Origin of the sequence: Bacillus cereus group sp. TH152-1LC (assembly GCF_027710505.1) — a bacterium.
In the GTDB taxonomy this organism is placed as follows: Bacteria; Bacillota; Bacilli; order Bacillales; family Bacillaceae_G; genus Bacillus_A; species Bacillus_A mobilis.
On the sequence record NZ_JAQFNK010000002.1, the window covers coordinates 517,369 to 625,561 of the forward strand.

Consider the following 108,193-nt stretch of genomic DNA (forward strand, 5'->3'; position numbering starts at 1 on the left):
TTATAATTGTAAATAATTATTAAAATGTATAAATGATGTTTCTTTTATATAAATAAAAAAGAAACAAGGGAAAATAATGCAAATTTTTATGCTGCTGTTTGCTATATTTGGATTTATGTTAGGTTGGATGATAAGTTTTGGGCTGTAAATATATAGGAAAGAGCGAATGTAGATTCGCTCTTTTTTGTATTGAAAGTAAAATAAATAAGAGAAGAATCTATCAAATTCGAATGGAGTGCACTATACATTTAGATTGTGATTTTATTGATATGTTTTCACTTACTTGTATATAAATAGGCGACAAGTATAGTTCTAAAGCAATAGCTCGTCCAAACATTACGAATCCCTCATACATAACATGTAAGGAATAAGCTTGAAAGGGGAACTAGTATGTCTTGCTATAACTACTGTAAGTATTGCAAAGAGTATAAAAAGAAACAGCATGATTGTTGTAAAAATACGAGTAAGTGTAATGACAACGAGGAGAAGCTTGTTAGGGCATCAGCATTTAGAGCTAGAAATACGGTGAATCAAACGGTTCCTGCCAATACTTTTGTAAAGGTATTGTTCCAAAATGAACAATTTGATTTAGCAAATGAGTATAATCCAGTAACGTCCATTTTTATTCCGAAGACTAGGGGAGTTTACTCTGTTATTGGAACGATTGGTTTCTTTCCAAACGATCCTAGCTTAAATTATAGAGCTCGTGTAGAAATTCGTGTGAATGGAAACGCAGCAATAGCGATAGATAATGATTTTTTTGGTCCAATAAGTTTTGGAAATGTAGTAAGTGTTTCGACGATTATTCAATTAAATGAAGGAGATCAAGTTGAGGTTTATGCACAAAGTAGCATAGATGGAGTTTTAAGTCCTTCAGAAGATGGTTCACATTTTGAAGCTGCAAGATTTCCTTCTCCGATTAAATAAAGTCGAGTATATAGAAGATAAAGAATAATCCTCACCAAAATGGTGGGGATATTTTATTCTATTGAAAATAGTAATAGTTTGTCCAAACAATTCTTATCTTTGTTACATAGTATGTAATAATAACTTTAAAGGGGGACTTACTACGTCTTATTATTACTGTAAGTATTGTAAAGATTACAAAGAGAAAAGTCATGATTGCTTTAGAAAAAATAGTCAATGTGATAGAAAGTATGTAAAAGTGAATTGTTGTGATGATAAGAAAGAAAAACTTGTAAGGGCATCAGCATTTAGAGCTGTTAATACAATGAATCAACCTGTTCCTGAAAATACTTCAGTTAAAGTATTATTTCAAAATGAACAGTTTGATTTAGCAAATGAATATAACTCAACAACATCTACTTTTATTCCGAAGACGAAAGGAGTATATAGTGTATTAGGAAATATAACGTTCTCTCCAAATGATTTTAATGTAAATTACAGAGCTAGAGTAGAAATTCGTGTGAATGGAAATCCAGCAATAGCAATAGATAATGATTTCTTTGGGACTGGGGTGTTTTTTAATAATGATATTTCAGTAACGTCTATTCTTCAATTAGAAGCAGGAGATTCAGTTGAAGTTTTTGCTGAGAGTAGTGTTGCTGGGGTAATTGTTCAAAATGTTAATGGTTTGAATACGGTTCATTTTGAAGCTGCAAGATTTCCTTCTCCAATTAAATAACGAATAGAATAAAATACTCTTCAGTAGATTTTGTTAATCCCCTTTACCAAATGGTGGGGGATTATTATTGTTTTTCTAAAATATATAAGTAAATAGGTTAAATATAGTTTGTTTCAGGAGAATTTCACATGCTAGGATGTAAGGTTGAAAGTGCCAGCATATTATGAGTTTTAGATCTTCTACAGATAATAAAAGAGTTTAATGAAACATGTAACATGGTTGTGAAATTTCTTTTGCATTACATTTGCTAGTCGTCTTATGTAATAGAAAAGACAACTTAATTTATTAATACATTAAAAGCCGTATAATTACGGGCTTTTTCTTTACTATATAGAAATTACATATTTAACATAGGTATATATAGATATTACTATTCTATGGAAAGGAATAACATTAAGGCGATTACACTATATAAAAATAAAATAAACCCTAAGATGAGTAGTATTGGATGCAACTTGAACATATTTGACCTCCTTAATTATATAAAGATTTTAATACATCTATGGTCAATTTAGAAGGGAAATGTTCTAGATGAATCAAGTTTGAATAAATATACTAATGTAACAGAGGGGTGAAAGTATAATCAATAAAGGAGTATTGTTGGGGATACCTTGAGTAGATTGTTTATAGAGAACAGGTGGGTTTACCATTCATGAAATATAAAAGTGAACAGATTTAAATATACAGGATGAGGGAGAAATAAAAAAAGAGCATACACAAACGGTACGCTCTAAAGAAAGATAGGTTTTATGAGTGGATAATCTCCATACGATAATATATGCTCGATTAATAAAAACGTGTAAAAAATCAATAGATTATCAATGGAATAACATGAAATGAGTAATTTTTGTCTATTACTAAATTTGTCTAACTAACAAAGTTATAAGGGGTGTGAATAGAACAGATTAACAACTGGATAATGATCGTATTTCAGTTTCGTATTTTTTGTAGTTTGGATATTGCGTAATAGTTTGACATTTAGGTGTGGAAAGTTGATTAATTATAGAAACATTTGTAATTACTTCGTTACAAGGACCGAAAAATGTAATTTTCAGTTTTGAATTTGGAGGTACTTTGACCACGATAGGTTTTTTTTTCATGAAATCATCTCCTCATATGCAGTATTGTATACTGCGCTTTTTCGTTCAGATTATAAAGGCGTATTAATATAATATGAAATTTTAGTCGTGTTGATAATGATATGGGGTTTTAAGGCGTGGTAAGAATGCGGAGAATGCATTGAAAACAGAGAATGTTCTATAAAATGTTTAATCGATATAATAGGTAAAAGTAAAAAATAAGTAATTTATCTAATACACTTTTTTCCTTGATACATATAATAATAGTAAGAATTGTATTAGGAGGTAATGAAAGAGTGCAAGAAAATGTACAAGCTCAGCTTTCACCACCGTGGATCACATATTTCAATGAGTTAAAAAATTCAATTGGTGCTGATCCAACTGTTTCAGTTGGTCCGCTAATTCCAGTTGGCGGGAATTATATTATTTTAGTGCATGCGTTAAGTAATGAAAAAGCGATAGCGTTAGCAACGCTTCTAAAATCTTTTGTAGAATTTGGGAATGTAAGTGTAACAGTTATTGTAACGAATAATGAAAATAGCATTGTAAATCCACTTCCATGTCCACTAGATGCATTTGAAATTGCTCATTTGTTTCAAGTGGCGCTAGAAAATAATCCTTATTTTGAACAAGTTGTTGTACAGCCGCAGCTTCCTGGTGGATCAAATGTTGTCTTTCCAGTTTTTGCAGCGCAAGTGATTCAATTTTTTAACGATGATATTTCAAATTTATGTCAAACATTTACTGGTGTTGCTGCAAATGTATTTCATGATGTAATGAACGATGACGTTTGTGATATCCAAATTTTATTCTCCACAAGCTGTGTTACGAGCAGTGAGAGTGCACAATTACAAAATACAGATCTAACACCAAAATTGTTTTACTAGATTGTAAGTAGACATTTTCTTTATTAGAAAATGTCTTTTTTGTATGCATTAACGTTACTTTGTGTAGCTAATTGCGGATGATGGCTGAAATTTCTACTGATAAATATATAGCGTGTAAAGATAGTATATTTGATGTGAAAATATATAAGAAATGAAAGATAAATCATTTTCGATAATATAGAGTAAACATAAGAAATACAGAAAGTTAGCTGTTATACATATGTTTATTAGTCTAAAGAAGATTAATACTGATGAGTAGTAATAGAAAGAACGTTTCTAATACTAGATTGAATAACCAATATTATTTACTAATGGATGTTAGTATATATTTCAAATTTGTGAATGAACTGTATGAAATATAAATAAAATTAATGGAAGTCTAATTAATAGATTATAATTTTTGAAAAATAATATAGATTCTCCTTATTTATATTATAGATAGCTAGTATTAGGCATAAGGAGATTTCAATAAAGCTAGCTTTGAATATGATAATAAAAAGGGGATGAATTGTATTGGGGTATATTATCGATATTTCAAAATGGAATGGAACGATTAATTGGGATATTGCAGCATCTCAGCTAGATTTAGTTATTGCTAGAGTTCAAGATGGATCGAATACGGTAGATTTTATGTATCAAAATTATGTGACTGAAATGAAAAAACGCAGTATTCCATTTGGGAATTATGCATTTTGTCGCTTCATTTCTATTGCTGATGCAAGGAAAGAGGCACAAGATTTTTGGAATCGCGGAGATAAATCTGCTAAGTTTTGGGTGGTGGATGTAGAAATTCAAACGATGATGGATATGCAAGGGGGGACACAAGCCTTTATAGATGAATTACGCCGTTTAGGTGCGAAAAAAATAGGACTATATGTGGGGCATCACACGTATGTATCATTTGGAGCACGTAATATTGAAGTTGATTTTGTGTGGATTCCTCGTTATGGTGGGAATAAGCCAGCATATCCTTGTGATATTTGGCAATATACTGATTCAGGAAATGTTCCTGGTATTGGGAAATGTGATTTGAATCAATTAATAGGAAATAAGTCGCTTTCTTGGTTTATAGGCTCAGATCAAGTAAATCAATATATTCTATCTGACAAAGAGGATACACAGCAACCAAATGGTATTGGTATTGCAATTTCAAAATATAATGATGGATATGGTATAAACGTATATGAAAATCCTGCGAATCCTCAGTTTACAGGTACAATCACTCAAAAAACGCCATATTTAGTCTTACATGGTTATTGGGGAGGCGCGGATAAAGATATGATTTGCTTAGGCAATGATAAACAGTGGGTATTTGTAAAACATTTTGATGTGCAATGGTTTTATGCAGTTTCAAAATATCCTGTTGGGTATGGAGTAAACTATTATGCAGAGCCTGAATGTATAAATTATAAAGGTAATATTGATGGGTCAAAATCTTTTCGTGTGTGGGGCAGAGCCAAAAATGCGGTAGATATCGGGCAAAATAATTGGATACTGAAAGAACATTTAAATATTAAGTACCTATAAGTAAATAAATGTTTTAGGTATACATAAAGGGTCATCTTACTAATACATAGTAAGATGACCCTTTATGCATTGAAAAAAGAACAAGATACATAGTTTATTCAAATGAAATGAATTACATGTGGAAAACACATTGTTAACACAAGTACATTGTATAGTTATTCTTATATAATAATAAAAGTGAGGTATTTTGAATTGAAAAAGAAAAAGCTATTTTTAGGAACAATTATTTCATGCGTAGTACTGGCATTATCGGCATGTGGTTCCTCAGGCAATGTAGTAACATCAAAAGTAGGAAATGTTACAGAGAAAGAGTTAAGTAAAGAATTAAGACAAAAATATGGGGAAAGTACTTTATACCAAATGGTGTTAAGTAAGGCGTTACTAGATAAATATAAAGTTTCAGATGAGGAAGCAAAAAAACAAGTAGAAGAAGCAAAAGATAAAATGGGTGACAACTTCAAAGCGACTTTAGAGCAAATTGGATTGAAAAATGAAGATGAATTAAAAGAAAAAATGAAGCCGGAAATCGCATTTGAAAAAGCGATTAAAGCGACTGTCACAGAAAAAGATGTAAAAGATAATTATAAACCAGAGATTAAGGTAAGTCACATTTTAGTGAAAGATGAAAAAACTGCTAAAGAAGTGAAAGAGAAAGTAAATAGTGGTGAAGATTTTGCAGCTTTAGCGAAGCAATACTCAGAGGATCCTGGTTCAAAAGAACAAGGCGGAGAAATAACTGGTTTTGCTCCAGGACAAACGGTGAAAGAATTTGAGGAAGCTGCATATAAATTAGATGCAGGACACGTAAGTGAGCCAGTAAAAACAACTTATGGTTACCATATTATTAAAGTGACAGATAAAAAAGAATTGAAGCCATTTGATGAAGTAAAAGACCAAATTCGTAAAGATTTAGAACAGCAAAGACTACAAGATACGACTGGTAAATGGAAACAACAAGTAGTCAATGATTTACTGAAAGATGCTGATATTAAGGTGAACGATAAAGACTTTAAAAATACATTTGAATTTCTAGAAAAGAAATAATGACTGTAATTAGAAAAAGGGAACCTTTATAGGTTCCCTTTTTCTAATTAGTGTGTGAGTTATAAATAGATAGTAAGACAATACAATATTACATTTAAATATTAAGAATTACAATGGGAATTTATGTAATTTTTAAAGTTGGAACGATCAATGCTTCATAGAATATTGATATTATAATGTTTCATTTGCTTAATTTCATTAAATATAAAGCTAATTTATTAATCTTCTCCCACTATTTGCAGGCAATCTGATTGGTGTAGGCTAATTATTAGTCGAGAATGAACAAAATCCTAATTGATATAAATTTTACTTTATTGAAGCGGATAAACATAATTTGCAGAATGAAACATATAATATTATTGAAAAAATATTGATTCTAAATGAAGTGAAAAGCAGAGCATTCTACTAAAAAAGGATGTTCTTTTTAGTATGAAATTTTTAGGATAAAGAAAGAATGCTTTTAAACAAATTATTTAATAGATAAATATATTATGTAGGAGGAGAAAATATGAAAGTAATTTTTCAAAGAGAAGATGGAGGGAAGATTTTTGAATCATATGATGAAGAGATAAGTAACTTATTAGCTATTTTAAAGGAAACGAAAGGGATTAAGATTGGGATGGTTGAGTATGAAGTATTAAAGTACGAATTAGAGTATTTTCGCAACCCAAAAAAAGCAGAAACAGAGAGGGAGCTACATATAATATTACAACCAAAATATATTTAATAATTAGGGGCAATTATTTATAAATAGTTTTATACAGTATGTACAAAAAGAGAGCGTTTACATTCCTCTCTTTTCATAGAAATTCATAAGGAACGAATTGTGGTCCGTTATAAATTCCCTAAATTTTGTGAGTTCGTTCTTTATAATATATGCTTTCATTTATAGTTGGTTAATAAACTTGAAAAATTAAAACTTTTTAGTTTAGGCAGGGATTTTATATTCGAGTAGATAAATATTCATATAAAGTACATTGTATACGAATATTAGGAGAGTAAAAATGAGTTTAGCAAGTTATATAGGCTGCAATGTAGAAATTCCGTTAACGGATCCAGATTCGAATGATGTAATTATTTTTGGACCGTGTTTTTCAGACGAAAGAATGCTTGAAATTGTACAAGAGTTTCAATTCCAAACAAGTTACACGCATGAGGTTTCAATGAGTTGGGGCATTGAACTTTATGAGTGTAAAACTGAAAAGGAGAAGAAAGAAGCTAAAAAAAGCTATTAGCTTTATGATCGATTATGGAAGGATATTTAAATGAGGGTGACTATTTTGAATTATTCAGTTGTTGGGTTGGTTATGAAGATAAGGAACGAGTGGGGGAATAAAAATTAAAAATAAACCATTTTAAAATTGATGAAATTTCGATTCCCAAAAGAACACTTGTCAGGATAGAAAAATAAATATAGAAATATACATTATAAGAAAAAAGCGACTTCATTTTATATGAAGTCGCTTTTTAGTAAATATGTGAACTTCCTATTAAATAGGAAGTGAAAAAATCATTTGATGAAGAAAATCAATGATGGATATATGTATAAGAAAATGATTTAAATTATTTTTTGTTAAAAATAAAATTATTTCTCTTCTCAAAAGAATATATGTTCGTGTATAATTAGAACGAGTGTTCCGTTTAATGCAGCTACTATATGAATTAGAAGTAAAGTGAAACGTTAATCAGTGAGGTGCTTATTGTCCATTGACTATTAGCTTTCACCAATTCGGTGTTTACGGGCAGTTAGTTTTCGACTTATATACCTCACATGTGCCGAATTTTGAGGTGGGAGCTTTACTACTTGTTAATGCGTGAGAAATATGAGCCAAGCAATTATGAAAGAATAATCAAGGAATAATATATGTGAAATAGAATGGATAAATGATCAAGGAGATAAAAAAATGAATGATGTAAAGGTGCAGAAAATAGACAGAGAATGGGTTCCATTTACAGTAAGGTCGGAACAGTTGTTAAGTATGAGAAAGATTGTTGGAGAGAAGTTTAAAGTACAAAAACCGCTCTTAACAAAAGAAGCAAAAGAGAGAATTTCTGATAAATTATTAACGTCATTATTGTCGGATAAAGAAATATTGGTGACATATTTTGAAGGTGGCTACATACTTACAAGCTATATGACAGTTGTGCATATAAACCCGCTAAAGTGCATTGTAATATGTACGGACGCATTTTATAAAACTTATGTATTTAATACTTCGGATATTATTGAAATAACGTAAAGGAAGCTGAAATAAAATTTTAGCTTTTTATTTTTGTTAGATGTGGAGCAGAAAAAATGAAACGAAAAAGCAGCTAGCTTCATACTAGCTGCTAAGCCCCAGGGAAAGGGAGAAAAAGATAGGGTACTCCAAAAATCAATAATAGCTGTGTAACAGCCTGATTATAGTATAGACAAATTTATTATTCCTAAACAGTACGATGTAAAAAATAGGACTACGCTGTACCTACCTGGTTTTGATCTGCAAGGTCAGAATCAAACGTATTAGTCGCGCTCACACCATTAAAAGTATTAACAACAAAACCAACGTTTGAAGCACCAGATCCATTATAAGCCTTCGTATTTTCTTTCGGAGAAACGTTGTAGAAATCGCCTAAATTAAATGAACCGTTACTATTTTGTACAACTAAATTCCCTACAACTGAGGGCATAGTTTTCACCCGCTTTACAATCATTTGTTAATACTAATATATGGCCTTATAGTCCAAATGGTTCATGTAACAAAAATCGTGGAATAGTAAAACGTTTGAAGTGTAGCTTAATCCTGCAATAAAAGTATGTTAAAATTAATGTAAGGTCGATTAATTTTTTTAAAAAATTGTATAATTAATATATGTGAAATAAAAGGAGGTAAAATATAATGAATAATGTTATAAAAAAAGTAGATTTAACAGATGCAAAATCAAGTAATCTTGTTGCACTTATTTATAGCAATGAAGTTATATTGGTTGAAGAAGCATTTTGTCCAAATGAAATAAAATTAAAGTTTAATGAAATTGCAATTTTATCGGCTATTAAAACAGCACATATAATGAAAGTATCGATCGGAAAAGAACTGGAAGCAATTTTTCATGATACTGGTGTTTTATTTGTGAAGCATAGTGTTGATTATGGAAATAGTCAATCTATCACTATGCATTTTGAACAATTCAAAAAGTTGCAAAATGAGATTGAGAATTTAAACAAAAGTAGGTAATCTAGGTGTAGATTATATGTATCGGTGTAAGAAATACGGGAAAAAGAAGCTGAAATATAAAAGCAATAACGAAATAAATAATGATTTTTTTGATATATAAGCAAGAGTAACTGTTATGGTTACTCTTTTTGTTTACATAAAAACTCCTTCTAAAGTATGAAATAAGTTGATACTTTAGTAAATGGCTGAATGAAAAGGAAGAGTATAAAATGTTGTAAAGGAGGAGAGATATTTGAAGCGAAACGAAATTGGAAAAATTGTAATGATTACAGGAGTGACGCAAGGGTTAGGTCGTGCAATGGTTGATCGATTTCATGAATTGGGATGGACTATATATGGCTGTGGGCGTTCAAAAGATAAAATTGAAGAATTGAAAAATTATTACGGTAATATACATGATTTTCAAATAATTGATGTTTCAGACTCCCAGCAAGTAAGTAGTTGGGCAAATTATATACTGCATAGACATAGAGCACCTGATTTGTTAATAAATAATGCATCAATTGTTAATAAAAATGCGCCACTGTGGAAAGTAACAGCTCAAGAATTCGAAAATGTAATGAATATAAACGTAAATGGTGTAGTAAATGTAATTAGGGCATTTGTCCCAGCGATGGTAGCTAGGAAAGAAGGAATGATTATTAATATGAGTTCTAGTTGGGGCCGAGAAGGAGAAGCTGAGCTGGCGCCATATTGTGCCTCAAAGTTTGCAATTGAAGGTATCACGAAATCTATGGCACTTGAGTTACCTAATGGTATGGCTGTTATTGCTTTAGATCCAGGCGGGAGCATAAGCACTCCAATGCTGTATTCATGTGCACCACAGTATGTAAATGAATCACCCACACCTGAAATGTGGTCATGTAATGCGATTAAATATATATTAAATATAACAATAGATAAAAATGGATCTTCATTGACATGCCCAGAATGTATGTAAATATAGATTGAATTAGCATATTTTCAGTGATACACACTTTGTATAAAAAAGTACCTTTAAGGTGCTTTTTTGTATTTTTAACACATTATAGAATGCACAAAATTACATGTAGAAAATAAACATGAGAAAGAGGATGCAATTTATGTATTTCGAAAGCAATAGAAAATTTCTAAATAGGTGATAAGAATGAATCCAAGCAGTTTAAAAGTGACGGGAGCATGGTATCAAGTAGGTGGAAATCTTACGACGGCTATTGGGGCGACAAGAGGATTTATTGGAGAAGAGAAAGTTGAATCAGATCTTGTAATTGTAGGAAGCTCATTACAAGCCCTCGGGTATATATTACAAATTATAGCGAGTAATGATACCGAAGATGAAGGCGAAAGAGAAAAGCAAAATATATGTTTGGAGAATAAAAGTGAAATGCTCGATAAAATGGGCATTGAGTTATTAGCGTTAGGGAATATATCAAATGTAATAGGAACATATTTTAATATAAATGAACAATCGAAAGAGAATGATTATCTTATTATTGTCGGGAACAGTTTACAATCGATAGGTGCTTTTTTAGGAGTAGAAGCAGCTTTGCTTCAGATGAAAGCGATACAAAGAATTATAATACTAGGAAATTCTTTGCAAAGTTTAGGTGCTGGACTTCAAGCGTATCAAGGTATTATGAATATATCAAAGAACGAAATAGAACATGAATACATTATGGTTGATAAGAAGAATGAGAAGATAATAGCACTCATTGGTGTTTGGATACAAGCGATAGGTACTGTTATTTCTGCGATTGGATTAACTATCATAGAGAAAGAAGAAAGGGTAGAAAAAAATAAAAATATGAAATTATTCATGTAAAGGAGGTATGTGAAATTTCAATTTTACATAAGTAGAAAAGTTGAAGTAGTAGGTTTTTTTGCATTAGAATAGAATATATAACAGTAGAACAGTTATTAGATGAAATACAAAGATAATTGGTTTTATTAGTGTATGAAGAAAGATAAAAAATACAAAACGAGGAGTTTTCAAGAGATGATGTATTTATTGGCAATTCTTCTTCCGCCTGTAGCCGTATTATTTTGCGGCAAACCATTTCAAGCGATAATTAACTTCATATTAACATTAATATTTTGGGTTCCAGGAGTTATACATGCGATATTAGTTGTACATGATAAAAAAGCAGATCAGCGTTTAAGAAAACAAATTCGAGCATATGATGAAATGAATAAGAGGGATAGAAGATAGCTAAATTAGGAAATGAAAAAAGAAAGGGGGACTACCGCCTTTCTTTTTTCATTCTATTTAAGTTTAAATTTTAGTATAGCGGTAAGAATTTTTAATATAAGTATTGTGATAATTAGTTTTAGATTGTGCGCTTAATAAACCGGTGTAAATGTTTTCAGGCACGTTAAAGAAATCATACATTCCATTCTTTAATTGAATACGTAAAATCATAGAAAAAGGATTATAGCCAACAGCAACTATATTTTTTGAAATCACGGGAGATAGCTTCATCATTACGGAACTCCTCACTTTTCATTTTTAATAATTTCTTGTAGATATTGGGGTTCTGGTGTTGAAATCCTTATAATTAACGAGGTATTATATTTATATGCAATATATTAAATGTTCGTTATACGTAATTATAAGGAAGTTCACACGAAGTACATATCGTTGTGCTATTTTTATTTCACCTTTGATTTATAAATAAGAAAATATTGACCATTTGAAAAAAAGGTATATTATTTATACGAGGTATTAAAAATTCACTTTTTACATTCTATGCTTAAAGGGGCAGCATTATTAGGAAAAATAGAAGTGAAAATAGTTTGTATAAGAAGTATTCTAAAATTTATAATCTGTGAATTAGGAAAATATTGAATGCTCCAGGTCAATATACTTTCTTAATTAAATTCAGTTTAGAAAGTGACCTCAATATTTTTAAGTAAATCAACGGGAGAATTGAAAGGCAGGAGAAAGTAACATGTCAGAAAATTATCGTTCTCGAGAGGAGCGACGACAAGTTAAAAAGAAAAAACAGCCAGCTTCTAAAACACAAAAACCAAAAGGGAAAACATCATTTTTTCGTAAGTTTTTAATTACTTGTTTATTACTTGGTATTGTTGGTTTAGTGGCGGGGGTTGCTACCTTCTTCGTAATGATTAAGGACGCACCAAAACTTGAGAAAGCAAAACTTGTTAATCCGTTATCCTCAAAAATTTATGATAAAAATGGCGATTTGGTATATGAATACGGGAAAGAGAAACGGACGAATGTTACGTATGATCAAATACCTAAATTAGTAGAAAATGCATTTTTAGCAACTGAAGATGCACGTTTTTATGAGCATAGCGGAGTAGACTTCAAAGGTACTGCCCGTGCTGTTTTGGTGAGTCTTAAAGGAGATTACGGTTCACAAGGTGGAAGTACAATAACGCAGCAGGTTATTAAAAACTACTTCTTATCGATGGAAAAAACATCAAAACGTAAGGTTCAGGAAATATATTTAGCGTATAAGCTAGAACAACAATATTCAAAACATGAAATTTTGGAAATGTATTTAAATAAAATTAACTTAGGAAACCGTTCATATGGAATCGCAACAGCAGCACAAAACTACTATGGTAAAGAATTAAAAGAGCTAACATTACCAGAAGTTGCGATGCTTGCCGGTTTACCGAAAGCACCGAATAACTATGATCCATCGAAACCAGAAAACGTTCAAAGGGCCACAGAAAGAAGAAATGTTGTACTAGGGTTAATGAATCGACATGGTTATATTACAAAGGCAGAGATGGAAGAAGCATCGAAAGTACCAGTGGATAAAGATATTAAGAGTGCAGGTGAGCTACAGGCAATGCCATATCCTGCATTTATGGATGCGGTTGTGAAAGAAGTTGAAAAAGAATTGCCAGATGCTAATATTGGATCTGACGGTTTAGAAATTCATACAACATTGGATCCAGATGCACAGAAATTAGCTGAAAATATTTTAAATACAAATATTGTTAATTATCCAAATGATAAATTCCAAGGTGCTTTCACATTTATGGATACGAAAACAGGTGAGGTTCGTGCTATAGGTAGTGGGCGTGGTGAAAATAAAGCAGTATTTAAAGGGCATAATATGGCAATTGAATTAGATCGTGCAGCTGGTTCAACGATGAAGCCAATCTTTGATTACGGTCCTGCAATTGAATACTTAAAATGGGCAACGTATCATCAAATTGATGATTCTCCATTTAAATATTCAACGGGACAAGAACTTCGAAATGCAGACAGAAGTCATTTAGGCCCAATTACTATGCGTGAAGCGTTAAAAATGTCACGTAACGTTCCAGCAGTTAAAACTGCAAAAGAAGTAGGACTGAATAAATCAAAGGAGTTCTCTGAGAAATTAGGTATTACATTTAATAAACCGCCGGCAGAATCTACAGCTATAGGTACAAATGAAGTATCACCAACTGAAATAGCTGGTGCTTATGCGACATTTGGTAATGGTGGAAAGTATGCAAAACCGCATTTTGTTAAGAAAGTAGTTTATCCAGACGGCAAGTCACAAAGTTTTGAGCAAAAACCAAAACAAGTTATAGCTGACTCTACAGCATATATGATTACTGATATGCTTCGTTCAGTGGTAACATCAGGTACTGGTACAGCAGCAAATATAAGTTCTTTAGATGTAGCTGGTAAAACAGGTACAACAAACTATGATTCAAGACAACTCGCGAAATATAACATTCCAGAAAGTGCGACTCGTGATAGTTGGTTTGCAGGTTATACACCGCAATATACGATGGCGGTATGGACTGGATATATGAAAGATGGTAAAGACGAGTATATTAGTAGTAAAAATACGAAAATTGCACAGTTGATCTTTAAAGAAATGATGAGTGAGTTTGCTACTGACAAATCACGCTTTAAAATGCCAAGTACTGTTATTCAGGAAGGTAATGAGTTACGAATAAAAGGGAAAAAACGAGATTCTTCTCCAAATACGAGTGTACAGGATACAACAGAACAACCTAAACAAGATCAACAACAAAAGACTGAAGAAGAGAAAAAGCAAGAAGAATTAAAGAAACAAGAAGAGCTTAAAAAACAAGAAGAACAAAAGCAACAAGAGGAACTGAAGAAGCAAGAAGAACAACAGAAACTAGAAGAGCAAAAGAAACAAGAAGAACAAAAGAAACAAAATGAACAAAATAATGGGAATGGCCAGGGAACGCCACCTCCAGCAAATAATGGAGGAGGCCAAGGAACACCACCTCCAGCAAATAATGGAGGAGGCCAAGGAACACCACCTCCAGCGAATAATGGAGGAGGCCAAGGAACACCACCTCCAGCGAATAATGAAGGAGGCCAAGGAACACCGCCTCCAGCAAATAATGGAGGAGGTCAAGGGAATACAACGCCACCAGCGACGACACAACCAGATACTGGCGGAAATGCGGGAGAAGTTCCTGCTAATAATGGGCAATAAGAGAAGTTAATAAAAAGTATAAAAAAAGCACTTAAGATTTGTGGAAATTACAAGCTTAAGTGCTTTTTTATCGTTAAAATTAAAATGTCAATTATTGATTTCCTACAGAAAATTACTATAGTAAGCAGTTTATTGGAGATTAGGATTAAATAGTTGTTATTTGAAATCATTAAATATTTTTTTGTTTGAAGTATTATTTTCGTTAAAATGCAGCAGCTATGCAATGATGAATTTAAATGTTAAACGTACCGTAGAAATTTTGGAAGTAAATAGAAGGGAAATGATAAAAAACTTGAGTCTGAGGTAGTGGAGAAAAACTTTGGCTATGAAAAGTGGTGCTACTTGGATGTGTGCCATGATGCCAAAATGATGGGGTAACTTGACCGGGAATTTGATATTGTTGCCAAGTTGCGGGAAGTTCAATTCCTACATCGGAACTAGCCGTATGTACGGCTGGAACGTGTATTTCGGGGGTCGAAGGAACGACGACTGTTACTCTTGAAGATACCCACATAAAATAATCACTCCTAAGTTGTGATAATAAAGTAGTATATTCTTTTCACATATATAAAGGTACATATAGGTAGGACTTTAGGCTAAGGTATACGTATAAAGTTGTAAGACCAATTGAAATGGGTAGTGGACCATTTATTATAAAAAGATACGTCTATTTACGGAGGGCAAAGGGATTAAGAAAATGTAAAATGGAGGTGTTAATTGCAAGAACATACATGTTTATGGAGGAATTTTAATGGAACGATTATGGACGAAATCATTTATTCAAATGACTTTCGCGATGTTATTTCTATTTACAGGATTTTATTTACTTGTACCAACGCTCCCGCTCTTTATTAAAGAGATAGGTGGTAATGAATCGCAAGTAGGACTTATGATGGGAATGTTTACAATAGCTGCAGTTGTAATACGACCGATTATCGGAGGAATGTTAGATCAATATGGTAGAAGATCTTTTATAATTTTCGGACTCATCTTTTTTGGGATAACGATGTATTCTTATAATTTAGCGTCGACCATTATCCTTTTAGCTGTTTTACGTGTTATTCACGGAGTAACATGGGCTGTTTCGACAACAGCTGTTGGAACAGCAATCACTGATATTATTCCAGATTCACGCCGTGGTGAGGGGATGGGTTGGTATGGGATGGCTATGACAATTGCAATGGCAATCGGTCCAATGATTGGATTATCGGTTGTACAACATTATTCATTTCACGGCCTATTCTTGTTAGCAACTGTTTTATCCTTTATGGCAGTCCTTTTATCGTTCATGACGAAAATGCCATTCACACCACAACAAGAAAAAGGGAAAATACAACTGTTTGAAAAGTCCGTTCTATCCATTACGATTGTTGTTTTCTTTTTATCATTTGCATATGGAGGGATTACGACATTTTTACCGTTATTTGCATCGTCAATTGATGTGAATCCTGGGACATTCTTTCTTGTATATGCAGTTGCTTTAACAATCGTAAGACCAATTTCAGGGAAACTATTAGATAAGTATGGAGAAGTATTTATTATATTCCCGGCACTATGCGTTACTATTATCGCAATAGTTGTATTATCACTTTCAAATAGTTTAATGGGGATAATTATCGCCGCTACATTATACGGTGTTGGATTCGGTTCAGCGCAGCCGGCATTGCAAGCGGCAATGCTTACAATTGTTGACCCGAGTAAAAGAGGAGTAGCTAACGCTTCGTTCTTTACCGCATTTGATCTAGGGATTGGACTTGGTGCGATTTTACTTGGAGTTGTTTCACAAATGTTTGGTTACCGTATTTTATTTGCAGGTAGTGCAATTTCAGGATTACTTGCTTTCATTATTTTTGTCGTTTTTGTAAAACAGCGATTAGGTAAAAAAGAAGTTGCGTAAACGGAAGTAACAAAAATGAAAATTTCAATTGAACATAACGATTTACAATGGTTAAAGGATAATATATTAATAGTTCAATTCAGCCTGACTATTCTTTAGGGATAGTTTCTAAGAAATCAGATGGGAAAATCGTGTCAGTTGAGAAAGAAGACATTCTATTTTAGGGGATGTTTATAATCTTTAGTACTTTAAAAACTATCATATAGTTGAATCTTACTATGAGGAAACGAAAGAAATTTAATTTAATTATGTAAAATAATAACTTTTTTTAAAAAAAATAAGTTTTATATAAGAATTATATTGATGAGATAGTGAAATAAATATCATGTAGAAACGAGTTGTATATGTATACAACTCGTTTTTTTTTATTTTCTTAAGAAAATTGAGAGAATGATATATTTTATGGGATTTTCTAAGTCATCCTTATATTTTGTTTTAATAAGAAACGCAAAGAAGTCTGTCCTTTCTTTATAAAATATGAAAATTATTTTTGAAAAATTGTATTGTTACATCGGTAAAAGTATAGGAAACTTATCATTATAAAATAAATTGAAATCTTCTAAAAACTCTGATACATTGAAATAGAAATGTAGTTTCACAATATTGTAAAGGCTTACAGTTATGTGCACGAAGATCTATTAGGATTGGAGGAAATAATGATGAAAGCTGAAGAAAAATTTTCCCCGGGATTAGATGGTATAGTGGCAGCGGAGACGAAGATCTCGTTTCTTGACACAGTGAAAGGTGAAATTGTAATTCAAGGGTATGATTTAATCGAACTCTCAAAAACAAAAGAGTATTTAGACATTGTGCACCTTTTATTGGAAGAACATCTACCAAATGAGGATGAAAAAGAAACACTTGAAAAGAAATTAAAAGAAGAATACGCGGTACCAGAAGGTGTATTCAACGTATTAAAGGCATTACCGAAAGAAACGCACCCGATGGATGGATTGCGTACAGGTGTGTCCGCATTAGCTGGTTACGATAATGATATCGAAAACCGCTCGTTAGAGGTAAACAAAAGCCGCGGGTACAAATTATTGAGTAAAGTACCAAACATTGTAGCGAATAGCTATCATATTTTAAATAATGAAGACCCAATTCAGCCTATTAAAGAATTATCATATAGCGCGAATTTCTTCTATATGTTAACAGGTAAAAAACCAACTGAACTTGAGGAGAAGATCTTTGATCGTTCCCTTGTTTTATATAGTGAACATGAAATGCCAAACTCTACATTTACAGCGCGCGTTATTGCATCAACGCAATCCGACTTATATGGTGCTTTAACAGGTGCAGTTGCATCTTTAAAAGGTAGCTTACACGGCGGTGCAAACGAAGCAGTTATGTACATGCTTTTAGAAGCTGGTAATGTTGAGAAGTTTGAAGAGTTGCTACAGAAGAAACTATATAACAAAGAAAAAATTATGGGCTTTGGACATCGTGTGTACATGAAGAAGATGGATCCAAGAGCACTGATGATGAAGGAAGCTTTAAAGCAGTTATGTGATGTAAAAGGTGATTATACACTATATGAAATGTGTGAAGCTGGAGAAAAGATTATGGAGAAGGAAAAAGGAATTTATCCAAATCTTGATTATTATGCAGCTCCAGTATATTGGATGCTTGGTATCCCAATTCAACTTTACACACCAATCTTCTTTAGCTCTAGAACAGTGGGACTATGTGCGCACGTAATTGAGCAACATACGAACAATCGATTGTTCCGTCCACGTGTAAATTACATTGGCGAGCGACATGTAATTAGTAAATAAGAACAACTGGGGAGTTGTTAGCGCCGCCCGCCAGATGGGTGTTTGACCGACACCCATCATTAATAATAACGAATTTTCGACAGAAAGGGAAGAATAGCATGATTAAAACAAATGAAATTAAACAAAAAGATGCATTATTAGAAGAAATTGCAGATTATGTATTAAATAAAGAGGTAACTAGTGCAGAAGCATTCAGTACTGCTCGTTACGTCTTACTTGATACGCTTGGATGTGGAATATTAGCATTACAATATCCAGAATGTACGAAATTACTAGGACCAGTTGTTCCAGGAACAATCGTGCCAAATGGTACACGTGTACCAGGTACGTCATATGTACTTGACCCAGTGAAAGGTGCATTTAATATCGGATGTATGATCCGTTGGTTAGACTATAACGATACTTGGCTTGCAGCAGAGTGGGGACATCCATCTGATAACTTAGGCGGAATTTTAGCAGTTGCAGATTATATTAGCCGTGTTCGTATTTCAGAAGGAAAAGAACCATTAAAAGTACGTGAAGTACTAGAAATGATGATTAAAGCACATGAAATTCAAGGTGTACTTGCTTTAGAAAACAGCTTAAACCGTGTTGGTCTTGACCACGTATTATATGTAAAAGTAGCAACAACTGCTGTAGTTGCAAAAATGCTTGGCGGAACACGTGAAGAAATCTTTAATGCATTATCACATGCATGGATTGATAATTCTAGTCTTCGTACATATCGTCATGCACCAAATACTGGCTCACGTAAATCATGGGCAGCAGGTGATGCAACAAGCCGCGGTGTTCATCTTGCAATGACTGCTCTAAAAGGTGAAATGGGTTATCCAACAGCTTTATCTGCACCAGGCTGGGGATTCCAAGATGTGTTATTTAATAAACAAGAATTAAAGTTAGCAAGACCATTAGAGTCATATGTAATGGAAAATGTATTATTTAAAGTTTCATATCCAGCAGAGTTCCATGCACAAACAGCTGCAGAGTGTGCTGTGAAATTACACCCAGAAATTAAAGAAAGATTAGAAGAAATTGATCGTATTACAATTACAACTCATGAATCAGCAATTCGTATTATTGATAAAGAAGGTCCATTAAATAATCCAGCTGATCGTGATCATTGCTTACAATACATTACGGCAATTGGTTTATTAAAAGGAGATATCGTTGCGGATGATTATGAGGATGCAGTAGCAAATGATCCACGTGTAGATGAATTACGTAATAAGATGGTTGTTGTTGAAAACAAACAGTACAGTTTAGATTACCTTGACCCGAACAAGCGCTCAATCGCCAACGCTGTTCAAGTCCATTTCAAAGATGGAACTGTAACAGAAAACGTGGAATGTGAATATCCACTTGGTCACCGTTTCCGTAGAGACGAAGCAATTCCAAAAGTTGTTCAAAAATTCACTGCAAATATGGCAGGTCATTATTCTAGTAAGCAACAAGAACAAATTCATGAAGCTTGTTTAAATGAAGAGAAACTAGAAAATATGAATGTAAACGAATTTGTAGATCTATTCTTAATTTAATAATAGGGGGAATTTAGAATGGCTTGGGTTGTGAATAAACAGTCAACACAAGAGGAGCTTGCGAATTGCTTCCGAGCTTTAGTAGAAGCAAATGAAATTTTGCAAATTCCAGGTGCTCATGATGCAATGGCAGCTTTAGTTGCGAGAAATACAGGATTTTCAGCTCTTTATTTATCAGGAGCTGCTTATACTGCAAGTAAAGGACTACCTGATTTAGGAATCGTGACGTCTACTGAAGTAGCAGAGCGAGCAAGAGATCTAGTAAGAGCTACAGACTTACCAGTTCTTGTTGATATTGATACAGGATTTGGCGGTGTTCTCAACGTAGCGAGAACAGCGGTAGAAATGGTAGAAGCGAAAGTTGCAGCTGTTCAAATTGAAGATCAACAATTACCAAAGAAATGTGGACATTTAAATGGTAAGAAACTCGTTACGACAGAAGAATTAGTTCAAAAGATTAAAGCGATTAAAGAAGTTGCACCAAGCTTGTATATTGTAGCACGTACAGATGCTCGTGGTGTAGAAGGCTTAGATGAAGCGATCGAAAGAGCGAATGCCTATGTAAAAGCAGGTGCAGATGCGATATTCCCTGAAGCGCTTCAATCAGAAGAAGAGTTCCGTCTATTTAATAGTAAAGTAAATGCACCTTTACTTGCGAATATGACTGAGTTCGGAAAAACGCCTTATTATAGTGCAGAGGAATTTGCAAATATGGGCTTCCAAATGGTTATTTATCCTGTAACTTCACTTCGCGTTGCAGCGAAAGCATATGAGAATGTGTTTACTTTAATTAAGGAAACAGGTTCTCAAAAAGATGCACTTTCAAATATGCAAACGAGAAGTGAGTTATATGAAACAATTTCATATCATGACTTTGAAGAACTAGATACTGGAATTGCAAAAACAGTATTATCAGAGGATCAATAGATAAAGTGAAACTTTAATCGGTGGGGGTTTTCTTCATCCCCCACTGATTATTAGTTGAACCAATCGGACTTTAATGGGCAGTTGATCCCCCGCCTAAATTCTTTGCTTTCGCTGAATTTTAAGGCGGGGGTCTTACTGCCCATTAAAGCGGGATAAAACAACTAAGGCGATGAGAATACATCTTTGGCAAAAAGAACTGCTTGATGTGAATATTCATCGCCTTCTGTTTTCAAAAATAAGATATTCCACTCATCGTAGACGAGCATATGTAGTAGAAAATAAGGCCGAAATGATAGGGGGATTCAGATGGAGAAAACGAAGTTACCGTGGGATGAATTTTTTTCACTTAATAAAGATGTGAATCATACTTTCTTTACGCCAGAAGATTTTTCAGGAGATGAAGATTTAATCGCAAAAACGACAGAACAATTCGTTAAACAAGAAATTGTTCCACAAATAGAGAATATTGAACAACATAACTATAAAGTTTCTCGTCAATTATTTGAGAAAGCTGGAGAACTTGGATTGTTAAGTATCGAGGTCCCAGAACAGTACGGTGGATTTGAGTTAGGAAAGGCAGTTTCAGGGCTTGTAGCAGAAAAAATGGGATACGCTGGTGCATTTAGCGTTTCATTTAATATACACGCAGGTGTAGGTACATTGCCTTACATATATTACGGAACGAAAGAACAAAAAGAAAAATATTTGCCGAAAATTGCATCAGGAGAATGGATTGGGGCTTATGCTCTAACTGAACCGAATGCTGGTTCTGATGCTTTAAGTGCAAAAACGAGTGCAGTATTAAATGAAGATGGTACTGCTTGGAAGTTGAATGGTGAGAAGCAGTGGATTACAAATGCTCATATGGCAGATGTATACGTTGTTTTTGCGAAGACAAATAAAGGAATGACAGCGTTTATTGTCGAAAGAACATGTGAAGGTGTATCCATTGGACTAGAAGAAAAGAAAATGGGGATTAAAGGTTCTTCAACTGCTACTCTTATTTTAGAAGATGTTGTTATTCCTGCAGAAAATGTTTTAGGGGAAGTTGGGAAAGGGCATCACGTAGCTCTTAATATTCTAAACTTCGCTAGACTTAAGCTTGCTTTTGGAAATATTGGAACAGCAAAACAAGCAATTGCTTTGTCGGTTCAATATGGAAAAGAGCGAAAACAGTTCCAAACGGAGTTAGTAGATTTTACGATGATTCAAGAGAAAATTGCAAATATGATAATTGCTACATATGGTGCAGAAAGTGCAGCTTATCGTACAGCGGGTGTAATTGATGAAGCAATTCATGAGAGTGATGAAGATCTTATGAAGAAAATGTCTCAATTTGCAATTGAATGTGCACTTAATAAAGTAAATGCTTCTGAAACACTAGGTCATATCGTAGATGAAGCTGTACAAATTCATGGTGGTTACGGTTATATGCAAGAGTACGAGGTAGAACGATTATATCGTGATGCTAGAATTAGTCGTATTTTTGAAGGAACGAACGAAATTAATAGATTAACAGTTGCCAAAATGTTAATGAAGCAAATGGAACAAATTGAAGATACAGAAGTAGAGATTGATGTAGCAAATGTCGAAAGAAACCATCGTTACATTTTATTAGCGAAACAATTGTTGAAACAATCTTTGAAAACGCTCTCTAAAACTCCGGGATTAAAAATTGATCAAGAGCAAGAATATTCACGTGTATTATCAAATATGTTAACGGACGTGTACGTCATGGAATCAGCATTTTTACGTACGAGTAAAGCCATTAGTAAAAATGGTGAAGAGAAAGAGCGTACGAAACAAATGATAACTGACGTTATTTGTGAAGAAGGCTATCGCAAAGTAGAAGAAGCGGCGATTTCTATACTTTCAGCGGCTGTCACAGAAGAACAAGATAGACACGTGATTTTAACTGAAATTCGTCAATTATTAGTGCCTTTATACACGAACGTATTTACAAAAAAGAGAGAAATTGCGAAAGCTATTATAAATCGCGGAAAGTATATTGTGTAAATAGGAGGAAAGCGATATGAAAAAGGTTGGTTTTATCGGTTTAGGTAACATGGGTCTTCCAATGTCTAAAAATTTAGTGAAATCGAGTTACACAGTGTATGGCGTGGATTTAAATAAAGATGCTGAGGCTTCCTTTGAAACAGAAGGAGGAATTATTGGGTTATCAATTTCAAAACTAGCAGAAACATGCGATGTGATTTTTACAAGTTTGCCTTCACCTCGCGCTGTTGAAGCGGTATATTTTGGCGAAGAAGGATTATTTGAAAATAGTCACGCGAATGTAGTTTTAATTGATACAAGTACTGTATCTCCACAGTTAAACAAACAGTTAGAGGAAGCTGCGAAGGAAAAGAAAGTAGACTTTTTAGCAGCACCTGTTAGTGGTGGGGTAATTGGAGCTGAAAACCGTACATTAACGTTTATGGTTGGTGGATCAAAAGAGGTATATGACAAAACGGAATCTATCATGGGCGTATTAGGCGCGAACATTTTCCATGTTAGTGAGCAGATTGATAGTGGTACAACTGTAAAATTAATTAATAACCTATTAATTGGTTTTTATACAGCTGGAGTAAGTGAAGCTTTAACATTAGCGAAAAAGAATAATATGGATTTAGATAAAATGTTTGATATTTTAAATGTAAGTTACGGTCAAAGTAGAATTTATGAGCGCAATTATAAAAGTTTCATTGCATCAGAAAACTACGAGCCAGGCTTTACTGTGAATTTATTAAAGAAAGATTTAGGATTTGCAGTAGATTTAGCGAAAGAAAGCGAACTTCACTTACCAGTTAGCGAAATGCTGTTAAATGTATATGAAGAAGCAAGTGAAGCAGGGTATGGTGAAAACGATATGGCTGCTTTATATAAGAAAGTTAGTGAGCAATTAATTTCTAATCAAAAATAATAGACTTATAAACAGCATAAAAAAGGAGAGAATATAATGATTACAACTGAAATTAAAAGAGTAAAAAATCATATTAATGGTGAGTGGGTAGAATCTACTGGTACAGAAGTAGAAGCAGTTCCAAATCCGGCAACTGGAAAAATTATCGCTTACGTTCCGCTATCTCCGAGAGAAGATGTTGAAAAAGCTGTTGAAGCGGCAAAAGCAGCATACGAAACATGGTCTAAAGTACCAGTTCCGAACCGTTCAAGACAATTGTATAAATATTTACAGCTTCTACAAGAAAACAAAGAAGAGCTTGCAAAAATCATTACGCTTGAAAATGGTAAAACATTAACGGATGCAACTGGTGAAGTACAGCGTGGTATTGAAGCAGTAGAACTTGCAACATCTGCACCAAATTTAATGATGGGACAAGCTCTACCGAATATTGCTAGCGGCATTGATGGATCAATTTGGCGCTATCCAATTGGAGTTGTTGCTGGTATTACGCCATTTAACTTCCCAATGATGATTCCATTATGGATGTTCCCACTTGCAATTGCTTGCGGTAATACATTTGTATTAAAAACATCTGAAAGAACGCCACTTTTAGCAGAGCGACTTGTAGAGTTATTCTATGAAGCTGGTTTTCCAAAAGGAGTATTAAATTTAGTACAAGGCGGAAAAGATGTTGTAAATAGCATTTTAGAAAATAAAGATATTCAAGCTGTTTCGTTCGTTGGATCTGAACCTGTAGCTCGTTACGTTTATGAAACAGGTACGAAACACGGGAAACGTGTACAAGCGTTAGCTGGTGCGAAAAACCATGCGATTGTAATGCCAGATTGCAATCTTGAGAAAACAGTACAAGGTGTAATTGGATCTGCATTCGCAAGTAGTGGAGAGCGCTGCATGGCATGTTCAGTAGTAGCGGTAGTAGATGAAATTGCTGATGAATTTATCGACGTATTAGTAGCAGAGACGAAGAAGTTAAAAGTAGGTGATGGTTTCCATGAAGATAATTATGTTGGACCATTAATTCGTGAATCTCATAAAGAGCGTGTACTAGGCTATATTAATAGCGGTGTAGCAGATGGAGCTACTTTATTAGTAGATGGCCGCAAAATTAAGGAAGAAGTTGGAGAAGGTTACTTTGTAGGTGCGACAATCTTTGACGGTGTAAATCAAGAAATGAAAATTTGGCAAGATGAAATTTTCGCTCCAGTATTAAGCATTGTAAGAGTTAAAGATTTAGAAGAAGGTATTAAACTGACAAATCAATCTAAATTTGCAAATGGAGCGGTTATTTATACGTCAAATGGTAAGCATGCACAAACGTTCCGTGATAACATCGATGCTGGTATGATCGGTGTAAACGTAAACGTTCCAGCACCAATGGCATTCTTCGCATTTGCAGGAAATAAAGCTTCATTCTTTGGTGATTTAGGTACAAATGGTACAGATGGTGTACAATTCTATACACGTAAAAAAGTTGTAACTGAGCGCTGGTTTTAATAAAGAGTAGACAGCCAAATCGCTTATTAAATGAAAACCACCACTAAGAATAGTGGTGGTTTTCATTTTGTTAATTATTTTTTTCAAAAGCTAGTTTAATACCAAAACCAATTAAGACGATTCCTGTTAACCCTTGAATATAACGTTGCGTCTTCGGTTTTTTCATAAAAGCACTAATTTTATCGATTAAAAATATATAAAAAGCGAACCAAATAACTGTTAAAACGAGGTAAGTAAGGCCCATTACGAGAAGCTGGATAAACGTATTATGATTTGGATTTAAAAATTGCGGTAAAAAGGTTAAAAAGAAGACTGCAACTTTCGGGTTTAATAAATTTGTAAGAAATCCTTGACGAAAGCAAGAAGAGTGTTCGTCTTCATGATTTAAAGGTATATCGGCTGTATCAACACTTTCTTTATTTCTTATTGCTAAAAGGGCTTTAATACCAATATAAATTAAATATAGAGCTCCAACGTACTTGAAAATAGAGAATAAAAGAGCTGACTTTACAATAAGTGCGGATAGTCCGATTACTGCTGCTAACGTATGAATTAAAAGTGCAATACATGTGCCGAACACTGTTTTTACTCCACCCATCTTACCGGCAACTAATGTGTTTTTCGTGGCCATTGCTGTATCTGGACCAGGTAAAATAATAAGACAAATAGACATAATGATGAAAAGAAAGAAATTTTCAATCATAGTCGCTCCTCCTTTTTATTTTTAGAATATTTGATTAAAAATAGTGTAGCACATATTTCGATTTAATAAAATTAAATTTTATTAAAAATTATTAAATGAGAAAGAGGCTATATAGTCGCGTAATTACACGACTATATAGCCTCAGATTTATCCTGTATGAACGGGATGCGCCACACTTATTAAAGTTTCACTTTATGCATTAAGTAAGTTAAAGAATCGATTTACATCTTCTTCTGAAACATCACTTAACTGCTTATATTTATAATTCGGATTTTGATCTTTATCAACGACAACAGAGCGTACTCCTTCGAAGAAATCTGCATGTCTCATGAAATTTTTAGCAAGTACAAGGTCGGTAGCAAAACATTCTTCAACGGACTTATCTTGTCCATCAATAAACTGTTTTAATGTTACTTTTAACGAAATAGGGGATTTTGATAATAGCGTTTCTTTCGTTTTTAAAGCAAAGGAACCTTGATCTTTCTCCAATGATTGGATGATTTCTTCAATTGTATCGAATGAAAAGTGTGAATTCATTTCTTCTAATGTAGGAGCAAGTTCGCTTTCTAAGCTTGGAGCAGTTGCAAATGTATGAATGACTTCTTTTAAATTAGTATGTACATCATCTTCTTTATGCCAATTTACACTTTCAAGTTCAGTAAGGAAATTTGGTAATGAATCAGATGTCATAAAGTAATCAGCAGCGTTTATAAATAATACGTCAGCAGCTTTTAAAATAGATGCCGTTAAAGCAACATAGCGGCCAGCAAACCCTGGAGCTTTATTTAAGAAATAAGCAGCACCGACATCTGGGAAGAAGCCAATATTCATCTCTGGCATTGCCCATTTCGTACGCTCAGTTACAATTCGATATTTCGCACCATTTGTAAGACCGACACCACCGCCCATTACAATTCCATCTAAACAAGCGATGATTGGTTTTTTATATTGATAAATATATGTATCAATTTCATACTCTTCTTCAAAAAAACGTTCCGCATGCTGTAATGCAGCTTCATTTGAACGTGCTTCGTAAAGAGTTTTAATGTCGCCGCCTGCACAAAAACCTTTTGTACCAGTTCCTTTTAATACGATAAGCACAATCCGCTCGTCATTTTCCCATTCTTTCAGTTTTTGCCCAATTGGTTGTAACATGTCATAAGATAAAGAATTAAGTGCTTTTGGGCGGTTTAAAGTAATTGATGCAACTCCGTTTTCACTAACAGAAAATAAAACGTGTTCAGTCATAATTCATCCTCCCTTACATATCTTCTTATTCTTAATTCTTGATACGTACTGAAATGTCCTTTATAAACTTTGTCTAAAGTTGGCGATACATGTTAATTTACCCAACGCATATTTTGACGAGTTATATTTGCAGGATTTCGGAGGTTGAAAATGAATATTACAACATTACTGTAATTGTAATTATTTGAATTTAACATGATAAACACGCTATTATATAGGTGTAAATTGTATATAATCACTTCAAAAAGGATATTTGAAATGATTATGATGTAAGAAAAATTGCTTTTCATTAGTAGAAATAGAGAAAGGAGAAATCGGAATGCCAGGACCTTTACTGTTGTCGGTGATTATTTTGTCTTCTTTAATGATAGGGATAACTCAGTTTTTTCATCATACAGATACGACAGAGGAAGTGAAGGATAAAGTACGTCTCGTATTTCCGATTTTTATCATATCTATTTCTTTTTGTATTCTATTAAATAAGGATGGATACATTGTCGCTGTATTTTCATTTTTTGTAGCGATCGTTTTAATTACAGTTTTATATTATGTAATGAAAGACTTTATACAAAAATAAAGATGTCATATGAGACATTTTTATTTTTGAAACGAATAAAATTTCACATACCGTATTATATGTAAAACATAAAAAAACATATAGCAATAGAAAAGTATGTACTTTACCGTGTATGTACTTGTCAATCTTGCATAGCCAATATACTATTAATAGTGTAGAGATTAGAAAAAGGGGTTGTATCTATCATGAAATTTGAGATGCACACAAAAATTATTTCAAATGAAAAAGAAGTAAGATTACATATAGTAGAAAACATATTTCAATTAAAATTGGATGGTTATCACTTATTTACAGTTCAAGAAATATTACCTTTATATAAATCGAATGAAGAAAGAATTGGTAGTGCAATGATACAAAAGTTAGAGTGGGAGAACGGAAAAACTACTATAAACTATCAACTCGTATCACTAAAATCAGTAAATTAAAAGGAGCAGGACAATATGAAGTTATTTCATACAGCGGATTGGCATTTGGGAAAGCTTGTTCATGGCGTGTATATGACTGAAGATCAAAAAATTGTATTAGATCAGTTTGTACAAGCTGTTGAAGAAGAAAAACCAGATGCCGTAATTATTGCTGGCGATTTATACGACCGAGCAATTCCACCAACAGAAGCAGTAGACTTATTAAATGATGTGTTACAAAAAATAGTGATTGATTTACAAACACCAGTTATTGCGGTTGCAGGTAACCATGATAGTCCAGATCGTATTCATTTTGGTAGTAGTTTAATGAAGAAACAAGGATTATTTATTGTGGGACAATTTCAATTTCCATATGAGCCAATTATATTACATGATGAACATGGTGAGGTTCACTTCCATCTCGTTCCATATGCTGATCCAAGCATAGTTAGACATGTATTGAAAAATGAAGACGTACGTTCTCATGATGATGCGATGCGTATTTTTATGAATGAGCTTTCTGAAACGATGGATAAAGAAGCTAGACATATATTTGTAGGTCATGCATTTGTAACTTCTGCGGGAGAAGCAGAGGAGAATACAAGTGATGCAGAACGACCGCTTTCAATTGGTGGTGCTGAATACGTAAATAGTCATTATTTTGATAAGTTTCATTACACAGCGCTTGGACATTTACATCAAGCGCATTTCGTACGTAATGAGACAATTCGATATTCAGGTTCGCCACTTGCATATTCTATTTCTGAAGAAAAACATAAAAAAGGATATTATATTGTGGAACTGGACGAGCAAGGTGAAGTAACAATTGAAAAAAGGTTACTTACACCACGCCGTAAAATGCGAACAGTAGAAGCAAAAATAGATGAATTATTACAACATCCAATAAGTGAAGATTACGTGTTTGTAAAATTATTAGATGAAAATCCTGTCTTGCAGCCAATGGAAAAAATACGCTCTGTATATCCAAATGCAATGCATGTTGAAAGGTCAATTCAAAGACGAGAGTTCACAGAGTCTAATGAAGTAACTGTTTCAAGGCATAAAACGGATGATTTATCGTTATTAAAGGCTTTTTATAAAGAAATGAAAGGCTTAGATTTATCAGAAGAGAAAGAACGTCTATTTGTAGAAGTACTACAAACAGTGCAAGAACGGGAAGGTGAACGAGGATGAGACCGATTCAGCTAATTATGACAGCATTTGGACCATATAAACAGAAAGAAGTAATCGATTTTAACGATCTTGGAGATCATCGTATTTTCGCTATTTCTGGGAATACAGGAGCTGGAAAGACAACGATTTTTGATGCGATTTGTTATGTGTTATATGGTGAGGCAAGCGGCGAAGAACGTAGTGATACGAGCATGCTACGCAGTCAATTTGCTGATGATGATATGTATACTAGTGTAGAACTAACCTTTCAGCTAAAAGGGAAACGTTATGAAATAAAACGACAACTTGGACATAAAAAACAAGGGAACAAGACGATTACAGGACATGCAGTAGAATTATATGAAGTGATTGGTGAAGAGAAGGTTCCAGCCGTTGATCGTTTTCATGTAACGGATGTAAATAAAAAAGTGGAAGATTTAATTGGTTTAAGTAAACATCAATTTAGCCAAATTGTTATGTTACCGCAAGGGGAATTCCGAAAACTATTAACATCTGAGACAGAAAACAAAGAAGAAATTTTGCGTCGTATTTTTAAAACGGATCGTTATAAGTTAATGCGTGAATTACTCGATCAAAAACGAAAACAATGGAAAGACGTTTTACAAGAAAAACAGAAAGAGCGAGAGTTATACTTCCGTAATGTTTTTAAATTACCAATCCGAGATGGATCATTATTAGAGACATTAGTGGAACAAGAACATGTAAATACGCATCAAGTAGTAGAAGCATTAGAACAAGAAACAGATGTGTATAAGGCAGAAGTTGAGCAATTACAAGTAGAACAAGAAGTTCAAACGAAGCAATTAAAAGATGCTGAAACACGTTTTCATGCAGCGAAATCTGTAAATGAGAAATTTATAGATTTAGAACAAAAGAATGAGAAATATAATACTTTACAAGAAAACCGTACAGTTATTGAAATGAAAGAAACATCTTTTAAACGTGCGGAACAAGCGAAGCGCTTATTACCATTTGAACAATGGTACGAAGAAGCAATACAAAATGAGCAGAAAGCTGAAACTTTGTTAAAACAGATAATCGCTAAAAAAGAAAATATAACGAATAGCTTTGAATTAGCTCAGGAGAAATATGAAGCAATAAAGAATAAAGAACCTGAGAGAGAAGATGCAAAAAAACTTGTTCAAAGATTAGAAGAGTTACAACCGATTATTGCATCATTAGCTGAGAAACAGTTGCATTTACAAAATGCAGAAATTCAAATTGGGAAATTAAAAGAAGGTATGCACAACTTAGAGCGACAATTAGACGAGCATACAAATCAAAAACAGCTAATGTCTGGTGAATTGCAGCAATTAGAACGAGCACTTGAGCAATATGTAGATAAAGTAGAAGAACTAACGAATATGCGAGAAGATGCAAAAGTTTTAAAGCAAGCATATGATGTTTGGCAAGAAAAACAAAAATTCGAGCAAGAAAAAGAAGCGGCATATAATAAGAGGCAAGTGGCAGTGAACGCATATGAAAATATGGAACGCCGCTGGTTAAGTGAACAAGCTGGAATATTAGCACTTCATTTACATAATGGTGAATCTTGTCCAGTATGTGGTAGTACGAACCATCCGAAAAAGGCTACAGAACAAAGTGATGCGATCGATGAAAAAGAGTTAAATGATTTAAGAGACAAGAAGAATACCGCTGAAAAATTACATGTACAATTAGAGGAGAAATGGAATTTCTATCATCTTCAATATGAGCAAGTAATAGAAGAAATTAAAAAGCGAGGCTATCGCTCGGAAGAATTAGCTGAAACATATAGTGCGCTTGTTCAAAAGGGAAAACAATTAGTAACTGAAGTAAATACGTTAAAAGCAAGCGAAGAAACACGTAAGCAAACTGCTGTGAATATAAAAAGCGTAGAAGAAAAAGTAGATGTACTTCAGAAGCAAAAGCGTGAGGTAGAAACAGAGCAGCACCGTATAGAAATGGAGTGTATGCAGCTTCGTACGTCATATGAACATGATAAGAAAAATATTCCTGAAAACTTACAAACAGTCCAAGCTTGGAAAGTGCAGTTTGACCAAGCTATGCATGAACTCAGATTAATGGAGGACGAATGGAAGAAAGTGCAGGAAGCGTATCAACATTGGCAAAATGAAAATATACGAATTCAAGCAGAACAGGAAAGTGCTTCTAATCAATTTGAAAGTGCAAAATTGAAGAAAGAAGAGACTTTCACGCGCTTTATGAAAGAGCTTGAGCAGAGCGGATTTACAGATCAATCTACGTATAAAGAAGCCAAATTAAGTGATATCGAAATGGAGATGTTACAAAAAGAAATTCAAAGCTATTATTCATCTCTTGAAGTGCTTGCAAAACAAATTGAAGAGTTACGTGCTGAATTAAAAGATAAAGAGTATATGGATATTACAGCGTTAGGTGAACATATAAAAGATTTAGAAATTAATCTCGATATCATTAAAGAAAAGCGTCAACGTGCACAAACTGCGGTAACATATATTTCTGATTTACATGAAAATATTAGACGTATTGATGAGCAAATTCATGAGGAAGAAAAAGCTTTCCAAGAACTTGTTGATTTATATGAAGTAATGAAAGGTGATAACGAAAGCCGTATATCATTTGAACGTTACATCTTAATTGAGTATTTAGAACAAATTGTTCAAATTGCAAACGAACGATTACGTAAATTATCAAATGGACAATTTTATTTAAAACGAAGTGAACGAGTTGAAAAGAGAAATCGTCAAAGTGGATTAGGATTAGATGTTTACGACGCATACACTGGCCAAACACGCGATGTAAAAACATTATCTGGCGGTGAGAAATTTAATGCATCACTTTGTTTAGCACTAGGAATGGCAGATGTCATTCAAGCGTATGAAGGCGGTATTTCCATCGAAACGATGTTTATCGACGAAGGATTCGGTTCATTAGATGAGGAATCATTAACAAAAGCAGTTGACGCTTTAATTGACTTACAAAAATCAGGTCGATTTATCGGTGTCATCTCACACGTTCAAGAGCTGAAAAACGCAATGCCAGCTGTATTAGAAGTAACGAAGCAGAAGGATGGGTGTAGTCAGACGAGGTTTGTGGTGAAGTAAGTTCAATTATAATTCATACTTTAAGCATTCTTTGCGAGTTTCTACTATAGAACTTATGATAAAACAAATGCCATCTCTTTATTGAGGTGGCATTTGTTTGTTATTCTTAGGAGTTATCTGTAGAAGGCGGTGTATTTTCCAATCGATTATACGTTTTAAAGGCCGAAATTGCCGAGATAACACCACCTACTAAAAATAAAGCCGATCCACCGACCAAAATGATACGGCTGACATACGTTTCGCGCGCTTCTTCAACTTCTTCTTGTAACATTGTTGGCATTTGAATTCCTCCTAAACAACATTTATTTTGTAGATAGTATATACAAATGCCTAAAATATGTTAAAATCACTGGATAGTATTATGAGGAAGTATATAGTTAGATGTGAATTGTTTGAAAAATCTTCATTACAAATTTATGCTAACTTCACATAGAGCACATATTAAAATTGTATTATGTATATGTACCAAATAAATAAAGTGAATTGTATTTCGTTCTGTTTTTAAAAATTTAAAATTCTATTATTTTTATATAAAGGTTTCTCGTCGGAGTTTTAAATATTTTGGAAATAGATCTAAGTAAGAGAAATTCACATAAAAGGGGAATGTCTTATGACAACATATACGAGTGAAATGAGAAAAAGTTTAGTTTCAGAAGAAGATGTAGATATTTTAAAAATTATGGCTCATCCAATCCGATTACAAATTGTAAATGAATTAAGTACGAGAAAAACATGTAATGTAACGCAATTAACAGAATTACTAAATATTCCACAATCGACTGTTTCGCAACATTTATCAAAAATGAAAGGTAAAGTGTTACGAGCGGAGAGAAGAGGCTTAGAAATTTATTATCACATTAATAATTTAAAAGCGAGTAAGATTGTAAGTGTTTTAGGATATATAAACTAATGAAATATTTTCATATAAAATAGCCGCTGCTGGTAAGCAGGGGCTATTTTGTGTTGTTCGTTTCACTTTATGTATTCGTATTTAAAATTTTATAGTTTTTATGATTTACAATTGTTCGATCAAATTCAAAAGTACCACCGCTTACATTTGTAATTTCAACTAAAACCGATTCAGTATAAAGTTTTAGTACAGATCCTGTAATCTTTAAATTATTTCGGTGAAAAAGTATAGTATCCCCTACGTTTGCTTTCATAGTACCTCCTCATTAAAGACAGAAATATTTTTTTATTATATATATTAAACCACGTATAGATATATTAGTGAATATTTAGTTTTGTTTATCAATAAAATATTTTTTATTTTATAAAAAATAAAGTGCATCGTAGTGTAAAAATAGTTTTTTTGATTGTATAGGAAAATCAAAATTTTGTAATCTAGCCATGATATAAATTGAGACATAATTTTTATAAAAAAAGATGATAAAACAGCTGTAAGTCGTATGGATGAAAAACAGGATAATAGCTATTTACGTATTTAATAATTCGTTTTTTGTATTTCGTCCTTCGTTTTCTGTAACTGATTCCATATTTTTGACGCTCTATCTTGTAAGTGCTTACATAAGCGGAAACATCTTATACAATGAAGATGTTAAATCAAAAGAGGTGGTCAATATGAACATAAAAAAAGTAAATTTAGCGAACAGCATTGAAATAGAAAGAGGAGGCGGAAAGGTATGAAAAAAACAAATGTTAATCCATGGCTAGTTGTCCTTGGCACAGTCATCGTACAAATGGGGCTTGGAACAATATATACATGGAGTTTATTCAATCAGCCTTTAGTTAGTAAATATGGTTGGAGTCTTAACGCAGTTGCTATAACTTTCTCAATTACTAGTCTTTCCTTAGCATTTTCAACTTTATTTGCGAGTAAATTGCAAGAAAAATGGGGACTTCGTAAACTTATTATGATAGCTGGACTAGCATTAGGGCTAGGATTAGTACTTAGTTCACAAGCTTCTTCGTTAATATTGCTGTATGTACTAGCGGGGGTTGTTGTAGGTTATGCAGATGGTACAGCATATATCACTTCATTATCCAATTTAATAAAGTGGTTTCCAAAGCGTAAAGGTCTAATTGCCGGTATTTCTGTCTCTGCATATGGTTCAGGTAGCTTAATCTTTAAATACGTTAACGCACAGTTAATTGAATCAGTTGGTGTATCACAAGCGTTTATATACTGGGGTTTAATTGTTACAGCTATGATTGTCCTTGGAGCTTGTTTAATCCATCAAGCTGCTGATCAAGGTGCAGTTCATGAAACAAAAACTCACGAATATACAACGAAAGAAATGTTAGGCACAAAACAAGTATACTTATTATTTATTATGTTATTTACATCATGTATGAGTGGCTTATACTTAATTGGTATGGTAAAAGATATTGGTGTTCAACTTGTGGGACTTAGCGCAGCAACAGCAGCTAATGCGGTGGCTATGGTTGCAATCTTCAATACATTAGGTCGTATTATTCTAGGACCGTTATCAGATAAAATCGGTCGTTTAAAAATCGTTACTGGTACTTTTGTTGTTATGGCAAGTTCAGTCTTAGTTCTAAGTTTTGTAGATTTAAATTACGGTATTTACTTCGTATGTGTTGCAAGTGTAGCGTTTTGCTTTGGTGGGAATATTACGATTTTCCCAGCTATCGTTGGTGATTTCTACGGTATGAAAAACCATAGTAAGAACTACGGAATTGTGTATCAAGGATTTGGATTTGGAGCGCTTGCAGGTTCTTTTATCGGTGCACTTCTAGGTGGATTCAAACCAACATTCATGGTGATCGGCGTATTATGTGTCGTATCATTTATTATCGCAATATTAATTCAAGCACCTAAACAGAATAAAGAAAAAGAAGAAGAGTATCGCAGTGTAGCATAAGTATATAAATCTTCTTTAGCTCTTTGATTAGAAAAAGCACCCTATTAAATAGGGTGCTTTTTTATGAATAACAACTTGTGGAATTTTCTTGAGGCAAAAAGCGAGTAAAGTATTCATTTGGATTATATTGGAATATTAAAAAGTGATACATTATATTCGAACTACTTATTAAATCTTAAATTATAAACACGATATACATTGGTAATTGCAAGATATACTTTCTCGATATTTTCAGAAAAATGTTGAGAAAATATATACTCGATTTTTTTGTAAGGCTTTGTAAATGAGGGTATCTACAGTTTATCTTCTTTAATTTTACAAAGAGGAGTAAGAATTAAATGTTTAATGTACGTGCTTATTAATACTTTTAGATGTAATTACAATGAGAAGCACTAAAATATTTTATCTGAAAAATAAAAATAGGTTGACAAGTTTATTGAGAAAGATTATCATTCGTTGTGAGAATGATAAATGAAAAACATTATCAATGAATAATATTTTGATGAAAAGTACACTTGACCAATTAGTTTAGTAAGTGTATTATTTTTTACATCGATAATGATAATCATTATCATTATTTGTTTAATTAGATTAATTTTTAAATGAAAGGATAGAGGAAATGAACTTAGGGGAATTTGATGGAAAAACGGTTTTAGTAACAGGTGCAGCCCAAGGTATAGGTAGTGTTGTTGCCAAAATGTTTTTAGAAAGAGGAGCTACAGTTATTGCGGTTGATCTAAATGAAGAGGGATTAAACGAACTCTTAAATGAAACACATATGAAAACGTTTCATTTAGATGTGAGTGATAGTACCGCAGTTGAACAGATGGTAAATGATATTGAAAATGAAATAGCACCAATAGATATATTAGTAAATGTTGCAGGGGTTTTACGTATGGGAGCGATTCACTCTTTAAGTGATGAAGATTGGAATAAAACATTCTCTGTAAATTCTACAGGCGTTTTCTATATGTCCCGAGCAGTAAGTAAACGTATGATGCAAAGAAAGTCAGGGGCAATAGTTACAGTTGGTTCAAATGCAGCAAATACCCCGAGAATGGAGATGGCTGCGTACGCTGCATCAAAAGCTGCAACGACGATGTTTATGAAATGTTTAGGATTAGAACTTGCAGCATATAACATTCGCTGTAACTTAGTTTCTCCAGGTTCAACTGAAACTGAAATGCAAAGGTTACTATGGGCTGATGAGAATGGCGCAAAAAATATAATAGCAGGTACTCAAAGTACATATAGACTCGGTATACCGTTACAAAAAATTGCACAGCCTTCAGAAGTTGCTGAAGCAGTATTGTTTTTAGCTTCAGATAAAGCGAGTCATATTACAATGCACAATTTATGTGTCGATGGCGGAGCTACATTAGGCGTTTAATAAAAAATTCAGGGGGTTACTATACTATGAATGAATTTACGGCTGTAAAGGAACTGTCAGAAAAATTATTAGAAGATTATAAGACTGAATCTTCATTCTTTTTTGCTTCTCCAACGCGAACGATATTGACAGAAGGAGAATTTACTACAGTAAAACATCGTGAAATTGAAAGTTTTCCAGAACTTGTACAGGCAGTATTACGTAATGCAAAACAAGCTGAAAATCCGAATCCTATCGTTGTGGGTGCTTTGCCATTTGATCGTAGAAAAGAAGTTCAACTTATCGTACCAGAATATTGCAGAATATCTGAACGATTACAATTAGATACAACAAATCAGCTTGAAACAAATGAGAACTTAACATTTGAAATGACGCCTGTACCAGGTCCTGAAGTGTATATGAATGGTGTGAAGCAAGGAATTGAAAAAATACAAGACGGTGATTTAAAGAAAATCGTTCTATCAAGATCGTTAGATGTTAAATCTTCCGAAAAGATTGATAAGCAAAAGCTCCTTCGAGAATTAGCAGAGCATAATAAGCACGGTTATACATTTGCTGTTAATTTACCGAAAGATGAAAACGAGAATAGTAAGACATTAATTGGAGCAAGTCCTGAGTTACTCGTTTCACGTAATGGCATGCAAGTTATTTCTAATCCGTTAGCTGGTTCAAGACCGCGTAGTGATGATCCAGTTGAAGATAAAAGAAGAGCAGAGGAATTACTTTCTTCTCCAAAAGATTTACATGAACATGCGGTAGTAGTAGAAGCGGTAGCTGCTGCGCTTCGTCCATACTGTAAAACATTACATGTTCCAGAAAAACCATCCGTGATTCATAGTGAAGCGATGTGGCATTTGTCTACTGAAGTGAAAGGTGAACTAAAGGATCCGAATACTACTTCTTTGGAATTAGCAATTGCACTTCATCCTACGCCAGCAGTTTGCGGAACGCCAATGGAAGAAGCGAGAGAGGCGATTCAAAAAATTGAGCCATTTGACCGTGAATTTTTTACAGGAATGCTAGGGTGGAGCGATTTAAATGGAGATGGTGAATGGATTGTTACAATTCGTTGTGCTGAAGTGCAAGAAAATACACTTCGACTATTTGCAGGAGCGGGAGTTGTTGCTGAGTCAAAACCAGAAGATGAGTTAGCAGAAACGTCAGCTAAATTCCAAACGATGCTGAAAGCTTTAGGTTTGAATGATAGCTCATTGAATGAAGATTAGGGGGGAGAAAGAATGCTAATAGGTTATACAAAATGGCCAAAAGAATTTGCCGATCACTATCGAGAGGAAGGGTGTTGGCTTGGTGAAACATTTGGCGGGGTCTTAAGAGAGCGTGCTGAAAAATATGGAGATCAAATTGCGGTTGTAAGTGGTAATACGCATATAACGTATAGTGAGCTTGATAAAAAAGTAGATCGCTTAGCGTCAGGTTTACTGAATTTAGGAATAAAACAAGAGGATCGAGTTGTAATCCAATTACCTAACGTTATCGAGTTTTTCGAAATATGTTTTGCGCTATTTCGAATTGGAGCACTTCCTGTCTTTGCCCTACCTTCACATCGAAGCAGTGAAATTAGTTATTTTTGTGAGTTTGGTGAGGCGAGTGCTTACGTTATTTCAGATAAGGCTCTCGGCTTTGATTATCGAAAACTAGCAAGAGAAGTGAAAGAGAAAGTGTCAACTTTACAACATGTAATTGTAGTGGGAGAAGAAGAAGAGTTTGTGAACATAAGTGATCTGTATATAGATTCTATTCCATTACCAGACGTTCAGCCAAGTGATGTTGCGTTTCTCCAATTGTCAGGAGGGACAACAGGACTTTCTAAATTAATTCCTAGAACACATGATGACTATATTTATAGCTTACGTGTTAGCGCTGAAATTTGTAATTTGAATACGGAGAGCGTCTATATGGCAGTTCTTCCAGTAGCGCACAATTACCCGATGAGTTCTCCAGGGACATTTGGAACTTTCTATGCAGGCGGAAAAGTAGTGCTAGCAACTGGAGGTAGTCCAGATGAGGCATTTGCTCTAATAGAAAAAGAAAAAGTTACGATTACTGCTCTCGTTCCGCCATTAGCAATGATCTGGCTTGATGCTGCATCTTCTCGTAATAACGATTTATCGAGCCTAGAAGTAATTCAGGTTGGTGGTGCGAAATTTGGCGCCGAAGTTGCAAAGCGTATACGCCCTACATTTGGATGTACGTTACAGCAAGTGTTCGGTATGGCAGAAGGTTTAGTAAATTACACAAGATTAAATGATCCAGAAGAAATCATCATTCATACACAAGGTAGACCGATGTCTACATACGACGAAGTAAGGGTTGTTGATGAAAATGATAACGATGTAAAAGTTGGTGAAGTAGGAAGTTTATTAACAAGAGGACCATATACAATTCGAGGCTATTATAAAGCAGAAGAGCATAATGCACGGTCATTTACAAAGGATGGATTTTATCGCACAGGAGATCTTGTGAAAGTAAATGAACAAGGTTACATCATTGTAGAAGGTAGGGATAAAGATCAAATTAACCGTGGTGGTGAGAAAGTTGCTGCGGAAGAGGTTGAAAATCATCTATTAGCACATGATGCAGTACATGATGTTGCAATTGTATCAATGCCTGACGATTATTTAGGGGAACGTACTTGTGCATTTGTTATAGCTCGCGGACAAGCTCCGACAATAAGTGAATTAAAAATGTTTTTAAGAGAACGCGGTATAGCAGCTTATAAGATTCCGGATCGAATTGAATTTATTGAATCATTCCCGCAAACAGGTGTTGGAAAGGTAAGCAAAAAAGAGTTACGTAAAGTCATTGCTGAAAAACTTATTACAGTAAAACGATAAAAAATATAAAAATTGGAAGGAAGTGATTAGATGGCTATCCCATCTATTTCAGTATACAAAATGCCAGTTGAACCAGAACTACCAAAAAATAAAGTGAACTGGACGCCAGATCCGAAACGAGCGGTTCTTCTAATCCATGACATGCAAGAATATTTTCTTGATGCCTATAGCGATAAAGAGTCACCGAAAGTAGAACTCATTTCAAATATTAAGGTGATAAGAGAAAAATGTAAGGAACTTGGTATACCAGTTGTTTATACTGCACAACCAGGTGGACAAACATTGGAACAACGAGGGTTATTACAAGACTTCTGGGGTGAGGGTATTCCTGCTGGACCAGATAAAAAGAAAATTGTTGATGAACTTACTCCTGATGAGAATGATATATTCTTAACAAAATGGAGATATAGTGCATTTAAAAAGACAAATCTATTAGAAATTTTAAATGAACAGGGAAGAGATCAACTTATTATTTGCGGTATTTATGCGCATATTGGCTGCCTTTTAACAGCTTGTGAAGCGTTTATGGATGGTATAGAGCCGTTCTTTGTAGCAGATGCAGTGGCGGATTTTTCATTAGAGCATCATAAACAAGCATTAGAGTATGCATCTAATAGATGTGCAGTGACGACATCAACCAACTTACTATTAAAAGAGTTACAAAATGTAAAAGGCGATAAGAGTGAAGTGATCACTTTACAGGAAGTACATGAACTAGTTGCACAATTACTTCGTGAACCAGTAGAAAGTATTGAGACTGATGAAGATTTATTAAATAGAGGACTTGATTCGGTCAGAATTATGAGTTTAGTAGAGAAGTGGCGTCGCGAAGGAAAAGAAATCACTTTTGCGGATTTAGCAGAGAACCCAAGCGTTGTTGATTGGTACCGCTTATTATCTCCGCAAACAGAAAATGTACTTTAATATAGACTACATAATAAAGGGGTAGTAAAGAATGCCTAATAGTCAAAAGGTTCGTCATTCGTTATCATCTGCGCAGACTGGTATGTGGTTTGCACAGCAATTAGATCCACTTAATCCGATTTATAATACTGGGGAGTATGTTGAAATAAGCGGAAATATTAATCAAGAAATTTTTGAATTAGCAGTACGTAAAGCTGTAACAGAAGCAGAAGCACTACATGTTCGTTTCGAAGAGGATGAAATGGGCCCATGGCAAGTTATTGAAGAATTACAGTTTCATATGCATTTTATAGACGTTCGTAAAGAAGAAAATCCTGAAGAAGCTGCTAAAGTATGGATGAAAAATGATTTATCTATGCCGGTCGATTTGAAGACAGATACATTATTTACTGAAGCACTTATTCAAGTTGAAAATCATCGTTTCTTTTGGTATCAGCGCATCCATCACATTGTGATGGATGGCTATGGATTTTCACTTCTTAGCCAAAAGGTAGCGAAAGAGTATACATCACTTATAGAAGAAACAAACAAGAATGAAAAGTCTTTTGGTTCTATTTCAAAAATTGTACAAGAAGACATTGAGTATCGTGAGTCGAAACAAATTCAGGAAGATCGTACTTTTTGGTTAGAGAAGTTTGCAGATGAACCAGAAGTTGTAAGTTTAGCAGAACGAGCGCCGAGAACATCAAATGGGTTTTTACGAGAAACAGCTTATTTATCCAGTTCTAGTACGAAAACTTTACTAGAAGATATTAATGTTTCGTTAACAAGTTGGCCAGAATTTATTGTCGCTGTAACAAGTATATATATGCATAAATTAACAGGTGCAAATGATATTGTTTTAGGTTTACCGATGATGGGGCGCCTCGGTTCTGCATCTATATTTACACCAAGCATGGTAATGAATTTAGTACCACTTCGTCTCACTGTAACTCCCAATATAACTTTTGCAGAATTATTGCAGCAAGTTTCTAAAGAAATCCGAGACGTACGTCGTCATCATAAATATCGCCATGAGGAATTAAGAAGAGACTTAAAGTTACTAGGTGAAAATCAAAGGTTATTCGGGCCGTTAGTGAATGTTATGCCTTTTGATTACGGGCTTAACTTTGCTGGGAATCGTGGTATTACACATAATTTATCAGCAGGACCTGTCGATGATTTATCAATAAATGTTTATAAACGTTTCGATGAAAATGAGTTAATGATTCATTTTGATGCGAATCCGGAAGTATATAATGGTGCGGAACTAGCGTTGCATAAAGAGAGATTTATGAAGTTATTAGAATTTGTGATACATGCTAATCTAAAAGACGAGTCGATTGGAAGCATAAACATTACTCTTCCTGAAGAAAATCACAAAGTCCTAATAGAATGGAATGAAACTAAAGAAGCTGAAGAGTTAATCCCTTTACCTATATTGTTTGAAAAACAAGTACAAAAAAATCCAAATAAAATAGCGGTTACGTGTAACGGAGTAGACTTTACGTATAATGAGTTAAATGAACGAGCAAATGAACTGGCACACTATTTAGTAGAAGAAGGAATAGGGTCAAATCAGTTCGTAGCTTTAGTGTTTCCAAGATCAATAGAAATGGTAGTTAGTATGCTAGCAGTTTTAAAGGCTGGTGCAGCGTATTTACCGATAGATCCAGAATATCCAGCTGAGCGAATCAATTATATTGTAAATGATGCAAAACCAGTGTGTATCATCACACATTCATCTGCTTTAGTTATAGAAAATGATATAAAAAAAATCGAATTAGATAGCGAAGAAACAGAACTAGCATTAAAAGCATATTCTCATATGAATTTACCATTTAGAAATGATGAATCACTTTTAAACCCAGCTTATACAATTTACACTTCAGGATCAACGGGAAATCCAAAAGGTGTAACTGTTCCTATGAGAGCTTTAAGTAACTTTTTATTGGCTATGGACAATATGTTTTCATTACATGAAAACGATCATTTAGTAGCAGTTACAACGTTCGCGTTTGATATTTCTGCACTAGAAATTTATTTACCTCTTATTAGTGGTGCAAGTTTAACAATCGCACAAAAAGAAGTAATTCAAGAACCTTCTGTGTTAACGGCATTGTTGCAAGAAGAAAGAGCGACAATTATGCAAGCTACACCGACCCTTTGGCAGGCGTTAGTAATGGAATATCCAGAGAGACTACAAGGGCTAAAAGTGCTTGTTGGTGGTGAAGCACTTCCAGCTCATTTAGCAAATACATTAAAAGAATTAGGTTGCTCTATTACAAACTTATATGGACCTACTGAAACGACTATTTGGTCTACTTTCAAGAACATCTATGAAAATGAAATGGGTATACCTCCTATTGGAAAGCCGATTTGGAGTACAGATGTATATGTATTAGATGCAGGATTACAACCAGTACCACCTGGAGTAATTGGTGAACTATATATTGCTGGAGAAGGACTTGCGAACGGCTATTTAGGAAAACCAGAGTTAACGGCGGAACGATTTGTTGCAAATCCTTTTGGAGAACGAGGGAAGCGCATGTACCGCACAGGTGATCTTGTGAAATGGCGTAACGATGGTGTGCTGGAATACGTGAGCCGAGCAGATCATCAAATAAAAATCCGTGGTTTCCGAATTGAATTAGCTGAAATTGAACTGGTATTACAACGACATGAAAATATTAAACAAGCAGTAGTAATGGTACGAGAAGATCGCCCGAATGATAAACGAATTATTGCGTATATCGTTGCTGAAGAGAAGGATACAATTAACTTTGCAAAAATTCGTTCTTATATTTCAGAAAGTTTAGCGAATTATATGGTACCTTCAGCGTTTGTGTTGTTAGAAGAATTACCATTAACACCAAATGGTAAGGTTGATAGAAAGAAATTACCAGCTCCTGATTTTAATGAAATGAATAAGGAGAGAGTTGCTAGAAATCCGAAAGAAGAAATATTATGTGATTTATTTGCAGAAGTACTTGGTGTTTCTCGTATTAGTATAGATGATAATTTCTTTGAAATGGGAGGCCATTCGCTTCTTGCATCTCGTTTAATGGCAAGAATTCGTGAAACGTTAAGTGTCGAATTAGGAATTGGAAAATTATTCGAATCGCCAACTGTTGCGGAACTAGCGAAACAATTAGACCGAGCAAAAAGTGCAAGACCAGCTATTAAGAAAGTAAGTAGACCAAATGAAGTTCCACTTTCATTTGCACAGCGTAGATTATGGTTCTTAAATTGTTTAGAAGGTCCAAGCCCTACTTATAATATCCCGTTAGTCATTCGTTTGACTGGAAAGTTGAATGAGGAAGCATTGCAAGGTGCTTTTTATGATGTAGTCGAGAAACATGAAACACTGAGAACAATTTTCCCTAACGTATTAGGTAGTTCTTATCAGAAAATTTTAGATATAGAAAATTTAAATCTAGAAATGATTAAAACAAAAACATGTAAAGATGAATTAGAAAGTATGATTGCAGAGGCGGTAAGATATAGCTTTAACCTAGATGTTGAACCAGCAGTTCGTTTGCAGCTATTTACAGTGAATGAAAACGAACATGTATTACTAATTCTATTGCACCATATTGTTGGGGATGGCTGGTCATTACAACCGTTAACGAGAGATTTTACAGCGGCCTATAAAGCACGATGGCAAGGGGAGAGAGTACAGCTGGAGACACTTCCAGTTCAATACGCAGATTATGCACTATGGCAACAGCAATTGCTAGGTGATGAAACTACACGAGAGAGTCTCATTTCAACACAATTAGATTTTTGGAAACAAGAGTTAAAGGGTTTACCAGATCAATTGGAATTGCCTACAGATTATCAGCGTCCAATTGAAACGAGTTACCGAGGAGAAACAATTCATTTTCAAATAGATGCAGGCATGCATAGTAGGTTAGTAGAGCTTGCACGGAAAAACGGAGTTAGTTTGTTTATGGTGTTGCAAGCAGGGCTTAGTGCACTATTTACAAGATTAGGTGCAGGTACTGATATACCAATCGGAAGTCCAATTGCTGGAAGAAACGATGATGCTCTCTCTGATATTGTCGGTTTATTTGTAAATACATTAGTGTTACGTACAAATACATCAGGAGATCCAAGCTTTAAAGAATTATTGAATAGAGTGAAACAATCAAATCTTGCAGCTTATGAAAATCAAGATGTTCCATTCGAACGACTCGTTGAAGTGTTAAATCCAGTACGTACTCGAAATAGTCATCCGCTATTTCAAGTTATGTTAGCTTTCCAAAATACGCCAGAAGCGACCTTTGATGCTCCGGATATAGAAGCGAACCTTGAAATTCAAAGCGTTGGCTCTGCGAAATTTGATTTAACATTTGAAATTAGCGAGAGTAACGGAGTTGATGGTACGCCAAATGGCTTACACGGATTGTTAGAGTTTAGTACTGATTTATATAAACGTGAAACGGTTCAAAAATTAATAGAAAGATACATTCTATTATTAGACGATGCGGCGAAAAATCAGGATCAATCAATTGGTAGACTAGAAATATTAACTTTGGCAGAGAAAAATACAGTGTTAGAAAAGTGGAATGGCGGTTTTCAAATTGTACCAGAAATGACATTACCACAATTATTTGAAAAACAGGCTTATATAAATCCGAATTCTATTGCTGTCGTCTTTGAAGATGAAAAATTAACTTATGAAGAATTGAATAAAAAAGCAAATAAAATAGCTCGATTGTTAATAGCAAAAGGAATCGGTCCGGATCAACTCGTTGCTTTAGCAATGCCGAGATCTTTAAATATGGTTGTAAGTTTACTCGCGGTTCTTAAAGCAGGAGCAGGTTATCTTCCATTAGATCCAGATTACCCGTCTGAACGTATTTCATTTATGCTCCACGATGCGAAACCATCATGTGTTTTAACAAATTCAGATGTGGAAATTGAATGTAATGAGGAACTGAAAGTTTTAGTCGATGATGAAAAAGTAATAAAAGAAATAGTGAAATATAGTGAAGATAATATTGATGAAATGGAGCGTGTGAAGCCATTAACGCCTTCACATATTGCTTACGTTATTTATACGTCAGGCTCAACAGGTAGACCGAAAGGCGTTATAATACCTCATCAAAACGTAGTAAGACTTTTAGGAGCAACTGATCATTGGTTCCAGTTTGACGCAGACGATGTGTGGACGATGTTCCATTCCTATGCTTTTGATTTCTCGGTTTGGGAAATCTGGGGACCTTTATTATATGGAGGGCGTCTAGTCGTAGTACCACATACTGTAAGTCGTTCGCCGAAAGAATTTTTACAACTTATTGTTAAGGAAAAGGTTACTGTTTTAAACCAAACACCATCAGCGTTCTATCAATTGATGCAAGCAGATCGTGAAAATGAAGAGATTGGTCAAACATTATCTTTACGATATGTTGTTTTTGGAGGAGAAGCACTTGAGCTAAGTCGATTAGAAGATTGGTATAGTCGACATCCTCATAACGCACCAAAGCTTATTAATATGTACGGTATTACAGAGACGACAGTACATGTTAGTTATATTGAGTTAGATGAGAATATTGTTTCTTTACGTGCGAATAGTTTAATTGGTTGCAGTATACCAGACCTTAAAGTATACGTATTAGACAACTATTTACAACCAGTGCCACCTGGAGTAGTGGGAGAAATGTATGTTGCAGGTGCTGGGCTTGCTCGTGGTTATTTAGGAAGAGCGGGCTTAACTGCAGAACGCTTTATTGCAGATCCATTTGGTAAGCCAGGTACAAGAATGTATCGTACAGGAGACTTAGCTCGTTGGCGTAAAGATGGGACGCTAGATTATATAGGGCGTGCAGATCACCAAATAAAAATTCGTGGATTCCGAATTGAATTAGGAGAAATAGAAGCGGTTATAATGAAACACCCTAAAGTTGAGCAAGTAGCTGTTATTGTACGGGAAGATCAACCAGGGGATAAACGATTAGTATCTTATATCGTCGCATCTAATAATGAAATGGTTGATACGAATGAAATGCGTCAGCATGCTGGAGGTAGTTTACCAGATTACATGGTTCCATACGCTTTTGTAGTAGTAAATGAGTTACCTTTAACTCCAAACGGTAAATTAGATAAAAAGGCATTGCCAGCTCCAGAATTTATCGCTTCATCTTCTAGTCGTGGACCAAGAACACCGCAAGAAGAAATGTTATGTGACTTATTTACAGAGATTTTAAGTGTACCTCAAATTGGAATTGATGACGGATTCTTTGATCTTGGAGGCCATTCACTTCTTGCGGTGCAGCTTATGAGCCGAATTAAAGAAGCGCTTGGAGTGGAATTAAATATTGGAACTTTATTTGCAGCACCTACTGTTGCAGGGCTTGCGGAAAGACTTGAAATGGGAAATGGTCAAAGTGCACTTGATGTGTTGCTTCCATTACGAGCAAGCGGAGACCAATTGCCACTATTTTGTGTACACCCAGCAGGTGGATTAAGTTGGTGCTATGCAGGACTTATGAAATCTTTAGGAACAGATTATCCAATCTACGGTGTCCAAGCACGTGGTATCGCTAAAAATGAAGAACTTCCAACAAGTTTAGAGGAGATGGCGGCGGATTATTTAAAACACGTTCGTGAAGTACAGCCTCACGGACCATATCGTTTACTCGGTTGGTCGCTCGGAGGAAATGTTGTGCATGCAATGGCGGCGCAACTGCAAAATGAAGGGGAAGAAGTAGAAGTACTCGTTATGCTAGATTCTTATCCTGGTCACTTCTTACCGAATACGGAAGCACCTACTGAAGAAGAAGCGTTAATCGCATTACTTGCTTTAGGTGGATATGATCCAGATAACATGGATGGTAAACCACTTACGATGGAAAGTGCAGTAGAAATACTTCGTAAGGATGGAAGTGCATTAGCAAGTCTTGAAGAAGAGACGATTTTAAATTTGAAAGAAACGTATGTAAATTCGGTAGGGTTGTTAGGGAAATATGTACCGAAAGTTTATAACGGAGATATTTTATTCTTTAGATCTACTGTTATACCAGACTGGTTTGATCCTATTTCTCCAAATACGTGGTTAAATTATTTAGACGGGGAAATTGTGCAACACGATATTGATTGTAGACATAAAGATTTATGTCAACCAGGACCACTTACAGAAATTGGACAAGTATTAGCGGAATATTTGCAGGATAAGAAAGGGGTAAGTACAGTATGACGAATCCATTTGAAAATGATAATTACACATATAGAGTATTAAAAAATGAGGAGGGCCAGTATTCTCTCTGGCCTGTCTTTCTTGATGTACCGATTGGTTGGAATGTTGTACATGAAGAGGCTAGTAGGAATGATTGTTTACAATATGTTGAAAATAAGTGGGAAGATTTGAATCCAAAAAGTAATCAAGTTGGCGAAAAAATATTAGTAGGAAAACGATAATGAAGGAAAAAATAAATCCGAAAGTAGTTGTAAGTATCGTATATATAACAGCGATGTTTATGGCTGCGATGGATGCAACAATTGTGAATGTAGCATTGCAAACGATAAGTAAAGAATTACAAGTTCCTCCATCTGCTATGGGGACAGTTAATGTTGGATATTTAGTTAGCTTAGCTGTTTTCCTTCCGATTTCTGGTTGGTTAGGAGATCGCTTCGGTACGAAAAGAGTATTTCTAACCGCTCTTTTCGTATTTACTACTGCGTCTGCATTATGCGGAGTAGCGAACGATATTACTTCATTGAATATTTTTCGTATCATGCAAGGTGCTGGCGGGGGGCTTTTAACACCGGTTGGGATGGCGATGTTATTCCGAACATTTTCACCAGAGGAAAGGCCGAAAATTTCAAGGTTTATTGTGTTGCCAATTGCTGTCGCACCGGCAGTAGGACCAATTATTGGTGGTTTCTTTGTAGATCAAATGTCTTGGCGCTGGGCATTTTATATTAATGTACCGTTTGGAATTGTAGCGTTACTATTCGGTCTACTATTTTTAAAAGAGCATATTGAAAAATCAGCTGGTCGCTTTGATTCTCTCGGTTTTGTTCTTTCAGCACCAGGATTTGCGATGCTTATCTATGCACTTAGCCAAGGTCCATCAAAGGGCTGGGGTTCTCCAGAGATTATAAGTACTGGAATAGCTGGGAGTATATTCATTACATTGTTTATCATTGTTGAACTTAAAGTACAGCAACCGATGTTAGATTTACGCTTATTAAAAGAACCAGTCTTTAGAAAAATGAGCCTTATTTCATTGTTTTCATCTGCTGGTTTACTGGGCATGTTATTTGTTTTTCCACTTATGTATCAAAATGTAATAGGAGTTTCCGCACTGGAATCAGGTCTTACGACATTCCCAGAGGCGATTGGATTAATGATATCGTCACAGATTGTACCATGGTCTTATAAGAAATTAGGAGCTCGCAAAGTAATTTCTATTGGATTAGCTTGTACAGCGGTTATCTTTGTATTATTAAGTTTTGTAAATCACGATACGAATCCATGGCAAATACGGGCATTATTGTTTGGCATAGGTATTTTCTTAGGCCAGTCTGTTGGAGCAGTTCAATTTTCTGCATTTAACAATATCATGCCACCTTCTATGGGGAGAGCAACGACTATATTCAATGTGCAAAATCGATTAGGATCTGCAATAGGAGTTGCTGTTTTAGCTAGCATATTATCTGGATTTGGAAGTCATGAAATACAGAATCATACACAGTCAGATTTCTTACCATATCAAGCTGCATTAATTGGATCGGCAATGTTTTTACTCGTAGCATTACTATTTTCTTTACGTATTTCTGATAAAGAGGTAATGTCAAAGAAGAAAAAGCAGTTACCTGTATTAAACAAAGAGAAAGCAGTTGTAAACGAATAAGCTATAGAGTAGTAATAATACTCTTTTGAAATAAAATGATATTGTTTGTTAGAAGGAGAGAGTTTACATGATAGAAAGTAAAGTTGTAGATTCTGTACCAACTCTTAGTGAGAATGATTGTCAAATATGGTGGGGAAGAATTTCAGATTTACAATCATGGCATTACAATTTACTAAATGACGTTGAACGAGAGAAAGTAAATTCATATCATCATTCGGTAGATCGCGCACGATTTATAATAGGTTGTGTAATTAGTAGATTAGTTCTTGGAAAGATACTTTCTATGTCGCCAGTCCAAGTACCGATTGATCGAATGTGCCCAGTATGTAAATTACAACATGGCAGACCGCAATTACCAGAAGGAATGCCGCAGTTATCTGTTTCGCATTCAGGTGAGTGGGTTGTTGTTGCATTCACAAAGTCTGCACCTGTAGGCGTTGATGTTGAACAAATGAATCCAAATGTAGATGTTATGAAAATGGCAGAGGGCGTATTAACAGACACTGAAATAGCACAAGTTATGAAATTACCTAATGAACTGAAAATAGAAGGTTTTTTAACATATTGGACTCGAAAAGAAGCAATACTAAAAGCGACAGGTGAAGGACTAATGATTCCGCCAGTACATATTACTGTGTCGGCTCCAAATGATCCTCCAAATTTGTTAGTTTTTAAGGATAGGCAAGAATTAGTAGAAAATACAATGATGGCACATATAAGGCCTAGTGTAGATTATATGGCTTCCATTGCAATATTTAGTAAAGAAGTAACTGAAATCACACAGTTAGATGCAGTAGCGCTTTTAAATTATAAATAAGTTAAATAAAAAATCTTATAGAAGAGGTGTTCCTCATGTTAGTAGCGGAAAATAGAACAAATGAATTCACTTATAATGTACAAGCAATTAAAAATATTTTATTTTCTGGAGATACATCATCTATTCATGCTTTAGAAAAGCTTTTGAATGATACAGTTCAGTTTGATGTTCTTGAACAAGAGGTAATTGATAGACAGTACATCCCGAAAGAAGCAAAGAATTTCTTTGATAAAAACGGAACATTTCTTTACCGTGTATCCCATGTTAGTTATAAAGGAAAAGTATTATCTGAAAATCTCATTTTTGCGGATACTTCGTTTTTACCAAATACAATAAAGAGTGATTTCGAGAGTGGAAATATTCCAGTTGAAAAACTTATAGAAAAGATGGAAGTAAGAAGGAACGTATTATATGAAGGATATCAGCCGTCTGGAAATATTATTGAATTGTTTGATGGATGCTCTGTTACGGCGAACGTGTATCCAACTAGAAAATATCAAATTGTTAGTAATTGCAAATGTATATTTTATATTTGTGAAGTATATCATGCTGAGAATATAAAAAATCTGCTTAAATAAGAAATAAACAAAAAACCAGCCATTTTATAGGCTGGTTTCTTGTTTATTTAACAGCTTCTTTTAACTCTTTACCTGCTTTAAATGCTGGAACTTTACCAGCAGCGATTTGAATCTCTTCGCCAGTTTGTGGGTTACGTCCTGTACGAGCAGATCTTTCGCGCACTTCAAAAGTTCCAAAGCCAATCAATTGTACTTTATCGCCAGATTGTAATGCAGTAGCAATTGTGTCAAATACGGATTGTACCGCTGCAGAAGCTTCCTTTTGAGAAATATCAGCGGATTGTGCCACGTTTTTAACTAATTCTGTTTTGTTCATGTTTTCACCTCATAAAAAATTTTTTAGAATGAATGTTTTAGTATAATGGATAGTATAGAGAAAGCAAATTATCTGGTTAGAAAGAATGCTATATAGTTATGTTAACTTCGTTGTAAGAAACTGAATCCTTGCTAATAATTAGGGATTAATTAAGAATTGATGTATAGAAAACGCTGTAGTATGAGGATGAGGGGGAGTATACGGATGATTTTTCGTGAAAAAGATGAGAAAGAAAGTATATTAATTCGTCAACATGATCACGGTTTTTTAGCTGGGGAAATTGCGAAGCATATAAAAGAAGATTTTTTTGATGATGACACGTACTTAAAAGCGGCTATTGATGCAATATATGAGCATGATAGAGGATGGATAGAACTTGATAAAGTGCCAATTTTGAATGATGCTAAAAATATCCCATATACATTTATGGACTGTCCAAGTTCATTACGCTTTGTTTTTTATACGATTGGTTTGAATGAAATTGAAGATTCAAATCCATACGGAGCATTACTTTGTAGTAAACATTTTTTATCATTTCCATTAAATGAGGAAGATGAAGAGATGATGTCATTTTATACAGGGGAATTGGAACGACAAAAAAGAATTTTGGGAACGTTAACAAAAGAACAATTTGCGATGTTCGATAAACATTATAGATTATTAAAGTTTTGCGATGAACTTTCTTTATATGTATGTATGAATAAACCTGGTGTAGAAAAGGAAAATGAAATCGATTTGTTTAAAGATGGTTTTGAAGGAACAGAAATGTTTAATAGTAAAGAAGGGAAAACTATTCAAGCTGAATGGGTAGATGAGGAAACAATTCGGATTACACCGTTTCCATTTCAAACTGAATTTCATACGTATGTAAAATATAAAACTATAAATAAACGTGAAATTGAAGAAAAAGGAATTGTAAAGGCTGATAGGGAATCAGAAATGAAGAAACAAACCATTCATTTCATACAATAGGGGGGCGATTTTGATTGAAAGAGTACATGTTAAAACAGGTGGATTACCATGCTTGGGCTAATATACGATTATTCAATCGACTAAAAGAATTACCAAGCTATGAGACTATTATTAATGAACAGATACAGAGTGTATTTCCATCAATTAAGGATACTTTTGCACATATGTATATTACAGATCAAGTGTGGTTACACATATTGCATGGTAAAAGTATGAATGAAGCAATACAAGACCGAGAAAGTTTACGAACACAAATCGAAAATAAATCGTTATACGAATTAGAAAAAATGTTTGAAAACATGGTGAATCAATATAAAGACTTTTTAAATACAATACAAGACGTGAATGCTGTGTTTGTTATCGAGAATCCATATGCAGGGAAATTAGAAAATTCGATTTTAGAGTTAGTACAACATGTCGTAAATCATGGGACATATCATAGAGGAAATATAACAGCAATGATTCATCAACTTGGTCATTCATCGATAATGACGGACTTTGTGCTGTATTTACATATGGTACAGAAGAAAGTGAAATAGGTAAAAAAAAGAATGGCTTATTATAGATAAGCCATTCTTTTTTAGTGATTAACTTGCCTGCTTTTTATGACGTTCTTTCAATTTCTCTGCTTGTAAAAAGCGATTTGTTTCAGCTACAACAATACCACTTAACCCAATCAGACCAATTAAGTTTGGAATCGCCATAAGTCCATTTGCAATATCAGCAAATGTCCATACAATGCCTAGTTTTAAATTAGCCCCAATAGCAATCATGACGATAAAGATAGCTTTATAATATTTAACAGCTCCTTCACCGAATAAATAAGCTACACACTTCTCACCGTAATACGACCAGCCTAAAATAGTAGAGTAGGCGAATAATATAATCGCGATACCGAGAATCATACTACCTGCAGTACCAAATACAGATTGGAAGGCTAATGTGGTAGCTTCAACACCAGTTTTTCCTGACTTCCATGCACCTGTAGTAATTAATACAAGTCCTGTAATAGTACATACAATAAACGTATCTAGAAAAGTACCAGTCATTGAAACTAAAGCTTGTTTTGCAGGTGAATCAGTTTTAGCAGCCGCTGCGGCAATAGGCGCACTACCTAAACCAGCTTCGTTCGCAAATACACCGCGCGCCATTCCAATTTGGATAGCAGATGCAACTGTTGCACCGATAAAACCTCCAGCAGCTGCAGTACCAGTAAACGCACCAGAAAAAATAAGTGAAAATGCTTCTGGAATTTGATCGTAGTGATAGAAAATAATAATAAGACCAGCAATGATATAAAAGAAAGCTTTAATAGGAACGATATATCCTGTCACTTTCCCAATTTTTTTAACGCCGCCTAAAATAACAATAGCAATTAAAAAGGACATGAATATACCAGTTAAAGCAGGGGGGAAAGAGAAATTAATTCGCATTGCCTCTGCTACAGAGTTAGATTGCACCATATTACCGATACCGAAAGAAGCAGTTGTACCGAATATAGCAAATAAAACCGCAAGCCATTTCTTACCTAAACCACGTTCTAAATAATACATTGGTCCACCTGAATATTCACCATTTTCATTGCTAACACGGTATTTCACCGCAAGAATTGCTTCGGCATATTTTGTTGCCATACCGAACAAAGCAGTAATCCACATCCAAAAGATTGCACCGGGTCCACCGATTGTCACAGCAGTTGCAACACCGGCTATATTTCCCATACCAATCGTTGCCGCCATAGCTGTCATAAGTGCTTGGAAGTGGCTAATATCTCCAGAGGAAGATGTATCTTCTGATTTTTTAAATGCTAGTTTGTGAGCGTATAATAGTTTACTAAATTGTAAACCTTTTAAACGCACTGTGAGAATGATACCAGTACCAATGAGTAACAACAATGTTGGTAATCCCCACACATAGTGATTGATTTGTTCTAATACTGTACTTACTGTCTCCATCTGTATTCTCCTTTTTTAGAAAAAATAAAAACCACTTCAAGTAAATGAAATGGTCTCTGGAGAAACAAGGGATAGAAAAATAAACCGATACAAATCGGCTTTTTCTTTCGCTTGTCTCTGTCCTTTTACCTGAGAGATTATCCGCTATAGTAGCGGATTTGCTCCTTCGGTGCTCGTTTTCCTCCGCGCTATATAAAGCGAGAGGGAGTCTCTCCAGAGATTCGTCCCCATGCAGTTCTACTTGTAACCAAGACCTGAGAGTTTCAAAGTTGGTTTTACAACTTTTTGCCCCGTCGGTAGATCAATTGATCTTCTCCTGAATGGTTCATCCGAATTATAAAAATTATAAGATCATTGATTGTAAATCAATAAAAATATTATAGACAGACAAAATGTGAAATGCAATCTTTTTTTATTTTAAAATAGTAACCAGTTTTATTTTTTTGCAAGTCTTAACTTAACTTCAACTTCATTTAACGTAGATAAAGCGAGAACAATATGTTGATCCGCAAGTCCTAAAGCATGTTTAGTATTTTCAATTGTTTCATTGGATGGAGTAGAGTTATTTGCTCCGTCTATGATTAAATCTGCTGCATTTTTCATAAATTTAGAAGCAGTCTTAAATTCAGTTGTGAAATAAACTAGTTGTTCTTGTATTTGTACTTCCGATATATTTTCATTAATTTTCAAAGTATCTATTTCGTTTATAATTTTTTCGTATTGCTTGGAAATAGCAGTCATTGTGACTAATAGTTTATCTCTGTCTACTGAGCCTCCGTTCGTGTTAATTTCTTCCCAGGCAGGCAACCAATCTTTTTCGATTATGTCATTATAATTTGTAGTTAATTCATCAATTTTTGGTTGTAATTTAGTTTTAAAACTTTTTGTATCAACTGTTTCTACGGTAGTTTTTGCGTTATTATTTTTATCTTTAGTTGCGTAGAAAATCGTACAGGTAATAATAAAAATAGAAATAGCTATTGTCCATTTATTAAAAAATAATTTCTTCAACGGGTAATACCTCCAAAAAAATCTTTTAATTGTAATATATAACAATAATATTGTTAATGGTAGAGAAAATAGTCTGGAATTGATTTTAATTATGTTTTTTCTATACATAAATAATTAATATTAGTAAAATGATGAAAGTTATATGTGAGAAGAGAGAGTTTTTAGTGAAAATGAATAGAAGAAAACTAGTTTCAAATATTTCAACGGTTGTGTTATTAGTTGGTTTATTTACACTTATATATTTAGACAAAGAATCTAAAATTGAAGATTTTCCAGTACCAATGTCAGCAATCCATATTAACGATGATAAGGAAGAGGATTATAAATATATAAGTGTAATGCCTATTACAAAGGCAAGTGGATGGGAGAACTTAGGGGAAAACGGGCATACTGTTAGTTTTAAAAAAGGGGAGAGGAATGTAGCTGTAATACATTATCCGGGAGAACTAACGTATTATTTATTTGAGCAAAGGGTGAATAAGGGAGATAAGAAAAAGATGTAATTCGTTATGGAGTACATCTTTTCTTTTGATTCGGAATTATTTGAAATAAAAACGGATAGATGGTTTGATAGATGTAGTGATAAATATGATTCGTTCTATATGTGGATAAGGAACACTAAAGAGATCATAAAATTATTATGTAAACTAAAAGTTGTGAGAGGAAGATAAATTATAGCCTAAGGGGGAATTAAAAATGTTACTAAAAACAATCTATTGTAAAGTGAAAGAAGAGAAAAAAGAGTTATTTTCAATCGCACAAGAAAAATGGCGTGATATACAGCACCTAGATGGATTTCATGGACAATTTGGTGGATGGAATAAAGATGAGGCATGTGTATTTACTTTATGGGAAGATCGAAGTGCATATCAATCATTTATGAATGATGTTCACGATACAATTTATGTAAATAGTAATCAAGGGGATACGTTTCTTTTATGTGAAATTGAACTATTTCAAACGTTGTATGATATAACTGATATGTCTTTGAAAGACGTTGTTACAGAAGGAACATTCGTAAGAGTTGCTATATGTGATGTAAAGGTAGGAAAGGAAAAGTATTTTTTACATAAACAAGAAACAATTTGGAATAAAGGGGTGGAAAATGCAAAAGAGATGTTAGGTGGAGTTATTGGGAAGTCTTTAAAAACTGAAAATCGTTACATCGTGTTAACTTATTGGAAAGATGAAATGGCACATCGAAATTATGTAGAAGAGATTTTCCCTGAGTTGTATAAACTAGCTAATATTCATGATGACTTAGAAGATATAAGAGGTAAACAAGCTATATGTAAGGAAGAGTGGCTTGTATATTAAGTGTACAAAACGTGCATAAATGAATGTATAATAAAGATATTTTCTTATAAACGAGTAATTAATAGAAGACGTTATATACCCTTTCATGTTAATATATTTAAGTTATAATAGAAGGCTTACCCTTTTGTATTGTACGGTAGAAGCAGTGTGAGCTTGAAATTTTGTTTAGAAAAGGATGTGCCTAATTTGCGTATCAATAAATTTATTAGTGAAGCTGGAAAAGCGTCTCGACGTGGAGCAGATAAATTAATTAATGAGAGAAGAGTAATTATTAACGGTAAGGTTGCAAAAATCGGTGACCAAGTCAATCCAGGTGATGATGTGCGCGTAAATGGAGAGCAACTTCGTATTGCTCGAGATCACGTATATATTGCTTTAAATAAACCAGTAGGTATTACATGTACAAGTGAAAAAGCTGTAAAAGGTAACATTATCGATTTAGTGAACCATCCTTTACGGATTAGTCATATTGGACGTCTTGATAAAGACTCAGACGGTTTAATATTGTTAACGAATGATGGTGATATCGTTAATGAAATTTTACGTGCTGAAAACAAACATGAGAAAGAATATATCGTTTCAGTAGATAAGCCAATTACACCTGATTTCTTAGAAAAAATGGCAGCTGGTGTGAAAATTTTAGGAACAAAAACGCTCCCTTGTGAGATCACACAGTTATCAAAATATGAGTTCAACATTATTTTAACACAAGGGCTAAATCGCCAAATTCGTCGTATGTGTGAAGCTTTAGGTTATCAAGTATACACGTTAAAACGTACGAGAATTATGAATATCGAATTGAATAATTTACCTGTTGGACAGTGGAGAGATTTATCGAAGAAAGAGAAACGACGTCTATTTTCAGACTTAAATTACGAACCACAAGATTGGTAAAATTGAGAAGGGGAAACCAAGAATCTATTTTTGGTTTCTTTTTTTATTAAATAAAAAAACTTTTTTAAACACTTGCAATAATAAAATGAATAGGATATAGTAAATAACAATTAATGGATGTATTATAAAAGCAAAGAAAAGGACACGAGTTATTTTGCCCGGTTATACAGAGAGGGAAGGAAAGCTGAGAACTTCCTAACGCAGAAAAATAACTTACCACCTTAGAGCTGCACTAGGGAAATTAAGTATCTAGTGCCGTGTAAGCGACGTTATCGCAAAAGAAGCCATTATGTTTTTTGTGATGGGAATCTGGGTGGAACCACGAATATAAGCATATTCGTCCCTAATTTTTAGGGATGAATATGCTTTTTTGCATTCAATTTCATAATAAGCGAAGAAAAGGACACGAGTTATTTTACCCGGTTATACAGAGAGGGAAGGAAAGCTGAGAACTTCCTAACGCAGAAAAATAACTTACCACCTTAGAGCTGCACTGGGGAAATTAAGTATCTAGTGCCGTGTAAACGACGTTACCGTAAAAGAAGCCATTGTATGTTTACGATGGGAATCTGGGTGGAACCACGGGTAAAAGCACACTCGTCCCTATTTTAGGGATGAGTGTGCTTTTTATTATGAAATGGAGAGATGAAAAATGAAAGAACAAATGATTGAAATTAAATTTCCAGATGGTAGTGTTAAAGAATTTGCAAAAGGAACTACTTTAGAAGAAATTGCTGGATCCATTAGTGGTAGTTTGAAAAAGAAAGCAGTAGCGGGGAAAGTAAATAATCAGTTATATGATTTACGCCGAAATATTGAAGAAAATGCGGAAGTAGAAATCGTTACTATAGATTCAAATGAAGGGGTAGAAATTGCAAGACATTCTGCGGCACATATTTTAGCGCAAGCTGTAAAGAGAATGTATGGCAATGTAAACCTTGGTGTAGGACCGGTTATTGAAAATGGATTTTATTATGATATGGACCTTCCAAATAGTGTAAACGTAGAGGATTTACCGAAAATTGAAAAAGAAATGAAAAAGATTATAAATGAAAATGTAAAAATAGAGCGAGTCGAGGTTTCTCGAGAAGAAGCAGCAAAACTGTTTCAAGAAATGAATGATCACCTGAAATTAGAACTGTTAGAAGCAATTCCTAGTGGGGAAAGTGTAACACTATATAAACAAGGTGAATTTGTAGATTTATGTAGAGGACCACACTTACCGTCAACAGGCTATTTGAAAGCATTCCAATTAACTCACGTTTCCGGTGCATATTGGCGAGGTGATAGTAACAATCAAGTGCTTCAGCGTATATATGGCGTTGCGTTCTCTTCTCAAAAAGAATTAGAAGAGTATTTACATTTCGTTGAAGAAGCCGCAAAGAGAAATCATCGTAAGTTAGGTAGTGAGCTAGAGTTATTTATGTTTTCAGAAGAGGCTCCGGGAATGCCATTTTATTTACCGAAAGGCCAGATTATCCGAAATGAATTAGAAGCATTTTTAAGAGAAATTCAAAAAGAGTATAAGTATCAAGAAGTACGTACTCCGTTTATGATGAACCAAGAATTATGGGAGAAATCAGGACACTGGGGACATTACAAGGATAACATGTATTTCTCAGAAGTAGACAATAAAAGCTTTGCATTAAAACCGATGAACTGCCCAGGACATATGCTAATGTTCAAAAATAAATTACATTCTTATCGTGAATTACCAATTCGTATGTGTGAGTTTGGTCAAGTACACCGACACGAATTTAGCGGGGCATTAAACGGATTATTAAGAGTACGTACTTTCTGCCAAGATGATGCTCATTTATTTGTAACTCCAGAACAAATTGAAGATGAAATTAAATCTGTAATGGCGCAAATTGATTACGTTTATAAAACTTTCGGATTCGAATATGAAGTAGAGCTTTCTACTCGTCCAGAAGATTCAATGGGGGATGATAAGTTATGGGAGCAAGCAGAGGCGTCATTAAAAAATGTATTACATTCATTGAATTGTAAATATAGACTAAATAAAGGTGACGGTGCATTTTATGGACCGAAAATAGATTTTCATATTAAAGACGCTTTAAATAGAAGTCATCAGTGCGGAACAATCCAGCTAGATTTCCAAATGCCAGAGAAGTTTGATTTAAGTTATATAGATGAGAAGAATGAAAAGAAAAGACCAGTTGTCATTCACCGAGCAGTTTTAGGATCTTTAGATCGTTTCTTAGCCATATTAATTGAGCACTTTGGAGGTGCGTTCCCGGCATGGGTGGCACCAGTTCAAGTGAAAATCATTCCAGTTTCGAATGCAGTCCATGTACAATATGCAGATGAAGTTGCAGATAAATTAGAACAAGCTGGTGTTCGTGTAGAACGAGATGTACGGGATGAAAAGTTAGGATATAAAATAAGAGAAGCACAAATGCAAAAAGTTCCTTATATTCTTGTTATTGGGGATAAGGAAATGGAGAACGGAGCTGTAAATGTACGTAAATACGGGGAAGAAAAATCAGAAGTTGTTGAACTAATTGGGTTTGTGGAAAGTATGAAAGAGGAAATAAATAATCGGAAATAAAGTTTAAAAAGAAAACACACCAATTCAAAAGGGTGTGTTTTCTTTTTTACCTTACAAAAATGTAAGGTAAATGTAAGCGAAATCGAAGGAACGAGTTTTAGAAAAGTGAGAATATGAAATAGGAAAAAGGTTTACATAACTCGTGTAACCCTTTCTGATTGAAAAATTAAAAAAATCTTAAGGGTTTACATGAGAAAAAGATAAGAAATATGTGAGAAATTCATTTTATACAAAAGGGATGGAGTGAAAGAGATGTCAACAAATGTAGTTACTGTAGAAAGTGTAGAAAAAACGTATGGGAAAAGAAATGAGAATCAGTCAAAAGCATTAAGGGGTGTGACATTAAGTATTAAAGAAGGGGAATTCGTCGGGATTATGGGTCCTTCTGGCTCTGGAAAAACGACACTACTTAATGTGATAAGTACACTGGATCAAGCGACAGGTGGCAGTGTGACAATAGCTGGCACAAATATTACTTCAATGAAGGGGAATGCTTTATCAGATTTTCGATCTCAAAAATTAGGATTCATTTTTCAAGATTTTAACTTACTAGAAAACTTATAAATTTATGAAAATATTGCTTTACCACTTTCTTTGCAAGGCGTACCTTCAAGCGAGATTACTGGAAAGGTGAATGAGGTTGCGAAAAAATTAGGGATTACTGAAATTTTAACAAAATATCCAACTGCTGTTTCTGGTGGACAAAAGCAAAGAACAGCGGCAGCACGAGCTTTAGTACATAATCCAGCAATCGTATTAGCAGATGAACCGACAGGAGCGCTTGATAGTAAAAATGCAAAAAGCTTATTAGAAGCGATGCAAGATTTACATGAAAATCACAATGTAAGTATTTTAATGGTAACACACGATGCATTTAGTGCGAGTTATTGTGAACGTATTTTATTTATTCAAGACGGCCTTCTATACAAAGAGTTAAAGCGTCAAGGAACACGAGAAAATTTCTATCAAGACATTTTAGGTGTGCTCGCTCATATGGGCTCAGCTGCTGAGTCTAAATAGGGGGGCGAGACTATGTTATTTAAATTATCACGTCATAGTATGAAAAAAATGTTAAAAGATTATATGGTTTTACTTATTGGTCTCGTTATTAGTATTAGTATTTTCTACATGTTCCAAACGATGGCGATGAATAGTGAATTCACGAAGGATAATAGTCTTATTAGTAGTATTAGACTCGTATTTTGGGTAGGGGCAATACTATTATCTTTCATTACTGTATTTTATATTATATATGCTAATTCTTTCTTGCTCACATTAAGAAGAAAAGAACTCGGTATGTATATGATGCTCGGTGCGAAAAAGAAAAAAGTAGCGCAATTATTATTTATTGAAACATTCGGTATGGGTATTGTCAGTATTATTATCGGGATTTTAGTAGGGATGTTACTTGCAAGTGTAGCAGGAAACTTTTTAATGAATGGTATGGAAATTTCAGCGAAAGGTAGTTACTCATCTGTATATACACCAGCAATCTTAGTTACAGCTATTTTCTTCTTAATACTATTTTTTATTACTGGTTTAATGAATAGCATCCGGTTATTACGCAAAACAGAACTAGAGTTAATTCGTGAAGATGAAACACTAGATGAAGTGAAGAAAAGTAAAACTCGTATTATTATCATGACAGTACTCGGTATATTGCTAGTAAGTACAGGATACTACTTTATGGTAAATATAAAAACATTTGCCGAACTTGGTTTTATAATAGCGACAATCGTTACAACACTTGGAACATATTTTATCTTTAGTTCATTGCTCCCGTTTTTTGTGATGAAAATTAAAGGGAATAAAAAACGAAATGAAACGGGCTTAAATAGTTTTACATATGCCCAGCTACGTTTTCGCGTAAATAGTTTATCGAGAGTATTAGGTACGGTAGCGATGTTAATTGCATTAGGTGCAGGAGCAATGACGGCAGGTATGGCGTTTCAAAAAAATGTCGGCATTATGACAGACTTTTCTCGTGTATATGATGTTGTAATTCATGATCCAAATGAACAGGATAATGCGGCCTTGAAAGAAATGAAAATTGTTGAAGAAAGTAAGTACAAGTATAAAGTAGATGGAGAAGCGGTTTATTATTTACGTAACGACTTAACTGCGAAACCACCACTTGTTTCCGATCACTTTGATACAAAAACTTTAAAAGAGCCTGCTCGTAAACGTGTGGCTGAATCTTTAACTGAACCTGTATATTCTGCTTTGGAAGCTCCCGAAGCAGCGAATAAGCTGCCTCGTATGCCAAAAGATTGGGAAGATGCAGTTGTAAGAGAAATACAAATTACACATAATCAATTTAACGGAAAACCTGTAAGAATTGCTGATGAAGAACACTACAAAGCAGTTCAAGGAACGGAACATAGTGTAACATTAGCAATAGTAGATGATATGAAAAAATATAAACCATTGTTGCTCGATATAGATAAGAGGCAAAAAGAATTAATTGAAACAAAAACAGGTACAAAAGTAGAACTATATACAAAAATGACAATTTATCAGTTTATGAACAGTTTCATGAGTGGAACAATGTTTATGGGATTTTTCCTTGGAATTGCCTTTTTAGCAATGATGGCAAGTTCGCTAATGTTCAAAATATTAACAGGTGCTTCTCGTGATGTACGCCGTTATGAAATGTTACGAAAAATCGGTGTGAGACGTAGTATGTTAACGAAAAGTATTTATAAAGAAATTTCATATTTATTTATCTTCCCAGCGATTATTGGAATTTCCCACGTGTTAGTAGGGCTTAACTTATTCAGCTTTATACTAGTTGACCCGTTTGTAAAGGTGTGGGTGCCGATAGGGATTTTCTTAGTCATTTATTTCATCTATTACTGGATTACTGTCCAACTTTATAAAGGTATGGTAATGCCGAAAGAAGAAGTAGCGAAATAGTTTAAGAAAAGAGTCCTTGTTTAGAAAACAAGGGCTCTTTTCTATATTTGTAATACATTGTGATTGAGTCTTTCTATGAATTGTATATTGAAAATTAAGGAAATATTAAGAGTTTATATAGCGGAAAGTTAAGAAGTGTATGGGATATTAAGAATATGCAAAAGATCAAGGTGAAATTGCAGAGCGAAATTGTCATATATTCATATTATTTTGAGGGAGTTTTACAGAATTAAATTGATGTTTTTATAAATTGTAAAGAAAGGAGACTACTTATGAAGAAGATAAAAAAATTAATAAAACTTATTGGTGCCATCACTACGCTATTATTAATCGTAGCACTAATATTTCCTACATGGACCTCGCAAATAAAAGGGAAGAATAGTATAAGTACATTAGAGCAAGTAGAGATAAATGGAAGTGGTCATGAAATTATGATACGCGGAAAAGATAAGAACAATCCGGTTATTATTTTTGTACATGGTGGACCAGGTACTTCAGAAATACCATATGCTCAAAAATACCAAAACTTATTGGAAGAGAAATTCACAGTTGTTAATTATGATCAAAGAGCGAGCGGGAAGTCGTATCATTTCTTTGAAGACTATTCGAATCTTACATCAGATCTTCTTGTAGAAGATGTATTAGCTATGACAGATTATGTTTCAAAACGTCTTGGTAAAGAAAAAGTAATATTGGTTGGTCATTCTTACGGTACATATATTGGGATGCAAGCTGCCAATAAAGCTCCTGAAAAATATGAAGCATATGTTGGCATAGGGCAGATGAGTGATACAGTAGAAAGTGAAATGGATAGTCTAAACTATGTGATTGAACAGGCACAAAATGCTGGGAATACAGATGAGGTTTCCTATTTAAATGGGTTGACTGAAAAAATTAAAAATGGTGATACATACACTCCGAGAAATTATGTTGCGAAATATGGTGGAACATCAAGACTTATTGAAAATCCAGATGGTGATAACATCGGAATGTTACTCAGTAATGAATATAACTTGTTAGACGTAATTCGTTATAATGTTGGATTATCACATTCTCAAACTGCCTTATTAGAAAAGGATTTAAAGAGTCCATTGCCTACTAAGGTGACTAAAATGAAGCTACCGCTTTATTTCCTTATGGGGACATATGACTATAACACTTCATTTCAGGCAGCAAAAACATATTTTGATACGATTGAAGCAGAACAAAAAGAATTTATTACTTTTGAGAAATCAGCTCATTATCCACAATTTGAAGAGAAAGAAAAATTTTACAAGTGGATGTGCGATACATTTGTAAAATAAATAAAGTGTATCTGAACTTTAGAGAATTAATATAGTTAGCGAGACGTATCAAGATTTTTGATGCATGGTATTAACTGAAGCGAAGTTATATAAAAAGACTCTTGTATAAATGACAAGAGTCTTTTTATAATGTTCTCGATACAGAAGGAAAAGATTGGATAATAGTCAAAAAATATAATATAACTTCCAAGAAATGACTAGATTAATAAAATTTTGTCGAGAGAAAGGATACGAAGTATGAAAGAAATGCTACAGTTATTTCGCAACAAAGTGTATGCACGTTTTTTTCTAGCAAATATTTTAGAGCGACTCGGTTCTATGATTGCTGGAGTTTCTTTAATGTTTTATTTGCTAGATCAATACGGAAAACAACCAGTTTACGCAACGATGACACAAATTATGATGGCATTACCTGCATTAATCTTTTTTCTATTAGTAGGGACAGTAGTGGATCGTTTTGATAGACAGCGTATATGCACGGTAAGTAACATATGTTGTTCGCTCTGTAATATCGGAATTCTAATTTCGCTTTATTACGGGATGATTATACTCGTCTTTATATTTTTATTTTTGGAAAATGCATGTATACAATTTTTCTCTCCATCAGAACAGTCGATGATACAGGGAGTAGTTGAATCCGACCAATACGGTGCAGCAGCAGGTGTGAATCAAATGGTGAATAGTTTGTATGCTTTGTTTGGTGTAGGAATTGCAACGATGGTGTACTGGACTTTTGGAATATACGGGAGTATTTTAGTAAATACGCTCACTTTTATTATGAGTGGTATTTTGATTCAAACGATCTCCATTCCAGAAAAAGTGCGTTTGCCAAACGGTAGAACAAAATGGAAAGAAGTTAATTTGAAAATGTTAATAACAGAGTTTCAAGAAGGGATCAAGTATATATATCAAAATGACACTTTAAAAAAATTACTTTTAGGATTTATCGTATTTGGACTATTAAATGGTATTTTAAGCGTATCCACAACTTACATATTAAAATATAAATTAGCACCTGCAACGTATGAAAGTTTAGCGATGGTGGGTGGTGTAGTTGGAGGGATTTCATTACTAATTGGAAGTATAGTAGCAACAAGTGTAGGGAAGAAATATGCACCCAAGCCTATTATTGTCTTTGGTATGGCAGGCTCAGGGGTCTTTTTCGGTATGTGTTACTTTGTAAACCACGTATGGTCTTTTTATGTGTGTATCGCTTTTGCGACTTTCTTTTTACCGTTTATTAATGTTGCAATTATGGGCTGGATGTATGAAATTGTAGAAGAATCATTCATGGGACGTGTTCAAAGTTTACTTAGTCCATTAACGACAGGATTCCAGCTGTTATCTCTCGGTGCGATAGCGATGTTGTTCCCGAAATGGATTCGTGCAGATACGTTGTTTATTATTTTATTTGGTTTATTATTTTTTGTTACGTGTTTATATCAAACCATTTTACCTAGTGGGAAGAAACGGGTGCAAAGTATAGCTGAAGAGATGTAATATATGCGGTTTTTAATTTCTGAATATTCTATCTAATGGTAAGGGGAAATCGTTATGTTGATGCGAATTGCTAAATGGTGTGGGGTTACTTGTTTACAACTAGTAGCTGCCATTTTATGTATAATCTGTCTAGGCGCGCTACCGCGTTTATTTAAGGGATTGCAAATTGATTTAATCGGTTTTTGGAACACGATTGTCTTTCTTGGAGGGAAGATACTTCAACCGGGTGAAATTACATATGGATTTCGAGACTCAAGAAAATTATTTCCGCAAATATGGATTCATTATTTTGAAACGATGATTGTATTTCTATCAGCGTTTTTACTATCTTTGCTTATAGCGTATATACTTGTCGTTTGGGTATTGCAGCGTTCTCATATGAAACAAAAAATGTGGAACGGGGTTTTTCTTACGCTTGAGAGTATACCGGATATTTTACTTATTTTATTATCGCAACTTCTTGTCGTAATTATGTTTCAAAAAACAGGATTTATGCCGGTCAAACTGGCTGGATTAGGGGAAGAAAGGATACGTTTGTTACCAATTATATGTCTTACAATACCAACAACATTATTGTTTATTAAACTGTTGTTATTACGGTTTAAAGAACAATTAGAGAAAGATTATAGTTTGTTTGCCAAGAGTAAAGGGCTAAGCTTACGGCATATTTTGACACATCATATTTCAAGAAATGTTTTATTAACGACAATTTATTACGCGAAAACAAATATTTTATTTATGCTTTCTAATTTATATATTATTGAATGGATATTTAATACATATGGTATGTTTGTTTTTGTAAAAGAAAATTCTAAATTAGAAATATTTACAGTGAGTCTAGTAATATTATACGTACCGCTTTTTATACTATTTCGTATATTGCATACGCTTTTACAAAATGTTATAAAGGAGCGTGTGTAACATGTGGCAAGTTGTAAAAAGAGATGTGAGATTTTGGATAGGCATTACTTTTTTGAGTGTACTAATGATTATTAGTATTGGATATACGGTGCTTTTTGATGGGAATATTCGTGAACTTACGATGATGTATAACGAAAAAGGGGAACTAGAGGCAGCCCCATTTTCGCCATCAAGTAAATTTTGGTTTGGAAGTGATGTGAAAGGCCGTGACCTTGTTCAATTAATCATAGAAGGCGCGAAGTGGACAGTTGGAGCGAGTATAATTATAGCGATTTTACGAGTTATAGTTGGCGGGGGAATTGGTTTACTTCTTGGTATGTATGGTAAACGTTCTTTTCCAGTTATTTCATCCTTTTTTGATCCTTTTAGTGTTGTACCGATGGTTATGATTTCTTATTTTATGTTAAATGAAGTTTTAACGTTTGATAGTGGAGCGGAAGTTGTGCCGTTGTATTTGCGTGTGGCATTTCAAATTATAGTTCTTGTATGTCTTGCTGTACCAACGGTTATGTTGTATGTAGCGCAAGAAGTAAAGCGTATTAAGAAAGAAGAATTTATGTTGGCAGCTACTGTGCTCGGCGGAAGTGAGTGGCATAGGTTGAAGCGCCATATATGGCCGCATATGTTACCATCATTTCTTTTATTAGTAGCGCAACAATTTGTGAGTGTACTATTGCTTCTTTTGCATCTTGGATTACTTAAGTTATTTTTTGGAGGAACGATATTATTTGGATTAGATGCAGATAGTGTAACAAAAGAATGGACTGGCCTGATTGGTCAAAACTTCCGCCATTTAACCACACATACATGGATTGTACTTATACCAATTGCTTTCTATAGTATGACGGTCTTGTCAGGCAATCTAATTAGTAATAGTATGCAAGATGCGATTAAATTAGGAAATGTAAAAATACCTAAGAGCAAGGATAAAGAAGTAAAGGAAGAAAAACGAGTACAAACTAATGTAAATGATTTTTCTTTTTATAGAGAGATACAAAAATAAAAAAGATAGCTGAAGACATATCGTTTTCAGCTATCTTTTTTTGTTTATAGTGGTGGTAAATCAATCTTACCTTCTTCAAATAATTCTTTTATCATATGCTTCGTATAACCAGCGGCCTGACCAAAGGTGATTTTTGCTGGCATTGGTGCTTCATTTGCATCTACAACTACATCAATAATACACGGTCTATTTTGCTTTACCGCACTCTCGAAAGCAGGAAGTAGTTCATCTACATTCTCAACACGGTATCCAATACCTCCGCACGCCTCTGCGTATTTTGCAAAATCAGGGTTTGTTAAGTCTGTACCAAATTCGATATTCCCCATAACTTCTTGTTCGAATTTAATCATGGCGATCTTATTATTATTTAAAACGACGACAACGATTGGCAGTTTATATTTAACAGCTGTTACAAAGTCGTTCATTGTCATTCCGAAACCACCATCACCACAAACAGCAAATACTTGTTTATCCGGGAAAGCAATTTTTCCAGCAAGGGCACCAGGTAAACCGCAGCCAAGTGTTGCGAGCCAGCTAGAAATAATAAATTGCTGATTTGTCATACGGAAGTGCCTTGCTGTCCAAACGGTTACATTTCCGACATCGACTGATAATATTGCATCATCATGAGCTACTTGTTGCAGTGCATGCATAACGCGTTGTGGCTTAATTGGAGTAGAAGTATCGTCTTCTTGATCGTGTAATTTTTCCTCCCACTTTTTCATCATTTCTTGATGATGCTCTAAGAAGGAATGGTCCTCGTGTTTTTCTACATTTTCAAATAACCATTTTAATGTTTTATCAGCATCACCAGCTAAGCCGATATCTGTAACGTAACGTTTTCCGATTTGGGCAGGATCAGTATCGATATGGATTGTTTTTGCTTTTTCGGGTAAGAAACCGGTGAACGGATAAGAAGTACCAACCATAATTAAAGTATCTGCATGTTTCATTGCATCATAAGAAGGTTTCGTTCCAATTAATCCTAATCCACCGATGCAAAGTGGATGTTCATCAGGGATAATCCCTTTAGCTGGTAATGTAAGTACGATTGGAGCACCAATGTGTTCCGCGAATGTAAGTAAAGATTCTCTCGCATGTTTCGCACCTTTTCCAGCTAAAATAACAGGCTTTTTCGCTTCATTTATTGCGAGTTTGGCAGCATGTAAATCTTCTTCTTGCGGAAATAATTCAGGTAATGTAAAAGAAGTATTTGTAACACGAGCACCACTTTTTACTTCGAATTTCGGAACATCATCTGGAATTGTAAGAACGGATACCCCTTTTTTCGTATAAGCCATTCGAATCGCTTGATTCACGACAGCTGGTAGCTGTTCTGCTGACATAATGCGCTGGTTATAAACCGCGACATCATCGAACAATCTTTCTAAGTTTACTTCTTGGAAAAAATCCGTCCCGAGTAAATCGGTTTCTACTTGACCTGAAATTGCTAGAACAGGTGCTTTATCGAGTTTGGCATCATATAAACCATTTAATAAATGAATAGCACCGGGCCCTGCGATTGCCATACAAACGCCAAGTTTTCCTGTTAACTTAGCATAAGAAGCTGCTGCTAGTGCACCAGCTTCTTCATGGCGAACTTGAATGAATTTAATTTTATCTTGTTTTTTTCTTAAAGCTTCAATGATAGAGTTGATAGAATCTCCAGGCATTCCGTATATGTGTTCTACTCCCCAGTCAATTAATAGGTCAACTAGTGCTTCACCGGCTGTTTTCTCAAACATAATTTTTTCCTCCTTATAATAGGTAGTTACTATTATGTTTTGGAGAAAAAGGAAAAATATACAAATGATAAAATATATTAGTTTTAATGGTGACCAGTAAATAGTGTAAATACTGTTATAAGTAAAAATCCACTAGTAGCCCACGTAAGAAATGAAAGGAAAGAGAGCTGTTTCTTTGCCTTCCAAAGCATTTCATGAATTGTAACATAGCCAAGGGAACCGATAGCGCTCCCCATAATGAGTCCTTGCAAATGTAGGGCTTTTCCTTCCATCAAAATGCCAAAAATAGTACCTGTACCGAGGATAAGGGAAAGTAATAAAGTTGTTAATAAAAAGGAAATATATTTATGTTTTGTAAAGAGGAAGGGGATAATTAAAGCTAATCCTTCAGGAATATGGTGAATTACAATCGCAAGTAAGAAAGGAATGGCAGAGTCATTATGATTTATAAATGCTGTACCTAATGCAAAGCCACTCGGCAAATTATGAATAAATATAGCAAAAGAAAGAAAAAGGAAAGTTTGCCATGCTTGTTGATCTTTTTTATGTATTGTTGGATGATGACAATAGTTATCTAATAAGCTCATAACTAAAATACCGATAGCTATACCGAGTATAGGGCCAATTATTTCATAGCTTGCAAATGTTTCAGGAATAATTTCAAGGGATAAAAGACCGAGTAAAATTCCGCCACATAATGCATATAAACGATGCATTTTTTCTTCAATGAGCTGGCGCGTAGCAATGCCGACAGCACCGCCTAATAGTAATCCACCGAATGAAAAAAATGTAACTATCATAGGAATCCATAATCGTTCCATCGTATCACACTCCGATTCTTCCACTTATTTTTAGCTTACGAAAAGGAAAGTTAGATTAGTCCAAGTAATTGTGTTTGATTATAGAAAAAAAACTAATAATTCGTTATAATTTATATATTAAATTTAAGTGGGAAAATGAAATGGGGGAATAAGTTTGCATACAAAATGGAGTCTATCTGAATACGAAAATCCAAAACGATATGATATAGAAAATAAAAGTTTGTCAGATTTTCCGTTCTTACTATCATAGGCACAAAAACTAAGTATACAAAATGAATGGATTCTAGACATTGCCTGCGGAACAGGAAGGGTTACAATTCCATTTATAGAAAACGGATATAAAATGATCGGTGTAGATATACATGAAGGTATGCTTGCTGAAGCAAAGAGAAAATCTACGGAGTGTAAAAAAGAAAAATGGCTACAACAAGACTGCTTACAATTAAAGATTGAAGAAACGATTCCGTTCGCATTTATGGTTGGCCACGGATTTCAGCATTTTCTTACGAATACTGATCAAAATAATTTATTAACATCTATTCATCATGTGTTAGCTGATAATGGTATATTTATCTTCGATACACGTTTTCCTTCAAAAGAAGAATTAATACAACCATCTACAGAAGAATATTGGACAACTATTCGTGATGAAATGGGAAGAAAATGTGATTTATATACTGAAATGACATACGATTCAATTCAGCAAATACAGCACTACATAACAACAAGAAGGTTTTATGAGGATGATGTGAAAGTAGAAGAACTGAAAACAACGGTTGATCTTCGCTATACATGTCCGCAGGAGTTAGACAGATTATTAGCAGCGAATGGATTTGAATTATTACATATATATAATGATTGGGAAGGAAATGAGTTAGGGGAAGACTGCTATTCTATGGTAGTAGTTTGCCGGAAGAAAAAATAGTGTTATTTCATGCTTTGTGCTGGATGAAGGTTTTACAGTTAATAATTGAAAAGAATAGTAGTAAATGGAGGAGCTAATTATGCAGCAAATTAAAAAAATAGGAAACTCATTTTGGTATATGACACCTGTTTCTGAAACAGATAGACCTATATTAGGAATGGTCGTTGGACAAGAAAAAACTTTAATGATTGATGCAGGGAATTCAGAAGAACATGCACAATTATTTCTAGAAATGCTAAAAGAACAAAATGTATCAAGTCCTGATGTCGTAGTATTAACGCATTGGCACTGGGATCATATTTTTGGATTGTCTGTACTACAAGATGCATTGTCTATTGCGCATGTTGAAACGAAAAAAGAAATGCAATCACTAGTATCTTATGAATGGACCGATGAAGCGTTGGACGCACGCGTAAAAAAGGGTACTGAAATTGCATTTTGTGCGGATTGCATTAAAAAAGAATTTGAAGAAAAAGCGAGAAATATTGAAATCATTCCTCCGACCTTAACGTTCCACGATCAAATTGAATTAGACCTTGGTGAAGTGACATGCGTGTTAAAACATGTCGGCGGAGATCATGCACATGATTCAGTTGTTATTTACGTGAAAGAAGAAAAGATATTATTTTTAGGAGACTGTATATATGCAGATATCTTTTCTTCAAAGAGGAACTATACGACGAAACGAACGTTCAAATTAATAGAAGAGTTGGAGCTATTTGATGCTGAAACTTATATTCTTTCTCATGGGACAGCTATAAGTCGGGATGAGTTTTTACAAGAAATGCATTTACTAAAAACAGTAGGAACTTATACAGAAATTCATAAAGGCGATGAAGAAAACATAAAGGCAGCGTATAAACGAGACGTAAATAGAGAATTAAATGAAGATGAATTAGAAACAATAACGTTTTTTGTAAATGGTTATGAAATGAATAATCAGTAAAATACAAATCAAACTGCACAAAAAGAGTATTGAAAGTTAATTCAATACTCTTTTTAATAGTTAAATATGTAGTTTCAACCAAATGCTAATTAGAGGGTTACATCGTTTGAAGTGATGCCATTCTATTTATTTTTCGTATAGATAAGTTTTCAAAATGAAGCTTTCTTCGCTAATTCAGTTATATAGTTAAAAAATCCATTGTGGTTTACATCATAAACGACATTTACAGGTCGCCCGCCATCAAATTCTACTGTACGTCCTTGGCTAGGTCCATATGTATGAACAATACTATAAATTGTTTGTAATTTGGCAAGGTCAGACTTCCCGATAAATGCAGCAGTTAATACATCCCACAAATAGTAAGTAGAGTTCGTTGAGAAATGAACGAGAGGAGGGACCATTGCATAGCATTGACCAAGGAAATCAATACCAATATATTTTCTCTCTTTTGCCCAACGTTCACGTATGTCTATAGTTAATGGGACTTGGTTTGTACTTTCTAGTGTCACTAAGTCAATTTTAATTTTTGATTCCCAAACACGAGCTACTGCTTCAGGGTCCCAAAACGAATTCCACTCAGCTGTTCCATCATGTTCGGGTTCATGAACATTGCCGGCAGTACGAAATGTTCCTCCCATCCAAACAAGGCGCTCAATTTTTTCTTCGATTACAGGTGCTTCATATAGTGCACGGGCTAAATCGGTAAGCGGACCTGTAAATAATAAAGTTGTTTTCTCTTCAGTTTGTAGTAGGGTTTCAATTAAGTGGTGATGTGCAGGTTTTGCCGCTATAGGTGTTACAACTTTTCCAGACTCATTTAAAATTGGTAAAGCATCTACATAAAATGCATGCATCCGCCAGTCTTTTGGAAATGGATTTTTCGCACGGGAATTTGATGCAGCTACTTCAATATTTCCATTGCCGAAGCGATCAATAATTTTGCGACTTGCAGACAATGCTGGTTCTAAATAGCAATCTGCAGGGATAACTGAAACACCTGTAAGCTTGACATTATCCATCTGGAGTAATAAAAATAGTGAAATTAAATCATCTACACCACCATCATGATTGAAGTACACTTTTTTCCCCATTATAATCTCCATCCTATACGATTTAGTTTGGAATTAGATATGAATTGCAGAAAAATCATCAATAATTTCCACCACTTCAATTTTTCCATTGATCAGTAACTCAGGAAGTTCATTACTAACGTTTCCTCTCCAATACTCTCTAGCTTGTTCAATTTTTTGAGAAAAAGGAATACCATCTTCTTTCGGTAAAAGATTTCCGTCACCTTCAAAACAATGTCCAATTACTCGTAGTTTAACAATCTGTAAAACTTCTCGATTGTAAGAATCAAATAATGCTTTCCATTTTAAAGTATCTCCATAGCTCTTTGCAGCATATAAACAAGATAATCGGGAAGGGTATTCAGGGAATTCTTGTAGTCTTACCATTTCTACAATCGTTTCTCTAACCGCTCTAATTGTTTGATCCATATAATTCATAACTACTTTAGCGTTTTCATTCTTTATAAGTAATCCTTCATTTGTATAATGTTCTTTTAAAATTTGCATAGTATCTTGAACGTTAGAATTTAAATGTTCTTTTTCAAAAAAGAAATGAAAGAGGGTATTCGTTTGATTTTTTTCGAAATGAATGATTTGTCCCATCTTCATTTTTTTCCTTGTTACGATGTGATATGCGTAAAACTCTTGTTTATTCATGGTTATCCTCCTAGTAGTAACTATCAGGTATTACAAAGTTAAATTTAATAATTCAACATTGAGATATATAAAACCTTCATAAATAAAAGTAAGAATTTGAGCAGTAAGTAAAGAAAGTATGATAACGATTTAAATTTGTTCACAAAATGTTCACTTACGAAGAGGTTTCCACAATCGATATAATGACAAAGACTTAAACAGAAAGGATGATAGAAATTGCCAACAACAAGAAAGGAAAACCTCCAGTTTGGTATGATGATGTGCCTTGGGATGGTTATTGTAATGACGTTTTATAATTTACTACTGAACGGAATAGGAGGACCAATTCATATTAAGGAGATCGCATTAGAACTAGTAATTGGATTCATTATTGCACTGTTAATTGAAATATGTATCGTTGGACCTTGTGCGAAAAAACTTGTATTCGCGTTACCGTTTGACAAATCGAAAAAAGTAAATATGATTATTGCGATGGCGACAGCTATGGTAATTGGAATGGTTTTCTTTATGTCTTTTTACGGAATGGCTATGATGTATTTACATGGTGGACTACAAGGAGACTCGTGTATTTCGATGTATTTTTCAATTTTTATTAAAAATTTCATTATGGCGTATCCATTACAATTAATTATTATGGGGCCACTTGTGCGATTCATATTTGTAAAGTATGTTTTGAAGAAGAAATCTGTTAATGTAGCGTAGTCATTATTATTAAAATTATATATATTAATTAACAAAAAACACCTCAATTATTTTGATGTGTGTTTTTTGTTCATTCGCAGTTATTTTCATACTGATGTGACATTTGCCCTTTTGCCTTTATAGGATTATAGCGTTTAATTAAGTCAGAAATAGAAGATTAGGAGATGATTTTTTGAAAGGTATTGTATTTGCTGTTTTAGCTGGCGTATTTATTACACTTCAAGGCACATTTAATGCGAAACTTAGTTCACATATTGGTATATGGTCGACGAGTATTATTACGCATTTCATTGGATTCCTTATTGCAACAACAATATTTTTGTTAAAGAAAGAAGAGAAAATAGTGGATTTGAAGGATGTGAAAAAAATATATTTAGTAGCTGGTGCACTTGGCGGGTTAATTATTTATGCAGAAACAGTAGCGATACATTCAATGGGGGTTACTTTAACAGCTGGAACACTTATGGTTGCGCAATTGTTAACAGCAACTTTTATTGAGATGAAAGGATTATTTCAAATGAAAAAGATACAGATGGAGAGATAGCATATTGTGGGAACAATAGTAATGATTTTAGGTATCGTTGTATTTAATATGTAAATGAAAGGAGGAAATGAAAGTGGAGCAAAGATCAGATTTAATTACCCGTTATTTGGAAACTAATAAAATGCTTGAAATTCTTTCAGAAATAGATACAGCTTATTTGCAATTAAATCATTTTGAAAAAGGCGAGCTTATTTGCAATATAGATGACAAAATGGATCGTTTATATTTTGTTGTTAAAGGTAAAGTAAAGGTTTATACGATTACACCAGAGGGAAAGAAACTGATTCTTCGTTTTATCAATCCATTGGCAATTGTTGGTGATATTGAATTCATACAAAATAGCAAAGCGCATAATGCGGTTGAAGCTTGTTCAGAAGTTGTAGCGATCTCCATTTCTCATACGGTTATTAAAAATAAGTTTTTACAAAATCCTAAATTAATGAAGTGCTTGCTAGATAACATTGCGAACACGTTAAAAATATCGACTCGTTTTACAGCTCTTAATTTACTTTATCCAGTAGAAGTACGTGTCGCTAGTTATTTACTTTCTATTTCCACTGACAGTAACGGGAATATGTATAAAGAGGATTTGGATGCGACTTCTGTATCAAGTATTGCGGATTTTATAGGAGTAAGTTATCGGCACGTAATTCGAGTGTTACAAAAATTTTATAAAGAAAAATTAATTGAAAAGAAAAATGGAGTTATTGTAATTAAAGATTTTTTTAGAATGAAGGAAGTTGCTAAAAATAATATATATGAGCAATGAATAGGGGAGAGGGAATATGATTGGATTTAGTTTAGCTATAATAGCTGGCGTATTCATTAGCTTACAATCTGTTTTTAATGCAAAGGTAAATGAAAATGTAGGGCAGTGGTTAACAACAGCATGTGTTCTTGGAATAGGTCTCATAAGTTCTATTCTATTTTATATCATTACAGAACACAGTATTAGCATTAAAGTGTATACTACAAATTATTTGTTTTATGTAAGTGGATTGTTTGGCACCGGGTTAATTATTTGTATCATGGGTGCAATAAAGAGTTTAGGTCCAGCGTATACGGTGTTAATTAGCCTTATTACTCAATTAGTTGTTGCGTTATGCATTGATACATTCGGATTATTTGGAATGGAGAGCATTCCATTGCAAATAAATAAATTAGTTGGGATAGGTCTATTAATTGTAGGGATAGGAATTTTTAAAAATCTATTTTCGCGTAAGAAAGCTATTCTTATAAATGAGGATATGAAGTAGTGAATATATTTTTGTGAAGATCTTACATCTATAGGATACAATTATAAGGCAGTAAATAAAGTAGTTGAAAAATAAGTAAGGAAGACCTTGTAAACTTAAGGTCTCCTTTACTTATTTTCTATTGAACCGCACATGAACAAACTTTAACATCTTTATTAAGTTTACAATTCGCATCATAATGCGCGTACTACCATCCCAATCTTTATTTGTAGGTATATTTTTAAAGAAAGGAGAGCAGCTTAATACTTTTATGGTAGAAGACCATCTTTCTATTGATTTTGGATTGTTTACATAAAAATGCATCATTGCGCCGTTATTACCGGATTTCTTTACAGTAGCATTTGAAAGGTTCAGTGCAAATTTTGATTCAGCGTCAAAGTATAATTCGCCCCCAGGAAAACGTTTTGACATAGCGACTATGATTTTCTTTAAATCCTCTTCTTTAAAGTAATAAAACACGCCAGCTGATATAAAAAGAATACCGTCGTTTGGATCATATTTTATATCGTCAAACCAAGAAGTATCAAAAAATGATTTAGCGATGCTCATGTTTCTTGGTGTATCTTCAATTAATGTTTTTCGAAATGAAATAGCATCGGGCAAATCGAGATTATACCAATGTATTGTACCGTTATCAATTCTAGAAAAAGTAGTGTCTAGTCCAGAACCGATATTTACAATAGTAGCATTTGGATGTTTTATAATGAATTTTTTTATCGTATCATCAATTTTTCGTGCGCGAGTAATGTATGTGATACATCCGTATTCACCAAATGTATTTGCTATTGAGGAGAAGTCGAAATCACATTCTTTAATAATACGAATAGCCTCAGTATCATCTAAAATAGCTTTATTGTTCTCGCTTCCATACGCACGTCCCCATAGCGGAATAAGCATCGTACCTTGTACTGAATGTATATCTATATTTTTAACCATGAAACCATCCTCCATGTAATGAAAAATTATTTGTATTCTTAATCGTTATGTAACATTTTTGAGAGCATTTTATTTGCTTTATACAATCCGTAAGTTAAATCACGTTGGTCTTCTTCACTTAGTTTTTCAAGGTTTTGAGTAAAGTTATTATATATTTGTTTCCATCTCTCATAATGTACCTTTTCAGCTTTTTCTGTTAGAGAGATTAATATAGCTCTTTTGTCTACCGTATCTTGTTTTTTTATAATGTATCCGTTTAATTCTAAATTACGAACTGTTACGCTTAATTGTTGTTTAGGAATGTTTAAATAACTGGCAATCATTTTTAAATTTACAGGCATCTTTTGTTGTGCGATATATTCGACTACGTGTTGTTCTATATGTGTAAATTCAGATGATTTTTCCGATAATAATTTGAAAGTGCCTGACATATTTAATAACAAATTCATGTATTCGTTTAATAATTCGTTTTGGGTCATCATTTTCGCTTCCTTTATGCATTTAGTAATTATTTTATTACTATTTTAATGGTAAATCAAATGATTTAATCTATTATAGTAAATTAATGTTTACTATATTTTTTTAAGGAAATTATATGAATTGAAATAGAAGAGTATGAGAGATGTTTTTAGGAGAGGAGAGTATGACTGGAAAGGAAATATTACTAAATACAAATAAGTAATGCATGCAATGTCTTTTTCAGTTATTATGTTGTAAATAATTTTATGTTAAAATCTTTTACATAATGAAATAAAGGGGTAGTATTCTATGGGTTATTTCTCAAACAGTTTATTAGTTTTGTTTGTCCTGATCGTCTGTAGTTGTATGATTTTTGGTTAATAATATAATGATAGATTTATATAAAAGAAGTTAACTGAGGTGAAGTTAACTTCTTTTTATTTTATGATAAGAAGGAATTATATTGTTCTTATGGAAGTTTGTTTAAGTTAATTTCATATTAAGGCTAATTTTATACAGTACAAACGAGAAAATAAGGAGTATTCACATGAATAATAGTATAAATTACACAATGGAACACCCGACAGATTTCAATGGATTATTAGCGTTATATGAATCTTTAGGATGGAATTCGCTTCAATTAACGGTTAACGAGTTAGAACAAATGTGTAAACAAAGTTGGTATGCAATGTATGCTTTTGATGATAAGAAATTAGTAGGGATGGGGCGTATTATATCAGATGGTGTAATTACGGGTGTTATTTGTGGTGTTTGTGTATTACCAGAGTATCAGTCCATAGGTATCGGAAAAGAAATAGTAAAGCGATTAGTCCGGCACTGTGAACAAAACAAGGTTATTCCCCAACTTATGTGTGTGGAAAAATTGCAATCTTATTATGAATCTATAGGATTTGACGCATTTTCTGTTGGAATGACAAAACATATAATAAGATAGTGTGGCTTCTTCTTTTTGGTTTATTTATATATTTTTTAATAAAAGAGCATGTTTGAAAAAATTCAAACATGCTCTTTTATTAAAGTAAATCAGTTTAATATGAATGGCCTAACCCGTTCCAATAAAAAGAAACGATTTCTTGGGCTAATTCATCTATATTTGTAAGAATAGGATTGTGATTTTCATCTTTAAAATTCCCAATTGATAATAAAGATACGAATGCATGAGCCGCAAAAGTAGCGTTTCCTCTTGGGATTTCTCCAATTTGCATTGCATCATCAAGTGCTTTTTCTAATACTTCATACATGTTGTCTTCAGCATTTTTTAATTGTTTCAATTGTTCTTCAGATAATGATAGTTTTGCATCTTTCATAAAATTCTTCATATCAATATCCATCGTTGCGTGTAAGTAGACTTTAGCGAAGTCCAATAATCTTTCTTTTAAAGTCTTATTTGTAGAAAGGATTTGAGACATATTTTCGCGTATACGTACCATCATTTGAATCATAGTAGCGGTAAATAAATCTGCTTTTGTTGAATAGTAATAGTAGACGGTTGCTTTTGTAACACCACAAACTTTCGCAACTTCATCCATAGAAACAATTTGATAATTTTGAGTAAGAAATAACCGAGTTGCAACTTCTAAAATCATTTCTTTTTTAGATTTTGTATTTTTATTTTGACGAGGCCTTCCAAGAGGACGTTGTTTTTGTTCCAAATCCATTCGCTCCTGACATGTATTATTGAGATAATTATAACATAAATTTTTATTCATTCTTGATTAATTAACCGATCAGTATATATAATTAATATTGGAGGAGAAAAGGAAGGTGGGTTTTTATGAAAAAGCACCCGTTACATATGTTAGGGAGGCTTGTAGCAGGGAAGAATACACAATGGATAACTTTATCGGTATGGATTCTTATTACATTAGTACTTTCATTTACATTGCCACAAGTAAACAGTATGAAAGAACCGAATCCGAAAAATTTACCTGAAACAGCTATGTCACAGCAAGCGGAAGCAATTATGAAAAAAGAGTTTCCGAATAATGCAGGGAATCCTTTGTTAGTAGTATGGTATAGAGATGGTGGATTACAGTCACAGGATTATAAACTCATACAAGACGTTTATAAAGAGTTAAAAGCTAGTCCTTTAAAGGAGCAATCAACATTACCGCCATTTGATACAATTCCGGAACAAGTATTATCAAAAAGTGCATCAAAAGATGGTACATCATTTGTTACACCAGTATTCTTTAATAAGTCGGCTGGAACAGATATATTAAAAGGAAATCTTGATGATTTAAGAAACATAGTGAATAGTAAGGTCGATGAAGATCCATTTAAACGAAAAATAAGTGATTCTGGTTTACATGTTCGATTATCTGGACCTGTAGGTATTCAAACGGATGCAGTTAGTTTATTTAGTCAAGCAGATGTGAAATTATTAATTGCTACTGTATTACTCGTATTAGTCCTATTAATTTTACTGTACCGTTCACCAATTTTAGCAATTTTACCTTTACTTGTTGTTGGCTTTGCATACGGTATTATTAGTCCGACTCTTGGTTTTTTAGCTGATCACGGTTGGATTAAAGTAGATGCTCAGGCAATATCAATTATGACAGTATTATTGTTTGGTGCTGGGACGGATTATTGTCTATTTTTAATTTCGAGATATCGAGAATACTTGCTAGAAGAAGAAAGTAAATATAAGGCGCTGCAACTTGCAATGAAAGCTTCTGGCGGAGCAATTATAATGAGTGCGTTAACTGTTGTACTTGGATTAGGAACATTATTACTTGCTCATTATGGTGCCTTTCATCGATTTGCAGTACCATTTAGTGTTGCTGTATTCATAATGGGCATTGCTGCTTTAACAATTTTACCAGCGTTATTATTAATTTTTGGTAGAGCTGCATTCTTCCCATTTATACCGAGAACAGCTTCAATGAATGAAGAATTTGCAAGAAAGAAAAAGAAAGTCATAAAAGTTAAAAAATCAAAAGGTGCCTTTAGTAAAAAACTTGGAGATGTTGTAGTACGAAGACCGTGGACAATAATTATGCTTACTGTATTTGTATTAGGTGGCTTGGCATCATTTGTACCACGTATTCAATACACATATGACTTATTAGAATCGTTTCCAAAAGATATGCCTTCACGCGAAGGGTTTACGTTAATTAGTGATCATTTCTCAGCTGGTGAACTAGCGCCAGTAAAAGTTGTTGTTGATTCGAAGGGGAAAGAGCTTTCTATTAAAGAAGAACTAGAGAAGTTTTCTTTCGTAAAAACTGTGAAAGATCCAAAAGAGGGCAAAGAAAATAAGAAAATACAAATGTATGAGGTTTCTTTAGCTGAAAATCCATACTCAATTGAAGCGTTAGATCAAATCCCTAAATTGAAAAACAGTGTAGAACAAGTATTAAAAGATGCTGGGATTAGTAATGCAGAAGATCAATTATGGATTGGCGGAGAAACGGCGTCATTATATGATACAAAGCAAATTACGGAACGTGATGAATCAGTTATCATTCCAGTAATGATTAGTATTATAGCGTTATTGTTACTTGTTTACTTGCGATCAATTGTTGCGATGATTTATTTAATTGTAACTGTTGTATTATCGTTCTTCTCGGCATTAGGAGCAGGGTGGTTATTACTTCATTATGGTATGGGAGCGCCGGCCATTCAAGGTGCAATACCGTTATACGCATTTGTATTTTTAGTTGCTTTAGGTGAAGATTATAATATCTTTATGGTTTCAGAAATATGGAAAAACAGAAAGACACAAAATCATTTGGATGCAGTAAAAAATGGGGTTATACAAACAGGTAGTGTCATTACATCAGCAGGTTTAATTTTAGCAGGAACTTTTGCTGTTTTAGGTACACTTCCAATTCAAGTTCTTGTTCAATTTGGTATTGTAACTGCAATTGGTGTACTACTAGATACGTTTATTGTTAGACCGTTACTTGTACCAGCAATTACAGTTGTTCTAGGACGCTTTGCTTTTTGGCCAGGAAAGCTTTCAAGAAAGAGTGAAGAAGTACAAAAGGTGGATGCATAGTTAAGAAAGCCAAGGATATGTTCCTTGGCTTTCTTCTATGTAGTCCATTAATTTTTTGAATTTAAATCTTCAGTTTCAGTGTGATCAGCATCTTCAATAGTAGTTTCTGGCATTCCATATAAGCCGTTCATTGCTTGTTCTTCGATATTAAGATTTGCAGTATTATCATTTTGAATAGGTGTAGCGTTTTCGGTAACAGTTTCTTTTTTATTTACATTTTTGTTATTCATGTAGGCATCCTCCGAATTTCATTTGATTTATTTATAGTATGTGGATCTATTTCTAGAAATATGTGAACGGATTTTTGCAGATGTTATATAATTAAATAAAAACTTGAGGATAAATTTAAATTGAAAGGAGTGAAAAATTGTGGTGAGAACAAGAAAGTTAGCCTTCTAAAATAAAATGAAATTTTAGGAGGCTATTAAAATGAGGTTTCATATAATTGACAGAGAAAATTGGAATAGAGAGCAGTATTTTGAACATTATTTAAAGTTGAAATGTACGTTTAGTGTGACTGTGAATGTTGATATTACGAGGTTATTAAAGGAATTACATCAAAAGGGAATAAAATTTTATCCCATTTTTATTTATTTAATTTCTAGAGTAATAAATAATCATAAAGAATTTCGAACATGTTTTAACGATGAAGGAGTTTTAGGCTATTGGGAGGAAATGATACCAAGTTATACAATCTTCCATAAAGATGATAAGTCTTTTTCAAGTATATGGACGGATTATTCTAGTGATTTCCACATTTTCTATAAAAATTACGAAGAAGATATGAGATGCTATACTAATGTACATGGTCTCTTCACGAAAGAGAATATTCCGCCAAATGTTTTTCCGATTTCTAGCATACCTTGGGCTAGTTTTACTGGATTTAATCTAAATATTAATAATGATGGTGATTTTCTATTACCGATTATAACTTGTGGGAAATATTTTAATGAAGAGAATAAGGTTATGCTACCAGTTTCATTGCAAGTGCATCATTCGGTTTGTGATGGATATCATGCGAGTCGATTTATAGAGGATTTACAGAAGTTAAGTAATAGTTGTAACGAGTGGCTTAAGTAATTTTTATTCTTTAATGAGAATAGGTTTTGTTATTTAATAGATAAAGTAGAAAATAAAAAAGAAGAGCATCTGTATATTTACAGGTGCTCTTCTTTTTTACATTTATACTATTTTCAAGTGGAAAATATAGGTATATTAGTGGTTTAATAGAAAAGAGATTATTATTTTAAAATTTCTCTATTTTTAAATAACTATATATGTTGCATAATTTATCGGTTTTAATAGAAGGGGGAAGTAGAATGAAATTTTTACTTATTGAAAAAGATGAAGTTTTAATCAATAATATGGGACAGTTATATTGTAAAGCATTTGAGAAAACTAATTTCAATGAAATGATTGAGCGAATTAAAAGACATATAGGATATCCAAATTTTAAAGGTATAGTAGCAATTAATGAGGAAAAAGAATTCGTTGGTTTTACTTATGGTTATCGCTCACTAGAAGGACAGTACTATAATCTATTAATGAGAGAAGCGTTACATCTGGAGCAAGTAAATCATTGGCTGCAAGACTGTTTTGAATTTGTAGAGTTAGCAGTGGACCCGAAATATCGAAATGAAGGACTTGGAACAAGATTACATAATGAATTATTAGAAGGGATTTCAAATAGAACGGGCATTTTAACAACACAAATAAACAATCAAAAGGCGCGTTCGTTATATGAAAGATTAGGTTGGGTGGATGTATTAGAGCCATTTCATCCAAGTAAAAATGATATTCCATATGTAATAATGGGCAAAAATTTAAAAATAAAAGTAAATGGATAACTATTTCGTTCACAAAAGTTATTGGTTTTTAGCAATGAAGGGGAAAATAAAATGGCGATAATTTGTATAGAAAAAGCGACAATTTTAGATGCTGAAAAGTTAACAAAAATAATGACAAGAACATTTGATGAAGAAACAAAACGATGGCTATGCGGTCAAGGGGATGTAATTGACTATAACATTCAACCAACAGGTTATTCTTCAGTTGAAATGATGAAATATTCGATTGAAGAATTGGATTGTTACAAAGTCATAATGGATGAAAAAATAATCGGAGGAATTATAGTTACGATTTCAGGTAAGTCATATGGCCGAATTGATCGTATTTTTGTAGATCCTGTTTATCAAGGAAAAGGAATAGGGTCACATGTTATTAAATTTATAGAAGCGGAATATCTGAACATAAGAATTTGGGATCTCGAAACATCTAGTAGGCAAATAAATAATCATCATTTTTATAAAAAAATGGGCTATGAAATAATTTTTAAATCGGAAGATGAGTATTGTTATGTAAAAAGAATCAATGTAGATTCAGCTGAAGAGAACCAAATAAAAAATAAAAATATGAAAAATAGTCAATACGAAAACTGTAATCTAGCAAATACAGAGTATTATCAAGTAAATGCAAAAAATAGTTCATTTGTTGGTAGCAGTATGGTGAATCTGAAGATGAGTAATTGTAATGTAAGTCAATCGAAGTTTAGAAATATAAATTTTAGAAGTTCTTCATATGCAGATTTAAATTTTTCAGGTAGTAAATTTAATTTTGTGACTTTAGGTGGAGTTCAATTTACAGATACAAGTCTAGGAGAAGATAAACATCCTATTTTGTTTAATAGATGTGATTTAGAAGGTAGTACGATAAGTAATAGTAATATGAAAAATATTGAAATAGAAAATTGTGATATATCCGGTATGAAAATAAATGGTATTCCAATTGAAAATCTACTTGAGTTATATAATAAAGTAAAAAGTTAACCTGTAATTTCGGTGTAGGTAAGGTGTTCGTAAATCGTATGCTATACTGAAATAATTATGTAAAAATAACACAAAGAAATACAGAAGAGAAGGGATTTCACCCAGGGTTCTAGAATGAAAATATGTATTGTTATGGATATGGAGGAGAGAAGATATGGGGATCAAAGTAAGAGCGGTAGAAATTCAAGATGCTAGAGCTATTCATCGTATATGTATACAAGATGATGTTTTACCTTATATGGTTTTCTTGCCTAGTATGCGTGTAGATGCAATGGAAAATAGAATTCGAAATTTAGCGCCAAATCAATTTGAATTTGTTGCAGAGTATGATGGGGAAGTTGTTGGATTTGTTGGGTTAACTCAAAGTCCAGGCCGTAGATCTCATTCGGGTGATTTATTTATAGGGGTAGATAGTGAATATCATAATAAGGGTATTGGGAAAGCACTTCTTACAAAAATGCTTGATTTAGCTGATAATTGGTTAATGTTAGAGCGAGTAGAGCTTGGTGTTTTAGAAACGAATCCGAAAGCGAAGTCACTATATGAAAAATTCGGATTTGTAGAAGAGGGAGTAAAGATAGGGAATTTGAAGGCTCACGGAAAGTTTATTAATGAAATAATGATGAGTCGTTTTAGACCTGATGGTTTAATCGTACATAACGAATAGTGAAAAGCATGACATTTTACTGTCATGCTTTTTTGTTAGTTGCGATTCGGCAGTTTTGGTTGCATTAAAAATAATGCTAAACCAATAAAAATAACTGTAATACCTAGTGCTTGTTGTAAAGAAATAGTCTCATTTAATATAAAGTACGCTAGTATACAAGTTCCAATCGTTTCTCCTAAAATACTCATAGAGATTACAGTAGCGCTCATCCATTTTAATAACCAATTGAATATTGTTTGACCTAAAATCGTTGCAATGAAAGCTAAGCCAATAAAGCACACCCAAGTTTGTGTAGAATAATGGATGAAAGCTTCGTTTTGCATGTAAGCAAATATACCAAGAAAACAGGCGCTACTTCCATAACTAATTACCGAATACGGTATAAGTGATAAATCTTTACGAACATGTTGGCTAATGAAAAAGTATGCGGTAATAATTCCAGCTGCAATAAACGCTAAAATGTCCCCGTACAAAGCTTCTCCGCTAATTTGTAAGTCTTGCCATCCAATGACGATACTTCCTGAAATGGCGATGAGGCAACCAATAACTGCTCCTTTCGTAAATCTCTCCTTAAATAAAAAATAACCACCAATCATTGAAAATAAAGGTTGCAACGTTACGATAACTGTAGAGCTTGCTACAGAAGTATATTGTAAGGATTCAAACCAAAGTACATAATGTGCGGACAAAAATAACCCAGATACGAATCCGAATCCCCATTGTCTCCTTGTTACTGTTTTTAGCTCACTTCGATTATTTTTATTAAATAGTAATAACGGTAATAGAATCAGTGCAGCAAAGAATAATCGATAAAAAGCAACGATAGCCGCAGGAGCGTCTGCTAATTTTACGAAAATTGCTGAAGTTGATAGGGCGAATACGCCGAAAAATAAGATGAAATATGAAAGAATAGGTGATTTCACAGTTTGTTCCTCCGATACAATGTTTATTATAATAAACTTAATGCGATATAATGTACAAAGGTAAGTATATAAGTCACTGAGACGATAGGAAAGGATTATTTGCCTTTGTTTACTATGTCAGCACAAAGACAGCGAAAGATGCAATATGATGGACGAAAGGAAGTTTTTACTATGATCCATGATAGACTCGGACAAACTGTATTAAGTTATCGTAAGAAAAATAATATGACAATTCGTGAATTTGCGGATTATGCAGGGATTAGCACGTCACTAATTAGTCAAATTGAAAGAGGACATGCGAATCCTTCTTTAAGTGTATTGGAATTAATTGCGAAAGCATTAAATGTACCATTATTTACACTTTTTATTAATGAAATCGATACAGATTCACTTATTTCTAAGAAAAAAGATCGAAAAAAAGTATATCGGGAAAACAATGATCACATTGTATATGATGTATTAACACCGGATTTTATGAAAGCTCGTATTGAAATGTTAATGATGGATTTAAATAAACAAGCAAAAACAACGGAAAGTCATTATTCACATGAAGAAAAGGAAGAGATTGCTGTTGTCATGAAAGGAGAAGTGTATGTGGAGTTAGAAGGAAAAGAATATTTTTTAGAAGAAGGCGATGTTGTACGTATTCCGCCAAATGTGAAACATCGCTTTTTGAATAAAAGTGATGAAACGAATCACATTTTATTTGTATTGACGCCATCTTTAGGATGAGTATAAAGTGATGGGGGATAAAAAGATGGAAAATAAAACTGTCTTAAAAGATGGCCTTTCAATTATTTCTCAATGCAAAAGACAAACAAATGATATTTGGCATGCGCATTTCGGAGCAGCTGCAATTGCTAGTTATTTTTTCATAAAAGATAACAATATGGAAGAAGGAATAACTCGTAATATGTATTCCCAAACAAAAAGGATGTTGAACAAGCAAAACTTAGGTGAAATGATTGAAGATAAAGAAGAAATTGATTTTCAAAGTGCTGAAAAAATAATTATAGAATCATTGGAACATACAATTGATGAACTTCATTGGGTGGGGCATAATGTCATTTATGCTGCATTAAGTTTATTAGCTATGAAAGAGTTACAAAAATGGGGCGATAATCAAGAGATTGAAGGGATTACTAACCTTATATTTTCGTTTCGTAAAACAATTCCTGGTAGATCGTGGATTGGTTTTACGACAAAGGAAGTAAAACGATTAAGTATAAAAGAAGAGATAGAAAGTGAATTAAGAAATCCGGAGCAATTATCTACGTTTATTTTAAAAGAGCTTTCGCAATTTAATATTATTTATAGGGCGGAAGCACACCATGATTTAATAGGTCATTTACTTACTTTTTCTCATGCAATTAATATTATGTACGACTTAGGTCATAGAGATATATTCCAACGAGGGATACGTCCGCTGTTAAAACTAGTATACGTGTTACGTGCTAGTCAAAACTTAACGTCAAATAGTGAAATAACTTTACACTCACCAATAGATTGTTTACCTTTAGTCGAATCTAAACGTGCTCATATATTACCAACAGAAAATCAATTTTGGCTAAAAGACTATGGTGCATTTGATTGGGATTTCGGACATATCTTTAAATTCTCATATAGTTACTTTGATCATATTAAGAGAGCTCCAAAATATAAAGATATAACATTAGAGAAATTCCGATTTATTATTCATACGTAATGAAGTCTGATGAATTGGAAAAAGGGCTAAATATTAAATTTCTTTGTTGATAGTATATTATTTTTATATTTGTAAGATTTTACATGCGTATTTTACTTTTACTAATTATGTAAATAGGCTATACTAAAATACATACATTTTAGTATTGGAGAGAGAAGTAAAACGACATGGAATTAGTGAAATTGGAAAAAGTCATTGAAATAAAGAAAGAAGAGCTTTTATATTTAGTATCGGATTACGGTATTCAACATGAAAAAGTATTGGCATTAAGTCAAGAAATAGACAAATTAATTAATTACTTTATGTTTTTAAAATAAAAAGAACTATGACATGATTTGAAAATGTTTTAGTTCTTTTTTATTTGGAAATTCAGATATAAATTCTATATACTGTTAATTAATAGAATATTCAATTTGAAAGGGGGAGACATGAATGATATTACATACGCACATTTCAGGTGAAGGAGAACCAATTGTGCTTTTACATTCTGGAGGTATGACAGGTTTAGTAGAATTCGAAGAGCAGGTAGCATTTTTTCAAGAAAAAAATTATCAAGTCATTCGTCCTGATTTAAGAGGGCATGGAAAGTCAGGGGGGACATTGGAGAATTATTTCTTACGTTCTGTAAAGGATGTACATGATACGTTAGTGCATTTACAAATTGATAGATGTCATATAGCTGGTGTTTCCTTAGGAGGATTAGTCGCTTTATTATTTGCAAAAAACTATCCAGATAGAGTAAGAACATTAAGTTTTTCAGGTATCTTTCCGGTTAAGAGAGAAAATTGGGAGGAGTCTCAGGAGTATGAAGCGAAGTGTCATCAGCAATTGATGGGAAATGAAGAAGTTGTAACTTATATGAATCAAATTCATGAAAAAAGTGATTGGAAAGCATTGCTGGAGTCGTGGCAAGTTAAAGATTGGTATCCATTTGATGAAACTGGTGAAGTAGCTAATCTTCAAGTACCTACACTGTGTATAGCTGGGGGAGATTCAGAAGATGAAGTTGCAGCTGCTACAACGTTCAAACAATTAAACGAAAATATACATATTGCTGTAATTCCGTTTGCTGGTCATTTAGTGCATAATGATCAACCGGAAATCTATTCAAATATATTGTCTAATTTCTTACAGAATGCACAAGCTGCTAGTCGAATATAAGGACTTTTGGGTATAATAATAAAGGAATTATTAATTGTATCGGTTAGGAGCGCAGCACATATGAAAACAGTTGTTGTTATCGGTGGAGGTATAACGGGACTTTCTACTATGTTTTATTTAGAAAAATTAAAAAAGGATTATAATGTTGATTTAAATTTAATCCTTGTAGAAAAAGAAAAGTATTTGGGCGGTAAAATCCATAGTGTAGAAGAAAAAGATTTTATTATGGAATCAGGAGCAGATTCTATCGTTGCTCGTAATGAACATGTTATGCCACTTGTAAAAGATTTAAATTTAGAAGAAGAAATGGTATATAATGAAACGGGTATTTCTTACATATATTCTGATAATACATTACATCCAATTCCTTCTGACACTATATTTGGGATACCGATGAGTGTCGAGTCATTGTTCAGCAGTACGCTAGTATCAACGAAAGGGAAAATTGTTGCTTTAAAAGATTTCATAACAAAAAATAAAGAGTTTACAAAAGATACTTCACTCGCTGTATTTTTAGAAAGCTTTTTAGGGAAAGAATTAGTGGAAAGACAAATTGCCCCAGTGCTTTCAGGTGTATATTCCGGTAAATTGAATGAACTTACTATGGCATCGACATTACCGTATTTACTGGATTATAAAAATAAATATGGAAGTATTATTAAAGGTTTTGAAGAGAATAAAAAACAGTTTCAATCAGCCGGAAACAAAAAGTTCGTATCATTTAAAGGTGGACTATCTACGGTTATTGATCGTTTAGAAGAAGTGCTGACTGAGACTGTTGTTAAGAAAGGTGCTGTAACGACAGCTGTAAGGAAACAAGGTGATCGCTATGAAATCGCCTTTGCGAATCATGAATCCATCCAAGCTGATTATGTTGTTGTAGCAGCTCCGCATAATATTGCAGAAACTTTATTACAGTCTAATGAGTTAAACGAGCAGTTTCATACATTTAAAAACTCATCTCTTATAAGTATTTACTTAGGGTTTGACATACTAGATGAACAATTACCGGCGGACGGCACAGGATTTATCGTAACGGAAAATAGTGATTTACATTGTGATGCTTGTACATGGACAAGCCGGAAGTGGAAACATACATCTGGAAAACAAAAGCTATTAGTAAGAATGTTTTATAAGAGTACCAATCCAGTATATGAAACGATTCAAAATTATAGTGAAGAAGAATTAGTACGAGTCGCTTTATATGATATTGAAAAGAGTCTCGGAATTAAAGGTGAACCAGAAGTAGTTGAAGTTACAAATTGGAAAGATTTAATGCCGAAATATCATTTAGAACATAATCAAGCGATTGAAACATTACAAGAAAAGATGTTGAATCTTTATCCTAATGTATACTTAGCTGGTGCTTCATATTACGGTGTCGGAATTGGTGCGTGTATTGGAAATGGAAAGAACACTGCAAATGAAATAATGGCAACATTGCATGAAACGTCAAATTAATAATACATATATAAATAAAATGTCCCTCCGTTATGCTGGAGGGACATTTTATTTATTTCACTTGAATTGAGATCTTTTTATTTGTTGTATTATTCTCAGTAATTGTTAAGGTTATCTTCCCGGATTCTTTAAATGAATATGATGAGAGTTGATAGAGTTCTTTTATATTATGTTGCTCTTTTAAATTATTGGCAGGAATTAATGTAATGTTCGGTTTCCATGTTTCCTGTTTACCGGAAGGATAGTTTACTATTATTTCTGGATTATTTAATTGCATTGGTTTCCAAGAGGCAAAATATAGTTCAACTTCTGTATCTTTTTTTAGTAATTCTTCTGAGAAATATCCAACTTCTCCAACATTCCCGAAAATAGTAAAGTTTTGATTTTGTAGTGTGATATCTAAATGTTTAGGTTGATATGTTGCTGCGTGATAGATTCCGTATGAAAGAGAAAGAGTGGCTGCAATTAAAATGCCGATTGAAAAAGTTTTAAAGCTATTGCCTTTAAAACTAGTCATCATAAATGAGTTTGGAGCGAACTTTTTTGCGAATAAAAAAATGAGTAATATGAGTAAGAGGGACAAGCCGATGAATATATACATAGAACATTTACACCTCCACAATAAAATATGAAATTAACTATATTTTACCATAAATGTATGGGGAAGGGTGTTGTTTTAGAAGGGAAAAGTGATTACGGAATTGAAACTATAAGATATATTATTACGAGCGGAGTGATGGAAATGAAAATGATACAATTAATTTTAAAACTAGAGAATAAAGAGATGATCATAGTACTTTGATCATCTCTTTATTTTTCTATTCAAGCAAAAGTAAGAAGGGTTACTCGTAGTTCGTATGGAATTAAGAGGATAAGCTTCTCTAGAAATATTTGATTAATGGGACATTGAGGACTTTCCTAATTATAAATACTTTTTCTGCTATAATGAATGTGTAGAAAGAAAGGAGTGATCCTGTGGCATTTCCTATATTAGAAACAGAACGTTTACGTTTAGTTGAAATAGAACAATCTTATTGTCAAAAAATATATGAAATTTTTTCATTGGATGAAGTAACATGTTATTACGGTATGAATTCTTTTACAGAGTTTGGACAAGCTTCACGAATGATTGAATCTTTTTCAAAAAATTACTTCGAGAAAAAGGCAATACGATGGGGGATTGTATTAAAAGAAACAAATACTTTAGTAGGTACAATAGGATTAAATAATTTACAGCTATGGAGTAAACGATCTGAAATTGGATATGACTTACATCCTCGTTATTGGGGGAAGGGTTATGCGTCAGAAGCGGCGCAAGAAATTATTCATTATGGATTTCAAGATTTAGGTTTATTTAGAATTGGAGCTATTACATATCCTAAAAATGTTACTTCTTGTAAAATGTTATCTAAAATAGGCTTTCATAAGGAAGGGTTATTACGTGGATACATTCATCAAGGAAATAAGCAACATGATGCACTATTGTATTCTATAGTTCGAACGGATGTAGAGAATACAAATTTATAATAAAAAACCCCTCTTATAAAGAGGGGTTAAGTAAAAATTAACCTAATTTAGGTAATAAACGTTCTCCGCTTTTCATGCTACTTTTACATAAAGGGCATTTAGGCTCTTCTTCAAATGAAAAGTTCTTTCTCATCCATCCTAAACAATCATCTGCTTCACATTCCCAAACAGGTGTTTGTTCTGGTGGTACTTCTGCTACATCGTTCTTTCGATTGCGATACATATAACCACTCCTTTTATGTAAAAAATTTTAGTTATATATTAAAAAGGTTGTTAACCGAGCTGGTAACAACCTTTTTATTGTTTGAATTATAGCTTTACAACGTTTTTAGCTTGAGGTCCACGGTTACCGTCTTCAACTTCGAAGCTAACTTCTTGACCTTCGTCAAGAGATTTGAAGCCGTCGCCAGTGATAGCTGAGAAGTGAACGAATACGTCGTTACCGCCTTCAACTTCGATGAAACCGAAACCTTTTTCGCTGTTAAACCATTTTACTTTACCTGTTAATGTCATGGTAATGCCTCCTAAAATTTAAAAAGATTACAATATGATCGGCCTTATTTGAATGAAAAATAAAAGTTCACATATTATCAAAAACCCATAAGGAGTACAAAATGTTCCAGATTGATACTTGATAATATGCAAAGAAAATATAGTGTTAAATTGACCTTAATTACTATCTTATAACAAATGGTGGGAAATAGCAAGTGCTGGTAATACCAGTGAATAATCTTGGTGATAATAGTAAAACGCACAAAGTCATCTCTTTTATTTATATATTATTCCAAATTGGGGTTTATGCTAAACATTGAACATTTTTATTGGAAATTTGTGTTAGGAAAACGATATATAGTATAAGAATAGTGTTGATGTATTTGTTAAGGAGGCGAGAATATTGCAATTTAAAATAATTGAAGCAGCCAAAGAAGGAAGAAAAAAAGTTCATCCAATATTCGCTGTTATACTTGCAATTGTATTTTTAACTTTAGGTGAATTGTTCATGTTATTTATGTTGTTTTTACCGAAAGCAGAAACACTTTTAATGAAGGCAATTTATAGCGATATTGAGATGGTATTGACGTTTGGCGGTGCTATATTTTTTGTTTTTTTATGGATTAGATTTGTAGAAAAAAGATCAATTGCATCTATTGGCTTTTGGAGAAATCAATGGATAAGAAAATATTTGAAAGGTGCATTAATAGGTTTTGTTTTCATTTCAATACCAGTCATGCTACTTTTATTAACAGGAAATGTACAACTACAAATGCAACAAATTACACCAACCGCTATATTTGGAATTGTGGGGTCTTTAGTTGCTTTTTTAATACAAGGTGCAACAGAAGAAATCGTTGTTCGAGGTTGGTTATTTCCAGTCCTTTCTGTTAGAAGCCGTATTTGGATTGGGATTTTTGTAACTTCTTTTTTATTTGGTTTTCTTCATTTACTAAATCCAGGTATTACAATTCTTTCAATTTCGAATATAATATTAGTTGGTGTATTTGCAGCTTTTTATGTTTTGAAGGACAGTAGTCTTTGGGGGATATGCGCGTGGCATTCGTTGTGGAATTGGGCACAGTTTAATATTTATGGTTTTGCAGTAAGTGGAATGACGATGTATTCTACACCACTTTTTAAACCTGTAACAAGCGGATCGGAATTCCTTCATGGAGGGTCGTTCGGAATTGAGGGGAGTATCATAACAACAATCATGCTTTCCATCGCTTCAATTGTTTTAGGGAGACAGTTATGGGGGAAAAAAGCGAAGCAAAGAGATGTAAGTTAATGAAAGTGGGAGAAACAATGGGGATTATAGCGTTTGAGGGAGCGAGCGCGGTTGGTAAAAGCAGCACGTGTCGTGAGTTAGAAAGAAATCATGGTGCTTATATTATACCTGAAGTGAATTTTTTATTTGAAAGACCAAAAAATGAGCATACAACCTGGTATTTTGAAAAACAAGTAGAGCGCTGGAAAATAGCTGTGCAGAAGTCAAAGCAGTATGAATTAGTAATACTTGATGGTGATATTTATCAGCCACTTAGTTATAATTGGTGTTTCCATTTTGATGTATTTAATCAGCCGTTATCTTTAATAGAAAACTTTTATAAAGAAAAGCTGATACATAGGGAAATTGGTTTTCCTGATCAATATTTTTATTTATATACGAATGATGAAGAACTTAGAAAACGGAAAGAATCTGACGAGACAAAAAGAAGAAGGAACTTTGAAAAACATTTACAAATATCAAAATCGTTTCAACGTTATTATGAAAATTTAAATGCGGTTACAGACGGGTATTGCAAAATGGTTGATGCGAAAAGTGTAAAATCGAATAAATTAACAATTGTGAAAACTTTAAACAATTTAAATGTGTCTGAAGAGAGCCGTTTTGATATTTCGAGGTTAGATGCGGTTACGAAGTGGTTAAAAGAACAACGTGCATAAAAACAACGAGTGCCTTATAAGGTGCTCGTTGTTTTTTTATGTATTATAAATTGATTTTAAAATTTGTAAGTTTGCTTCTTCATTTTTCTTAATGGCATTTGTGTATTTAGCTAGAAAGAGTTGAGAAGGATAAACCAGTAGTTCACCGCAAATATCAATACCATAGACATTTTTATCTCTAATAAGAGCGTGAATATATTTTAAAAGTGTATAGAGTTTCATAGGTCCTTGATCCCAATTTGTAATAGTTACTTTTGAATCTAAAACATCTTTATCAACGCTTACATATATAGTGTTTGTATGAATATGCGAAAGTATTGTATGAGTAGATACTTCATTTGACGTATCTATAGGGAACACCTCTACGCATGAATAATCATTAAAATGTATTGTTAAAGAAGAAGGTCCAATCATAATTACTTTCTTTAATTTGGGGTTATTTTGAAGAGCGAATGATACCCATGACCCGCAAGAAATAGGAGTATGTTCATTTGCTTCTTTTAAGTTCATGTCAGTGTGATGATCAAATAAAATAAGGGTAAATGGCTCAGCTATTTCTTTTAGTAGTAAATAAGATACAAAATGATAATTTCCAGAACCGATAAAAGTGATTCCTTTTTGCTTTCTACCGTTGTATTCGCATTAAAGAAGGAGTCTCGCAATACAGATTTGAGTGCTCTAAATGACTAAAATCAATATCTTCATGTGAATAAGAATGAAGTTTATTTTGTAATGAATATGTATCATCAAAGTTTAAAAAAGTTAAACCACTATACAATAAACTCATATTTATGCATCTCCTTTATATGTACGCTAGCATATATTTTTATAAATTTAAAATGAAATGCTTAGAGGTAGATTTGTATTAAAAAAAGATGAGGTATTTTAACAGAATAATCTTTCAATTAGTGTTGGAAAGAAATATAATATAAGGAAATATATATGTGTTTCAGGAAATAGAAAATACGAAATGGGATATGCGGGAGGAAACAAGCAAGATGAAAACACTATTTAAAATAATAGGTATAATAGCTGGTATGGCGGTAATTGGAGTAGGTGTAACATATGGTATGCTGTATTATCTGAATAATAGTAAACCAGCTGCGAAAAAGGCATCACCAGCTGCTCCAGCAGCAGAGGTACTAGCTGATAGTAATGTAAAAGCTGAAGATGCAAAGCTTTTAGAAAATGGCAATCATTCATTACCAAATAGCGGCTTTAATAAAAATTTCAAGTGGACAGATGAGAACATACAGACAGCTTTACATGAAATGGCACATCAAAAAACGAAAGCTGATCAAAAGTGGGGTTATATTTTTATCACACAAGAACGTATTGAAAGTTTACTTGATATTGTAAAGAGTAATGATCTAGTACAAGGAAATACATATGCAGACATTTTAGAGAGATGGAAACAAGGGAAATATGAAAAGATGGACGCGGATCACAATAAGATTTGGAAATTACAAAGCGGGAATTTAGGCGAAGGGAAAGGAGTACTGTCAGAAGCGGAACAAAAAGAATTAATCAATCAATTGTTTATGCAAAAAGGTACGTATTCAGGCAGTAAATTAATTGCAGGTGGGGGACAGAATAATAAATAAGATAATATTGGAGGAGAGTAATTGCTTTTTAGGCAATTACTCTTTTTTTGTGCACTTTTTAGTTTTTCTCTAGTAAGGAAAGAAACGATTGTAAAACGGGTGAAATCCATCTAGATTTATGATAGATTACATGGCTTTGAATAACTGCTGGCGTTTCGATGGGCTGAAAACAGAGTTGCTCTTTTTCACAACTTTCTTGTACAACGATGTAAGGAAGAATTGAAATTCCTAATTCACACATCACAGATTGTTTAATGACTTCAACGTTGGAAGTTTCAAATGTTTTAGCTGGAATATTCCCGCTTTGACGTAAAAAATGATCTACCATGGGTCTATAGCCACAGCTTTGCTCTGTAAAGATAAACTGGGTATCCTTTAATAAACAAAATGGATTAGAGTGCGTAGAGTATTGGGGAGGCAAAATCCATCCAAATGATTCATTACAAAAAGTACGCGTAATAAAATCATTATGTTCCATACTTTCTCTAATTATGAAAATAACATCTGTTTCTCCTTCACGTAGCTTATTCATTGCATGTTCGTTTGTATTTGTTTCCAGTACGATATTTACTTTCGGATTTTCCTGTTTGTAAGTACGTAATAATTGTGGTAATCGATACACTGCTAATGATTCGTTATTTGAAAAACTTCTTTTAGAAGAACCGAAAAGAGAGCAGTTATTTCCTTTATTTGAAGAAGTGTTTGGGATTACAATTCAAACATTGAATGATTTTTCGGAGAGAGGTTATTGGGATGATACATACAAAGCTTTATCATTTTTACATGACGATAAAGCGATTGCAAATGTTGCGGCATTTTCGTTACCATTGCTAGTAAATGGTGAAAGAATAAATGCAGCGGGAATTCAATCGGTAATGACACATCCTAATTTTCGTAGAGAAGGACTCATGACACTATTAATGAGTAAAATGATAGAAGAAATCGATAAGAAATGTGAATGTACTTTATTGTTTACGGAAAAACCTGAACTATATGCATCATTTGGGTTTAAAGTTGTGCAGGAGTATTTGATGACTATTACATATGATAAAAAGAAGAATAATGATTCCTTACTTAGAAAGTTAGATTATTTTATGGAAGAGGATAGAAAGTTAATACATGAAACTATTGATAGTAGTCAAAGACTTTCAAATAATTTTTCAACATTAAACTTCCATCCTTCGTTTTATTTGAATATGTATGACTCAGAATGGAATGAGAAATTGTATTATTCAGAGAAACTAGATGCTCTAATTGTGTATGAAGTAGATAATGAAAAGTTGAAATTATATGGAGTGTTTGCACCAGTAATTCCAGTTTTAGATGAAATTTGCGAGGGAATTTCTGAAAGATTTACAGAAATCGAATTTTATTTCTCTCCAGATCAATTAGGGATTGAGGATGTACAGTTTACAGAATTACAGTCTAGTAAGTATTTAATGGTGCGAAGTAATAAAGAGTTAGATTTTAAAGGTTATAAATTCCCAGTATTAACAGAGTTCTAATTGTTTATATAGATATTTTTGATGGGGAGTATATAAGTATAAATACTGTTTAAATAGGTTTATATATGTGAAGTCCACCTGAAAAAATGAATTTGAGAATAAATTTTGCAGTGTAACTTATATAGATGAAAACCGTATTCTTTCAATTTGAGAATACGGTTTTTCTAATTGCGTAATATAAAGCACATTTATTGACCGAGAAGTCATTAATGCGTATCATTTAATAATGTTAAATATTAATTTACATAATATAATAGGAATAAGAAAGAAATTACAAAATACATCGCTTAAATAAGGAGGGATATGAATTATTCAGTGGTAATTTCATGGGAAAAGGAGATTATGTATGAAATCATTTCGTAAGTTATTACAGTATTTAAAACCATACATGTTCTTCGCTATAATTGGACCTCTATTTATGGTGCTTGAGGTTGCGATGGACTTAATTCAACCGACTATTATGCAACATATTATTGATGTTGGGATAGCAAATCGGGATTTGAATTATGTAATAAAAATGGGGCTTCTTATGATAGGAGCAGCAGCACTCGGTTTAGTTGGAGGACTTGGGTGTATGATGTATTCTACAAAAGCAGCTGTTAATTTCGCTACTGACATACGAAAAGATGTGTTTGCGAAAATAGAAACATTTTCTAGCGAAAATCGTGATTCGTTCGGAACTGGAAAGTTATTAACGATTGTGACAAATGATATTACTTCTATTCAAGCAGCGATGACGATGACGATGACATTACGTGTTCTTGTTCGTGGTCCTTTGTTATTTATCGGAAGTATAATAATTGTTTTTGTAACAGCACGCGAGTTATTTCCTATATTACTCGTAGTTGTTCCAATTTTATTACTTGCAATTATATTCATTGCAAGTAAAGCGAGCGGGACGTTCAAAAAAGTGCAAGAAGCATTAGATAAAGTGAATACAAAGTTACAAGAAAATTTATCTGGAGTACGTGTTATTAAAGCGTATGTAAGACAAAAATATGAAATCACTCAGTTTGGAAAAGTGAATACAAATTTAACGAAGATAAATATTCGAGCGGTGCAGCTTATTTCTATAATGATGCCAATCATTATGTTAGTTGTAAGCGGCGGGATTGTCGCAACATTATGGATTGGTGGAGAAAAAGTATTTGATGGAACTCTTCAAGTAGGAGCTATTTTAGCGTTTATAAACTATTTGAATATTATTTTAATGTCACTTATGTCTATAAGTATGGTATTTATGCAAATCGCACGAGCGTTTCCATCTGCGGATCGTGTGCAGCAAGTTTTAAATACTGAGGTTGATATTACGACCGAAACAAATGCGGTTGCACCTCAGCAAATCGAGGGACAAATTGCCTTTAAAAGTGTGAGTTATAGTTACACGAAAAATAATGAATATGTTTTAAAAGATATTTCATTTAACATATGTAAAGGTGAAAAAGTAGGGATTATCGGTTCTACAGGAAGTGGTAAATCTACTTTAGCAAAACTTTTACCGCGTTTATACGATGTTGATCAAGGAGAAATATGCATTGATGGAATAAATGTTAAGACGTATGACTTACAAAAACTTCGTGCTTCCATCGGGTTTGTACCTCAAAAGGCATTGTTGTTTTCAGGTAGTATAGAAGAGAACTTACGTTATGGTAAAGAAGATGCATCGAATGACGAACTTGAAGTAGCGGCTTCATCAGCTTGTGCGACTGAATTTATTAACAAGCTGGAAGATTCATATCAATATCATTTAACACAGGGTGCGACGAATTTATCAGGTGGACAAAAACAACGTGTATCCATTGCAAGAGCACTTGTGAGAAAGCCATCCATTCTTATATTAGATGATTCTACATCAGCAGTTGATGCGAAATCAGAATCTAACATTCAAGCGGCATTAAGAACAGAATATAAAGGAACAACAACATTATTAATCGCCTCTAAAATCTCATCTATAATAGATGCTGATAAAATTCTCGTTTTAGATAACGGTGAATTAGTTGGTGATGGTACACATGAAGAATTGTTAGAACAATGTGAGGTATATCAAGAAATTTATCTTTCCCAAGGTGGTAATTTACATAAAAAAGGTGGGGAAGAACATGCGTAATTTTCAAGGGCAATTTGCTAATAAAGGTGGGCGTAACGCGCCTAAGATGGGTAAAGCTAAAAATACGAAAGGAACTGTAATGAGAGTATGGAACTATATGGGGTACCAAAAGGCTGCTCTTACGTTCGTTATATTTTTAGTATTTGTTACGACGTTACTTGGATTATTAGGTCCGTATTTAATGGGAGTAATTATAGATCAATATATCGTACCGAAAGATTTAAGCGGTACGGCGAGAATGTGTTTGTTACTTATCGCAATTTACGGTGTAACAGTATTGTTAACATGGTTACAAACATTTGTCATGGTTAACGTTGCATTAAAAACAATACAAAAAATACGACAAGATATTTTTGAGAAAATCCAAACACTTTCTTTACGGTTCTTTGATGTACGCTCGCAAGGGGATTTAATGAGTCGTGTGACAAATGATATAGATAATTTGAATCAAGCGTTGACACAAAGTGTGGTGCAAATTATTTCATCTGCATTAACATTTATAGGTGTGACGATTGCGATGTTCGCATTAGATTGGATATTAGCGATTGTTACTTTAATTACAGTGCCTATTATGTTTTTCGTTACAAAAAAACTAGTTGCTTATAGTGGTAAAAACTTTGCAAAGCGTCAAAAAGATTTAGGAGAGTTAAATGGTTTTATCGAGGAAGCTATAACAGGAGCAGATGTTACAACGTTATACGGGAAAGAAAAAGAAACTGTACAAAATTTCAATAAAATTAATGAACAACTAAGAATTTCAGCTACGAAGGCAGATACATTTTCAGCTTTTATTTTTCCGAGTATGAACTTTATTAATAATTTAGGTATGGGACTTGTAATTGGGACTGGATCAATTATGGTTTTAAATGGAATGACAACAGTAGGTGTCATTGCGGCTTTTATTAATTATTCCCGTCAATTCTCAAGACCACTCAGTCAATTCGCAACTTTAATGAACACGATTCAAGCGGCAGTTGCTGGTGGAGAACGTGTCTTTGAAATTATGGATGAAGTACCGGAAATTCAAAATAAAAAAGATGCGTTCGTTGTACAAAATTTACAAGGGCATGTTGCACTTGAGAATGTTTCATTTGGGTATGAGGAAAATAAAACGATTTTAAAAGAAGTAAGTCTAAAGGCGCAGCCAGGGGAGACAATTGCTTTGGTTGGTCCCACTGGATCGGGTAAAACAACAATTATTAATTTGCTAACTCGCTTTTACGATATACAGCAAGGGAAAATTCATATCGATGGAAAAAGTATAAAAGATTATGATATGAATTCGTTGCGAAGTAAAATAGGGGTAGTTTTACAAGACACGTATTTATTTGCTGGGACGATTATGGATAACATCCGTTATGGTCGACTAGATGCAAGTGACGAAGAGGTAATCAATGCAGCTAAGGCAGCATCTGCACATTCTTTTATAAAGCATTTACCGAATCAATATGAAACAAAAATTGCTTCAGAAGGATCGAATTTAAGTCAAGGTCAAAAACAACTTCTTGCGATTGCAAGAGCAATTTTAGCGGATGCAGATATATTAATTCTCGATGAAGCAACATCAAATATTGATACGAGAACAGAATTACAAATTCAAGAAGGACTAAACAATTTAATGAGAGGTCGAACAAGTTTCGTAATCGCTCATCGACTGAAAACGATTGAAAAAGCAGATCAAATCCTTGTTATAAAAGATGGAAGTATTTTTGAAAGAGGGAATCACGAATCTCTTATGGAAGATAGAGGGTTTTACTTTGATCTGTATACGAGTCAGTTTAAAATTTAATACAACCTTTAATATGGTGCGGTTTCTCTAGAACGGAGAAACCGCATTTTTATGTTTGTAAACATTATTATCCAAATAGTTGTTCACTAAATGTTTTAACTGCGTATTCTTGTATCCAAGGTAAAACATGCGTAAGCTTATGAAAACACCTTTATGCCTCAATCGTTCACTTGTAATTTTAGGGTGTAAAATTGTTCCGAAAAAATTGTTGCATGAGTATGATGTGAATTATGAAATTGATTTTTTTAACAATTGAGACTAATCGTTTGGGAATTGAAGTTTCTGTATTTAATAGTAAAATAATTGAATTTTGATTATATAACGGAAGTGGAACAAATAGAACGAATGAAGATAACCTTAATGAGTATTTCATGTTACATTTATATGTTTTAATAACTTGATAAATAATACAATTTGAATTTTATTAAAAAATACACTGTTTCCAGTGTCCCAACTTACTACGAGAGTTTTATGAGGAAACTTAAATAGGTGAATTTAAGTTTCTCTATAATATATGAAACTACAATTAGAAAATCACTTGTTTTTTAAAGGAGTTAATGGGTAATTGTACGTGCTAAAATCTTTATTAAAAATATCCTGTACTAATTGGATAGTTTCATGATTATAAAAACTATCGTATGTTGGGAGGCGTGGGAATAAAGGATCGGTAATATCAGCATCTGCAAAATCACCTCTAAAAATCGCCCTATCCTTCTGATGATGCCATGATTTGGTTAGTATGTGTAAAGGAGAAGTTTTTAACTGATATGTTTGTTCTAAGCGTACAATTTCAGTAGAGAAATTTTCAAGGTAGATATACTTTGTAACAAACGCCTCCTCATCTGGTTCATATTGCTGCATTAAATGTGGATCTACTTGTTCTAAATCGTTCATTTGCGCTTGTAAATAGTAGAGAAAGATTTTAAATGAAATAGGCTTATTACAAAATTCATTACCATAATAAAAACTCCGAATAGGATTCCATGCTGGGTTTTCTATGTGAGGAGGGGCAATTAGTGAAAAGAATGAACTTACAGCTCTTGTATAGGGGTTTCTCACTAATTTATAGGAATCTTTTCCGTTTGTATATAAAGCCGCAGCTAGTTCAATAAAGTAGTCGGAGGAGTTTTTGTATATTTCATTTTCGTAATTATGGATGAAGGAATCGTATTTTATGGCTTGTTTAAATAAATTTATTTGATAAAAAACCAATGTGCAAGTGAAGTACAGCCACTTTTCTGACTCCAAAATAAAATCAAAGGGAAGTTAGAGTTAAAGTGCGGAACGCGTCCGTATTTAATAATATTTGCAAAATACATAGTTAGCCTCCATTCAGTTATGTCAATTATTTTTAATTTATGAATAAACAACTCGGCATATGAACAAGAGAAGAGGAGTAGAATAGATAATTTAATAACAATAAAACTTTGAAATAAAAGCGTTATTTTATAGAGATATGAAAAAAGCACACAAAAAATGTGTACTCATAACAATCTAAATTATTTTAAGGACCATGATTAAAAGAAAAAGTATGTAATTACAGCGATAAATTTTGGGGATATGTAAATATAGTGAATTTATTCATGTAAATACAACTCAACAAAATAATAATTTTTTCATAAACAAAAAGGCGGTTGTTTCCGCAACCACCTTTTTATAAAACAAAGCACTTTTTCAAAAATAAAATATGAATGATTTCTGAAAAGGTTATAGGATTTAATCATATTTTCACAACTCAAGTGACGAGCTTAATTTTTAAGAAAGGAATGACTATATTATATGAAAGCTTGTCTAACAGGGTTACAAATAAAAAACAGCTAGCAAAAGCTAACTGCTCTCTAAATGGAATGAAGTGTGTATTTATATTATGGTCTAGCTGCCCATATTTCTATTTTAATTTCTGGTAATCTTAATTCTGAAATATATCCAATTGTCATTGCTGGGTATTCAGTATTAAATAATTGTTTCCATTCAAAATCCATGTGTTCCCAATCAATTTTTTCTGTTGCCCATATATTCACTTTTATAATGTTCGCAGCAGTTAATTCTTCAGTTCCTAAGACTTTGCTTATATTTTTTAAAGTGCTATTGATTTGTTCATTCATACCTTCTGGGAATTGGCCGTCCTGATTTATCCTGATCTGTCCTGATGACACAAGTAACTCTGCATTTCTAGGGATTTTAGTAATATGTGTATAGTTTCCTACTGGTTCTGGCATATTTATTGGGTTTTGTCTGACGGTTATTCCGTTTCTCATATATTTCACCTCATCATAAAAAATAAATGCGGGTTCTCTAGGAAGGAGAAACCGCATTTTTATATTTATAAAGATAATTAGAAATATAGACTTGAAATTTTTTAGATATGCGAATTGTTAGCAAAAACTAGCAGCTTCAGTGCCAGATGGAAGAATTAATTTACGTGGAATTGTAATAATCTCAAGAGCCATCTGTGCTGAATAGAGAAGTATTGGAGTCAATTCTAAAGCGTGAGTTAATAATAATATAAAGCTCGTTAAAATAGCAAAGCTTCCCCAAAAGAAACTTTTTGAAGTGTTGCGGAAATCTTTTATTAAGGAAAAGAAAGAAAAAGATGTTGTAACAATGAGTATCAAAAATTTATATTTATCAGCCATTAAACCCCTCCTAAAGAACAGTAACTTATATTATAATGCATTTTTCTGTATTATAATAAAAAGATTTTGAAATGAATAGTTTAAATGTGTAAAAACCGCAACTTTAAAATAGAGTAGCGTCTAAATTTTATTTGCTGGAGATGTACAGGATATTTGACCGGACAATAAGACGAGCTTTGAATATAGTAGTAAAAAAGGGATGTGGAACAATGGCTAGGTATAGTTTACATGCAGGGCACAATAGTATTGTACAGGGTGCAAATTATGGGAATCGGAAAGAACACATTATGGATCGCCAAGTTAAGGATGCAGTTGTTGCTAAATTAAGAGCATTGGGGCATACAGTTTATGATGATACCGATGAAGTAGGGACAACGCAAGCACAAAATTTAAATAATATTGTATCAAAAACAAACTCACATGATGTAGATTTAGTAGTTTCATTTCACTTAAACTCATATGATACGAAAGCGAATGGTGTTGAAGTTTTGTACTATGACCAACAAGCTTTATCAGCTAAGATAGCGGCACAACTTTCAAAAGATATTGGCTGGTCAAATCGTGGTGCGAAGGAACGAAAAGACCTTTATGTGTTATCGAATACGAAAGCACCCGCAATTTTAATTGAACTTGGATTTATTGATAATGAAGCAGATATGGCAAAATGGAATCCAGATAAGATTGCTAATTCAATTGTTTATGCATTAACTGGGCAATCTGGTGGGACAACTCCACCAGCCCAAAAAAATATCATTCAATCAGGGGCTTTTTCGCCGTATGAAACACCTGATGTAATGGGAGCGTTAACGTCACTAAAAATGACAGCTAACTTCATTTTACAATCTGATGGTCTAACATATTTTATCTCTGAACCAACTTCAGCTGCGCAACTTAAAGGAATGACGGATTATCTTGATCGTAAAGGCTGGTGGTATGAAGTTAAGTAAAGGTTTTAGTTTAATAGAACAGAATATTTTTTGAAAAATAGAACGTAAAAAGAGGATTACTTATTATGTGTGATCCTCTTTTTATAATATTATCTCGTATGAGTATAATTAGATATAGGAGACTCTCGCTTTAAAACTTTATAAGTGCTACATGTTAGTGGGAGGTTTATTAAGAATAGCAGCTATATTTATAAAACATACTTTTAAAAAGAATTTAAATTTAATTGACTACAATTGAAATAGCGCTAAAAATTAATAAAACGGCCATAATGAAGTTGAATGATTTAGTATGCTTTAATAAAAGTTTTTGGAACATGGAACCAAATAAACTCCAACTGAATGTACTCATTAACCCGACTACTCCTAGAAATAATGAGAAAAATAGAAAACTCGAATACGAATTATAGTAAGGGAGAATAAAAGTTGACACTACAGTAAGCCCGAAGAGAATCCCTTTAGGGTTAACAAATTGAATAAAAATCCCGACTGTAAATAAGTTTTTATTATGTTTTTCATCTGGATCTGTACTAGTTTTACTAGTGAGTATTTTAAATGCTAAATATAGCATGTATGCTACACCTAAAATTTTTAAAGGGAATTCGATTATAGGTAGGATATTAATTAGTACAATATTAAAGAAGCTACATAATGAAGTGAGGATGAAAAAACCGAAAGCTACTCCAAAGCAAAATTGCATACTCCTTTTTAAACCGTGTTGATTGGCATATGTCATAGCTAAAAAATTGTTAGGTCCGGGTGTGAAGCTACTTATAAAAACAAATAATAAAAAAGAAAATATAGGCATTTCAAAACCCCCTAATTATTTATTTTGTGTGTTATAATGACCGAAAAGAACAATATAACGTGTACTTTTTATTATACATAATGGTCGTTATATTGTATATAGTGTAGGGGTGTTTCTTATGGAAGAAATTCAACTTATTTTAGCAAAAAATTTAAAAACAATACGTGAAAAAGAGAAAATGAGTTTAGAAAAGGTCTCTCAATTAACAGGTGTCAGTAAAACGATGATTGGACAAATTGAAAGAGGAGAGTCAAGTCCAACATTAACAACGATATGGAAAATTGCTAATGGTTTGAAAGTGTCTTTTACTTCTTTAATCAATAATCCGCAACCGGATACAAAAATTGTGTTACGAAATGATGTTCAAGTATTATCAGAAGACAGTGGGAAATATAAAGTGTATCCTTCTTTTCCTTTTCAAGATGATAGGAACTTTGAAATCTATACCGTTGAAATTGAAACAGAAGGAAAATTAAGTTCAGAAGGTCATAAAGAAGGGACAGAAGAATTTATAACGGTGTTTGAAGGGGAATTGACGATTGAAATAAATGATTGTCAATATAAATTAAATAGCGGAGATTCAATTCGCTTTAAGGCAGATAGACAGCACTCTTATCATAATTTTGGAAGTACGCTAACTCGGTTAAGTATGACCATTTATTATCCAGCTACATAAACTTATTATGGCATCAAGAATATAAAGCAGTGTGTGTTGATAAACCATCAATAAGAGATGGTTTTATTTTTAAAATTTATAAAAAAAAGACACTCGTTTGAGTGTCGACACAGTATTGCTCTCGCGTATAGGATTGGAGTATATTTCTCAAATACGTTTTGAGATGGTTCGCATTTGAGAAACTGTCTTCTTATTCAATGTAACATCTGTAGGGAGAAGTGTAAATTGATAATGTATATACGGAAAATTTAGTATAGATAATTTCTACTGTCAATATAGTACAAAGTGTTTTTTATTGCATTATTATTATCGTGAGGTTATTGAAATATTCGCTTTAGGACTGACAGAATAGTTACTATTTTAGAATTTCAGAATGATTATTATAAAAAGAACGAATCATTTTTTAATCGATTCGTATAATTGTTAAAGAGGCACCTGTTGAACCGCCTCCAACTAAATTAACTATGGATAATACGCCGAATAGTTGAAGTGAAATTGTATTACCGGTAATTAAATTGGTTATTAAATTATTATTATAATTTGAAGTTGATATTGCGGGTGAAAAAATAGATCCGGGAAGTGGAGTTGAAGAGTTTAATAGTAGCCTTGTACCAGCAAGTAGTGCAGTTGTCGTATTAACTTGATAGGTTAAATAATATCTCCCAGTAACAGGAATTGTAAATATATCATTTGAAGCGTTCACTGTAAAATTACCTAGACTTTGATTATTAGAAAGTGGAATATTAGTTCCACCTAATATGACTGAAATGGGACCACCTAACGTATTATTAGCGAACATTGAGTTTGTTGTGATAATAGGCCCAGTAATACCCGTAGATCCAGTAGTGCCTGTAGGTCCAGTAATACCCGTAGATCCAGTAATGCCTGTAGGTCCAGTAATACCTGTGGATCCAGTAATACCTGTGGATCCAGTAACGCCTGTAGGTCCAGCAATGCCTGTAGGTCCAGTAATGCCTGTAGGTCCAGTAATACCTGTGGATCCAGTAACGCCTGTGGGTCCAGTAACACCTGTAGGTCCGGTATTACCTGTGGGCCCAGTAGGACCTGTAAGTCTGTATGGAAGAATAATTTCAAGAGCCATTGATAATAGTTCTTTTTTTATTTCTTTATTCTTATCCTGAATATAAATCACCTCATTTTTAAATTAGAACGTAACCGATTTAGTATTTTGAAATGGAACTATCATTTTATTATATTAATACTACTAGTGATAGCAACGGTAAAAAGTTTATTATATGTAAAAGTCATTTTAATATGAAAAAGTTATAGAATTTTTCTAAAATGATAGATGTTATATTTTGTTAATAAGTAAACGGAAATGTGGAATGAGGTATTAAATTGAACCGCAATGACAAATTATCGTTGAATAAAGGTATGATAAGATCTGAAAATATTGGACCTACCTTTCCAGCTCTTCCGCCAATTTATATTCCAACGGGAGCAACAGGTCCAACGGGAGCAACAGGTCCAACGGGAATAACAGGTCCAACGGGAATAACAGGTCCAACGGGAGTAACAGGAACAACAGGAGTCACAGGAACAACAGGAGTAACAGGAACAACAGGAGCAACAGGAGTAACAGGTCCGACGGGAGTCACAGGAACAACAGGAGTAACAGGAGTAACAGGAACAACAGGAACAACAGGAACAACAGGAGCAACAGGAACAACAGGAACAACAGGAGTAACAGGTCCGACAGGAGCAACAGGAGCAACAGGAGCAACAGGAGCAACAGGAGCAACAGGAGCAACAGGAGCAACAGGAGCAACAGGAGCAACAGG

At 33.6% G+C, this 108,193-nt stretch carries 98 protein-coding genes, 7 pseudogenes, 1 riboswitch and 2 other annotated features; of the genes and pseudogenes, 75 read left to right on the forward strand and 30 right to left on the reverse strand.

Going from position 1 to position 108,193, the window contains the following annotated elements; genetic code table 11:
* The first annotated feature begins 390 nt into the window (after positions 1-390).
* Positions 391-927 (forward strand): C1q-like domain-containing protein, encoded by a 537-nt coding sequence (locus PDL00_RS09155; RefSeq protein ID WP_270728665.1) that lies wholly within the window; start codon positions 391-393, stop codon positions 925-927.
* Between the two features lie 106 nt (positions 928-1,033).
* On the forward strand, positions 1,034-1,645 hold the full coding sequence (locus PDL00_RS09160; protein ID WP_270728815.1) for a hypothetical protein: 612 nt from the start codon (positions 1,034-1,036) through the stop codon (positions 1,643-1,645).
* A gap of 905 nt (positions 1,646-2,550) precedes the next feature.
* Here PDL00_RS09160 and PDL00_RS09165 read toward each other — a convergent pair.
* Complete coding sequence (locus PDL00_RS09165; protein WP_097907479.1) at positions 2,551-2,745, reverse strand: hypothetical protein; 195 nt, start codon at positions 2,743-2,745, stop codon at positions 2,551-2,553.
* 275 nt (positions 2,746-3,020) lie between these two features.
* On the opposite strand from PDL00_RS09165, the gene PDL00_RS09170 reads away from it, so the two are divergent.
* The 6 genes from PDL00_RS09170 (at position 3,021) to PDL00_RS09195 (ending at position 8,422) form a co-directional block, all read left to right on the forward strand.
* On the forward strand, positions 3,021-3,611 hold the full coding sequence (locus PDL00_RS09170; RefSeq protein ID WP_270728667.1) for a hypothetical protein: 591 nt from the start codon (positions 3,021-3,023) through the stop codon (positions 3,609-3,611).
* A gap of 513 nt (positions 3,612-4,124) precedes the next feature.
* Positions 4,125-5,138, forward strand: coding sequence for a glycoside hydrolase family 25 protein (locus tag PDL00_RS09175; RefSeq protein WP_270728670.1), 1,014 nt, complete (start codon positions 4,125-4,127; stop codon positions 5,136-5,138).
* 192 nt (positions 5,139-5,330) lie between these two features.
* Positions 5,331-6,182, forward strand: coding sequence for a peptidylprolyl isomerase PrsA (locus tag PDL00_RS09180; protein WP_242257091.1), 852 nt, complete (start codon positions 5,331-5,333; stop codon positions 6,180-6,182).
* 508 nt (positions 6,183-6,690) lie between these two features.
* Positions 6,691-6,909, forward strand: a complete 219-nt coding sequence (locus PDL00_RS09185; RefSeq protein WP_242257092.1) for a hypothetical protein — start codon at positions 6,691-6,693, stop codon at positions 6,907-6,909.
* A 277-nt stretch (positions 6,910-7,186) separates the two neighbouring features.
* Positions 7,187-7,417: a hypothetical protein gene (locus PDL00_RS09190; protein ID WP_242257093.1), complete on the forward strand. Its 231-nt coding sequence runs from the start codon at positions 7,187-7,189 to the stop codon at positions 7,415-7,417.
* A gap of 669 nt (positions 7,418-8,086) precedes the next feature.
* Positions 8,087-8,422: a YolD-like family protein gene (locus PDL00_RS09195; protein ID WP_270728674.1), complete on the forward strand. Its 336-nt coding sequence runs from the start codon at positions 8,087-8,089 to the stop codon at positions 8,420-8,422.
* 214 nt (positions 8,423-8,636) lie between these two features.
* Here PDL00_RS09195 and gerPF read toward each other — a convergent pair whose 3' ends face one another.
* The gene (gerPF, locus tag PDL00_RS09200; protein WP_001141565.1) at positions 8,637-8,852 is read right to left on the reverse strand and encodes a spore germination protein GerPF; all 216 of its coding nucleotides are present in this window, start codon (positions 8,850-8,852) and stop codon (positions 8,637-8,639) included.
* 209 nt (positions 8,853-9,061) lie between these two features.
* On the opposite strand from gerPF, the gene PDL00_RS09205 reads away from it, so the two are divergent.
* The 4 genes from PDL00_RS09205 to PDL00_RS09220 all read left to right on the forward strand — a co-directional run bounded on the left by PDL00_RS09205 (position 9,062) and on the right by PDL00_RS09220 (position 11,585).
* Positions 9,062-9,397, forward strand: a complete 336-nt coding sequence (locus PDL00_RS09205; RefSeq protein WP_270728676.1) for a hypothetical protein — start codon at positions 9,062-9,064, stop codon at positions 9,395-9,397.
* 232 nt (positions 9,398-9,629) lie between these two features.
* Entirely contained in the window at positions 9,630-10,337 is a 708-nt protein-coding gene (locus PDL00_RS09210; protein ID WP_270728678.1) for an SDR family oxidoreductase, read from the forward strand.
* 186 nt (positions 10,338-10,523) lie between these two features.
* Positions 10,524-11,198: a DUF6944 family repetitive protein gene (locus PDL00_RS09215; RefSeq protein WP_242257096.1), complete on the forward strand. Its 675-nt coding sequence runs from the start codon at positions 10,524-10,526 to the stop codon at positions 11,196-11,198.
* Positions 11,199-11,372: 174 nt separating this feature from the next.
* Entirely contained in the window at positions 11,373-11,585 is a 213-nt protein-coding gene (locus tag PDL00_RS09220; protein WP_242257097.1) for a YqaE/Pmp3 family membrane protein, read from the forward strand.
* 63 nt (positions 11,586-11,648) lie between these two features.
* Here PDL00_RS09220 and PDL00_RS09225 read toward each other — a convergent pair whose 3' ends face one another.
* Complete coding sequence (locus tag PDL00_RS09225) at positions 11,649-11,858, reverse strand: KTSC domain-containing protein (protein ID WP_131933606.1); 210 nt, start codon at positions 11,856-11,858, stop codon at positions 11,649-11,651.
* A gap of 466 nt (positions 11,859-12,324) precedes the next feature.
* Between PDL00_RS09225 and PDL00_RS09230 the strand changes: the two genes are divergently transcribed.
* Positions 12,325-14,823 (forward strand): PBP1A family penicillin-binding protein, encoded by a 2,499-nt coding sequence (locus PDL00_RS09230; protein WP_270728682.1) that lies wholly within the window; start codon positions 12,325-12,327, stop codon positions 14,821-14,823.
* A gap of 232 nt (positions 14,824-15,055) precedes the next feature.
* On the opposite strand, the gene PDL00_RS09235 is transcribed toward PDL00_RS09230, so the two are convergent.
* Positions 15,056-15,337, reverse strand: coding sequence for a hypothetical protein (locus PDL00_RS09235; protein ID WP_270728685.1), 282 nt, complete (start codon positions 15,335-15,337; stop codon positions 15,056-15,058).
* Positions 15,338-15,574: 237 nt separating this feature from the next.
* Between PDL00_RS09235 and PDL00_RS09240 the strand changes: the two genes are divergently transcribed.
* From PDL00_RS09240 to PDL00_RS09275, 8 genes and pseudogenes are all read left to right on the forward strand, one after another.
* Positions 15,575-16,720 (forward strand): MFS transporter, encoded by a 1,146-nt coding sequence (locus PDL00_RS09240; protein ID WP_270728687.1) that lies wholly within the window; start codon positions 15,575-15,577, stop codon positions 16,718-16,720.
* A gap of 15 nt (positions 16,721-16,735) precedes the next feature.
* Positions 16,736-16,961, forward strand: a pseudogene (locus PDL00_RS09245) (HesB/YadR/YfhF family protein).
* A gap of 415 nt (positions 16,962-17,376) precedes the next feature.
* A complete protein-coding gene (mmgD, locus tag PDL00_RS09250) occupies positions 17,377-18,498 on the forward strand; it encodes a citrate synthase (protein ID WP_270728688.1) in 1,122 nt (373 codons plus the stop codon).
* A 98-nt stretch (positions 18,499-18,596) separates the two neighbouring features.
* The gene (gene prpD / locus PDL00_RS09255; protein ID WP_000598119.1) at positions 18,597-20,033 is read left to right on the forward strand and encodes a 2-methylcitrate dehydratase; all 1,437 of its coding nucleotides are present in this window, start codon (positions 18,597-18,599) and stop codon (positions 20,031-20,033) included.
* An 18-nt stretch (positions 20,034-20,051) separates the two neighbouring features.
* On the forward strand, positions 20,052-20,960 hold the full coding sequence (prpB, locus tag PDL00_RS09260; RefSeq protein WP_270728690.1) for a methylisocitrate lyase: 909 nt from the start codon (positions 20,052-20,054) through the stop codon (positions 20,958-20,960).
* 306 nt (positions 20,961-21,266) lie between these two features.
* Complete coding sequence (locus PDL00_RS09265) at positions 21,267-22,976, forward strand: acyl-CoA dehydrogenase family protein (protein WP_270728692.1); 1,710 nt, start codon at positions 21,267-21,269, stop codon at positions 22,974-22,976.
* A gap of 16 nt (positions 22,977-22,992) precedes the next feature.
* Positions 22,993-23,883, forward strand: coding sequence for an NAD(P)-dependent oxidoreductase (locus PDL00_RS09270; protein ID WP_270728695.1), 891 nt, complete (start codon positions 22,993-22,995; stop codon positions 23,881-23,883).
* 36 nt (positions 23,884-23,919) lie between these two features.
* Entirely contained in the window at positions 23,920-25,380 is a 1,461-nt protein-coding gene (locus PDL00_RS09275; RefSeq protein WP_242253835.1) for a CoA-acylating methylmalonate-semialdehyde dehydrogenase, read from the forward strand.
* Positions 25,381-25,450: 70 nt separating this feature from the next.
* On the opposite strand, the gene PDL00_RS09280 is transcribed toward PDL00_RS09275, so the two are convergent.
* Positions 25,451-26,083, reverse strand: a complete 633-nt coding sequence (locus PDL00_RS09280) for a LysE family translocator (protein ID WP_242253832.1) — start codon at positions 26,081-26,083, stop codon at positions 25,451-25,453.
* 192 nt (positions 26,084-26,275) lie between these two features.
* On the reverse strand, positions 26,276-27,331 hold the full coding sequence (locus PDL00_RS09285; protein ID WP_242253829.1) for an enoyl-CoA hydratase/isomerase family protein: 1,056 nt from the start codon (positions 27,329-27,331) through the stop codon (positions 26,276-26,278).
* A 319-nt stretch (positions 27,332-27,650) separates the two neighbouring features.
* Here PDL00_RS09285 and PDL00_RS09290 point away from each other — a divergent pair, with 319 nt between their 5' ends.
* The 4 genes from PDL00_RS09290 to PDL00_RS09305 all read left to right on the forward strand — a co-directional run bounded on the left by PDL00_RS09290 (position 27,651) and on the right by PDL00_RS09305 (position 32,592).
* Positions 27,651-27,908: a hypothetical protein gene (locus tag PDL00_RS09290; protein ID WP_001119406.1), complete on the forward strand. Its 258-nt coding sequence runs from the start codon at positions 27,651-27,653 to the stop codon at positions 27,906-27,908.
* A gap of 185 nt (positions 27,909-28,093) precedes the next feature.
* Complete coding sequence (locus PDL00_RS09295; RefSeq protein ID WP_242253827.1) at positions 28,094-28,333, forward strand: DUF2584 family protein; 240 nt, start codon at positions 28,094-28,096, stop codon at positions 28,331-28,333.
* A 15-nt stretch (positions 28,334-28,348) separates the two neighbouring features.
* Positions 28,349-29,506 carry an exonuclease SbcCD subunit D gene (locus tag PDL00_RS09300; RefSeq protein ID WP_270728698.1) on the forward strand — a complete coding sequence of 386 codons (1,158 nt, stop codon included), beginning with the start codon at positions 28,349-28,351 and terminating at the stop codon, positions 29,504-29,506.
* The gene (locus PDL00_RS09305) at positions 29,503-32,592 is read left to right on the forward strand and encodes an AAA family ATPase (protein ID WP_270728700.1); all 3,090 of its coding nucleotides are present in this window, start codon (positions 29,503-29,505) and stop codon (positions 32,590-32,592) included. Before PDL00_RS09300 ends, PDL00_RS09305 begins: the two co-directional genes overlap by 4 nt.
* 106 nt (positions 32,593-32,698) lie before the next feature.
* Here PDL00_RS09305 and PDL00_RS09310 read toward each other — a convergent pair whose 3' ends face one another.
* Positions 32,699-32,872: a hypothetical protein gene (locus tag PDL00_RS09310; RefSeq protein ID WP_001142748.1), complete on the reverse strand. Its 174-nt coding sequence runs from the start codon at positions 32,870-32,872 to the stop codon at positions 32,699-32,701.
* A 330-nt stretch (positions 32,873-33,202) separates the two neighbouring features.
* On the opposite strand from PDL00_RS09310, the gene PDL00_RS09315 reads away from it, so the two are divergent.
* On the forward strand, positions 33,203-33,502 hold the full coding sequence (locus tag PDL00_RS09315) for an ArsR/SmtB family transcription factor (RefSeq protein ID WP_000214798.1): 300 nt from the start codon (positions 33,203-33,205) through the stop codon (positions 33,500-33,502).
* Between the two features lie 67 nt (positions 33,503-33,569).
* On the opposite strand, the gene PDL00_RS09320 is transcribed toward PDL00_RS09315, so the two are convergent.
* A complete protein-coding gene (locus PDL00_RS09320) occupies positions 33,570-33,755 on the reverse strand; it encodes a YkvS family protein (protein WP_270728703.1) in 186 nt (61 codons plus the stop codon).
* Between the two features lie 480 nt (positions 33,756-34,235).
* On the opposite strand from PDL00_RS09320, the gene PDL00_RS09325 reads away from it, so the two are divergent.
* The 10 genes from PDL00_RS09325 (at position 34,236) to PDL00_RS09370 (ending at position 50,842) form a co-directional block, all read left to right on the forward strand.
* A complete protein-coding gene (locus tag PDL00_RS09325) occupies positions 34,236-35,438 on the forward strand; it encodes an L-lactate MFS transporter (protein WP_270728704.1) in 1,203 nt (400 codons plus the stop codon).
* A gap of 619 nt (positions 35,439-36,057) precedes the next feature.
* Positions 36,058-36,828, forward strand: coding sequence for a 2,3-dihydro-2,3-dihydroxybenzoate dehydrogenase (gene dhbA, locus PDL00_RS09330; protein ID WP_270728705.1), 771 nt, complete (start codon positions 36,058-36,060; stop codon positions 36,826-36,828).
* Positions 36,829-36,854: 26 nt separating this feature from the next.
* Positions 36,855-38,054, forward strand: coding sequence for an isochorismate synthase DhbC (gene dhbC / locus PDL00_RS09335; RefSeq protein ID WP_270728706.1), 1,200 nt, complete (start codon positions 36,855-36,857; stop codon positions 38,052-38,054).
* 12 nt (positions 38,055-38,066) lie between these two features.
* Positions 38,067-39,683 (forward strand): (2,3-dihydroxybenzoyl)adenylate synthase, encoded by a 1,617-nt coding sequence (locus PDL00_RS09340; RefSeq protein ID WP_270728707.1) that lies wholly within the window; start codon positions 38,067-38,069, stop codon positions 39,681-39,683.
* Between the two features lie 30 nt (positions 39,684-39,713).
* The gene (locus PDL00_RS09345; RefSeq protein ID WP_270728708.1) at positions 39,714-40,607 is read left to right on the forward strand and encodes an isochorismatase family protein; all 894 of its coding nucleotides are present in this window, start codon (positions 39,714-39,716) and stop codon (positions 40,605-40,607) included.
* A gap of 31 nt (positions 40,608-40,638) precedes the next feature.
* A complete protein-coding gene (locus PDL00_RS09350) occupies positions 40,639-47,787 on the forward strand; it encodes an amino acid adenylation domain-containing protein (protein WP_270728721.1) in 7,149 nt (2,382 codons plus the stop codon).
* Positions 47,784-48,008: an MbtH family protein gene (locus PDL00_RS09355; RefSeq protein WP_242253804.1), complete on the forward strand. Its 225-nt coding sequence runs from the start codon at positions 47,784-47,786 to the stop codon at positions 48,006-48,008. Before PDL00_RS09350 ends, PDL00_RS09355 begins: the two co-directional genes overlap by 4 nt.
* Positions 48,008-49,447 (forward strand): MDR family MFS transporter, encoded by a 1,440-nt coding sequence (locus tag PDL00_RS09360; RefSeq protein WP_242253803.1) that lies wholly within the window; start codon positions 48,008-48,010, stop codon positions 49,445-49,447. Before PDL00_RS09355 ends, PDL00_RS09360 begins: the two co-directional genes overlap by 1 nt.
* A 67-nt stretch (positions 49,448-49,514) precedes the next feature.
* On the forward strand, positions 49,515-50,264 hold the full coding sequence (gene sfp / locus PDL00_RS09365) for a 4'-phosphopantetheinyl transferase Sfp (RefSeq protein WP_242253802.1): 750 nt from the start codon (positions 49,515-49,517) through the stop codon (positions 50,262-50,264).
* A gap of 35 nt (positions 50,265-50,299) precedes the next feature.
* Positions 50,300-50,842: a chorismate pyruvate-lyase family protein gene (locus tag PDL00_RS09370; protein ID WP_270728723.1), complete on the forward strand. Its 543-nt coding sequence runs from the start codon at positions 50,300-50,302 to the stop codon at positions 50,840-50,842.
* A 43-nt stretch (positions 50,843-50,885) separates the two neighbouring features.
* Here PDL00_RS09370 and PDL00_RS09375 read toward each other — a convergent pair whose 3' ends face one another.
* Entirely contained in the window at positions 50,886-51,158 is a 273-nt protein-coding gene (locus PDL00_RS09375) for an HU family DNA-binding protein (protein WP_001043960.1), read from the reverse strand.
* A gap of 204 nt (positions 51,159-51,362) precedes the next feature.
* On the opposite strand from PDL00_RS09375, the gene PDL00_RS09380 reads away from it, so the two are divergent.
* Complete coding sequence (locus tag PDL00_RS09380; RefSeq protein WP_270728726.1) at positions 51,363-52,130, forward strand: DUF3891 family protein; 768 nt, start codon at positions 51,363-51,365, stop codon at positions 52,128-52,130.
* A 14-nt stretch (positions 52,131-52,144) separates the two neighbouring features.
* Complete coding sequence (locus PDL00_RS09385; RefSeq protein ID WP_242253799.1) at positions 52,145-52,669, forward strand: DinB family protein; 525 nt, start codon at positions 52,145-52,147, stop codon at positions 52,667-52,669.
* A 48-nt stretch (positions 52,670-52,717) separates the two neighbouring features.
* On the opposite strand, the gene PDL00_RS09390 is transcribed toward PDL00_RS09385, so the two are convergent.
* Together PDL00_RS09390 and PDL00_RS09395 are read right to left on the reverse strand one after the other, a co-directional pair.
* Positions 52,718-54,085 carry an alanine/glycine:cation symporter family protein gene (locus PDL00_RS09390; RefSeq protein ID WP_270728729.1) on the reverse strand — a complete coding sequence of 456 codons (1,368 nt, stop codon included), beginning with the start codon at positions 54,083-54,085 and terminating at the stop codon, positions 52,718-52,720.
* Between the two features lie 107 nt (positions 54,086-54,192).
* A riboswitch (glycine riboswitch) is annotated at positions 54,193-54,312 on the reverse strand.
* Between the two features lie 208 nt (positions 54,313-54,520).
* Positions 54,521-55,096: a hypothetical protein gene (locus tag PDL00_RS09395; protein ID WP_270728731.1), complete on the reverse strand. Its 576-nt coding sequence runs from the start codon at positions 55,094-55,096 to the stop codon at positions 54,521-54,523.
* Between the two features lie 128 nt (positions 55,097-55,224).
* On the opposite strand from PDL00_RS09395, the gene PDL00_RS09400 reads away from it, so the two are divergent.
* The 10 genes and pseudogenes from PDL00_RS09400 to PDL00_RS09445 all read left to right on the forward strand — a co-directional run bounded on the left by PDL00_RS09400 (position 55,225) and on the right by PDL00_RS09445 (position 67,523).
* Entirely contained in the window at positions 55,225-55,599 is a 375-nt protein-coding gene (locus PDL00_RS09400; RefSeq protein WP_270728733.1) for a hypothetical protein, read from the forward strand.
* A 193-nt stretch (positions 55,600-55,792) separates the two neighbouring features.
* Positions 55,793-56,413, forward strand: coding sequence for a YdbC family protein (locus tag PDL00_RS09405; RefSeq protein WP_270728735.1), 621 nt, complete (start codon positions 55,793-55,795; stop codon positions 56,411-56,413).
* Between the two features lie 186 nt (positions 56,414-56,599).
* The gene (locus tag PDL00_RS09410) at positions 56,600-57,307 is read left to right on the forward strand and encodes a pseudouridine synthase (protein WP_001222159.1); all 708 of its coding nucleotides are present in this window, start codon (positions 56,600-56,602) and stop codon (positions 57,305-57,307) included.
* A gap of 124 nt (positions 57,308-57,431) precedes the next feature.
* Positions 57,432-57,655: a binding site (T-box leader), on the forward strand.
* Positions 57,656-57,692: 37 nt separating this feature from the next.
* Positions 57,693-57,915: a binding site (T-box leader), on the forward strand.
* 44 nt (positions 57,916-57,959) lie between these two features.
* On the forward strand, positions 57,960-59,879 hold the full coding sequence (gene thrS / locus PDL00_RS09415) for a threonine--tRNA ligase (RefSeq protein WP_270728737.1): 1,920 nt from the start codon (positions 57,960-57,962) through the stop codon (positions 59,877-59,879).
* Between the two features lie 252 nt (positions 59,880-60,131).
* A pseudogene (locus tag PDL00_RS09420) lies at positions 60,132-60,899 on the forward strand (ABC transporter ATP-binding protein).
* Positions 60,900-60,911: 12 nt separating this feature from the next.
* The gene (locus PDL00_RS09425; RefSeq protein WP_270728739.1) at positions 60,912-62,795 is read left to right on the forward strand and encodes an FtsX-like permease family protein; all 1,884 of its coding nucleotides are present in this window, start codon (positions 60,912-60,914) and stop codon (positions 62,793-62,795) included.
* 272 nt (positions 62,796-63,067) lie between these two features.
* Entirely contained in the window at positions 63,068-64,099 is a 1,032-nt protein-coding gene (locus PDL00_RS09430; protein WP_270728741.1) for an alpha/beta fold hydrolase, read from the forward strand.
* A 237-nt stretch (positions 64,100-64,336) separates the two neighbouring features.
* Complete coding sequence (locus PDL00_RS09435; protein ID WP_098586747.1) at positions 64,337-65,599, forward strand: MFS transporter; 1,263 nt, start codon at positions 64,337-64,339, stop codon at positions 65,597-65,599.
* A 54-nt stretch (positions 65,600-65,653) separates the two neighbouring features.
* The gene (locus PDL00_RS09440; protein ID WP_270728742.1) at positions 65,654-66,520 is read left to right on the forward strand and encodes an ABC transporter permease subunit; all 867 of its coding nucleotides are present in this window, start codon (positions 65,654-65,656) and stop codon (positions 66,518-66,520) included.
* Position 66,521: 1 nt separating this feature from the next.
* A complete protein-coding gene (locus tag PDL00_RS09445; RefSeq protein ID WP_270728745.1) occupies positions 66,522-67,523 on the forward strand; it encodes an ABC transporter permease subunit in 1,002 nt (333 codons plus the stop codon).
* Positions 67,524-67,567: 44 nt separating this feature from the next.
* Here the strand turns inward: PDL00_RS09445 and PDL00_RS09450 are convergent, their stop codons facing one another.
* Entirely contained in the window at positions 67,568-69,268 is a 1,701-nt protein-coding gene (locus PDL00_RS09450; RefSeq protein ID WP_270728747.1) for a pyruvate oxidase, read from the reverse strand.
* 83 nt (positions 69,269-69,351) lie between these two features.
* A complete protein-coding gene (locus PDL00_RS09455) occupies positions 69,352-70,089 on the reverse strand; it encodes a ZIP family metal transporter (RefSeq protein WP_270728749.1) in 738 nt (245 codons plus the stop codon).
* Between the two features lie 154 nt (positions 70,090-70,243).
* On the opposite strand from PDL00_RS09455, the pseudogene PDL00_RS09460 reads away from it, so the two are divergent.
* Both PDL00_RS09460 and PDL00_RS09465 read left to right on the forward strand, forming a co-directional pair.
* A pseudogene (locus PDL00_RS09460) lies at positions 70,244-71,014 on the forward strand (class I SAM-dependent methyltransferase).
* Positions 71,015-71,093: 79 nt separating this feature from the next.
* Complete coding sequence (locus tag PDL00_RS09465) at positions 71,094-71,960, forward strand: MBL fold metallo-hydrolase (protein ID WP_270728750.1); 867 nt, start codon at positions 71,094-71,096, stop codon at positions 71,958-71,960.
* Between the two features lie 149 nt (positions 71,961-72,109).
* Here the strand turns inward: PDL00_RS09465 and PDL00_RS09470 are convergent, their stop codons facing one another.
* Together PDL00_RS09470 and PDL00_RS09475 are read right to left on the reverse strand one after the other, a co-directional pair.
* The gene (locus PDL00_RS09470) at positions 72,110-73,051 is read right to left on the reverse strand and encodes a nucleoside hydrolase (protein WP_270728752.1); all 942 of its coding nucleotides are present in this window, start codon (positions 73,049-73,051) and stop codon (positions 72,110-72,112) included.
* A gap of 33 nt (positions 73,052-73,084) precedes the next feature.
* On the reverse strand, positions 73,085-73,687 hold the full coding sequence (locus PDL00_RS09475; protein WP_270728754.1) for a DUF2441 domain-containing protein: 603 nt from the start codon (positions 73,685-73,687) through the stop codon (positions 73,085-73,087).
* Between the two features lie 216 nt (positions 73,688-73,903).
* Between PDL00_RS09475 and PDL00_RS09480 the strand changes: the two genes are divergently transcribed.
* The 4 genes from PDL00_RS09480 to PDL00_RS09495 all read left to right on the forward strand — a co-directional run bounded on the left by PDL00_RS09480 (position 73,904) and on the right by PDL00_RS09495 (position 76,189).
* Positions 73,904-74,389 (forward strand): DUF2798 domain-containing protein, encoded by a 486-nt coding sequence (locus PDL00_RS09480; protein WP_270728758.1) that lies wholly within the window; start codon positions 73,904-73,906, stop codon positions 74,387-74,389.
* Positions 74,390-74,561: 172 nt separating this feature from the next.
* Entirely contained in the window at positions 74,562-74,933 is a 372-nt protein-coding gene (locus PDL00_RS09485) for a DMT family transporter (protein ID WP_270728760.1), read from the forward strand.
* Between the two features lie 73 nt (positions 74,934-75,006).
* A complete protein-coding gene (locus tag PDL00_RS09490; protein WP_270728763.1) occupies positions 75,007-75,702 on the forward strand; it encodes a Crp/Fnr family transcriptional regulator in 696 nt (231 codons plus the stop codon).
* 16 nt (positions 75,703-75,718) lie between these two features.
* Complete coding sequence (locus PDL00_RS09495; protein WP_270728764.1) at positions 75,719-76,189, forward strand: DMT family transporter; 471 nt, start codon at positions 75,719-75,721, stop codon at positions 76,187-76,189.
* Positions 76,190-76,300: 111 nt separating this feature from the next.
* Here the strand turns inward: PDL00_RS09495 and PDL00_RS09500 are convergent, their stop codons facing one another.
* The gene (locus PDL00_RS09500) at positions 76,301-77,125 is read right to left on the reverse strand and encodes a class I SAM-dependent methyltransferase (RefSeq protein ID WP_270728765.1); all 825 of its coding nucleotides are present in this window, start codon (positions 77,123-77,125) and stop codon (positions 76,301-76,303) included.
* Between the two features lie 38 nt (positions 77,126-77,163).
* Positions 77,164-77,604 carry a MarR family winged helix-turn-helix transcriptional regulator gene (locus PDL00_RS09505; protein ID WP_270728766.1) on the reverse strand — a complete coding sequence of 147 codons (441 nt, stop codon included), beginning with the start codon at positions 77,602-77,604 and terminating at the stop codon, positions 77,164-77,166.
* Between the two features lie 527 nt (positions 77,605-78,131).
* Here PDL00_RS09505 and PDL00_RS09510 point away from each other — a divergent pair.
* The gene (locus tag PDL00_RS09510) at positions 78,132-78,539 is read left to right on the forward strand and encodes a GNAT family N-acetyltransferase (protein WP_242253767.1); all 408 of its coding nucleotides are present in this window, start codon (positions 78,132-78,134) and stop codon (positions 78,537-78,539) included.
* Between the two features lie 94 nt (positions 78,540-78,633).
* Here the strand turns inward: PDL00_RS09510 and PDL00_RS09515 are convergent, their stop codons facing one another.
* The gene (locus PDL00_RS09515; RefSeq protein ID WP_270728767.1) at positions 78,634-79,257 is read right to left on the reverse strand and encodes a TetR/AcrR family transcriptional regulator; all 624 of its coding nucleotides are present in this window, start codon (positions 79,255-79,257) and stop codon (positions 78,634-78,636) included.
* A gap of 122 nt (positions 79,258-79,379) precedes the next feature.
* Here PDL00_RS09515 and PDL00_RS09520 point away from each other — a divergent pair, with 122 nt between their 5' ends.
* Complete coding sequence (locus tag PDL00_RS09520; RefSeq protein ID WP_270728768.1) at positions 79,380-81,611, forward strand: MMPL family transporter; 2,232 nt, start codon at positions 79,380-79,382, stop codon at positions 81,609-81,611.
* Positions 81,612-81,658: 47 nt separating this feature from the next.
* Here the strand turns inward: PDL00_RS09520 and PDL00_RS09525 are convergent, their stop codons facing one another.
* Complete coding sequence (locus PDL00_RS09525) at positions 81,659-81,841, reverse strand: DUF4021 domain-containing protein (RefSeq protein ID WP_063261091.1); 183 nt, start codon at positions 81,839-81,841, stop codon at positions 81,659-81,661.
* 199 nt (positions 81,842-82,040) lie between these two features.
* Between PDL00_RS09525 and catA the strand changes: the two genes are divergently transcribed.
* The 4 genes from catA to PDL00_RS09545 all read left to right on the forward strand — a co-directional run bounded on the left by catA (position 82,041) and on the right by PDL00_RS09545 (position 85,103).
* On the forward strand, positions 82,041-82,691 hold the full coding sequence (catA, locus tag PDL00_RS09530; protein ID WP_270728770.1) for a type A chloramphenicol O-acetyltransferase: 651 nt from the start codon (positions 82,041-82,043) through the stop codon (positions 82,689-82,691).
* A gap of 239 nt (positions 82,692-82,930) precedes the next feature.
* On the forward strand, positions 82,931-83,458 hold the full coding sequence (locus PDL00_RS09535; protein ID WP_270728771.1) for a GNAT family N-acetyltransferase: 528 nt from the start codon (positions 82,931-82,933) through the stop codon (positions 83,456-83,458).
* 51 nt (positions 83,459-83,509) lie between these two features.
* Entirely contained in the window at positions 83,510-84,436 is a 927-nt protein-coding gene (locus PDL00_RS09540; RefSeq protein WP_270728772.1) for a GNAT family N-acetyltransferase, read from the forward strand.
* Between the two features lie 154 nt (positions 84,437-84,590).
* Positions 84,591-85,103, forward strand: a complete 513-nt coding sequence (locus tag PDL00_RS09545) for a GNAT family N-acetyltransferase (RefSeq protein WP_242253750.1) — start codon at positions 84,591-84,593, stop codon at positions 85,101-85,103.
* A 35-nt stretch (positions 85,104-85,138) separates the two neighbouring features.
* Here the strand turns inward: PDL00_RS09545 and PDL00_RS09550 are convergent, their stop codons facing one another.
* Complete coding sequence (locus PDL00_RS09550; RefSeq protein WP_270728774.1) at positions 85,139-86,026, reverse strand: DMT family transporter; 888 nt, start codon at positions 86,024-86,026, stop codon at positions 85,139-85,141.
* A 171-nt stretch (positions 86,027-86,197) separates the two neighbouring features.
* On the opposite strand from PDL00_RS09550, the gene PDL00_RS09555 reads away from it, so the two are divergent.
* The 5 genes from PDL00_RS09555 (at position 86,198) to PDL00_RS09575 (ending at position 90,353) form a co-directional block, all read left to right on the forward strand.
* Complete coding sequence (locus tag PDL00_RS09555; RefSeq protein WP_242253741.1) at positions 86,198-86,758, forward strand: helix-turn-helix domain-containing protein; 561 nt, start codon at positions 86,198-86,200, stop codon at positions 86,756-86,758.
* A gap of 25 nt (positions 86,759-86,783) precedes the next feature.
* Complete coding sequence (locus PDL00_RS09560; RefSeq protein WP_270728776.1) at positions 86,784-87,731, forward strand: hypothetical protein; 948 nt, start codon at positions 86,784-86,786, stop codon at positions 87,729-87,731.
* Between the two features lie 167 nt (positions 87,732-87,898).
* Entirely contained in the window at positions 87,899-88,048 is a 150-nt protein-coding gene (locus tag PDL00_RS09565; RefSeq protein ID WP_000424361.1) for an aspartyl-phosphate phosphatase Spo0E family protein, read from the forward strand.
* 115 nt (positions 88,049-88,163) lie between these two features.
* Positions 88,164-88,892, forward strand: coding sequence for an alpha/beta fold hydrolase (locus tag PDL00_RS09570; protein WP_270728777.1), 729 nt, complete (start codon positions 88,164-88,166; stop codon positions 88,890-88,892).
* 60 nt (positions 88,893-88,952) lie between these two features.
* Positions 88,953-90,353 (forward strand): protoporphyrinogen oxidase, encoded by a 1,401-nt coding sequence (locus tag PDL00_RS09575; protein ID WP_270728778.1) that lies wholly within the window; start codon positions 88,953-88,955, stop codon positions 90,351-90,353.
* Between the two features lie 52 nt (positions 90,354-90,405).
* Here the strand turns inward: PDL00_RS09575 and PDL00_RS09580 are convergent, their stop codons facing one another.
* Positions 90,406-90,954: a hypothetical protein gene (locus tag PDL00_RS09580; protein WP_270728779.1), complete on the reverse strand. Its 549-nt coding sequence runs from the start codon at positions 90,952-90,954 to the stop codon at positions 90,406-90,408.
* Between the two features lie 374 nt (positions 90,955-91,328).
* On the opposite strand from PDL00_RS09580, the gene PDL00_RS09585 reads away from it, so the two are divergent.
* On the forward strand, positions 91,329-91,880 hold the full coding sequence (locus PDL00_RS09585; RefSeq protein WP_270728780.1) for a GNAT family N-acetyltransferase: 552 nt from the start codon (positions 91,329-91,331) through the stop codon (positions 91,878-91,880).
* A 37-nt stretch (positions 91,881-91,917) separates the two neighbouring features.
* Here PDL00_RS09585 and PDL00_RS09590 read toward each other — a convergent pair whose 3' ends face one another.
* Positions 91,918-92,103, reverse strand: a complete 186-nt coding sequence (locus PDL00_RS09590) for a cold-shock protein (RefSeq protein WP_061679056.1) — start codon at positions 92,101-92,103, stop codon at positions 91,918-91,920.
* Positions 92,104-92,189: 86 nt separating this feature from the next.
* On the reverse strand, positions 92,190-92,393 hold the full coding sequence (gene cspD, locus PDL00_RS09595) for a cold-shock protein CspD (protein ID WP_000176368.1): 204 nt from the start codon (positions 92,391-92,393) through the stop codon (positions 92,190-92,192).
* 382 nt (positions 92,394-92,775) lie between these two features.
* On the opposite strand from cspD, the gene PDL00_RS09600 reads away from it, so the two are divergent.
* Positions 92,776-93,663 (forward strand): CPBP family intramembrane glutamic endopeptidase, encoded by an 888-nt coding sequence (locus PDL00_RS09600; protein WP_270728781.1) that lies wholly within the window; start codon positions 92,776-92,778, stop codon positions 93,661-93,663.
* Positions 93,664-93,680: 17 nt separating this feature from the next.
* Complete coding sequence (locus PDL00_RS09605) at positions 93,681-94,322, forward strand: AAA family ATPase (RefSeq protein WP_242252949.1); 642 nt, start codon at positions 93,681-93,683, stop codon at positions 94,320-94,322.
* A 36-nt stretch (positions 94,323-94,358) separates the two neighbouring features.
* Here the strand turns inward: PDL00_RS09605 and PDL00_RS09610 are convergent.
* A pseudogene (locus tag PDL00_RS09610) lies at positions 94,359-95,109 on the reverse strand (arginase family protein).
* A 211-nt stretch (positions 95,110-95,320) separates the two neighbouring features.
* Here PDL00_RS09610 and PDL00_RS09615 point away from each other — a divergent pair.
* Positions 95,321-95,926, forward strand: a complete 606-nt coding sequence (locus tag PDL00_RS09615; RefSeq protein ID WP_073518292.1) for a PRK06770 family protein — start codon at positions 95,321-95,323, stop codon at positions 95,924-95,926.
* Positions 95,927-95,984: 58 nt separating this feature from the next.
* On the opposite strand, the pseudogene PDL00_RS09620 reads toward PDL00_RS09615, so the two are convergent.
* A pseudogene (locus tag PDL00_RS09620) lies at positions 95,985-96,575 on the reverse strand (LysR family transcriptional regulator substrate-binding protein); the annotation flags it as partial.
* Here PDL00_RS09620 and PDL00_RS09625 point away from each other — a divergent pair.
* The 3 genes and pseudogenes from PDL00_RS09625 to PDL00_RS09635 form a co-directional block, all read left to right on the forward strand.
* Positions 96,565-97,431 (forward strand): annotated as a pseudogene (locus tag PDL00_RS09625) (GNAT family N-acetyltransferase); the annotation flags it as partial. The pseudogenes PDL00_RS09620 and PDL00_RS09625 overlap by 11 nt on opposite strands.
* A gap of 346 nt (positions 97,432-97,777) precedes the next feature.
* Positions 97,778-99,538 (forward strand): ABC transporter ATP-binding protein, encoded by a 1,761-nt coding sequence (locus PDL00_RS09630; RefSeq protein ID WP_270728782.1) that lies wholly within the window; start codon positions 97,778-97,780, stop codon positions 99,536-99,538.
* On the forward strand, positions 99,531-101,327 hold the full coding sequence (locus PDL00_RS09635; protein WP_270728783.1) for an ABC transporter ATP-binding protein: 1,797 nt from the start codon (positions 99,531-99,533) through the stop codon (positions 101,325-101,327). The genes PDL00_RS09630 and PDL00_RS09635 overlap by 8 nt, the downstream gene beginning before the upstream one ends.
* Positions 101,328-101,861: 534 nt before the next feature.
* On the opposite strand, the pseudogene PDL00_RS09640 reads toward PDL00_RS09635, so the two are convergent.
* From PDL00_RS09640 to PDL00_RS09650, 3 genes and pseudogenes are all read right to left on the reverse strand, one after another.
* A pseudogene (locus PDL00_RS09640) lies at positions 101,862-102,646 on the reverse strand (sulfotransferase family 2 domain-containing protein).
* Between the two features lie 546 nt (positions 102,647-103,192).
* Positions 103,193-103,585, reverse strand: coding sequence for a RidA family protein (locus PDL00_RS09645; RefSeq protein WP_242252911.1), 393 nt, complete (start codon positions 103,583-103,585; stop codon positions 103,193-103,195).
* Between the two features lie 117 nt (positions 103,586-103,702).
* The gene (locus PDL00_RS09650) at positions 103,703-103,963 is read right to left on the reverse strand and encodes a hypothetical protein (protein ID WP_270728784.1); all 261 of its coding nucleotides are present in this window, start codon (positions 103,961-103,963) and stop codon (positions 103,703-103,705) included.
* A gap of 209 nt (positions 103,964-104,172) precedes the next feature.
* Here PDL00_RS09650 and PDL00_RS09655 point away from each other — a divergent pair, with 209 nt between their 5' ends.
* Positions 104,173-104,910, forward strand: a complete 738-nt coding sequence (locus PDL00_RS09655) for an N-acetylmuramoyl-L-alanine amidase (protein ID WP_242252907.1) — start codon at positions 104,173-104,175, stop codon at positions 104,908-104,910.
* A gap of 220 nt (positions 104,911-105,130) precedes the next feature.
* Here the strand turns inward: PDL00_RS09655 and PDL00_RS09660 are convergent, their stop codons facing one another.
* A complete protein-coding gene (locus PDL00_RS09660) occupies positions 105,131-105,715 on the reverse strand; it encodes a LysE family transporter (protein ID WP_242252898.1) in 585 nt (194 codons plus the stop codon).
* A 118-nt stretch (positions 105,716-105,833) separates the two neighbouring features.
* On the opposite strand from PDL00_RS09660, the gene PDL00_RS09665 reads away from it, so the two are divergent.
* A complete protein-coding gene (locus PDL00_RS09665) occupies positions 105,834-106,391 on the forward strand; it encodes a helix-turn-helix domain-containing protein (protein ID WP_270728787.1) in 558 nt (185 codons plus the stop codon).
* Between the two features lie 403 nt (positions 106,392-106,794).
* Here the strand turns inward: PDL00_RS09665 and PDL00_RS09670 are convergent, their stop codons facing one another.
* Positions 106,795-107,544, reverse strand: a complete 750-nt coding sequence (locus PDL00_RS09670; RefSeq protein ID WP_270728788.1) for a BclA C-terminal domain-containing protein — start codon at positions 107,542-107,544, stop codon at positions 106,795-106,797.
* 206 nt (positions 107,545-107,750) lie between these two features.
* Here PDL00_RS09670 and PDL00_RS09675 point away from each other — a divergent pair.
* A partial coding sequence (locus tag PDL00_RS09675; protein ID WP_270728790.1) for an exosporium leader peptide-containing protein occupies positions 107,751-108,193 on the forward strand: 443 nt, incomplete at its 3' end.

Excerpts from the sequence above, each read along its gene's own strand:
- PDL00_RS09315 (WP_000214798.1), top strand. The coding sequence starts at position 33,203 with ATGACAACATATACGAGTGAAATGAGAAAAAGTTTAGTTTCAGAAGAA.
- PDL00_RS09380 (WP_270728726.1), top strand. The coding sequence starts at position 51,363 with ATGATTTTTCGTGAAAAAGATGAGAAAGAAAGTATATTAATTCGTCAA.
- prpB (WP_270728690.1), top strand. The coding sequence starts at position 20,052 with ATGGCTTGGGTTGTGAATAAACAGTCAACACAAGAGGAGCTTGCGAAT.
- PDL00_RS09320 (WP_270728703.1), bottom strand. The coding sequence starts at position 33,755 with ATGAAAGCAAACGTAGGGGATACTATACTTTTTCACCGAAATAATTTA.
- PDL00_RS09520 (WP_270728768.1), top strand. The coding sequence starts at position 79,380 with ATGAAAAAGCACCCGTTACATATGTTAGGGAGGCTTGTAGCAGGGAAG.
- PDL00_RS09265 (WP_270728692.1), top strand. The coding sequence starts at position 21,267 with ATGGAGAAAACGAAGTTACCGTGGGATGAATTTTTTTCACTTAATAAA.
- thrS (WP_270728737.1), top strand. The coding sequence starts at position 57,960 with ATGAAAGAACAAATGATTGAAATTAAATTTCCAGATGGTAGTGTTAAA.
- PDL00_RS09230 (WP_270728682.1), top strand. The coding sequence starts at position 12,325 with ATGTCAGAAAATTATCGTTCTCGAGAGGAGCGACGACAAGTTAAAAAG.
- PDL00_RS09375 (WP_001043960.1), bottom strand. The coding sequence starts at position 51,158 with ATGAACAAAACAGAATTAGTTAAAAACGTGGCACAATCCGCTGATATT.
- PDL00_RS09565 (WP_000424361.1), top strand. The coding sequence starts at position 87,899 with ATGGAATTAGTGAAATTGGAAAAAGTCATTGAAATAAAGAAAGAAGAG.
- PDL00_RS09235 (WP_270728685.1), bottom strand. The coding sequence starts at position 15,337 with ATGTGGGTATCTTCAAGAGTAACAGTCGTCGTTCCTTCGACCCCCGAA.
- PDL00_RS09495 (WP_270728764.1), top strand. The coding sequence starts at position 75,719 with ATGATTGGATTTAGTTTAGCTATAATAGCTGGCGTATTCATTAGCTTA.
- dhbA (WP_270728705.1), top strand. The coding sequence starts at position 36,058 with ATGAACTTAGGGGAATTTGATGGAAAAACGGTTTTAGTAACAGGTGCA.
- PDL00_RS09635 (WP_270728783.1), top strand. The coding sequence starts at position 99,531 with ATGCGTAATTTTCAAGGGCAATTTGCTAATAAAGGTGGGCGTAACGCG.
- PDL00_RS09450 (WP_270728747.1), bottom strand. The coding sequence starts at position 69,268 with ATGTTTGAGAAAACAGCCGGTGAAGCACTAGTTGACCTATTAATTGAC.
- PDL00_RS09440 (WP_270728742.1), top strand. The coding sequence starts at position 65,654 with ATGTTGATGCGAATTGCTAAATGGTGTGGGGTTACTTGTTTACAACTA.
- PDL00_RS09605 (WP_242252949.1), top strand. The coding sequence starts at position 93,681 with ATGGGGATTATAGCGTTTGAGGGAGCGAGCGCGGTTGGTAAAAGCAGC.
- PDL00_RS09270 (WP_270728695.1), top strand. The coding sequence starts at position 22,993 with ATGAAAAAGGTTGGTTTTATCGGTTTAGGTAACATGGGTCTTCCAATG.
- PDL00_RS09220 (WP_242257097.1), top strand. The coding sequence starts at position 11,373 with ATGATGTATTTATTGGCAATTCTTCTTCCGCCTGTAGCCGTATTATTT.
- PDL00_RS09205 (WP_270728676.1), top strand. The coding sequence starts at position 9,062 with ATGAATAATGTTATAAAAAAAGTAGATTTAACAGATGCAAAATCAAGT.
- PDL00_RS09555 (WP_242253741.1), top strand. The coding sequence starts at position 86,198 with ATGATCCATGATAGACTCGGACAAACTGTATTAAGTTATCGTAAGAAA.
- catA (WP_270728770.1), top strand. The coding sequence starts at position 82,041 with ATGAGGTTTCATATAATTGACAGAGAAAATTGGAATAGAGAGCAGTAT.
- PDL00_RS09470 (WP_270728752.1), bottom strand. The coding sequence starts at position 73,051 with ATGGGGAAAAAAGTGTACTTCAATCATGATGGTGGTGTAGATGATTTA.
- PDL00_RS09570 (WP_270728777.1), top strand. The coding sequence starts at position 88,164 with ATGATATTACATACGCACATTTCAGGTGAAGGAGAACCAATTGTGCTT.
- PDL00_RS09370 (WP_270728723.1), top strand. The coding sequence starts at position 50,300 with ATGTTAGTAGCGGAAAATAGAACAAATGAATTCACTTATAATGTACAA.
- PDL00_RS09310 (WP_001142748.1), bottom strand. The coding sequence starts at position 32,872 with ATGCCAACAATGTTACAAGAAGAAGTTGAAGAAGCGCGCGAAACGTAT.
- PDL00_RS09290 (WP_001119406.1), top strand. The coding sequence starts at position 27,651 with ATGCCAGGACCTTTACTGTTGTCGGTGATTATTTTGTCTTCTTTAATG.
- PDL00_RS09560 (WP_270728776.1), top strand. The coding sequence starts at position 86,784 with ATGGAAAATAAAACTGTCTTAAAAGATGGCCTTTCAATTATTTCTCAA.
- PDL00_RS09510 (WP_242253767.1), top strand. The coding sequence starts at position 78,132 with ATGAATAATAGTATAAATTACACAATGGAACACCCGACAGATTTCAAT.
- PDL00_RS09665 (WP_270728787.1), top strand. The coding sequence starts at position 105,834 with ATGGAAGAAATTCAACTTATTTTAGCAAAAAATTTAAAAACAATACGT.
- PDL00_RS09445 (WP_270728745.1), top strand. The coding sequence starts at position 66,522 with ATGTGGCAAGTTGTAAAAAGAGATGTGAGATTTTGGATAGGCATTACT.
- dhbC (WP_270728706.1), top strand. The coding sequence starts at position 36,855 with ATGAATGAATTTACGGCTGTAAAGGAACTGTCAGAAAAATTATTAGAA.
- PDL00_RS09660 (WP_242252898.1), bottom strand. The coding sequence starts at position 105,715 with ATGCCTATATTTTCTTTTTTATTATTTGTTTTTATAAGTAGCTTCACA.
- PDL00_RS09525 (WP_063261091.1), bottom strand. The coding sequence starts at position 81,841 with ATGAATAACAAAAATGTAAATAAAAAAGAAACTGTTACCGAAAACGCT.
- PDL00_RS09655 (WP_242252907.1), top strand. The coding sequence starts at position 104,173 with ATGGCTAGGTATAGTTTACATGCAGGGCACAATAGTATTGTACAGGGT.
- PDL00_RS09540 (WP_270728772.1), top strand. The coding sequence starts at position 83,510 with ATGGCGATAATTTGTATAGAAAAAGCGACAATTTTAGATGCTGAAAAG.
- PDL00_RS09285 (WP_242253829.1), bottom strand. The coding sequence starts at position 27,331 with ATGACTGAACACGTTTTATTTTCTGTTAGTGAAAACGGAGTTGCATCA.
- PDL00_RS09500 (WP_270728765.1), bottom strand. The coding sequence starts at position 77,125 with ATGGTTAAAAATATAGATATACATTCAGTACAAGGTACGATGCTTATT.
- PDL00_RS09505 (WP_270728766.1), bottom strand. The coding sequence starts at position 77,604 with ATGACCCAAAACGAATTATTAAACGAATACATGAATTTGTTATTAAAT.
- PDL00_RS09435 (WP_098586747.1), top strand. The coding sequence starts at position 64,337 with ATGAAAGAAATGCTACAGTTATTTCGCAACAAAGTGTATGCACGTTTT.
- PDL00_RS09295 (WP_242253827.1), top strand. The coding sequence starts at position 28,094 with ATGAAATTTGAGATGCACACAAAAATTATTTCAAATGAAAAAGAAGTA.
- PDL00_RS09325 (WP_270728704.1), top strand. The coding sequence starts at position 34,236 with ATGAAAAAAACAAATGTTAATCCATGGCTAGTTGTCCTTGGCACAGTC.
- PDL00_RS09630 (WP_270728782.1), top strand. The coding sequence starts at position 97,778 with ATGAAATCATTTCGTAAGTTATTACAGTATTTAAAACCATACATGTTC.
- prpD (WP_000598119.1), top strand. The coding sequence starts at position 18,597 with ATGATTAAAACAAATGAAATTAAACAAAAAGATGCATTATTAGAAGAA.
- PDL00_RS09280 (WP_242253832.1), bottom strand. The coding sequence starts at position 26,083 with ATGATTGAAAATTTCTTTCTTTTCATCATTATGTCTATTTGTCTTATT.
- gerPF (WP_001141565.1), bottom strand. The coding sequence starts at position 8,852 with ATGCCCTCAGTTGTAGGGAATTTAGTTGTACAAAATAGTAACGGTTCA.
- PDL00_RS09165 (WP_097907479.1), bottom strand. The coding sequence starts at position 2,745 with ATGAAAAAAAAACCTATCGTGGTCAAAGTACCTCCAAATTCAAAACTG.
- PDL00_RS09340 (WP_270728707.1), top strand. The coding sequence starts at position 38,067 with ATGCTAATAGGTTATACAAAATGGCCAAAAGAATTTGCCGATCACTAT.
- mmgD (WP_270728688.1), top strand. The coding sequence starts at position 17,377 with ATGATGAAAGCTGAAGAAAAATTTTCCCCGGGATTAGATGGTATAGTG.
- PDL00_RS09475 (WP_270728754.1), bottom strand. The coding sequence starts at position 73,687 with ATGAATAAACAAGAGTTTTACGCATATCACATCGTAACAAGGAAAAAA.
- PDL00_RS09275 (WP_242253835.1), top strand. The coding sequence starts at position 23,920 with ATGATTACAACTGAAATTAAAAGAGTAAAAAATCATATTAATGGTGAG.
- PDL00_RS09390 (WP_270728729.1), bottom strand. The coding sequence starts at position 54,085 with ATGGAGACAGTAAGTACAGTATTAGAACAAATCAATCACTATGTGTGG.
- PDL00_RS09225 (WP_131933606.1), bottom strand. The coding sequence starts at position 11,858 with ATGATGAAGCTATCTCCCGTGATTTCAAAAAATATAGTTGCTGTTGGC.
- PDL00_RS09355 (WP_242253804.1), top strand. The coding sequence starts at position 47,784 with ATGACGAATCCATTTGAAAATGATAATTACACATATAGAGTATTAAAA.
- PDL00_RS09455 (WP_270728749.1), bottom strand. The coding sequence starts at position 70,089 with ATGGAACGATTATGGATTCCTATGATAGTTACATTTTTTTCATTCGGT.
- PDL00_RS09580 (WP_270728779.1), bottom strand. The coding sequence starts at position 90,954 with ATGTATATATTCATCGGCTTGTCCCTCTTACTCATATTACTCATTTTT.
- PDL00_RS09345 (WP_270728708.1), top strand. The coding sequence starts at position 39,714 with ATGGCTATCCCATCTATTTCAGTATACAAAATGCCAGTTGAACCAGAA.
- PDL00_RS09430 (WP_270728741.1), top strand. The coding sequence starts at position 63,068 with ATGAAGAAGATAAAAAAATTAATAAAACTTATTGGTGCCATCACTACG.
- PDL00_RS09215 (WP_242257096.1), top strand. The coding sequence starts at position 10,524 with ATGAATCCAAGCAGTTTAAAAGTGACGGGAGCATGGTATCAAGTAGGT.
- PDL00_RS09360 (WP_242253803.1), top strand. The coding sequence starts at position 48,008 with ATGAAGGAAAAAATAAATCCGAAAGTAGTTGTAAGTATCGTATATATA.
- PDL00_RS09155 (WP_270728665.1), top strand. The coding sequence starts at position 391 with ATGTCTTGCTATAACTACTGTAAGTATTGCAAAGAGTATAAAAAGAAA.
- PDL00_RS09650 (WP_270728784.1), bottom strand. The coding sequence starts at position 103,963 with ATGGCTGATAAATATAAATTTTTGATACTCATTGTTACAACATCTTTT.
- PDL00_RS09240 (WP_270728687.1), top strand. The coding sequence starts at position 15,575 with ATGGAACGATTATGGACGAAATCATTTATTCAAATGACTTTCGCGATG.
- PDL00_RS09545 (WP_242253750.1), top strand. The coding sequence starts at position 84,591 with ATGGGGATCAAAGTAAGAGCGGTAGAAATTCAAGATGCTAGAGCTATT.
- cspD (WP_000176368.1), bottom strand. The coding sequence starts at position 92,393 with ATGACATTAACAGGTAAAGTAAAATGGTTTAACAGCGAAAAAGGTTTC.
- PDL00_RS09400 (WP_270728733.1), top strand. The coding sequence starts at position 55,225 with ATGATGAAAGTTATATGTGAGAAGAGAGAGTTTTTAGTGAAAATGAAT.
- sfp (WP_242253802.1), top strand. The coding sequence starts at position 49,515 with ATGATAGAAAGTAAAGTTGTAGATTCTGTACCAACTCTTAGTGAGAAT.
- PDL00_RS09575 (WP_270728778.1), top strand. The coding sequence starts at position 88,953 with ATGAAAACAGTTGTTGTTATCGGTGGAGGTATAACGGGACTTTCTACT.
- PDL00_RS09300 (WP_270728698.1), top strand. The coding sequence starts at position 28,349 with ATGAAGTTATTTCATACAGCGGATTGGCATTTGGGAAAGCTTGTTCAT.
- PDL00_RS09195 (WP_270728674.1), top strand. The coding sequence starts at position 8,087 with ATGAATGATGTAAAGGTGCAGAAAATAGACAGAGAATGGGTTCCATTT.
- PDL00_RS09615 (WP_073518292.1), top strand. The coding sequence starts at position 95,321 with ATGAAAACACTATTTAAAATAATAGGTATAATAGCTGGTATGGCGGTA.
- PDL00_RS09645 (WP_242252911.1), bottom strand. The coding sequence starts at position 103,585 with ATGAGAAACGGAATAACCGTCAGACAAAACCCAATAAATATGCCAGAA.
- PDL00_RS09185 (WP_242257092.1), top strand. The coding sequence starts at position 6,691 with ATGAAAGTAATTTTTCAAAGAGAAGATGGAGGGAAGATTTTTGAATCA.
- PDL00_RS09425 (WP_270728739.1), top strand. The coding sequence starts at position 60,912 with ATGTTATTTAAATTATCACGTCATAGTATGAAAAAAATGTTAAAAGAT.
- PDL00_RS09350 (WP_270728721.1), top strand. The coding sequence starts at position 40,639 with ATGCCTAATAGTCAAAAGGTTCGTCATTCGTTATCATCTGCGCAGACT.
- PDL00_RS09405 (WP_270728735.1), top strand. The coding sequence starts at position 55,793 with ATGTTACTAAAAACAATCTATTGTAAAGTGAAAGAAGAGAAAAAAGAG.
- PDL00_RS09535 (WP_270728771.1), top strand. The coding sequence starts at position 82,931 with ATGAAATTTTTACTTATTGAAAAAGATGAAGTTTTAATCAATAATATG.
- PDL00_RS09190 (WP_242257093.1), top strand. The coding sequence starts at position 7,187 with ATGAGTTTAGCAAGTTATATAGGCTGCAATGTAGAAATTCCGTTAACG.
- PDL00_RS09465 (WP_270728750.1), top strand. The coding sequence starts at position 71,094 with ATGCAGCAAATTAAAAAAATAGGAAACTCATTTTGGTATATGACACCT.
- PDL00_RS09305 (WP_270728700.1), top strand. The coding sequence starts at position 29,503 with ATGAGACCGATTCAGCTAATTATGACAGCATTTGGACCATATAAACAG.
- PDL00_RS09590 (WP_061679056.1), bottom strand. The coding sequence starts at position 92,103 with ATGTATCGCAATCGAAAGAACGATGTAGCAGAAGTACCACCAGAACAA.